Below are 115,343 nucleotides of genomic sequence, written 5' to 3'. Positions count from 1 at the left end.
CTGGGTCACGGTGAGCGCCAGGGTGACGGCCAGGAGGTCGAGGACGAGGACCATGCGCGAGCACCGTCGCTCCCAGCAGCGGCGGGCTTCGACGAAGGGCATGACGGTGGCCTCCCTGGGGATGTTCTGGTGTGCATCGGATCGAGCAGCGGCGGGCGAGGTCGATCGCCGGCGCGCGAGACGACCCGGCGACAATAGAGCATAATATATTCGACCAACTGAAGTATCCGATTCCAGCACAGCGCTCGGTGTCGATCCGGACGGAGTACCCATGCCCTACCTCGAGACCATGCGACAGCGCACCGAAGCCTCCTTCGTCGAGCTGCATCGCGGTGTCACCGAACTCCACTACACACAGTTCCCCGATCACCGGAACTCGGGCGACTCGGCCATCGCGCTCGGACAGGCCAGGTTCTGGCGCGCACACGACATCGCGGTCCGCACCACCTCGAGCGCCGGCAGCATGCCGGAGCGGGTCCGGGACTCGTCGATCCCGGTCCTCATCCAGGGCGGCGGCAATCTCGGAGGCCTCTACCCGGTGCTGAGCGAGGCTCGCTACGAACTCGCAGAGCGTCTCCCGGTCGACACGTTGCTCATCCAGGCACCGCAGTCGGTCGTGTTCCCCGCGGATGCAGACCGCCGGGCGTTCTCCCGACGATTCGCCGCCCGGCCCAAGCTGCGGGTCGCCGTCCGCGACCAGACCTCCTACGACCTCCTCCGCGACGAGGTCGACGACCTCAGCCTCTCGCCGGACGCGGTGCACCTCCTCGGCCCGATCAGCGCCCCCGAACCGACCCAGCGGCGCATCGTCATCGCCCGGACCGACGGCGAGAGCGCGGGTGGGCTCGTGGGCTCCGAGAGCGCCGACTGGCCGGCCGACCCGTTGGACCTCCGGGCGCACGAGTGGCTCGGCTGGCGGGCGGCGAAGCACCCGGTGTTGAAACCCCTCATGGAGCGCGACCATGCCGCGTGGATGCGGCGAGCCGAACGTCGATTCGACGCCGCCGTCCGGCTGATCGGCCGCGGCGAGGTGGTCGTCACCGATCGCCTCCACGCCATGCTCATCGGGCTGCAGATGGGCCGCCGGGTCGTCGCGCTCGACAACAACAACCGCAAGCTGTCGAACTACGCGGAGACCTGGTTCGGTGACCTCCAGCCGAGGTTGCGCTTCGAGCACACGATCCGTCCGTGACCTCCGGGCAGCCAGCAGCGCACCTGCCCCGTCGGGACGCGGCCAGGGCCCGCGCGGACGCCAGCGCCCACCATGCCGTGTGGCGTCGGCAGCTGACGCGACGGACGCCCGTTATCGGCGGGCGGGAACGTGACCGCCCGCTCGTCGGCGGTTCGCTCCTCATGATCGCCTCGCTCCTCGCGCTCGCTTGGGTGGCAGCCGAGCAACCAGGACTGCCCGGGCACTTCGCGAACGACGAGGGCACGATCATCAGCGTGAACCGGGGGACGTTCACCGAGGCAGACTCGTCGTTCCAGCTCATCGCCGCGGTCTACCGCTGGATGGGCCTGGCCGAGCTGCCGACGCTCGCCGCCCTCGTCGGTGTCGCGAGCTACCTGCTCGTCCTGACGGTGGCGATCTCACGCACTCGGACAACGACGGCCGAGTGGGTGGACTGGGCCATCATCATCAGCTGCGTCGCGCTCGCCGCCGTCTACCACGGCGCGTACACGAAGGACCTGCTGACCGTGGGCGCGGTACTCGCCCTCATCGCCCACCGCGGACGAGGTCTGTCGGCCGAGCTGGTGCCGGTGGTCGCGATGCTGCTGTACGCCCAGGGCTTCCGCACTTACTGGTTCCTCGTGGCCGGCCTCTACCTCGCGCTCCGTCTCGCGCTGCGGGCGCGGCGCGGCTGGACGGCCACCGTGGCGGTCGTCCTCGTGCTCTACGCCGGGCTCTCCGTCGTCTTCCCGCTGATCGTCGGTGTCGACCTCGACCATTACCGCCTGACGGTGAACGAGCACCGCTCCGCGGAATCGGTCAACACCCTGATCGTGCAGTTCTTCCCCGGTGCCGGCCCCGTGTCGGGGTTCGTCAACAGTGTCCTCACCTTCGCCTCGTTCATCATCCCGATCCCCCTGATGCTCCGCGGCGGGGCGATCTACCTCGTCGTGGCGCTCGTCCTGCTCGCCATCTGGGGATCACTCATCGCCGCGATCGGGTCGGCGAGGTTCCGAGCACCCCGCGGCTCGTCGGTCCTCACGGCGTTCCAGAACCGGTTGTTCGCGGCGATCCTCGCGTTCCTGATCGTGCAGTCGATCTTCGAGCCGGACTACGGCTCGTTCCTCCGGCATCTCACACCGATGCTGATCGTCGCCGTGTGCCTCCTCCTGAGCCTGCGGCCCGGAGCGACGGGAGCGTCAGCCCGGCGGGGGCCGACATCCGCCGCATCCCGTAGGGCTCAGCGACCCGTGGACACGACGGATGCTGCCGCGACACGCACGTCGGCTGCGACGCGCGCCCAGGAGAACGGACCCGCTGCGGCGAGCACACCGGCCGCAGAGAGTGCCTGGTAACGACCGGCGTCGGCGATGATCTGCTCCAGCGCGTCGGCGAGCGCGGTGGACGTCACCGCTGTGGCCACGATGCCGGATCCTGACGCGATCGCCTGCTCGGCGAGGCCGCCGACCGGCGTCACGACGGAAGGCACCCCGAGCGCCATCGCGTAGGCGAGCACCCCGGACTGACTGGCCTCGGTGTACGGCAGCAGGGCGATGTCGAACCCACCGATCACCTGCGCGATCTCCTCCTGGCCGACCCAGCGGTTCTCGAGCTCGTCGTCCTCGTGTCGGAGGAGCTCGAGGGCGTCGTCGGTCCCGGACCCGACGACCCGCAACCGGACCCGGATCCCGCGACGTCGCAGTTCGGTGATCGCTCCCACCCCGAGACCGAGCCCCTTGTACGCCGACAGCCGACCGAAGCATCCGACGACCGGAACACCCTCCCGGTACGTCGACCGGACCACGGCACGGCCCGCGTCGACACGGTACGCGGCGTGGACGGTCTCGTGGACGCGGTCCGCGGGGAACTCACCACGGGACGCGAGTGCGGCGGCGACCGGGGCGGAGAACACGATCGCTCCGTCCGCCGCCCGGCGCTCGGCACGACGCATGAGGTGCTCGAGCCGCGAGAAGTCCCCAGGGTGCATCGTCGCGTCATGGACGCAGAGCAGACTCCGACGACCGCCGAAGCGGAACACGGGCGCGACCACCCCCTGCCAGAGCTGCTCGATGGCGATGACGACGACGTCGATGCGATGCCGCCGGAGGAACCGGTCGAGCCGGAACGCCGCCCCGAGCAGACGCGGGAGACCGAGCACCGCGCCGCGCTTGTCGCGATACGTGCGGATCGTGAAGGACGGCACACCGAGTGCCACGAACCGGTCGACCACCTCGGCGTCGAGGGAATAGGACACGACGACATCGCAGCCGTCCTCCTGCAGCGCCTGAGCCAGTTCCTGGGCGAAGAGCGGGCCTCCCCCGGTCCGACCCCACTGCACGACCGCGACGCGCATCAGGCCACCCGCGGTATCCGGTACGCCTCGGCGAGGGCCGCGCGTTGGCGGGCCGGGGTGTGTTCCTTGAGGCGTTCCGACCAGCGGGAGACGTTCCGCTCCGCCCAGGCGGCGAACGCCTGTGGTCCGGCCAGCCGACTGGCGACCATCGCCTCGAGCCCGCCCTCGAGGGTGAGGGCGTCCGGGACCACTCCGAACGCGGCGATCGGCCGGACGAGCGTCGGCACGCCGGCCTGCACGGCTTCCAGAACGGCGAGGGGAAAGCCCTCCCAAGCGGCGGTGTGGAGGTAGACGTCACTCTGGACGAGGCGCGAGCCCACCTCGGCGTGCGGGATCCATCCGGTGACGTCGACGCCAGCCCTCTCCAGCCGGGTGACGTCCTCGACGCGGCCGCCGCCCATCCACACGGGAGCCACCTCGACCCCGCTCGCCCGGATCGACGCGATGGCTTCGGCGAACCGCATCGGATCCTTCTGGGGAGCGATGCGTCCGAGACTCGCGACCCGCAGCGGCCGGTGCCGACCTGGGTCGTCTCGGCGGTCATCGGGCAGCGGAACCGCGACCACGTTCGGCACGTGGACGACGCGCGGCCGGAGGGGCCCGCGACGTTCCGCGGCTTCGGCCTCGCCCTCGGAACAAGCAGCGATGGTCTCCACGTTGAACGAGAGCAGCCACTCGACGGCCCGGAACATGCGGCGGCTCCAGACGGAGAGGTCGGCGCGCTCGAACGCGTAACAGTGCGGGGTGTAGACGATGCGGGTCCGCGGCGAGCTGCGCAGGGCGACCCGCGCGTACGCACCGGCGAAGCTCGAGTGGGCGTGCACGATGTCGGCCCCGGTACGACGGCGCACCCGCCGGATCGCTCGCACGGCAGCGAGCGGCCGCCGCCCGAGCGCGGTCACGGAGGCGAAGCAGTCGGACAGTGTCTCGTCGAGCGGGGCGCCGTCCGGGATCTGCGCGAGCAGGTGATGTTCGACACCCGGCGGCGAATTCCGCACGTAGGCCTCGATCGCCACGGGGATCCCACCCGCGTAGCAGTCGGTGACATGGAGCACGGTCGTCATGTCTGCCGCCCGTCGAACGGGAGGAGCGGGTGGACGACGATGATCAGGCTCATATCTCATATGTTGCATGTTAGACGACAGTAACGTTGGTCACCTCGCCCATGACAGATCCGGAGGCCCGTGTACTCGATCGTCATTCCCTGCCGAAACGGCTCGAAGACCCTCGCCACGCAACTCGAAGCCCTGCTCGCCCAAGGCTCGTCCGTCGACATCGAGATCATCGTCGCCGACAACGGCTCTGTCGACGGCACCGCAGCACTCGTCCGCCGGTTCAGTGAGAGGGACGGGCGCGTTCGCCTCGTCGACGCGAGCGGCAGGCCGGGTATCAACCACGCTCGCAACACCGGCATCCGGGCATCACGGGGTTCAGCGGTGCTCCTCTGCGATGCCGACGACGTCGTCCGGGCCGGCTGGATCGAAGCTCACCGGCGCGCGCTCGAAGCCGGTGCGGATTGCGTCGGCGGCGCGCTCGAGCGGACCCTCCCGGACGGCACACCTGCGGGAAGACAGGAGGCCGTCAGCACCGTGCACGGCTTCCATCCATGGCCGCCGGGAGCGAACTGTGGGTTTCAACGACGGGTGTTCGACCGGCTCGGTGGATTCGACGAGACCCTGCTCGGCGGCGGCGACGAGACGGACTTCTTCTGGCGGGCGGCGGCGGCTGGTCACCCGACCACCGCGGTCCCTGAGGCCGTGGTCGAGTACCGCCTTCGCGGTGACCTTCGAGCCGTGGCTCGGCAGTTCTTCGGCTACGGCCGGGGAACGGTGCGGTTGTTCCGACGACACCGCGGGCTGGGCATGCCGAGGTCCTTCGGCTGGGAGCTCCCCATCGTCCTCGTCGTCGGAGCGCTCCAGGTCATCAGCCCGAGCCGCGACGGCACGCGCCGTCGACGTGGTGTCGAGCGGCTCTCGTCGAGGGCAGGGCGCGCATTCGAGAGCCTGCAATCGAGGACGTGGTACCTGTGATCACGACGATCGTGGCATCCGACGGCGACGAGGGTCCCGCCGACGCCACGACAACGCTCACCGACCGAGACGCGGATCGACCACCGTGCGGGTGAGCGGACGATGATCCACCTCGCTTGGGCGATCGTCGAGCGGATCCTTCCCCGGGTGGCGTCGGCTCTCGTCATGCTCATCCTGGCCGCCCGGCTCACACCGTCCCTCGTCGGTATGTACGCCTGGATGGCCCTCGCCCTCACGCTCGTCCAGACCGTCGGCGACACGGCCGCCCGGCAGACCGCCGTCGTCCACGGAGGTACCGAGGCCGGGGACCGGTTCGTCCTCCGGTTCCGGGTCTGGTCCGCGCTGATCGGAGGCGCCGCGCTCGCCGTGACCGTCGGAGCCCTGCTCCTGACCCATCACGCGGAGGACCGATGGCAGGCGATCGCCCTCGCGCCGTTCGTCCTCGTCCCGGCGGCTTCGGCCGTAGGAATCGACGCCCTGGTCCGCCTGCAGCGAGCCGGGAGATGGAAGGAGATCGCATCGCATCAGGCGTGGTCGTCGGCAGCCTCCCTGCTCTGCAGCCTGCCGACCCTCCTGGCGACGGGATCACTGCTCGCCAGCGCCCTGCAGGCGATGCTCGCGGAGGCGGGGTTCGCCCTGCTCAACCGGCGACGTGCAGCGCGACTCCCCCGCACGTCAGTCGCTAAAACGCGTTCCCGCGAACCGACCGTGAACGTTCTCGGCGACTACCTGCACACGGCGCTGTTCTCGCTCCTCGGTTGGGGACAGGGGCAGACCGACCGCCTCTCGATCGGGGCTCTCGCCGGCGGGGCACGCCTCGGCCAGTACGCGTTCGCCATGTCGCTGTCGCGGAGCATCGGCGACGCGGTGGCCCTGGCCACGATCAACGTCCTCCGGCCGGTCCTCGCCGAAGCGGCACGCGACGGCCGTGGGTCCGAGATCGTCGCGGTCACGGAGGCTTCGCTCCGACGATCGCTGGTCCTGGCGGTCGTGGCCGCCGTGGCGACGAGCATCGGGGCTGAGCTGGTCGTGGACCCCGTCCTCGCAGACGACTGGGACCCCGCCCTCGCACTCGTCCCTGTCCTCGCCCTGTCGGTCGCTCCCTCGGTCGTCGCCTGGTCGGTCACGGCGGTCCTCCAGGCCGAGAGCCGGATGCGTTGGGCGAGTCCGATCAAAGCGGTCGGCGTGCTGCTGTCCCTCCCGGTCGGCATCGTCGCCCTCCACGACCTGCAGCTCGCGGCCTGGCTCGTGAACGCGCGGGAACTCGTCGTGATGGCGCTGCTCCTCCTCGCCGCGCGCCATCGGGCGCCCTGGCGGGGCGGCCTCCTCGCGCTCGGCATCGTCATGGTCGGCGCGGCCGTATGGCAGGTGACCCGAGGCTAGGCCGGCTGCAGCAGATCCCGCACGATGTCGAGAGCCCCCTGGCTCGCATGCCGCTGGTACTCGCCGCGTCGGGCACGGAGCAAGACGGCGAGGATCCGCCGCCACCGGGCCGGAGGGAGATCGGCCCGGAACCGCTCGAAGGCCGCTTTGGCGACGACAGCCGAGGGATCGGCGAGCGGCGCCTGGGCACCAGGCTGGTCCAGCCAGGTGGCGAGCCCTGCGACGCGATCGGCGATGTCGCGGTTCCGCTGGCGCCCCGGCTCCATCAGCCTCGAGACCTTGTACGCCAGCGTCGGCTCGACGATCCCGATCTGGTTCGCACCGTGCTGCCGGTAGTCGACGAGTGGTTCGTCCAGCAGCTCGATCGGGCCGCGCGATGCGGCCACGATCGCCAACCACTCATCGTGGACCCATGGCGACGGGAACGGCGCGGCCGCGTCGAAGACCTCGCGCCGGAACATCGCGGTCGCGCCAGTGACGAGGTTGCGTCGCAAGAGCACGCCGAATGCGTCGCCCGCGCGGATACGGTCGCGCTCGGACGGCCCGATCGACAGCGAGGCGAACAGGGTGGTGCCGAGCGGGGTACCGTCGGCTCCGACGAGCCTCGCGTCCGAGCACACCAGTTGGAGCTCCGCACGCGCGTCGAAGGCGGCAAGGGCACGCTCGACGCGTTCGAGCCGCCATACGTCGTCCTGATCGGACAGGACGACCAGTTCCCCGACGGTCGCACGGATGGCGCTCTCAAAGTTGCGCGTCACGCCGAGCGCGGTCGTGTTCCGCAGGAAGCGGACCGGGATCGGCGACGCCTCGGCGAAGCGCTCGACGATGGCCGACGTCCCGTCGGTCGACCCGTCGTCGCTGATCACGATCTCGCCGGGCAGCACGGTCTGTCGGGCGATGCTCGCCAGCTGCTCGCCGAGGAACGCCTCACCGTTGTAGGTGCAGAGGGCGACGGAGACCCGTGCATCGACTGGTGCTGCTGGCATTGACCCGCTCCTCACCGCTCGCCGGACCGCCCACCAGCCTATCCCCACCGTCCCGCTGGTATCCTCGGGCCTTATGCCCCGCGTAGCCGTCGACCTCCTCTCCTACACCGGGACGAAGGGCGGCATGGAGACCTACGCCCGCGAGCTCTATCGGGAGATCGGCCGCCAGGGCAGCGAGTTCGAGTTCGTCGGACTCGCCAGCCGAGAGGGATACCGGCTCGACCGCTCCTGGTTCCCCGGTGAGATGGTGGACACCGGGATCAGCGGCGAGAACCGGTTCATCTGGGCCTACGGCGAGCTGTTCCAGGTGGCCCGCCAGGCGAAGCGACACGGAGCGGATCTGATCCACTCCCCCGCCACGCTCGGGCCGGCGCGCTCGTCGATGCCGTCGGTCGTCACCATGCACGACATGCTGTACTGGAGCAATCCGGAGCTCATGACGACGCCGCTGTACACCGCTCCCGTGAAGCTCATGGAGCGCCTCACCTCCAGGAACGCCACCAGGGTCCTCACCATCAGCGAGGTCTCACGTGCCGAGATCGAGAAGTATCTGCATGTCCCGCGGGCGCGGATCGACCTCGTGCCGCTGGCCGGCACCATGCCGACGATCGACGGCGACCGCGAACCGGATCAGGAGCGCCCGTTCGTGCTCGCGACCGGGAACCGCCGCCCGCACAAGAACTGGGCCAGCCTCATCCGAGCGCTGCCGTTGCTGGCCGAGCACGAACGCCCGCGGCTCGTGATCACCGGCAGCCACGGAGAGGATCCCCTGCAGGCGGTCGTCGAGGAGACCGGCATGCAGGACTGGGTCGAGCTGAAGGGCTGGCTCACGAGCGAGGAGCTCGGAGAGCTCTACCGCCGGGCGACGATCATGGCGATGCCGTCCTTCGTCGACGGCTTCAGCCTCCCGGCGCTCGAATCCATGATGGTCGGCCTCCCCGTCATGATGAGCGACATCCCCGTCTACCACGAGGTCTGCGGAGACGCGGCCCTCTACCTGGACCCCAGGTCGCTCGACAGCATCGCGTCGGTCATGCGCACCGCCGTGACCCGGCCCGATGAGATGCGACGACTCGCCGCGGCCGGTCTCGAGCAGGCGGAGCGGTTCTCCTGGGAGCGCACGGCGACCCAGACGCTCGAGACGTTCCGGCGGGCACTGACCGTCTAGCGCGGCGCCGTCCCCGGTCCCAGCGGCCAGGAACCGAGCCCGGAGCCGACCGTCGTCGACTGACCCACTCGACGGTCGGTCGAGCGGGTCAGTGGACGACGGGAGTCGCCTACTCCGACTGGGGCTGGATGATCGGGATCGACTCGGTGTCTGCCGGCCCGAGCGCGATGGTCGGCATCGACACGGTGATGAGCGAGCCGTCGGCACGGCGGCTGCCCTCGATGTCGCTCGCGCTCGGCTCGCCGACGAGGTGCGGACCCTGGTTGTCGAGCGGAACGGTGACCGTCGTGCCGGCTTCGACGAGGACGTTGCCGCCGCCGACGACGAACGAGGCGGAATCGCCCTCCTCGACGGTGAACCGCATCTCGGTGCGCCGGACGGAGATGCGCACCCGCGTGCCCTTGACGGTGAGCCGGAAGGTGATGCCCTGCCAGTCGACCGGCAGTCGCGGCGAAAAGGAGATCACGCCGCCGTGGTCGCGCATCCCGGCGAAGCCGAGCACGAGCGCGCTCCACACCCCACCGGTGGAGGCGACGTGCACACCGTCCGGGGTGTTGCGGTGCAGGTTCGCGAGGTCGACGAACAGCGCCGACCAGAAGTACTTGAGCGCGAGCCGCTGGTACCCGACCTCGGCGGCGATGATCGACTGTACGACCGCAGACAGGGTCGAGTCGCCCGTCGTCAGCGGGTCGTAGTAGTCGAAGTCGGCGAGCTTCTCCTCGTCGGTGAAGTGGTCGCCCTGCAGGAGCAGCGCCAGCACGACGTCCGCCTGCTTGAGCACCTGGAACCGGTAGATGACGAGCGGGTGGAAGTGCAGGAGCAGCGGGAGGTGCTCGGGAGGGGTGTGGTCGAGGTCCCACAGCTCCTTCTCGAGGAACTGGGCGTCCTGCGGGTGGATGCCGAGCCGCTTGTCGAAGGGGATGTGCATGTGCTCGGCGGCGCGCTGCCACTCACGGATCTCGGCGTCGTCGAGCGACAGCCGCGTGACCAGGCGTTCGAAGGAGGCCGGATCGTCCTCCCGGAGGCGCTCCACGGCCTCGACGGCCGACAGCAGGTTCGACCGCGCCATGACGTTCGTGTAGAGGTTGTCGTTCACCACGGTCGTGTACTCGTCGGGCCCCGTGACCCCGTAGATGTGGAACGAGTCCTTGCCGTTCGCGCGCCAGAAGCCCAGGTCGGCCCACATGCGCGCCGTCTCGACGAAGATGTCGACGGCTCCGCGGGCGAGGAAGTCCTCATCCCCCGTCGCCGCGACGTACTGCCGCAGCGCATAGGAGATGTCGGCGTCGATGTGGTACTGCGCCGTGCCGGCCGCGTAGTACGCGGACGACTCGAGCCCGTTGATCGTGCGCCACGGGAACAGGGCGCCGTGCTGGTTGAGCTCGGTCGCGCGGGAGCGGGCGGCGTCGAGCATGTTCTGACGGAACCGGAGGGCGTTCCGCGCAACGAGCGGTGCCGTGTAGCTGAGGAACGGGAGGACGTAGACCTCGGTGTCCCAGAAGTAGTGGCCGCCGTACCCGGAGCCGGACACGCCCTTCGCTGCGACACCGCCACCGTCCGTGCGTGCGGACGCCTGCGCCAGCTGGAAGAGGTTCCAGCGCGTCGCCTGCTGGATTGCCGGCTGTCCGTGGACCTCGACGTCGGAGCGCGCCCAGAAGTCCTCCAGCCACAGCTCCTGGTTGCGGATCGCCGATTCGATGCCGTTCTCCGCGGAACGGTCGAGCGTGCGGGCACAACGGTCGGCGAGTTCTTTCGGAGGGACGGCGTTGGAGGTGTGGTAGCTGATGATCTTGGTGAGCTTCGTGGGCACGCCCGCGCGGCCGCGGATCGTGTACACGTGCTTCGCGAGGTCGGCCTCGATGTGCGTCGAGACCTCGTACTCGTTCTCGGTCTCGATCGTGTGGTCGGCGCCGGCCACGATCGTCATCCCGGAGTTCGTCGTCTGGTAGCCGAGCATGGCGCGCGGACCGTCGATGAGCTTGAACCGCGGCTGCAGCACCCGCTCGGTGAGGGACTCCGCCTTGCGCGGGTCGCCCATCCCCGGCTCGGGTGCGTTCGTGAGGTAGTCGTCCTGACGGTCCTGCCGGTTGATGATCTGACTGGAGAGCACGAGCGACGCGTCCGCATCGAGCAACGTGACCTCGTAGTCGAGGACCGCGAGATGGCGGTCGGTGAAGGACACCATGCGACGAGAGCGGATGTGGACCCGCTTGCCCGAGGGCGTCCGCCATTCGAGTTCACGGCTGAGGACACCGGTTTTGAAGTCGAGGCGACGCTCGAAGCTCAGGAGGTCGGCGTCGTTGAGGATCAACGGCTCGTCGTCGACGTAGAGGCGGACGACCTTCGTGTCGGGCGCGTTGACGATCGTCTGACCGACGCGGGCGAAGCCGAACGCCTCCTCGGCGTGACGGATCGGCCAGGTCTCGTGGAACCCGTTGATGAACGTGCCGTGGACGTGGCCGTCGCGGCCCTCCTCGACATTGCCGCGGAACCCGAGGTAGCCGTTGCCGAGCGCGAACAGGGTCTCGGTCGTGCCCTCGTCGTCCGCGTCGACGTGGGTCTCGACGAGCGCCCAGTCGTCGAGCGGGAACCGGTGACGGTCAAGCGGGTCGCTGGTGATGTGGTTCATGCCTGGTCCTCGGAGGAGTCGTGGGGTGCCGTGGGGGTGTGGGAGTCGGCCGGATCGTCCGGCCCGGCTGTTCGCGAGGTCGACCGCAGCGGTTCGACGAGGTCGGCGAGGTCGTCGACCACGATGTCGGCACCCGCATCGATGAGCGCCTGGTGCCCGATGCCGCGGTCGACGCCGAGTACGAGACCGAAGTCGCCACGTCGACCGGCCTCGACCCCGGAGTGCGCGTCCTCGACGACGACGCATTCAGACGGCGCGTAACCGAGCAGACGACCGGCCTCGACGTAGGTGTCCGGAGCGGGCTTGCCGGCGATCCCCTCGCGCGCGGCGACGACGCCGTCCATCACGACCGGGAACCGCTCACGGAGTCCTGCCGCTCGGAGGACGACCTCTGCGTTCTTGGAACTGGACACCACGGCGACCTGGAGGCCTGCCTGCTCGACGGTGTCGAGGAAGGTCAACGATCCCGGGTACGCTGCGATGCCGTCGGCTTCCAGGACGGCCGAGAAGACCGAGTTCTTCCGGTTGCCGAGGCCACACACGGTCTCGAGCTCGGGGGCGTCGGACGGCGAGCCCTCGGGAAGCGTGATGCCACGCGACGCGAGCATCGCGCGCACCCCGTCGTACCGCGGCTTGCCGTCGATGTACTGGAAGTAGTCGGCGTCGGTGTACGGCTCAGTGATCCCGCGGGCGACGAGCTCGTCGGTGAAGAGCTTCGCCCAGGCATGCATGTGGATCTCTGCGGTCGGGGTGATGACGCCGTCGAGGTCGAACAGCACCGCCTTGCATCCGAGGAGGCGCGAGGCCGCCTCGGGGAGGCTCAGGACGTCGTTCGATGGCGCGTTGATCGGCTGGTTCACGGTGCACGGTCCTCGTCGGTCGGGGGAAGAGGTGGACAGTGGGGCGGAAGCTGCTGCGGACCGGTGGGGCGACCGCGCAGACCCAGCCTAGGAGAGTTTGGCCACCACGTCGTACACGCGGTCGATACCGGCGTGGACCGGGAAGTGGTGGTTGCCCACGAAGAGCCCGTCCTCGTGGATCTTGTCGGCGGCGGGGAGTTCAGCCGGGACCTTCGCGTCGAGGTACTTCATGACCGGGTTCTTCGTGAAGTTGCCCGCCACGATGGGCCGTGACTCGATCCCCTCGGCAGCGAACGCCCGCACGACCTCCTTGCGTCGGCCGGCGAGCGCGCCCTCGAGCACGAGGGAGAAGCCGAACCAGCTGCTCTCGCCCTGCTCGCGCTGGATGCGCACGGAGTCGAGGTCGGCGAAGCGTTCCGTCCAGTACACGGCGTTCTCCCGACGACCCGCGATGAGCGACGGGACCTTCTGGATCTGCTCGATGCCGATCGCGCCGGACATCTCGAGCGGACGGACGTTGTAACCGGGAAGGACGAAGCGGAAGAGGTCGTCCCACTCGTCGCCCGACTTGTCGTGGACGGCGTTCTTCTCGGGGAGCCCACGGGTCCAGCCGTGGGCCCGCAGCGAGATGAGCATCTGCGCCGTGGCCTCGTCGTCCGTCAGGATCATCCCGCCCTCCATCGTCGAGATGTGGTGGGAGAAGAAGGCGCTGAACGTGCCCATCGCTCCGACCGTTCCGGCGAACCGGCCGTCGTCCTTCGCGCCGAGCGACTCGCAGTTGTCCTCCAACAGGAGGAGACCGTGACGTTCGGCGAGCGCCGTGAGCGCCGCGAAGTCGTTCGGGTTGCCGAGGAGGTTGACCGCGATGATCGCCTTGGTGCGCGGGGTGATCGCGGCCTCGGCGAGCGAGAGGTCCAGGTTGAGCGTGTCGACGTCGATGTCGACGAAGCTCGGGATGAGGCCGTACTGCTGGAGCGGATAGTAGGTGGTGGCCCAGGAGACGGCGGGCACCAGGACCTCGTCACCGGCCTGCAGGTCGACCCGGTCGTCGAGGACGGCCGCCGCGATCGCCAGCAGGTTCGCGCTGGACCCCGAGTTGACCATGACGCCGAAACCGGCGCCGAACGCGCTGGCGAAGTCGCGCTCGAACTGCGCGACGAGCGGCCCCATGGTGAAGCGGCCGCTGTCGACGACGCGCTGGATGGCGGCGTATTCCGCGGCATCCCAGGAGGACGTGGCGAGGGGGAAACCGGAGTCGAAGGTGTCGTCGGTCATGCTGTCTGTGGCTCCTGAGCTGCGAGGTAGGCGTGGTAGCTCGCGGCGACGCCGGCCGCGAGCGGGGTGGTGGGGTTCCAGCCGAGCGCGCGGGCGGCGGCCGAATCGAGCAGGCGCTGGTGCACGCCGGAGGGCTTGGTGGCGTCGTACCGGAAACGACCGGTGAAGCCGGCGGCGCGACCGGCTGCTTCGTAGTACTCGGTGATGCTGTGGTCGACACCCGGCCCGAGGTTGAGCGTGACGGGCCATGCGTCGAGCGAGCCGAGCTGCGTGACGAGCCACGCCGCGAGGTCGGGCGTGTAGGTGAACTCCCGTCGGGCGGTGCCGTCGCCCCAGACCTCGACCTCGTCGGAGCCGCCGGTCACTGCGGCATGGACCTTGCCGAGCGCCGCGGCGATGAGGTGCGCCTGACCGTGGGTGTAGTCGTCGCCCGGGCCGTAGAGGTTCGACGGCACTGCTGCGCGATAGGCCAAGCCATACTGACGACTGGCGTACTCGCAGAGCTTCGTTCCGGCGATCTTCGCGAGTGCATATCCCTCGTTCGCGCCCTCCAGCGTGCCGCTGAGGAGCGCGCCCTCACCGATCGGCTGTGGGAGCCCCTCGGGGTAGATCGCCGCGCTCGACACGTAGAGCAGCTCGGGGACACCGGCGTCGATCGCGCCTCGGATGACCGAGGTGTCGATCAGGAGGTTGTCGAGCAGGAAGTCGGTGGGGCGCTGCAGCTTCGCCTGGATGCCGGCAACCTTCGCTGCGGTGTGCACGATCGCGTCCGGCGCCGTCCGACCGATGAGGGCCGCGACGGCGGCGCGATCGGTGAGGTCGGCGTCCGCGCGCGTCGCCACGATCAGTTCGTCGGCGGCGCGGAGCGTGGGCCAGACCTCGGCGATGCTCGAACCGAGCATGCCGGCACCACCGGTGAGGAGGACGCGCACCGCGCCTAGACCTCCGCGGTGTCGATGTAGGGCTTGCCCGACGCCTCGAGCTCGGCGACGTCGGAGTCGACCATGATCTGCGCGAGCCGCGGCGGGAGCACCTTCGGCGTCCAGCCGAGGACCGACTCGGCCTTCGCGTAGTCGCCGATCAGCGCGTCGACCTCGGTGGGACGGAGGTAGCGCTCATCGAACTTGACGTACTGCTCCCAGTCGAGGTCGAGCCGCTCGAAGGAGAACTGCAGGAAGTCCTTCACGGTGTACGCGGTGTTGGTGGCCAGGACGAAGTCGGTCGGCTCGTCGGCCTGCAGCATCCGCCACATGCCCTCGACGTAGTCGGGCGCGTAGCCCCAGTCTCGGACGGCGTCGAGGTTGCCCATGTAGAGGAAGTCCTGCCGACCGGCGGCGATCCGCGCAGCGGCGCGCGTGATCTTGCGGGTCACGAAGGTGCCACCCCGTCGCGGCGACTCGTGGTTGAACAGGATGCCGTTGACCGCGAACATGCCGTAGGCCTCGCGGTAGTTCCGGGTGATCCAGTAGGAGTAGACCTTCGCGACGCCGTAGGGGGAACGCGGGTAGAACGGGGTCTCCTCGTTCTGCGGCGGCGGCGTCGCGCCGAACATCTCGGAGCTCGAGGCCTGGTAGAAGCGGCAGTGCAGACCGATCAGGCGGATGGCCTCGAGGAGCCTGACCGTCCCGATGCCGGTCGTGTCGCCCGTGTACTCCGGCTCGTCGAAGCTGACCCGCACGTGCGACTGCGCGGCGAGGTTGTAGACCTCGTCGGGCTGGATCTCCGCGAGCAGCGTCGCCAAGCGCGAGCCGTCGGCCAGGTCGGCGAAGTGCAGCTGGAGTCTGGGCGAACCGTCATGGGTCGCCTCGGGGTCGTAGATGTGGTCGATCCGCCCGGTGTTGAAGGTCGACGCACGGCGGATGAAGCCGTGCACCTCGTAGCCCTTCGCGAGGAGGAGCTCGGCGAGGTAGCTGCCGTCCTGACCGGTGATACCGGTGATGACGGCCTTCTTGGTGGGGGTCTGGGTCACAGGGTGGTGCTCCGTCATGGGGTCCGCTCCGGACCGCTACGCGCTGGTCCTCGGTGAATGGTTCGTCCCTCTGCTGAGGCACATCGACCCGGCCGAGCTTACCCGAGTGACCCTCGGCCCCCGCTATGCTCAGACCTCATGCCGCTGCTTGCCGTCGATCTCCTGTCGTTCACCGGGACGAAGGGCGGCATGGAGACCTACACCCGCGAGCTCTACCGCGCGGTCGGTGTGCAGGCGGCGGAGTTCGACCTCATCGGCTTGGCCAGCACGGAAGCGGTTCAGGGTGATCTCTCCTGGTTCCCGGGCGAGATCGTGTCCACCGGGATCAGTGGCGAGAACCGCTTCGCCTGGGCTGTCGGCGAACTCTGGCGGATCGCCGGGATCGCGAAGCGGAACCGTGCGGACATCATCCACGCACCCGCGACGCTCGGACCGGCACGCACCACGCTCCCGCTCGTGGTCACCATGCACGACCTCCTGTACTGGAGCCACCCGGAGCTCATGTCGACACCGTTCTACACGGCACCGGTGAAGTGGATGGAGCGTCAGGTCGCTCGGGCGGCCTCCCGCATCATCACCATCAGCGAGGTCTCGAAGGCGGAGATCGTCAAGTACCTCGGGACGTCGCCCGAGGCGGTCGACGTCATCCCCCTGGCCGCGTCAGCCCCGTGGACGGCAACCCGAGAGCCGGATCGCGACGACCCCTTCATCCTCGCCACGGGCAACCGCCGCCCGCACAAGAACTACGACGGCCTCATCCGAGCGCTCGCCCTCGTCGAGGAACGCGTCCGCCCCCGACTCGTCGTGACCGGCAGCCACGGGCTCGACGATCCGCTGCGCGCCGTCGTGGCCGAACTCGGCCTGGAGCGGTTCGTGGAGCTTCGGTCCTGGTTGTCCCCGGAGGAGCTGGGTGAGCTCTACCGCACGACGACCGCCCTGGCCGTGCCCTCGTTCGCTGAAGGCTTCAGCCTGCCGCCACTCGAGGCCATGCTCAGCGGCGTTCCGGTGCTCGTGAGCGACATCGACGTCCATCGGGAGGTCTGCGGCGATGCGGCGTTGTTCGTCGACCCCCATGACCTCGCCTCGATCGCGGCCGGTCTCCGCACCCTGGCGACCGACACCGCCGAGGTGACGCGCCTCACCGAGCGCGGGCGGGCGAGAGCCGCCGCCTTCAGCTGGGCGTCGACCGCCGAGCGCACGCTCGACGTGTTCCGTGCCGCGCTCGACCCGACGGCGTCGCGACCCCGCTGAACCGCGATCGGGCTCACGCGGCCCGGCGATCTCGGCAGCCGGAGGAAGCTTGCTAGCGTAGCCGGGTGACGCTCGACATCATGATGCCCTTCTACGGCCGCTTCGACCACTTCCAGGCGGCGGTGGAGAGCGTGCTCGCCCAGTCCGACCCCGACTGGACGCTGACGATCGTCGACGACGTCTATCCGGACCTCGCTCCCGGCGAATGGGCCGTCGCCCTCGGCGACCCGCGCATCACCTACCTCCGGAACGAGGTGAACCTGCGTCCCTCGAAGAACTACCGCAAGTGCGTGAGCCTCATGACGGGCGAGTTCTCCGTCATCATGGGCTGTGACGACGTGATGCTGCCGAACTACGTTCGTCGCGTGCGCGAGCTCATCGCCGAGCACCCCGACGCCTCGATCATCCAGCCCGGCGTGTCCGTCATCGACGAACACGGCACCCCGTCCAGTCCACTCGCCGATCGGATCAAGGCGATGTACCGGTTCTCCGGCACGGGAGCCCGCGAGTACCGGGGCGAGCAGCTCGCCACGAGCCTGCTCCGCGGCAACTGGACCTACTTCCCGTCGCTCGTCTGGCGGGTCGAGGCGCTCCGCAAGCACCAGTTCCGGCTCGACCTCGACGTCGTGCAGGATCTCGCGATGCTCCTCGAGATCACGAAGGACGGCGGGAGCCTCGTCCTCGACGACGAGATCTGCTTCGCCTACCGCAGGCACTCCCAGAGCGTGTCCGCGGTCACCGGGCCGGACGGATCGAAGTTCCGGCAGGAGCGGACGCTGTTCGCCGAGGCGCGACGCGATCTCACGGCGATGGGGTGGAATCGCGCGGCGCGAGCCGCCGCGAACCACTGGACGTCGCGTGCCAACGCGCTCAGCGAGCTGCCTGCAGCGTTGCGGTCCCGCAACGCCGCAGGGCGTCGTGCCCTGCTCGAGCACGTGTTCGCCAGGGTCTGACCGCCCCACCTCCCGAGCGCTCCGCCCTCCGATTGCTAGGATTCCGCACATGACGACCTCCCTCGCCGGCACCCTCATCGTCATGCCAGCACTCAACGAAGAAGCCTCCGTGGCTGCGGTCGTCCGCGAGGTCCAGGAGAAGCTGCCCGGTGTGGCGGTGCTCGTCGTCAACGACGGCTCAACCGATGCGACCACCACCGAGGCGCGTGCAGCCGGAGCGATCGTCGCCGAGCTGCCGTTCAACCTCGGGGTCGGCGGCGCGATGCGTGCAGGGTTCAAGTACGCGCTCGCCCACGGCTACCGCAACGTCGTGCAAGTCGACTCGGACGGTCAGCACGACCCCGCCGGTGTCGTCCGGCTCGTCGAAGAGCTGCAGTCCGCCGACCTCGTGCTCGGCGCACGCTTCGCGGGCGAGGGCGATTACGAGGTCCGGGGTCCCCGGAGGTGGGCGATGGTCGTGCTGTCCGGCGTCCTGAGCGGCGTTGCGAGGACGAAGCTCACCGACACGACCAGCGGATTCCGTGCCACGGGTCCTCGCGCGGTGCGCCTCTTCGCCGAGCACTACCCGGCCGAGTACCTCGGTGACACCATCGAGTCGCTCGTCATCGCCGCGCGCGCCGGCTGCGTCATCCGGCAGGTGCCCGTCGCGATGCGTCCACGAGCCGGCGGTACTCCTTCGCACAATCCGTTCAAGGCTGCCCGCTACCTCGCCCGGGCCGGCCTCGCGCTCGTCTTCGCGCTGATCCGACCACCCGTCGCGCTCCACGAAGGGGTGGTGACGGCGTGATCCCCATCGGCACCTACATCCTCGGCATCGTCGCGGCCCTGTTCACGCTCGGCCTCGTCGTCGAGATGCTCCGCCGGCGCCAGCTCCGCGAGCGCCACGCGATCTGGTGGCTGATCGCCGGCCTGCTGGCACTCGTCATCGGCGTCTTCCCGCAGGTCCTCGTCTGGGCCGCCGGCGTGATCGGCGTCGAGATCCCGACGAACCTGGTCTTCTTCGTCAGCATCCTCATCCTCTTCCTCGTGAGCATCCAGCACAGCTCGGAGCTCACGACACTCGAGAACCGCAGCCGCACCCTCGCCGAAGAGGTCGCGCTGCAGGACCTGCGCATCCGCGCACTGGAGCAGCGGCTGGCCGACACGCATCGAGGCGACCGCTCCTCCTGAGGCCGGGCCGGCACCGATCCTCGTCGTGCGGCCGACCGCTCAGGCCGTCGGCGGTACCGGCGGGGCGTCCGCTCCGGCGACGTCCGCTCTCGGCTGGCGGAACAGAGCCGCGCCCTGCAGCAGGAGTCCCGCGACCGGGCCGACGGTCAGCGCCAGGATCGTCCGCTCGTGCAGGCCGAGGGGAAGGAGTAGCATCCCCACCGTCACGACGGCGGCGAGGATCCAGCCGCCGGCGAACGCTCCGTGCTGCGCGCGGGACAGGGTTGCGGCACCGGTCACGCAGAGCACGCCGACGAGGCCGGCGGTCGCGACGAGCAGGCCGATCGTGCCGCCCGCCAGAACGTCGGAGCGTCCGAAGAGGACCGAGAGCGCCCATGGGCCGAGCCACCAGGCGAGGAGCGCGAGCAGTCCTGCACCGACGAGGACCAGCGCGGAGAGTCTGGCGACCCAGCCGAGGACCGCGTCGGCATGGGATCGAAACACCACCACGAGATAGCTCTGCAACGCGAGGACGACGATGACGATCGGTGCGCGAGTGAGGGTGATCGCGTACGTCAGCGATCCGAACGCGTCCGGCGACACGGTGTCGCCCGTGGCCTGGATCATCAGCGGGAGACCGCTGACCATGACGCCGGTCGCCGCGGCCGCGACGACGGTGCGCAGCACGTTCCAGCTGAGTTCCCTCGGACCGACGTCGACGGCGAACCGACCCACGACCCCGCGGTGGATGAACAGCCAGAGGACGACCGGGGTGACGGCGAACGGCAGGGCGACGCCCCAGGCGAGGACGGCGGTGTCGGTGGTGACCAGGAGCAGGCCGCCGACGAGGGCGAACCGGAGGACGCCGTCGATGACGGTCATCGCGGCCGCCGCGGCCCAGAACGACAGCCCATACAGCACACCGGAGACGGCAGCCACCACCAGGTAGGCGGAGACGCCGAGGATGAGCGGTGGCACGAGCGCCCAACCCTCGTCCGGGAACACCGCGCCGACCCACATCCAGGCCGAACCGGCGAGGATCGCCGCCACCGCGACCACCGCCACGAGGGTGAAGTTCCGCACCACCGGGGCTCGTCGGGTCTCGCCGGGCACGGCCCCGGATCGGTCGACCGGGTGCGTCGCGCGGGCGATCTCCTGCTGAGCGCCTGACAACGCGCTGACGAGCAAATAGAGCGCTGACCAGAAGACCGCGAACGAGGCGTAGGCGGCGGTCCCGAGCGCGACCCCGGTGACGATCTGCAGCAGGTACCCCGCTCCCCCACCAACGGCGGTGGCCAGCAGGATCAGGACGGCGCCGTTCGGCCCGCGGCGCGCGACCTCGGGAGGCACGTCCCTATTCCTGGACGTCGGCACCACGCTGGGCGGCGATCCACTCCTGCAGTGCGGCGACGCCTCGCGTGACGTCCCAGGCGGGGGCCCAGTCGAGACCGGCGAGCGAGTCCTCGATGCTGCACTCGGCGTGCCGGACGTCGCCGTCGCGGTACATGCCGTTGACCACCGGAGCCGGAGCATCGTGGTAGGCGGCGATCGCCTGGGCGAGCTCGAGGATCGTGGTGCCGACACCGGACCCGATGTCGAACCGCGACACGTCTGCCGAGGGCCCCGTCGTGATGACGGCTCGGAACGACTCGGCGATGTCGTCGATGAACACGAAATCGCGAACGATCCGACCGTCCTCGTAGACCTGGATGGTGCCGCCGTCCATGGCGAGCTGGGAGAAGAGGGACACGATGCCCGTGTAGGAGTTGATGAGCGACTGGCCGGGACCGTAGACGTTCTGCAGTCGCAGGACGGTCAGCTTCGCGTCGTGGGCGGCCGTCCATGCCGACAGGATGTGCTCCTGGGCGAGCTTGGTCGCTCCGTAGACGCTCGTGGGCGCCGGCATCGTCACCGCGGCACGGCTCGGCAACGGCTTCGCCGCCGGGAAGTCCCACTCGCCCCGCTCGAACTGGGCGTGCGAACGCTGTCCTGGCTCGAAGACGGTGCCGTCCTCCCGCTGCCACTGCCCCTCGCCGTAGACCGCGCGACTCGACGACAGGACGAAGTGCCCGGGGACCTGCCCGGCGCGCCCCAGGGCGTCCAGCATCTCCGTCGTGCCGACCACGTTCGCCTCGGCGTGACTCGTCGCCGCGTGGAGCGACTGCGCCGTCCCGGTCTCAGCGGCAAGGTGCACGATGACGTCGGGCCGGACGTCGGCGAGGAGCGCGTCCCACGCCGCGGCGTCCGTGACGTCGCCGACGACGAGTTCAGCCGCCTCGTGGAGGTCTGCCGGGCGCTCGGCGCTCGGGTGCACCTGCGGGTGCAGCTTGTCGATGACGACCCACCGCTCCGCGGCCGCAGCCAGCTTGTGCGAGAGCGCGCAGCCGATGAAGCCGGCGCCTCCCGTCACGAGAACGGTCCCGAGGGTTGATGCAGTCACGAAGCGGTGTCCTTAGCTGTAGGCGAGTCGACATTCGATGGTACTGGACGAGCCCGCGGCGAGAGGAAGGCGATGCCTCGTCCCGGCCCGCGGTCCTTCAACGCCATCGCCCGCTTCTCCACGAGGTGCCAGCTCAACCAGGCGCACCCTGCGGTGACGACGATCGTGAGCGCGACCCACGCCCAGTAGCCGAGCAGGTGCCAGCCGAGGAACGCGGTGAACTGCTGCACGAGGAAGCCGTAGACGTACATGCCGTAGGAGTAGTCGTTCTTCGCGCCGATCCACTGGACACGCTTGGGCAGCCGGGCCGCGAGCCAGAGGACGAAGTACGCGTAGGCCGGATACCCCAGGAAGAACCATCCGCCGGTGAACAGGGTGACGACCATCACGACGCCGCACGCCGCACCGATCCAGTCGTTCAGCGGAATCCTCCGCGAGTACATGGCCAGCGTCGACCCGATGAGGAAGACGAGGGTCAGGGTGACCTTGAACCGATCGGAGAAGTAGGGCAGGTACACCTGAACGCCGAGCGGGAACAGCGTGTGGGCGATCAAGAGCAGGTAGAAGACGCCTGCGAGCGCGGGTACGACCCACTTCGCCCGACGGAGTGCACCGGTGACGAGCAGGATCGCGATGAGCAGATAGCAGGACCACTCGTAGACGAGCGTCCACAGGGAACCGTTGAACACGCTCTGACCGCCCAGCGACTGCCCGTACGGTGTCGTCTGCGCGAAGATGTCGTAGATCCCGTACTGACGCATGACCAGATCGGCGTTGAGGACGATGTAGCTGATCGGTTGCCCGCCGACGTAGGACTGCAGCGTGTTGCCGCTCAGCACCCAGACGACGGGTCCGATGACGACGGCGCCGACGATCAGGACCGTCCAGAACGCGGGGAAGATCCGCAGCGCACGACGCCACAGGAACTGCACGATGTCGGCGGACGCGCCGCTCTTGGCGATCAGGTAGCCACTGACCGCGAAGAACCCCGCGACCGCGATGCCGCCGATGGTGTCCTGACCTCGGCTGAGGTGCAGCAACGGGTCCTCACCCCAGCCCCCGGTCGGGAAGGCGTGGGAGAAGATGACGGCGGATGCGAGCACCAGGCGGATGATGCCGAGCGAGTTGCGGTGGCCGGCGAGTCCGTCGCTCAACGAGACCCGCGGGCCGCGTCGTCCGCGAGCCTGGGCCGGCTGATCGAACGGTACGTTCGTCGTCGACGTCATGCGGTCCGATCGGTCGTGCGGGAGGGTCGCCCAAGAATACCGCGCTCCTGTCGGGTTACCCGGCGTTCCGTGCACGCGCCAGTAGACTGACCGGCGAACGAACGGCGGTGACGCCCCGCATTCTGATTGGACCACTTCGCGCATGGCAGCTCTCGCTCCCACAGACCGTCCGACGCGATGGGAGCGACGGCGGTGGCTCACCTTCCTCGTGGCGTTCGTCGCGATCCTCGCGCCCATGGCCCTCTGGGCACTCGCCTCGCCGATCGGTTCGATCCCGGACGAGCCGTCGCATGCGATCCGGGCCGCCGCAGTCGCACGCGGCCAATTGGTCTCGGAGCCCTGGGACAAGAACCCGACGCTGGCCGAGGCGACGGTCCCGGAGAACATCGCCAACGCGCACGACCTCGTGTGCTTCGCTTTCGACGCCGAGAAGACCGCGGACTGCCAGGAGGCCGTCCGGGATCGCGATCAGGACCTGGTCGCCACCGGGAGCTCGGCCGGCCTCAACTCGCCCGTGTTCTACGCCCTGGTGGGCTGGCCGTCCCTCTTCCTCGAGGGTGACGCGGCGTTCTACGGCATGCGTCTCGCGGGTGCAGCCCTCTGCTCGCTCGCGTTGGCGATCATGGTGATGCAGCTCACCCTGCTCGCGCGGTTCCGTTGGGCGGTCGTCGGCGGGATCGTCGCCATCACCCCGATGGTGCTGTACCTGGGCGGCTCCATCAACCCGAACGGACTCGAAGCCGCAGCGGCAGGCGGTCTCTTCGCGACCCTGCTCGCCACGTTCCGCGGCAGGCAACTCGGCCGACGGCTCTGGGAGCAGGCTGGTCTCGCCCTCCTCACGGCATCATTCCTCCTGACCGGTCGCAGCATCTCGCTCCTGTGGGTGCTCGTGATCGCCATCGTCGCGATGTTGCTCGGGAGCAGGGAGCGGACGCTCGAGCTGCTCCGGAAGCCTGCTGCGTGGGCGCTCATCGGCGGGCTGGCCGTCGTCGGGCTCCTGACCGTGCTCTGGTATGTCTTCCCGCCGGTGTACGGTGCCGAGACCGAACCCGGGAAGCCGAGCATCGTGGGCCTGGCCTTCGTCTTCGTCTTCACCCTCCTGCAGACCGTCGACTTCGTGTTCGGCATGATCGGCTTCTTCGGGTGGGTCGACACGGGTGCGCCGTCGCTGACCATCGCCGCGTGGATCGGCGCGATCCTGCTCCTGCTCTCGACCTCGGTCCTGTGGGGACGCAAGGGCACCCGCTGGGCCGTCTGGGTCCTGCTCGCCGTCACCGTCCTAGTGCCCGCGATCACACAGATCGGTGTGTACACGCAGTACGGCTTCATCTGGCAGGGCCGGTACATGCTCGCGATCCTGGTCTGCTTGCTGATCGTCGCCGGGCTCGCCCTCGACGACGCCGGGATCGGCGCTGACGCGACGCTGTCCCGATTCGTGACGGGCGGCTACGTGCTCCTGGCGGCAGGACAGCTCCTGGCGTTCTTCATGGTGCTGCGCCGCTACATCGTCGGAGCGAACGGGAGCCTCTCGGCCATGCTCTTCGACGACGGCTGGGAACCGCCGTTCGGCTGGAACAGCCTCGTCGTGCTCTTCACGCTCGTCATGATCGTGTGGGTGCTGCTCGCGCGGCGGGTGTTCCGCGCGGCTCCGGTCGTGGAGCCATCGCACGCTGACGAGCAGGACAGCCGCCCCCGTCTCGAGGCGTGAGCTGGCGTCTCCCGACGGTCTGAAACCTTCGGAACGACCGCGGTCAGATCGCGTGCGTGCGCTGACGGTTGCGAGCGCGTCGCGACCACTCTGCGGCGGCCATGACGACTCCCCCGAGGCCCACCAGGAGGAGTCCGAGGGGTGATGCCTCGACACCGGTGTCGGGAAGGCGGGGTACACCGCCGTCCGACCCGGCATCCGGCAACGCCGCCGACGCCGGACCGGCCTCGACCGTGAACGTGTGCGCGACCGGGCTCGAGATGCCGCCCTCCTGCTCCTCCGTCACGCTGACCTCGTGATCTCCAGGACCGACCGCGGTGTCGAACCGCAATCGGAAGACCCCCTCGGCATCCGGTGTCGCCTCGGCGGTCTGTGGGACGCCGTCCAGGACCGCACGGATGATCGACCCCTGGGCCGCGAACCCGGCAACCTCGACGGGGGCTTCGCTCAAGGGGAAGACGTACTCGTCGACGGGTGAGAGGATCCGAGGCGGGAAGTACAGCGAGAACGACAGGAACGCGGGTTCGGACGTCTCGGTGCCGACGGTCTGCGTGGCGCTGAAGTCGTACTCGTTCGACGGGAACAGGGGCGGGATGAACGGGACCGACCAGGTTCCGTCGGACTGGACGACGGCCGTCCTCGTGCCTCCGCCGTCGAGCGCGATCGTCGCTCCCGGAACACCGGTGCCGAGAATGCCGTACAGAACGCCGGGTATGCGTTCGCCGTCGTCAGGAGAGGTGAACACGGGCGGCGGCAGTACTGCGGCCGGGGCCACCTCCTCCGGTGTCACCGGCGGCACGTCGACGGCGGATCGAGCCGTCGCGGACACCGGTGAGAGACCGGCCGGTGCGAGCACACTGGCCCCCGCGAGGACGAGCACGATGACTCCGTACCGGTGCTTCCTGCGCAGCAGCGTTCTGCGCGAATTCCCCATCGACATGGTCGTCCCCCCGAATAGTCCGATGGCTGATACTAGCGTGACCCCTTGCCCGACGGGTCGAACGTTGCGGCCAGCAGAGCGAGGTCCTCGCCCTGATAGCCGGCAGCCTGCGCGCCGCGCAGATTGAGACCGTGCACGCGGAGGGGGTTGCCGTACGCCTTCGCGAAATCCGGGACGTCCCGCGTGACGACCGACCCCATGCCGACCATGGCACCCCGACCGATCTCCCGACGCTGATGGACGAGGGCGCCGAGACCGATGTTGGCGCCGTCGCCCACGCGGACGTGTCCGGCGAGACGCGCTCCCCCGGCGATGGTCACGTCGGCACCGATCTGACAGTCGTGCGCGATGTAGGACTGGTTCATGATGAAGGCGCGATCGCCGATGACCGTGGCCGCCTGCCATCCCTGATGGACCTGGCTGTACTCGCGGATCACCGTGTGGTCACCGATCCGGACGCCGCGCGGCTCCTCATGACCGTCCGGACCGTCCGTCGGCAGGTGCGGGAAGGATCTGACCTCGGGGACGGCCCCGATCACCGCGCCCGCTCCGATCCAGTTGGCGTCGCCGATGGAGACCGGACCGGTGATCACGACGAACGGGCCGATGACGTTGCCGTCCCCCATCGTGACCTCGCCGCTGATGATGGCCGTCGGGTGGAGAGTGTTCATTCCCTCAGCTTAGAAGGGCCCGCATCGCTCGCCACGGACGCAGAGCGGGTATCGTGTTCGTCGGGGGGACGTCCCCCGTGCACGTTAGAACGAGGCGACATGATTCCAATCACCACGGTCCGATTCGGCGAAGCCGAGGAGCGTCGGGTACTCGACGTCATCCGATCCGGCATCATCGCCCAGGGGCCCGTGGTCGCCGAGTTCGAAGCCCGGTTCGCCGCGCTCCATGATGCCCGGCACGCGATCGCGGTCAACAACGGCACGACGGCGCTCGTAGCCGCGCTGCAGGTGCTCGACCTCGAGCCCGGTGACGAGGTCATCACCTCACCGTTCACCTTCGTCGCGACGGTCAACGCGATTCTGCAGGCCGGTGCGACAGTGCGGTTCGCGGACATCAACGACACGGATTTCGCGCTCGACCCGGCCTCCGTGGAGCGCCTGATCAACGACCGGACGCGGGTGATCATGCCGGTGCACCTGTACGGCCAGATGGCGGACATGGAGCCCATCGAGCGCCTGGCGGCTGCGCACGGGCTCCGCGTGGTCGAGGATTCGGCGCAATCGCACGGCGCACGGTACCGGGGACGAGCAGCCGGCAGCTACGGGATGGGCACGTTCTCCTTCTACGCCACCAAGAACATCACGACCGCTGAAGGCGGCATGATCACCACCGACGACGACGACATCGCCGCGCGCCTCCGCATCCTCCGCAATCAGGGGATGCGGGCGAGGTACGAATACGTCATGGCGGGCAACAACTACCGCCTCACCGACCTCCATGCGGCGCTCGCCCTCCCACAGCTGAAACGCTACTCCGAGACCGTCGCACAGCGACGTCGGAACGCGGCGGCCCTGACCGACGGCCTCCAGAACGTGCGCGGCATCGTCACGCCCGCGACCTTCGCCGATCGCGACCATGTCTGGCACCAGTACACGATCCGGGTGACGAGCGAGTCCGCCGTCACGCGGGACGCGTTCGTCGGTGCGCTGGCCGAACGAGGTGTCGGCAGCGGCATCTACTACCCCGGCCTGATCATCGATGCCGAGGCATACCAGGGCCGGCCCGACGTCATCGCCGACGCGACCCCGGTCGCAGCTCGTGTCGCGTCGGAGGTCCTCTCCCTCCCGGTCCACACGGAGCTGTCCGAGGAGGACATCACAACGATCGTCGAAGCGGTCCGTGCCGTCGCCGGAGGTGGACGATGAGCGCCCGGAAGCGGTTCGCGGTCGTGGGTGCGGGGATGATGGGCAGCAACCACGCCAGAGTCGTGGCGCAATCCGACCTCGCCGATCTCGCCGTCCTCGTCGACCCGCGCGAGGACGTCGGTCGCCGCCTCGCCGAGCAATACGGCGCGCACTGGTCTCCCGAGTTGCCGGCCCTCCAGCAGATCGACGGCGTGATCGTCGCCGCCGCCACCGAGGCCCACGAACCCCTGGCGATGCAGGTGCTTGAGAGCGGTACGCCGCTGCTGATCGAGAAGCCGATCGCCGCCGACATCGGGCAGTCACGCGACATCCTCGCCGCCGCCGACGCAGCTGACCTCCCCTTCATGTGCGGTCTGCTCGAGCGGTTCAATCCGGCGGTGCTGACGGCCCGATCGTTCATCGAGTCACCCGTCCACCTGTCGGCGACACGCCACTCGCCCTACGCACCGCGCATCCGCACCGGTGTGGCGTGGGACCTCCTCGTGCACGACGTCGACCTGTCGATCGTGCTGGCGGGCGGGCAGACCACCTCCGTGGCCTCCTCCCTCGGGTTCTTCCACGAGCGCTCCGAGCGCGGAGCGGAGGATGTGGCCGAGACGGTCCTGGGGTTCGACACCGGCGCGATCGCGCACATCTCCGCGAGCCGCATGGGCCAGAAGAAGATCCGGCAGGTCTCCGTCTACGAGCGCGAGCGGCTCATCGAGATCGACCTCCTCCGCCGGGACGTGACGGTCTACCATCACATCTCCGAGGACCTCGTCGGCGGCGCCAACCGGGGCTACCGCCAGCAGACCGTCATCGAGATCCCGGAGATGGTCACGAGCATCGAGCCCCTCACGGCACAGTTCGCCCACTTCTGCCGGATCATCGACGGCGTCGAGGACGCGGCCACCGAGCGCAGGAGCCTGTTGCCCCCGCACGAGGTCATCGCCCAGGTGCTCGACAGCGCCCTGGCGCGGGCGTGACCACTCCCCCACCAGGACGGCTCCGCAAGCTGGTCTGGAACAGCGGCGTCCGATACCTCCTCGTCGGAGGCTCGGCGTTCCTCGTCGACCTCGGTCTGCTCGCGCTGTTCTACACGGTCCTCGGGTGGCCGCTCCCGGTCGCGACGGTCGTGGCCTTCCTCTTGAGTTTCGTCTACACCTACTCCATGCAGCGCGTGTTCGCGTTCGGGTCTCAAGCCCCGCAGGGCGGTGCGCTCGTGAAGTACGCCATCCTCGTCGTCTTCAACACGATCGCGACTGCCGCGATCGTGTCACTGATCGACACCACGTTCGCCGGATGGATCGGCGGCAAGGTCGTCGCGACCGTCGCGACGACGATCTGGAACTATTTCGCCTACCGGTACTGGGTGTTCGCCCATCGCCCTGACACCCCCGCCGGCCCCGCCGGCCTCCAGGAGGAGTGACCGTGTTCAACGGAGCAACCATCGCAGCCGTCGTCCCCGCCTACCGCGAGGAGAAGATGATCTCGACGGTCATCGACACGATGCCCGACTTCGTCGACCACATCGTCATCGTCGACGACTGCAGCCCGGACGACACGAGCGGCGTCGTCAGCCGCTCAGCCGATCCCCGCGTCGTCCTCATCCGCCACGAGGTCAACCAGGGTGTCGGTGGCGCCATCATCACCGGACACCGCCGCGCCATGGAACTCGGGTCGGACGTGAACGTGATCATGGCCGGCGACGCACAGATGGACCCCGAATACCTTCCCGAGCTCTTGACGAAGGTCACGACCGACGGCTACGGCTTCGCGAAGGCGAACCGGTTCTTCTCGCCCGAGTCCTTCCACGGCATGCCCGGCTACCGCGTGTTCGGGAACATCGTCCTCTCGTTCATGACCAAATTGGCCTCCGGGTACTGGCACCTCTTCGACCCGCAGAACGGCTACACCGCGGTGCGGACCTCCGAGCTGCGTCGGGTCCCCCTCGACCACGTCTCGCGCCGGTACAGCTTCGAGAACGACTTCCTGATCCACCTCAACATCCTGCAGGTACCCGCGGTCGACGTGCCCATCCCCGCTGTCTACGGTGAGGAGGTCTCGAGCATCAAGCTCAGTCGGGTCATCCCCGAGCTCCTCAGCCTGCTCACGCAGGGGTTCTGGCGCCGCATCTGGTACCGCTACGTCCTGTGGTCGTTCTCACCGATCGCCTTGCTCCTCAGCCTCGGGCTCGTGCTCTTCGTGTTCGGTCTCGCCGTCGCCATCTGGGTGTGCTTCCAGGTCGCCGCGTCCGTGGTCGCGACTGCGGCGACGGTGATGCTTGCCGCGCTGCCGCTCATGATAGGGACGCAGATGTTGATCAGCGCCCTGCAGCTCGACATCCAGGCAAGCCCACAGACACCGACGCACGCACCGTTCGGTGCGGCTTAGCGTCACTCAGGAGCGCGCCGGGACCCTCTCGGGCCCATCGACCTGAGCGCGAAGCCCGAGCAGCGGTGCGCAGAAGACGGCCGCTGCGCCGATCGTCGCCACCACGATCCATATCGCTGTTCCGACAGGCGGCATCCACTGCGGATGGACGATCGCATCGATCCAGTTCGCCTCTGCGCCGAGCATGTACCGCCGAGTGGCGACGAGCAGGGTGGTGGCATGACCGAAGACGAACAATGCGCCGACGATGATGAGCAGCCGGCGTTGCGGCGCAGCGGCCAATTGCACCGATCCCGGTGACGACGTGGCCAGAGCGGCGGCGGCGAAGAACACGAGGGCGACGAGCGCGACGAGCGTGTAGCGGCCCTGCCAGATGTAGCCGGAGTTCATCACCGAGGCGGCTTGGATGACCGGCGGGGCGAGGAGGAAGACCGCGATGAATCCGACGAGAGCGGTGAACTCCCGTCTCCGGACGACCACGGCCGCGGCGATCACCACCGCGAACCCGAGGAACGACCAGAGCGCGAAGGCATAGTTCGGCCCGGACGTGTCCAGCCAGCCGAAGATGCCGACCAGCCCGGGATCGAACGAGCGGTCGAAGAGCATGGTGATGAATCCGCGCAACGGAGTGACCGTTCCAGCCCCAGGGAACACCCCCATGTTCGAGAGCGTGTTCGTCCCGAGGATCCAGGCGCCGGCACCGGCCGTCGCGACTGCGACGGCGACGACATAGAGCCAGGTCGGCCAGCGCTTGAGGAGACCGAGGACGTGGCCCCGGGGTGCGGTGGCCAGGACGATCGCGATGAACAACGCCAGCCAGAGAGCGGCGATACTCCGCACGTTCACCATGATCGCCGCGGCCGACGCGGCCACCGCGAGTATCGCCCACAGGTTCCGCCCACTCGGCGGGCGTCGTGTGACGGAGAACAACGCAGCCACGCTCAGGGCACCGGCGCTCACTTCGATGGCGTTTGGGTTCACCGAGGCGTTCAAGAAGAAGACCATCGGCGTCAGCGCCGCCAATCCGGCCAGCGCCACGACCCTGGGGCGACCGAGCCGCGTCAGGATCACCATCGCGACCGCCAGGAAGGCACTCGTCAGGGCAGCGTTCACCAGCCGCATCACGTAGACGGCGGCCTCGGCGCTGATGGGCAGGAGCGTCGGCCAACCGACGATCGCATAGAAGACCGGGTTGTAGAGCGCGGCCGAGGTGACGGCGGGCTGCAACCCCTGACCATCGCCATAGGTCGGCGCGCACGCTGCGGAGACGTTCGGCTTGAACGCGAAGCAGTGCCAGTTCTGCGCCTCGGCGATCCCCGCCGGGACCTGGACTGTGCGCACTGACGGATCGTCCGTCGGTTCACCCGTCAGCTCCCCGCGCACGACGGCGGCGGCCTTGATAATGTGCGAGGCTTCGTCCGGGCTCGCGCTCAGCGGGGTCGCGAAGACCCAGGCGAGCGACAGCAGGAACAGACCGATCCACGCGGTGACTCCGACAGCCGCCGGCCTGCGGGTGAGCGAGCGCAGGAAACGGCGCATGGTACCTCTTCTTGAGAACAGTGGGACAAGCTACCCCCCGGCAGCCCCGATCCAGCCTACGTCACGATCACGCTCATCCCCGAACCCGGACCGCACGTCCGGATGATCGGTTCAGGCTGCTGGACCGTTGGCGTAGAGCGAGGCGAAACTGTTCGGGACGTTCAGGTAGTTTGTCGCCGTGCCGCCGAGCTGAGCGAAGCGATCGAGCGACGAGATGGCTCGCTTGGTACCGTTCTCCAGCAGGTAGATCGTGCCACCCGGCGAACGGATGAACTGTGCTGCATCCGGCCCCACCTTGAGTAGCGCGCAGGAGATCGGGGAGAGCGTGGTGAACGTGACCGGATAGAGCGCCTCCATCGCTGCCGGGAGCTTGTGGATGGCACCGTCTGCAGCGATGTACTTCTGCCCACCGCACACGATCCCATACCCCAGGTTGCCCGGAGCGACGGCATACGCGTCGAGCCACGCCTGCGGGACGAACGAGGTCCCGCCCGCTCCCAGCGCCGTGGTGTAGTCGAAGCTCGACACCGGGACCTTCCCACCGACACCGTCGATGTAGTACACGGTCGCGTTCTCCTGGGTACGCACCAGCGTTCCGGGAGTGATGATCGGTATGCCGGTCTGCAGCTGCACCATCACCGGGGGTGAGAGCACCGCTATCTTCGGCGTCCGCGTGTTCTGCATCGCCACCAGGGCGTCCCACGATGCGAACGGCCGTGCGACACCGCCGTTGTAGAGGTAGACGCCGGCGCTCAGCCCCTTGATGGTGCTCCCCTCCCCGAGAGCCCCGAGCGGCGCGTGCGCGTCCAGGAACGCCTGAGACGCCGGCACCGTCGCGAGTCGGGTCCCCCCGATCCAGTCGTACCGACCGTCCACGGTGACCACCTGCGGCGCACTGACCCCCGGGACGGAGACCGCGCCCGTGAAGGTCCCGCCGGCGGCGATCTTCGCCGTGTTCCGTGCCCAGAGCGAGCTCGCCGTCCGCTGGGGCGCCCCGAGGAGTGGAGCCGTTCCCGCATCGATCGAGTAGCGCTTCCCCGCGTTCACGTAGGAGTAGGTGCTCTCACCACGGTTCACCAGGTAGATCGAATCTCGGAGGACCGGTGCGCCGTCCGGGAGATGCTGGATACCCGTTTCGGTCAGCACGATGATCGGCGCCGGGATCCCAGCGAGGGACTGCGCCGTCGCATCGACGATCTCACGCTTGGTGCCACCAGTGATCCAATACCGCGCGCCGGCCGTGGTGGCGTACACCTGCGTCACCGCGGGCGCAGCCGTGACGAAGGCTCCGGCTTGAGCGTCCGTCAGCTGGGTGTACCCGGCCGTCGTACATGAGCCGCCATACGCGACGACCATGTCGCAGCTCGAGAACCCGACCTTGATCCCGGCGTCGATGAAGTAGATGGCACCGCCTGGAGAACGGATGATCCGGGACGCGTCGCCCACCGTGGGATAGCGGTCGAGATAGGCCTGGGAGACCACCGTGGTCGCTCCCAACGACGCGTAGGCGCTCAGCATGGTCGTGTCGCGGATGATGTACTTCGACGTGTCCGTCACGAGGTAGATCGTGCCGTTCGTCGCCGTCTTCATCAGACTGCTGCCACCCGTGGTCGAACCGAACCAGTCCGTGTACAGTCGCCAGAAGTTGCGGTTGCCATAGGCCCCACAGCCGTCACCCTGACCGTAGAGGTTCGCCAGTGCCGACGGGTTCGGCTGGTACGGGGTGTAGTTGTAGAGGCCGGCCGTCGCAGCGTTCTGGATGAAGACCTGACTCGAGCCGCAAGCCGCGTTCGGGTTGTACCGCACGGTGTTCACGCGCCCTGCGACGTGGTTCCACCGCGTCGGATTGGCCTGGTAGTTCTTGAACTGCAGCGCGGCCGCGTACACCTGGTTGAAGAACCCGTAATAGTTCGTATCGCAGTCAGCAGTGTCGGGACATCCGTAGCCCATGGCACTTCGATACTGCCGATCGGAGGGCCAGTCGTCCGTGACGAGGCTCTGCTCCTTCTCGAGCATGACGATGAGGACCTTCTGGCTGATGCCACAGGCCGCACCCACCTTGGCGATGATGGACGCGGCTGATTCTCGTGCGGCGCCGACGTAGGTCGAGCACCTCCCGGAGACCGCGGCCCTCGTCGGAGTCGCCTGGGCTGCGTCCTTCAAACAGATGTAGCCCGCCCGACAGGTCGGTCTGGCCGAATTGAGGAACGCCTGGACGTCGCCGGTGCTCATCGCACCGCCGTCGTAGAACAAGGAGTCGCTGATGATGTTGCCTGCTTGGAAATCGCGGGCATCTGCCGCTGAGGCAGCTGGGACGGCGATTGGCGCGATGGTGAACACCCCGGCGATGAGTGCGATGACGGCGAGCATACCTGGCAAACGGAACCGCATCACGGCACCTCCACGGTGAGAGCGGACGAAGTGAGCGTGCCGGCGGCGGCCGACGTGTAGCTGAGGGTGACCGTCCAGGTACCGGATGGAAGCTGTGCGATCGGCACCGAGACCGTGCCGCAACTCGTCGTGCTCGAGTCGGCGATCCCCTCTGAGGCGACCGAGACCGGATCACCGAGGCCGGTGAAGGTGAACGTGCAGGCCCCACCGTTCTCCAGGAGCCCCTGGACGTAGCCAGCGGCGGAAACCTGCGTCCCGTCGACGTCGACTCCCGCGTAGCTCATGACCGCGTCAGCCGGATCGGGCTTCGGCGTGGTCCCGCCCTTGTCCGTCGGCTCGACACCGGGTGCGACAGTGCTCGACGAACTCGTCGGATCGGGAGCGTCGTCACCGAACGTGCAGCCGGCGAGCCCCAGGGCGACGAGCACCACTGCGGCGGCGGCGGCTCCCCCTGACATCCGTGTCGGCATGGTCTTCCTCGTTCCTCGACAGCGACTACCCCCGTTCAGGGTAGCGGTACCGTCGACACCACCGCGACACATGACCGATCGCGGTGTGGCGGGAGCGCCTGGAACCGCGCTATTCGGCTAGCGACGCGAGCAGTTCCTCGTAGGTAGCACGGACGCCGTCGTCGAGGTCGACGATCGATGGTGTTCCGAACTCCTCGGTGTACCGGCTCACATCGAGCACGACCCGGTCGACGAAGGTCGGGGGCGCCGGTCGGTCCTCGATCGGGAAGTCGATGCCCGTGACCCGACGGAGCGAGTCGAAGACCTCGTTGATCGAGTAGCCCGCCCCGCTGCCGATGTTGTAGAGGTCGTGTCGGCGATCACGGCCGACGATTGCGGTGATCATGCGCACCGCGTCCTCGACGTAGATGTAGTCACGGACCATCGAGCCGTCGCCGAGCCGGACCGTCGTCTCCCCCATCGCGACCTGTCGCAACGCGATCGGGATGAGACCTTGTTTCTTGTGCGGGTGCTGCCTGGTGCCGTACGGGTTGGAGATCCGCAGGCTCGTGGAGTCGAGCCCGTGCATGGTCCGGAAGTAGTGCAGGTAGTGTTCGATCGTCAGCTTGCCGATGCCGTACGGCGAAACCGGGAGCGCACGGTCGGTCTCGCCGTAGCTCTCCTTGCCCTGCGGCCCGTAGATCGCTCCACCGGTCGAGGCGAAGTAGAAGTGCCCCACACCGGCTGCGGCCGACGATTCGAGCAGTTCCACCGTCTGCGCGACGTTCGTCCGGATGTCGAGCGTCGGATCCGCCTCGGCGGTCGCGGGATTCGTCGTCGACAGGAAGTGGAAGACGTGGTCTTTGCCGCGAACAGCGGAGTCGAGGTCGGTGCGACTCAGGAACTCCCCACGCATCAGCTCGACACCGGAAGAGCGGTAGCTCGGCTCCCCGCTGCTGAAGCGGTCGAACGCGGACACGTCGTGTCCGTCGGCGACCAGGGCGTCCACCAGGTGGGACCCGATGAAGCCGTTGGCGCCGATGACGAGTGCTTTAGCCACGCATTGCCCGTTCGAACGCCTCGACGAACTGGCGGCCGCTGTCCTGCCACGTCGTGTTCTCGAGCGATTCCGACATCGCGATGGATCGCGCGACCGCGTCGGGACGATCGACGACCTCCACGAGCCGCTTCGCGATCGCACCGGGAGCGGGCTGCACGTATTCGATGAAGGGGTTGTCCGAGACCAGACGGTTGTTCGGGGCGTCGTTGACCACCGGGGCCACGCCACTCGCCATCAGTTCCAGCGGGAGGAGCGACATGTTCGACAGCGAGAGGACCAGGCCAGCGGCGCACCGGTTGTAGATGGCGTTCAACTCGGAGATCTCGAGGCCGGAGAGGTTGTTGTACTCGAACGGGATGTCCCAGTCCGAGACGTCCCATCCGGCCATGTTGATGATGTACTCCGGCCGCTGCTTGGCGAACTCGGTCAGCGCGATGACGCCGAGCTCGAAGGCGCGGCGTGGCGTGACCGGGCGCGCGTAGAAGAAGATCTCCTTGCGCGGCTCGCGGTTCGTCACGGAGTAGTACTTCCGCTCGACGGAGAAGTCGAAGTGATCGGTCGGCATGCCGTACTCGTCATGCAGCTTCGTCGAGAGCCAGCCGCCAGCGGTGATGCCGTGGAAGCCGAACTTGTAGGTGTTCTCGGCCAGGATCGCCTCGGTCCCCGCAGCGTAGAACGAGGGTTCGAAGTCCTGGACGAAGTAGAACCGCCTCGCGTTCGAGGGATCGGTGTACGCGGGGTAGGCGGTCTCCCACCCGGTCGCGAACAGCGCGTCGTGCCCGGGGCCGACGCCGCGCTTCGGGTCGTAGTTGTGGAAACTCGCCTTGACGTCCGGGTAGGCGTGCGACTGCGTGAGCATGCGACGCATGTCGCGCACATCGACCACGACCCCGATGCTGTTGTAGAAGTGGATGCTGCACGTGTGACCCGCCTGCTCAGCGAAGTCGATGAACCGGAAGAGGTTCTGGTGACCGCCGCTGGTAGCGCTCGGGGGCGACATGATCCACGCGATGTGCGACTTCCGGTCGGTGACGACGACGGGATCCAGCAGCTGCGGGCCGGGCTCGGTCCAGTCGACGGCGATGGCGTCGTCGATGATGACCGGCAGGTAGATCGTCTTGCCCTTGACCCGGGCGCGCAGGTTCATCTGCACGCGGCGGACGAAATGCCGTGGGCCCTCGTGCCGGAGCACATGGAGGCTGACCTTGAGGTAACGCAGGAGGGATCTCATGATTCTTTCTCTGTCACCTAGACAGGGTACGGCCAGTAGCCGGGCTGGTGCATGCGGTGCTCCCAGCGACCCCACGCGGTCGCGACCTCGTAGTGTCGGACGCGGGCGTCGCGTGTCTTCGATTCGTAGTGGTAGAGCTCGGCGTGGGGCGTCCAGAGGATGTCGTATCCCTGCTGCAACACCTTGAGGCACAGGTCGACGTCGTTGAAGGCACCCGGGAGAAGCGTGGTCATACCCCCGACCTCGAGATACACGGAGCGCCGCATCATGGCGCACGCTGCGGTGATGCCCACCACCTCGCGCTCGACCCGATAGCCGTCGGTCGGCCCGGCGGTGCCCCGTGGAAGGTTCATTCCGACGTGGATGGTGTCGCCACGCCAGTAGTGGTGACCGGCGTGCTGGATGGTGTCGTCCTCGTAGTAGAGCATGCAGCCGGACATCCCGGCGTTCGGCAATTGGGCGAGCGCGAGCATGGCCTCGAGCCAGTCAGGCGTGAGCACGCGGACGTCGTCGTTCAGGATCAGGACGTACTCACCGACGGCGTTGAGGACGCCGAGGTTGATCTTGCCCGAGAAGTTGAAGGACTCGGTCCAGGTGACGAGGTGCAGTCGGTCGCCGGCGAGCTCCGCGACGCGGTCGATGACCCCGGCATCCGCCACGTCGTCGACGACGACGACGAACTCGTAGTTCCCGTAGGTGCTCCGCTCGACGATGCTCTCGATCGCGTCGACGAGGTAACTGCGCGTCGACCCGGGGAGGTACTGACCACGCGTCGGGATGACGATCGAGATGAGCGGTTCGCCCTGCACGGGGCGAACGGTGTCGTGCACCCCGTCGCGTCCGATGGAGCGGACGGTCCCGCCTCCGGTGGCGCTGAGGTGCTCCTCCAGAGCGCGGCGCGCCGGCTCCACGCTGGACTCGTCGAGGGCGCCGAGCTTGGCGTCCGCGTCGACGACGACTGCAGGGGTGGCCAGATGACGGATGGACAGCCCCGCACGAGTTGCTCGCAGCGCCAGGTCGTAGGCGGTCGCGTCGGCGAAGCCCTCGCGCGGACCTCCCAGCCGACGGAGGGACCCGGTCCGGAAGACGACGAGGTCGCCCCAGAAGTACTGGTTCCGGAGGCGTTCCGGTGCTGGGTCCGGCTTCAGGACGTCGGAACGACCGGCCTCGGTGACGAAGGCCTCGTCCGTGTACAGGACCTCGGTTTCGGGATGGGCGACGAAGGTCTTCGCGATGTCGGCGGCGGCACCGGGCGCGAACACGAGCGGCCGGGAGACGACGGCGACCAGCGGCGTCGACACGAGATCGATCGCGGCACCGACGACCGCGGCATCGTCCGATTCGAGGGCGACGATTTCACCGGCGTCGGCCGGGAACGAATCGCGGAGTCGGGCGAGAGCGCCGTCGGGCAACCCGGCGGCCAGGATGGTCAGGGTTTCGGGCGTGACAGCTGGCACCGTCAGCTCCGGCCTCGCGACACGATCCGGAGCGGAGCGAGTACGGCACGTCCGGCCTTCCAGGTGCGCGTCGTGTGGAGGGCCGCGACCTGCTGTCGAAGCCCCTCGTTCTCGCGCTCCAAGGCCTCGAACTGCTCGCGCGTCGGGTTGTTGTAGACGGAGACCCGGGCGAGTTCGGCTTCGAGACCGAGGATGCGGTCGACGAGTTCGAGCACGCGACGCTCCTCGACGATCCGTTCAGGTGTCGGACGGTCAGCTGACATGGTGATGGGCCTCGCTCTGCGTCTGCCGGATGAACTGGTCGAGTGTAACACCGGGGCTCCGAGGGGCCCTCTGGGCGCACTCAGGAACGCCTGAGGCCGTGCACCACTCGGCGGAGCGGGGCCGTCACCCGCCAGGAGGTGCTGTCGAGCACGGCCGCACGATCGCGCTCGGCCTGTGCGACGCGGTCTTCGGTGACCGCGAGTCGAGCTTCGGCCTCGGTGACCGCCTCGGCTGCCAGGTGAAGACGGTTGCGGTAGTCGAGGTCCTCCTCGTATCGGACCGCCACTGCACGGCCGAGGTGGTGGTAGTCGGCTCGGACGCGCTCGGCGTCCGTGCGTGCAGCACGGAAGAACGCGCTCACCGACTCCGGCAGCTCGTCACCGACGCCGATGACCCCAAGGCCGTGGCCGTGCTCGAACTGGAAGCTCGTGTCGGGGAACCGCTCGACGAGTTCCGCCCACAGTCGGTGGACCCCGAAGCCGTTCTCGAACTCGAAGGTGTCGTGGAACATGACGACGCCGCGATTGGACAGCTTCGGTGCGTACGTCTCCCAATCCTCCACCGCGTCCTCGTAACCGTGCCGACCGTCGATGTGCAGGAGGTCGACCGATCCGTCCGGGATATGGTCGGCGCTGTCGCTGAAGTAGCCACGGAGCAGAGTCGCCACCTCCGCGTACTCCTCGTCACGGATGGTCCGGACGGACTGGTACACGTCCTCGCCGTAGAAGCCCGCCTGATCGTCCCCCTCCCAACTGTCCAAGGCGGTGCAGGCGGTTCCGAGGCCGAGGCGCGTCACCGCGTCGCAGACGGTGAAGAAGGAGAAGCCGTTGTGCGTCCCGAGTTCGACATAGCTGGCGGGACGCAAGGCGTCCACGATCCAGAAGGCGAACGGCGCGTGCTCCAACCAGGCGGACTGGACGATGTGGTTCGGCATCCAGTAGGAGGCCGGGCTGATCCACGGGGACCCGATCACCGGGTCTCCGACGATGGGTCGGGTTTCGTCGGCATGGCTCATGAGGCTCCTTCTCGGGGTGGGTCGTGCCGTCGGCGCGATGTCCAGGAAAGCTAAGGTAGATTGACGTGGTTCACGTCGTCGAATCATCTCCCGAATGCACAATCGAGGCTCAATGCAGTATCTCAGGGATCTGGCTTCCGCCAGGGAACTCCTGGCGAATCTCACCCTCCGAGACATCCGCGGGCAGTACAAGCGGACCATCTTCGGACGACTGTGGTCACTCGCCAGCCCGCTCGCCTCGATGCTCGTGTACACCTTCGTGTTCGCCTTCATCTTCCGCGTCCAGCCGAGCCCCGGTGATCCCAGCGGGGTCAACGTCTTCGCCATCTGGCTCCTGTGCGGACTGCTGCCGTGGACCTTCTTCTCCACGGCACTGAGCACGAGCATGGGTTCGATCGTCGGTGGCGCAGGGCTCATCACGAAGGTCTACTTCCCGCGGATGGTGCTCCCGATCTCGTCGGTGCTGACAGTCGGTTACAACTGGCTGTTCGAGATGGCCGTCTTGACCATCGCGCTCCTCATCGTCGGATCGTTCGTCCTTCCCTGGCTTCCCCTCGTCGTCCTGATGATGGCGCTGCTCGCCGTGTTCGCCACCGGCGTGGGCCTCATCCTCGCCGTGGCGAACGTCTACTTCCGGGACACGCAATACCTGCTGGGCATCGTCCTCCAGATCTGGATGTACCTGACGCCGATCGTGTACCCATCCACCCTGGTCAGCGATGCGTCGAAGAACGTCGGCGGACTGTTCGGAACGCCGATCACCGTCTGGGACATCTACGAGCTGAACCCGATGCTGCACTTCGTCGACGTGTTCAGGAACCTCATGTACGACAACCGTTTCCCCGATCCAGCCGACGTCCTCGCATGCGTCGCCTGGGCCGTCGTCGCCCTCTCGGTCGGCATGTGGGTGTTCGCACGGAAAGAGAAGAGACTGGCGGAGATCCTATGACCGACATCGCAGTCCACGTCGACGACGTGAGCAAGAAGTTCCGCCTGTACCACGAACGGAACCAGAGCCTGAAGTCCGCGATCATGCGTCGCAAGATCTCCGTGCACGAGGACTTCTGGGCCCTCCGCGACATCAGCTTCGACGTCCCGACCGGCTCGACGTTCGGCCTGATCGGTAGCAACGGTTCGGGCAAGTCGACCCTGTTGAAGTGCCTGGCCAAGATCCTCTACCCGGAGACCGGCACCATCACCGCCAACGGCAAGGTCGCCGCGCTCCTCGAGGTGGGTTCCGGGTTCCACCCGGAACTCTCCGGACGCGAGAACGTCTTCCTGAACGGTTCCATCCTCGGCATGAGCCGCAAGGAGATCCAGGGCAAGTTCGACGAGATCGTCTCCTTCTCGGGTGTCGAGCAGTTCATCGACCAGCCCGTCAAGAACTACTCCTCGGGCATGTACGTGCGTCTGGGATTCGCAGTCGCGATCAACGTCGACCCGGACATCCTGGTGGTCGATGAGGTCCTGGCCGTCGGTGATGCGGAGTTCCAGCAGAAGTGCTTCCAGAAGTTCGAGGACTTCAAGGCGGCGGGCAAGACGGTCATCCTGGTGAGTCACTCCATGGGCTCCGTGAAGTCCATGTGCGACCATGCCGCATGGATCAACAAGGGGAACCTCGAACTCGTCGGCGAGGCGGATTCCGTGATCGCGGCGTACGAACAGTCCTACCCCCACCAGCCGTAGGCGGCCAGGCAGTACAGATGCCCCTCGGGTACGCTACGGGCGTCCCCCGAAGAAAGGACCCCGATGTCGACGGCAACCGACCATCGCCCGTCCGGAGCTGACTCCGACACTCTCGCCCACGTGATCCTCCAGCTCAGAGACGAGCTGATCGCCCAGGCCGGCCATGCGACCGCGCTACAAGCCGCTCTGGATCGCGAGCACGAGACCCGGATCGCGGGTGAGGCGAGCGCCGCGCTGGAACTCGAGCAACTCCGCCGCCGTCATGCGGAGGATCTCGCGGCCGTCGAGGCAGCCCGTGTCCAGGCGTTGTCCGATCTCAGCCATCAGTTCACCGGATCCGCCACCTGGGGTGTGGGTAAAGCGCTGCTGGCGCCGGCCCGGCTCGTCAAGCGACTGGGCAATCGCACCTGATGACCGAGGCTCACGCAGACGTCCGTCCGTTGATCTCCTTCATCGTCGTCGAGGGCGTCGCCGACCCCGACGCGCTCGACGCGACGCTCGGATCCCTCGCCGCGCAGCTCTCGAGCGATTGGGAGGTACTCGTCGTCGGCGCCACAGAGCACCGCTCGTCGGACGACCCCCGCGTGCGCTCACTGCGGACCGAGCCGGGCGCCTCCGCGATCGCATCGATGAACCGCGCTCTGCGGTCCGCGACCGGGTCGTTCGTGACGCTCGTCCGACCGGGCGACTCACTCCGTGACGACGCCGTCGTGCGGATCGCCGCGGCCCTCGCGTCCTGCCCGGACGCCGACTTCCTGTATTCCGACGAATACGTCCGGGTCGGCGACGACACGACCACCACCGAGTTCACGAAGCCGGAGTGGTCTCCGGAGCGTCTGCTCGGTCAGCCTTACGCCCTCCGTCTCGCGGTCGTCTCCCGCTCCCTCGCCGACCGCATCGGCGACTTCGAGGAGCGCTTCGAACAAGCGGCGCCTCAGGACTTCGTGCTCCGCGCGACCGAGCAGGCCGAGCGGATCGTCCACGTTCCACACGCCCTGTACCGCGTGGCCGGTGGTGGACGCGCCCTCTCCGACACCACCGATCCGGTCGGCTGGGAGTTCGGTCGACAGGCCGTGCAGGCGGCACTGGATCGCCGCGGTATCGCGGCCTCCGCCGTGCTCGGTCCCCTACCGGGCACGTTCGGGGTGCATCGACACCCGGGCGACCCCCGCCACGTCAGCATCGTGATCCCGACCCGGGGCACGTCTGGCACGGTCTTCGGATCGGAACGCGTGTTCGTGCTGGAAGCCGTGCGGTCGGTGCTGGCGGCGCCGACGATCCACCACCTCGAAGTCGTCATCGTGCACGACCTCGACACGCCGGCGCCGGTGCTCGACGCACTCGTCGGTCTCTCGCCTGATGCCGTCCGGCTCGTGCCCTTCGACGGACCGTTCAACTTCAGCCGGAAGTGCAACGTCGGTTTCCTGGCGGCGCACGGCGAGATCGTCGTCTTCCTCAACGACGACACCGAGCTCATCACCCCGGACGCGATCAACCGCCTGGTCGCACCGCTGCGCGAACCCGACGTCGGCATGACGGGCGCGAAACTCCGATACGAGGACGACTCACTGCAGCATGCAGGGCACCGGTACAACGACAACGAGTTCACCCACGCCTTCCTCGGCGCGACCGACGATGATCGTGGGTTCGGGGCCCTCCAGGTGAACCGTGAGGTCTCCGGTCTCACAGCCGCCTGCGTCGCCCTCCGGAGTGAGGTCTTCGAGGAGGTGGGCGGATTCTTCGAGGGTCTGCCGATCAACTTCAACGACGTCGACCTGTCGCTCAAGCTCCGTTCCGTGGGCTACCGTCTGCTCTGGCTTGCAGGCGTCGAGTTCTCGCACTTCGAGTCGAAGTCCCGGGCACCCGAGTTCTCCCGGAACGAGGTCGAGATCCTGCTGGCGCGCTGGGTGGCGTTCGGTCGCGACCCCTACACGCCGGTCGTCTGACCGCCCTCTTTCGGCTCTGCGTCGTTCTCGACCCCGACGTCCCCCGGCCGACGGGCTCGACGGACGACGCGTATGCCGATCCACCAGAGCAGCAGCAGGCCGATCGTCGCGAGAGAGATTGCCGCGCCTGCGGCGAGCCCTGGTGCACGGTAGACCAGTTCGACGGTGTGGTCACCCAGCGGGACGGCGATCGCAGCACCCGCGTGTTCGGCGTCGAGCAAGGGAACGGACGTCCCGTCGATCGTCGCGGTCCATCCTGGACGACGGAGCGAGTCGTCGAAGACGACCCACCCGGCCTCGGTCCCGGACGTCTCGACCCGGATATCCCCCGTGACCCCGGTGTCTTCGACCCGCGTGATGGCCGATTCTGCGGGGACGGCGTCATCGTCCGTAGCAGGCTCCGCAGTCCCTGGCGGGAGATCGGACGGGTGTTCGAGCACCACGGTCGAACCGGGGAGGTCCGGGTCCGCGAGCATCGACACACGCCGCTCCGGGTCCGTCTCGACGACCGCGTCCGACGCCCATCGGACACGCTGCAGCGCACCGGCTCGCTCCAGGATGGTCGCATCGCCCGTGTGCACGACGTTCAGGTCGTCGTCGGCCGGAGCGGTCGTCGACATCGCCGGGACCGTCGGGTCGCCACCGGCCGCGAGGAGCGAGGACCGGCCGCGATCGGTGGAGAAGACCGCGTACCACGCCCTGCCCGCGGCGATCTCGTCACCGTCGACGGCGATGTTCTGAGAGCCACTCAGCATCGGCTGCCAGGTCGAGGTCGTCGTGATCGACTCACCCGAGGTTGCATCGACGATATCGGTCGTGAGCTCGACGTCGTCGACCGGCGCGACCGAGCCGTCGAACTGGACCGTCACGGCACGCACGGGGCCCGTCCTGACTCCGGAACGGATGGGCGCCGATCCATCGAACTCGAGGCTTCCGCCGCCGGCGAGTTCCTCGGTGACGACGCCGGGAACGGCGACTCCTGGCCCGAGGAGGGCGAACCGGACCCCGAGCCGGTCGAGGACCGACGAACGCAGTGAGGAGCCCAGCTGCGCCGACGGCAGGGTCGAGTAGGTGGGCGTGAGCAGCATGTCGGGGTCGATCTCGGTGAGGAGGTCCTTCCACTGGGAGGTCTGGTAAGCGTGACCGTCCACCGAGCGGAGCCCGTACATCGCGTTCGTGCCCGGGAAGCCCGCCTGATCGACGCTGACGTAGCGTTCATCGCCGAGGTGGTCCGCCAGGTAGTCGAGCGCCGGGGTCGCCGGGTACACGGTCGTCGTCGGCGAAACCGGCCACCAGGTGTCGGTGAGCGTGAGCGCCGGCGCAGCGACGAGCACCGGGACGACGACGAGTGCCGACAGCCGCAGTGGCCTCAGGCGGCCGAAGCTGGCGACGAGTACGGCGATGGTCGCTACTGAGCCAATCCACGCGGCGGTGACGGAGGCGTCTCGGATATAGCTGCGGTACTCGCTCGGCACGAGCGCCATCGCGTCGCGGAGGACGAAGACGCCGCCCACGATGATCGCGAGGACCACCACAGTGGCCGACGTCCGACGGGCCCACCTGGTGCGCCGGGACTCGACCGGAGTCGTCGGGTCGACGCGCGAGGTCGATGCGGTCGACGCCCCGTCGAGCAACCGCCCGCCGACGGCGGCGAACCCGAGTGCCGCCGCCACGGCCGCGAAGAACCCGAACATTACGCGCAGGCGCCCGATCGGGTTGTTCGAGAAGATCGGCAGGTGTTGGGCGGCAGCGAGGACGGGGCCGCCGATGTAGATCAGGACACCGCACAGTGCGAGGCCGCCAACGAAGTACCACAGGACGGGGCGCCGCCCGCCGCGCGCTGGAACCAGGATGATCGCAGCGAGGACGAGCAGGACCGCCACGACGCCGACATACGAGAGGCGTTCGATGGGCGATCCGTCACCCCAGGTCGCCCCGCTCGCTTCGAACCCGACGAACTGCGCCACGACGGTGGTGGCCAGATCCGTGAGCGGCAGATGGCTGTCCGCCGTCTGCTCCCGGACCGAGAAGTCGAGGACGCTCGTCGCGTTGATCGCGAAGGGGACGAGGGCGACGGCGGCGAGCAGACCGCCGAGGACGACCCCCGTCGCGCTCACGAGCGCCGCGCGGAGCAGTCCCCGCAGTGCGCGGTCGGCTGCCAGCGAGCGCAGGACGACGTACGCGCCGCCAGCGTAAAGCGCGTAGCCGACCACGGCCGGGAACCCTCCGAGGAACATCGCCGCAAGCGTCGCACCGACCGGCACCGCGTCTCGGAGCCGCCTGGCCACTGCGGCGCGGTCCAGTGCCCAGAAGAGGAGCGGGATGAACGCCGCCACCCGCGTCTGCGACCAGTTCGTCCAGGCGATCATGAAACCCGAACTCACGAAGACGAGGCTGCCGATCGCCCAAGCGGCGTTCGGAGCACCGAGACGGCGGAGCAGCAGCGACATGCCGAGCGTCGAGACGGCGATCTCGATCAGCTTCGTCACGCCCGGTGCGTATTCCAACGGCACCACCCACCAGGCGATCGAGATCGGCGAGTAGACACCGGAGTTGGGCAGCGCGCCGAGCTCCGTCCCACCGCCGACCCACGGGTTCCAGGCCGCGAACACCCCGTGCCTGGCAGCCTCGACGATCGACCAGGCCTGCGGAGTCACGGTGTCGACCGTGTCACCGATCATGCCGTTGGTAATGGGGAGGGAGTTGCCGAACGCAGAGGTCCAGGGCGCGACGATGCCGAGCGCATCGGTCCCGAGGAACGTGCCACTCCCGATCAACGGACCACCGATGGACAGGACGGTGAAGGCGACGAGCGCGCCCCAGGAGACGACGGACACGGTCATTCGAAGCGACCGGATCACCAGACTCCCGCGAGCGTCACGGTCGTCGTCTCGGTCCACGGCGGGAGCCGTACTCACATCGATCGTCCTGCTCCTTCACACCGGGTCGGCTCGGGTAGCCCCGTCAAGTATGCCAGCCAGGCACGGTGCCGCTCGGTGGGCCGGGTTCCGCCGACCTCGGGGATAATGGGAGGGTTGTGTCCGGAGCCACCCGAGAAGGTCGTATGAAACTCATTGTTCAGATCCCCTGCCTGAACGAAGAGGAGACCCTTCCGTTGGTGTTGAGTTCCATCCCCACCGTCATCCCGGGAATCGACGAGATCGAGATCCTCGTCATCGACGACGGGTCGACCGATCGCACGGTCGAGATCGCTCGGGCGCACGGGGTGCACCACATCGTCCAACACACCCGGAACATGGGTCTCGCGCGGTCCTTCCGCGACGGCGTCGACTACGCGCTGCTGCACGGCGCCGACATCGTCGTGAACACCGACGGCGACAACCAGTACCCCCAGGACCGCATCGGAGATCTCGTCCAGCCCATCCTCCGCGGTGACGCCGACATCGTCGTCGCCGACCGCCAGACCGCGCTGATCGAGCACTTCTCGCCGTTCAAGAAGTCCATGCAACGCTTCGGCAGCTTCGTCGTGAACAAGGCGGCGGGCACCGACCTCCCCGATGCGGCGAGCGGCTTCCGGGCGTACTCGAAGTACTCGTTGATCCGACTGAACGTCGTCACCCGGTTCAGCTACTGCATGGAGACGATCATCCAGGCCGGCTACAAGCGTCTCGCGATCACCAGCATCCCGGTCACGACCAACGCGAAGACCCGCGAGTCCAGGCTCTTCCGGAACATCGGCGAGCACATGTACCAGTCCGGCGTCGCGATCACCCGTGCCTACCTCATGTACCGGCCATACGTCGTGTTCGCCGGTCTCGGAGCCCTGCTCGCGGTCGCCGGACTGATCCCGTTCCTGCGGTACGCCGTCCTCATGTGGATCGACGACGGCGGGAACCACCTGCAGTCGCTGCTCGTCGGTGCCACGCTGCTGATGGGATCGCTCCTGTCCTTCGCGATCGGGGTCGTGGCGGACCTCACCCGGATCAACCGGACCCTCAGCGAGGAGACACTGGACTACCTCAAGCTGCAACGCTACGGCGACTGAGGGCGGTTCACCGAGCGCGCTCGGCGAGCACCTCGTGCAGCACGGCCGAGTATCGAGCGCCCGCCGTCTCCAGGGAGTACTCGGTCGCCCGTTCCCGGGCACCCCGCCGGAGGTGCGCTCGGAGTGGAGCATCGGCGAGCAGCCGACCGAGCACCTCGGTCAGACGGTCTGCGTCGTCCGGCGGCACGATCAAGCCGCTCACCCCGTCGACGACGGCCTCGTTCAGCCCGGGGAGGTCGGAGACGACGATGCAGGCTCCGGCGGCGAACGCGTCCAGGATGACCACCGGCAGGCCGTCCTGATCCCCTGAGGCGGAGAGCACCGAGGGGAACACCACCACATCGGCCCTCGCGAAGGCGGCATCGAGCGCGTCCCGATCCAACTGGCCGTGGAACGTGACCGGAAGGCCCTCGGCCTGCGCCTCGGACGCTCCGCGGAGTGGACCGTCCCCGCCGACCTCGAGGGTCCACGCGGGACTGGCCGGGAGCCCACGCAGTGCGCGCAGGAGCACGTGCAGCCCCTTCTTCTCCACGAGCCGCCCGACGAAGAGGATGCGCAGGGGGCGGTCGTCCTCCGGAAGCGGCACGATGTCGAGTCGCGAGTCGGCTCGGGCGTCGACCGCAGGCAGCCGGGTGCCCATCGGGAGCACCCTGGCGTGCTCGGCGGGGACCCCGAGCTCCACGGCTCGCGCCAACATGTCCCGGTTCATGACCGTCACCCGGTCCGCGTTCCCGAGGACCCAGCGCTTCACCCGGCGCATCGGCGCCGAATCGAGCGCGTAGATGTCGCCGCCAGGCGAGGTGAGGAGCTTCGGCACCCGAGCGGCGGCGACACGCGCGATGATCCCCTGCGGCACGATCCAGTGCACGTGGAGCACATCGGGCTTGAATCGCCGCACCGCCCGGCGGGTCGCGACGAGCTGACCGAGCAGGAAGAACGGCAGTTGCAGCCACCGCGTCCGGCGGGCGCGAAGGTTCTCGAGGATGGCGCCGTCCGCCAGATCCTCCCATCTCGTCGGGAAGAAGCGGTAGCGCCGGACGAGGATCGGTCCGTCCTGCTCCTCGGCCACGGAACCGGGCACCCTCGGCACGAGGGCGAGCACCTCGAACTGCTCCGCCTCCTCGATCGCGAGGTCGCGGACGAACGACGGCGTCCCGTCCTCGGGGACCGCCGGCCAGGTGGACGCCAGCACGAGGAGTCTGGGCTTCGGCATCGGGTGACTCCTTCACGGGTCGCTGCGGGATAATGGGCACATCCCATGAAGATCCTCTCCAAGTATAGGAAGCCGCTCCAGGTCGGCTTCGCGGCCGTGGTCGTCGCCTGCATCGCCTGGACCGTGGTCGCGAACTGGTCCTCGTTCTCGACGAGCGTGGGACGGATGGATCCGTGGTGGCTCGTCGGGTCCGCGCTCGCCGGGTTCGCCGGGGTGGCCCTGTCCATGCTCGCGTGGCGGGCCATCGTGATCGCGTTCGGCCACCGCATCTCGGTCCGCGAAGCCGGCTACGTGGTCTTCGTCTCGCAGATCGGCAAGTACATCCCGGGCGGGGTCTGGCCGATCGTCGCCGGAAGCCAGCTCGGACGTCGCGCGGGCCTGCCGACTGCCACGACGGTCGTGACGCTCACGGCACAGCTGGGAGTCAGTCTCGTCACCGGCTCGACCCTCGCGGTCGGAGCGCTCTTCGGGTTCCCCGCCCTCCGGCAATACGCGCCGCTCCTGATCGCCCTCGTCGCCATCGGCGTGATCGCGCTGCTGCCCCCGGTCATGCGGCTCGTGCTGGGATGGATGTTCACCCTGATGCGGCGTCGGGACGAGCTCCCGCAACTCCGCAGTCTGCCCCTCCTCTCCGCCGTCGGCTGGTCGCTGGCCAGCTGGGGCGCGTTCGGGGTCCACCTCTGGTGCATCGTGTCCGCGCTGGGCACTGTCGACCCGGCGGCGATCCTGCCGGCGGTCTTCGGTTACTCGCTCGCCTGGGTGGCCGGCTTCCTGGCGGTCATCGCACCGGCGGGCGCGGGCGTCCGCGAGGCGATCCTGGCCCTGGTGCTCGCGAACACCGTCGCCGCCGGTTCGATCCTCGGTATCGTGCTCGTCAGCCGCTTCCTGCTCATCATCGTCGACGTCGCCGTCTGCGTCTACGCGGTCGTACGAGGTCGTGTGACTGCGGTCGTCGTCCATCCGGAGTCGGCCGATGCTGCAGACCTGGACCCACCGGCGGACGCTGGAACGCCGACACCCGACCCACGCTGAGCGCAGGTCGGGTGCAGGGAGCGAACCGATTCAGCTCTGCTGTGCCAGCAGCGTCTGCAGGTACCGGCCGTAGCCGCTCTTCACCAGCGGCGCTGCGAGGGCGGCGAGCTGCTCGTCGTCGATCCACCCGGCGCGCCAGGCGATCTCCTCGATGCAGCCCACCTTGAAGCCCTGGCGGTCCTCGATGACGCGCACGTACTCGGACGCCTGCATCATCGACTCGAAGGTGCCGGTGTCGAGCCAGGCGGTACCGCGGTCGAGCACCTGGACCTGCAGCGCGCCCTGCTCGAGGTAGCGCTCGTTGACCGTGGAGATCTCGAGCTCGCCTCGCGCGGAGGGCTCGATCGTCTTGGCGATCTCGACGATCGAGTTGTCGTAGAAGTAGAGCCCGGGGACCGCGTAGTTGCTCTTCGGCTTGGCCGGCTTCTCCTCGATGGAGAGCGCCTTGAAGTCGTCGTCGAACTCCACGACGCCGTAAGCCTTCGGGTCTGCCACCTGGTACGCGAAGATGAGCGCGCCGTCGATGTCGTTGTGGCTGCGGAGGGCGGAACCGAGGCCGGTGCCGTGGAAGATGTTGTCACCCAGGACCAGGGCGACGCTCTCGTCGCCGATGAACTCCTCACCGATGATGAAGGCCTGTGCCAGGCCGTCTGGCGAGGGCTGCACCGCGTACTCGAGCCGGATCCCGAGGTCGTCACCGTTGCCGAGGAGTGCACGGAACTGCTCGTTGTACTCAGGGGTGGTGATGATGAGGATCTCCTTGATCCCCGCCATCATGAGCGTCGACAGGGGGTAGTAGATCATCGGCTTGTCGTAGATCGGCATGAGCTGCTTCGAGATGCCCTTGGTGATCGGCCAGAGCCGCGTGCCGGATCCACCGGCGAGAATGATGCCGCGCATCGTCAGTTCCCCTTCAAGGTCGCGTAGAACGCCCGGGCGTCGTCCCAGGTCGGCAGGAGGCCGGCGGCGGCCGCCTCGTCGAGGCCGGGGGCCTCGGTGTCCTTCGGTGAGAGCAGCGGGATGCCTGCCTCGGGCGGGATGACGAGGCCGACCCGCTCGTCGAGCGGGTTGATGCCGTGCTCACGGTCGGGACGGTAGACGTCGGTCACGAGGTAGCTGACGGTGGCGTCGTCGGTGAGCGCGACGAAGCAGTGACCGAGGCCCTCGGAGATGAAGATGGCCTTGCGGTCGGTGTCGTCGAGCAGCACCGAGTCCCACTGGCCGAAGGTCGGTGAGCCCACGCGGATGTCGATGACGTAGTCGAGGACGGCGCCGCGCGTGGCCGTGACGTACTTCGCCTGGCCGATCGGGATGTCCGCGAAGTGGATGCCGCGCACCGAGCCGCGCTTCGACACCGAGGTGTTCGACTGGGCGAGCTTGATGGACCGGCCGGAGACCTCTTCGAGCTTGTCGAAGCGGTACCACTCGAGGAAGACACCTCGGTCGTCGCCGAACTGCTTCGGCGTGATCTCATAGCTGTCGGGGACGTTCAGTTCGCGGATCTGCACCCGGGGAGTCTACCAAGACGGTGCCCTGCGGAGGGATGCCGCGGTCCGGTTGCCGGTCGCCTCAGGCATAATCGAGTGTCCGCGCACAGAACGGCCCGCCATGATCCCCCTGCTCCGCCGCCTTTGGGACGGCGTCGCCGCGTACGCGGTGAAGTTCGGCGTCGTCGGACTCATCGGCTTCGGCCTCGACGTCCTCGTGTTCAACCTGCTGCGGGTCGGCGTCTTCGGGCATGACCACCTCGCCCAGTCTCCCATCGGCGCCAAGGTCATCAGCGTCTCGGTCGCGATCGTCTTCAATTGGATCGGCAACCGGTACTGGACCTTCCGCGAGCACCGCCGGAAGAACTTCATCCTGGAGCTCGGCGAATACGTGATCGTCTCCCTGGGCGGGATGGCCATCGCGGTCGGGTGCCTCTACATGAGCCACTACGTGCTCGGCTTCACCTCGCTGCTCGCCGACAACATCGCGTCGAACGTGATCGGGCTGGGCCTCGGAACCCTCTTCCGGTTCTTCCTCTACCGGTTCTGGGTGTACGGGCACCACCGGGCGGACGGTCTGGCCAACCTCGCCCGTGTGGAGGAGGCCCAGCGGACCCTGTTCGAGGAGCCGCCGACCGACGCCACCCGGTCAGCGACCTCCACGACCGAGCCGGGTACGATGAACGGGCCACTCCCGAGAGGACCCCTATCTTGACGTACCTGATCACCGGCGCTTCCGGCATGCTCGGCCACGACCTGCAGGAGGCCCTGACGGGTCGTGAGGTCACCGCCCTCGGTCGCGCCGAGCTCGACGTGACCGACCTCGAGGCGGTCCGCGCCGCTGTCGCGGGTCACACCGCCGTCATCAACGCCGCCGCCTACACCAAGGTCGACGACGCCGAATCACACGAGGCCGATGCAGCCGCCGTGAACGCCGTCGGCGCCCGCAACCTCGCGGTCGCCGCCCGGGAGGCCGGCGCGAAGCTCGTCCAGGTGTCCACCGACTACGTCTTCGACGGCTCCGCCACCTCGCCGTACCAGGAGGACCACCCGCTGGCCCCGATCAGCGCCTACGGCCGGACGAAGGCCGACGGGGAGCGAGCCGTCCTCGCCGAGCACCCGAACGGCGGCTACATCGTCCGCACGGCCTGGCTGTACGGCAAGAACGGGCCGAACTTCGCCGCCACCATGGCGAAGCTCGCGGCGAACGGCGTCGACCCGGCCGTCGTCACCGATCAGCTGGGACAGCCCACGTGGACCGCCGACCTCGCTGCGCAGATCGTCGCGCTGCTCGACGCCGACGCACCTGCCGGGATCTACCACGGCACCAACGCCGGACAGGCCTCCTGGTACGAGTTCGCACAGGCGGTCTTCGCGGCGGTCGGCGCCGACCCCGCAAGGGTCTCCCCCACCGACAGTTCGGCGTTCGTCCGCCCCGCGCCGCGGCCCGCCTATTCGGTGCTCGGTCACGACGCCTGGTCCACCGCCGGACTCGCGCCGATGCGCGACTGGCGGGAGGCCTTCGAGGCAGCGACGCAGCACGGCGTCGTCACGGCGCCGTGACCACCCTCCGCGTCGTCGTCGACCAGATCGTCGCACCGGTCGCCGGTGGAGTCGGTCGCTACTCCGAGGAACTCACCCGGGAGCTCATCGCGAGTGCCCCGGCCGGATGCGACGTCGAGGGCATCGTCTCGGCGGTGCCGAAGGAGAAGATCGACCTCCTCGAGTCCAAGCTCCCCGGGCTGGCGACGCTGCATCGCACCACGCTGCCGCGACGCGAGCTCAGTGCCGCCTGGCAGCTCGGCATCGTGGCACCGGGGACGGCGAACGGCATGGTGCACGCCCCGGGCCTGCTCGCCCCACTCAACCGCCACGACCGCATCAACGACGGCAACCAGATCGTCGTCACCATCCACGACACACTCGCCTGGTCGCACCCCTCGTCCCTGACGCCGATGTCGGTGGCCTGGCAGAAGGCGATGGTCAAGCGGGCGCGGAAGCACGCGGACGCCATCGTGGTCCCGACGCATGCGGTCGCCGACGAACTGCGCGACATCGTCGATCTCGGCGACCGCGTCCGCGTCATCGGCGGTGCCGCCGCGACCACGCTCACCATCCCGACCGACGCCGACGGCCGTGCACGGACGCTCGACCTCCCATCCGAATACCTCGTGTCGGTCGGTTCGCTCGACCCCCGCCGCGGCATCGCGGAGCTCATCACCGGCCTCGGCCGCCCCGGCGCCCCCGACCTCCCGCTGCTCATCGTCGGCACCGACAGCTGGGGCGACGTCACCCTCGCGCAGGTGGCCGATGAGGCCGGTCTGCCGGAGGGGCGGGTGCGTGCACTCGGATTCCTCGACGACGCCGACCTCGCCGTCGTCCTCGACCGCGCGACCGCCTTCGTCTACCCGAGTCTCGCCGAAGGGTTCGGGCTCCCGCTCGTCGAGGCGTTCCGCTTCGGCACGCCCGTCATCCACTCCGACGTGCCGGCGCTCGTCGAGGTCGGCGGTGGAGCCGGCGTCGTGGTCGAGTCCGGTGCCAAGGGGTACGCCGATCGACTCATCGCCACCATCAACGACGTCATCGGCGACAGCGAACGCCTCTCGCGCCTGCGCATCCTCGGCATGGACCGCGAGCAGGCCTTCAGCTGGCGCGACTCCGCCGAACGCGTCTGGCAGCTCCACGCGGAGATCTGAGCCGGCCGGGATGATGACGATCAGCGTCGATTCACGCCGCTGAATCCGCCCGTTCGTAACGTGGGCGGACGGCCGATCCGACACTCGTAGGGTTGATGGGTGACCTCTTCGACCGCTCGCGAGCGCTACACGCTCGGCCACCATCCCAGCGTCCTGCGTACCCATTCCTGGCGCACCGCCGAGAACTCCGCTGCACACCTGCTCCCCCATCTGCACGCGGGCCTCCAGGTCCTGGACCTCGGCAGCGGGCCAGGCACGATCACGCTCGACCTCGCCCGCCTCGTGGCGCCCGGCACGGTCATCGGCGTCGACGCCTCGGACCAGGTCACCGCCGACGCCCGAGCCCGTGCCGCCGCCGCCGGCGTCGGGAACGTCAGCTTCACGGTCGGTGACGCCTATGCACTCGACCTCCCTGACGACAGCGTCGACGTCGCCCACGTGCACCAGCTCCTCCAGCATGTGGCCGACCCGGTCGCCGTGATCCGCGAACTGCGACGGGTGGTCCGACCGGGCGGCATCATCGCCCTCCGCGAGATCGTCTACGGCGGGGCGGTCTGGTACCCGCTGTCCGCCGGCCTCAGCCGGTGGATGGAGATCTACCAGGAGCTCGCCAGGGCGAACGGCGGTGAACCGGATGCCGGGAGCCGGCTGAAGTCGTGGGCGATGGAAGCCGGGCTGACGGAGCTGCGCAGCACGGCGAGCGTCTGGTCGTTCGAATCCCCTGCGGACCGCGAGTGGTGGGGCGGCGCGTGGTCGGAGCGGGCGCAGACCTCCAGCTTCGCGACCCAGGCGCTCGAGACCGGGATCGCGGACGACGACGACCTGGTCCTCATCTCGACGGCGTGGCGGGACTGGGTCGACGCGGCCGACGGATGGTTCGCCGTTCCGCACGGCGAGATCATCGCGACCGTGCGCTGAGCCCTTCGACAGGCTCAGGGACCGGGTGGGTGGCTCAGGGACCGGGACTCAGCCGGCGTCGGGCTCCGGGCTCGGCGACGGCGGGAACAGCTGGTCCTGCACCATCTGGTGGATGAGCGTGTAGTCAGGCTCTTCCGGATCGATCGTCGGCGGGACGAACTGCAGGGAGTTGATCGGCAGCTCGCGCGTCTTCAGCGCGAGGTTCACGAAGTAACCGAGCATGCCCTGCGGCACATCGGTCTTGACGACGTCTCCTCCCGCGGCCGCCACGTCCTGGAAGCGCGCGAGGACGTTCGCCGGGTTGAACTGTTTGAGCATCGCCGTCTGCAGGATGTGCTGGCGCTCCATGCGGTCGTAGTCGCTCGTCGAGTGCCGCGACCGGGCGTACATGAGCGCCGTCCAGCCGTCCATGTGCTGCTTACCGGGCTCGATCCACGCCGTGACGTTCTCGAGGTCGGCGTCGCCGTCCATCGGGAGCCGTTCCTTGACGTCGATGTCGACGCCACCGAGCGTGTCGATCAGCGTGGCGAAGCCGTACATGTCGATGAGGACGTACCACTGGATGTGCAGCCCGGTGATGCCCTCCGCGGCCTGCTTCATCGCCTCGATGCCGGGCTCACTCGCCTCGGCCGTCGCCTTGGGGAACAGTTCGGGGTTCTTCAGCTCGATCTCGGTGTAGATCGAGTTGAGCTGACAGACGTCGACATCGCAGGAGTCGTCGTAGCCGTCCGGGTAGAGGGACGCCATCTCGCTGCCCTCGGGGAACGGGATGTCGACGAGGTCGCGCGGCATGGACATCGTCGTCGCCTGCCCGGTCTCCGCGTTGATGCTGACGACCGACATGCTGTCCGGCCGCATCCCGTCGCGGTCGGGGCCGGCGTCACCACCGAGCAGCAGGATGTTGTAGTAGCCGTCCACCGGCGGCTCCGACGGACCGGTGTTGCCGAAGATGGAGGAGATCGAGCCGCGGGTCGCGCCGGCGACGACCGCTCCGTACCCGGCCCCACCGGCCACCAGCACCATGGCGAGGGTGGTGAACAGCGCGACGCCGAGCCTGGCGTTCGGCGAGGCCTTGACGAGACGGACGAGCCGCAAGGTGTCGAGCGTCAGCACGACCCAGAGGATCGCGTAGGCGACGAGGAGGACCTGGGCGACGGTCAGCGCGATCGGGTTCGTCGCGAGGGTGAAGAGCACTTCGCGGGCGAGGAACATGAGGGCTACGCCGACGACGACGAGCAGCCAGAGGAAGAGGGTGAACCCGAGGCCGAACCGACCGAGCTTCCGGTTCCCGGCGAGCACCTGTGCGGAGCCGGGGATCAGCAGGTTGAGCAGGACGAGCCACCAGGCGCGCTTGGTCATCACCTCGCGTGAACGGGTGTCTGGGTACCGCATCGGCTTCGCGGCGGTGGCTGCACTCGTCATAGCTGCGCTTTGAGGTTCCGGTTCTTCTCCTCGACCGAGTCGGCGAGGGCCTCGGCGTAGGCGACGAGCGCGTGGTGCAAGGCGTCGTCGGCCGTGGCGAGGATCTTGACGGCGATCAGCGCGGCGTTCTTCGCGCCACCGATCGACACGGTCGCGACCGGCACGCCAGCGGGCATCTGCACGATCGACAGGAGCGAGTCGAGGCCGTCGAGGCGGGAGAGCGGCACCGGGACGCCGACGACCGGGAGCGTGGTGACGGAGGCGAGCATCCCGGGAAGGTGCGCCGCTCCACCGGCACCGGCGATGACGACCTTGACGCCACGGCCGTAGGCGGTTTTGCCGTAGGCGATCATCTTCTCGGGCGTGCGGTGGGCCGACAGCACCTCGACCTCGAACGGCACGCCGAAGTCGCGGAGCACCTGCGCCGCGTCGCTCATGACGTTCCAGTCGGAGTCCGAGCCCATCACGACGCCGACGAGCGGCGGGGCGTCAAGGGACGGGGCGGAGTTCTCGGGCATGAGCACCATCGTAGATCGCGGTGCCTGAAGATCGGCTCAGGACGCACCGCAGCTGGCGGACAAGCCCTCGCCCAGGAGCCCCCAGTCCGGGGACGCCTCGGTACCGCGCAGCGCACCGGTCGACCGGTGTCTGGGACAATCGGCGGATGAGCACGTCGACCGCGGACGGATCCGCAGCACGCCACGAGCCGCCCAGCCAGCGCGAGCTGCGGCGGTGGCGCGGGTACCTCGCCGACGAACGCGCCGAGGCCGCCGTCTACCGGGATCTCGCCGGGCGGCGGAGCGGTGAGGAGCGCGACATCCTGCTCGCGCTCGCGGAGGCCGAGAAACGCCACGAGTCGCACTGGATCGCGCTGCTCGGGGAGGACGTCGGCAAGCCGCAACGCGGTGACCTGCGGACCAGGCTGCTCGGCTGGCTCGCGAGGCGGTTCGGATCCGTCTTCGTCCTGGCGCTCGTCCAGCGCGCCGAGTCGCGCTCGCCCTACGCGACCGAACGGGCGGCCACCGAGCGCATGGCCGCCGACGAGCAGATCCACGAGGAGGTCGTCCGGGGCCTGGCCGCCCGAGGACGCAACCGCCTGTCCGGAACCTTCCGGGCGGCCGTGTTCGGAGCGAACGACGGCCTCGTCTCGAACCTCGCGCTCGTCATCGGCATGAGCGCCACCGGCGTCGGCAACGGCGTCGTCCTCGCTGCCGGGCTCGCGGGCCTCCTGGCGGGCGCGCTGTCGATGGGGGCCGGCGAGTACGTCTCGGTGCGGTCGCAGCGGGAACTGCTCGAGGCGTCCAGCCCCAACCCCGCGGCCGACGACGCCCTCCCCCACCTCGACGTCGACGCGAACGAACTCGCGCTCGTCTACCGGGCACGCGGCATGGAGGTCGATGAAGCCGAGGCCCACGCAGCGGACGTCCTGGCCCGCGTCGGCGCCGGCACCTACCAGCGCGAGGCCCGGACGGCGATGGAGCACGAGGCCATCGGGACCGGGCTCGGTGCCGCGCTCTCGAGCTTCTGCTTCTTCGCGTCGGGCGCCGTCATCCCGGTCCTGCCCTACCTGTTCGGACTGCAGGGTGTCGCTGCATTGCTGGTCGCCGCGCTCCTGGTCGGGGGTGCCCTGCTCGGCACCGGCGCCGTCGTCGGGCTGCTCTCCGGGGGGCCACCGCTTTGCCGGGCACTGCGACAACTCGCGATCGGGTACGGCGCTGCTGCGGCGACCTACGTGCTCGGCCTGCTCTTCGGCGCGAATGTCGGCTGACCCGGCCGTCGGTCGTCCGCCGCGCGACATCGGGAGCCGATGCGAACACGTCATCTGCCGTCCACGAGTGCGTCACCGGCGTTCCCTACGCTGAGCCCGCCGTCCGTCGACCCGGAGGGTGGAGGAGGGCGCGTGAGGCAGGTGCAGGACCGGACCGACGTGTCTCCCCTCCTCGGTGCAGTTCCGCGCACGCAGCCTGACATCCAGTTGCTCCGCGCGATCGCCGTCCTGTCCGTCGTGGTCTTCCACCTGTCGTCGAGTCTCCTGCCCGGCGGGTACGTCGGCGTCGACGTGTTCTTCGTCGTCAGTGGCTATCTGATCACGAGCCACCTCGCACGCCAGGCCGACCAGACGGGCCGCGTCGACCTCCCGGCGTTCTGGGCCCGGAGGATCCGGCGACTCCTGCCGGCCGCTCTGCTCGTCCTCGCCGTCGCCGCCGTCCTGATCTGGCGGCTGGCCCCGCCGAGCGCCTGGACGCAGTTCTTCACCGAGACCGTGGCGAGCGCGACCTCCTGGGAGAACTGGTTCCTGGCCGGGAGCTCCGTGGACTATCTCGCACAGGGCAGCGCCGCGTCACCGGTCCAGCACTTCTGGTCGCTCTCCGTCGAAGAGCAGTTCTACCTCGGCTGGCCGCTCGTCGTCGTGCTGTGCGTGTGGCTCACCCGGCGTCGACCGTCGGACCTCCGCCGCACCCTCGGTGCTGCGCTCGGGATCATCGGTGCCACCTCACTCCTGTGCTCGATCCTGTACACGGCGGCGGACCCGGCTCCGGCGTACTTCGCCACGCCGACCCGTGCCTGGGAGTTCGCGGCCGGCGGTCTGCTCGCGCTCCTCGGGCCGGTCGTGGTCGTGCACCGCACCCGGTGGCGAACGGTCTCCGGCGTCCTCGGCGTCGTCCTCCTGGCGGTCGCCCTGGTCGCCTTCACCGAGCGGACGGCGTTCCCCGGGATCGCCGCCGCCCTCCCGGTCCTCGGGACGCTCCTCGTAATCGTCGGTGGGTCGTCGACCCACCGGTGGTCCGTGACGACCCTTGCGCGCACACGTGCGTCGCTCCTCCTCGGCGATCTCTCCTATTCGCTGTACCTGTGGCACTGGCCGCTCATCGTGGTCGCGCCGTGGGTGCTCGGCGTGCCCGTCGCGCTCGACGCCCCGCTCGGTTGGGCGATCGCGGCCGCTCTCCTGGTCGTCGCCGTGGTCCTCGCCGCGCTGACGAAACGGTTCGTCGAGGACCCCGTCCGACGAGCCCCCGTCCTCGCGCACGCGCGCTCCGCACGGACCGTCCTGCTGGCGGGGGCGGCGACCGCACTCGTGCTCTGCATCCCGACGGCGGGGTTGCTGACCGTCGCCGCCGAACAACGCACCCTCGCGAGCACCGTGGACGCCTACGTCGCGGACGGCGAGCCGTGTTTCGGTGCCGATGCGGCCATGTCGGGCTGCATCAATCCGGCGTTGGCGGACGAACTCCTGCCGCCGCTGTCGGTGCGGACCGAGGACACCGGCGACACCTTCCGGTGTTCCGCGGCGGCCGACTCACCGGACTTCCCCGGCTGCACATTCGGTTCCGAGCGCCCGGACGCCACGCGGGTCGCGCTCACCGGGAACTCGCACGCCACGATGCTCATCCCCGGACTCGTCGACCAGCTCGAGGCACGCAACTGGCGACTCGACGTGTACGTCGGCAAGGGCTGCGAGTGGCGGGCACCGGCACCCGACGACTCGGCGGCCTGTGACGCCCGGCGGACGCTCATGCAGGAGGCGTTCACGGGTGAGCAGCCGTACGACATCATCCTGGTGACTTCCAAGAGTCCGGACGAGACCTCGGTGGCCGAACAGTCTGCGATCCGCAGCGCGACGCTCGCGGCGTGGAGACCGGTGCTCGAGCAAGGGACGTCGATCGTGGTGCTGCGGGACAATCCCCGCGTGCCGACCGAGGCCGCGGCGTGCGTCGACCGCACGAGCGCCGCCGAGCTCATCGCGGGGGCGTGCGCCTTCCCCGTGGCCGAGGCGTACCCGACGTTCGACCTGAACACCGCCACGGCGGCGATGACCGACGGCGCCGTGCCGGTCGTGGATCTCGGCGAGCTGTACTGCGCCGCCGGGACCTGTCCGCTCGCCGTCGGGAACGTGCTCGTCTATCGCGATCTGCACCACATCACGGCCACCTGGTCGCGGACCCTGGGCCCGTTCCTCGTCGACCGGATCCGAGCCGCCACCTCCCGAGGGTGACCAGTCCCCGATCGGGTGGAGTGCCAGCGCGGTGCGCTGACGCGAGCGTGTCGAACCCGGCGTCGGCGCGGTGCGCTGACGCGAGCGCGGCGGAACCGGCACGACCGCGGGGCACACGCGTGAGCGCGCCCCTCCGGAGACCCGCGCTCGCGTCCCCGACCCGCGGTGACGTCAGCGCACCGCGCCGGCGACCACCCAGGAGAGCTCGGGCGCGGGAGCGGTCAGGCGGAGGTGGGCTCGTACTGCCGACGGTCGCCGACGACGCCCGCGAAACGGAACGGCGCAGCGGTCTCGCGAGGGCGGTCGGAGTCGTGGACGTCGGCCGACGCCGCGTCCTCGAGGAGCTGCAGGTAGCGCGCGTCGTCGACGACCGTCCTGGCATCGAGCTGCGCACGGTTCGCGTCGCTCCGCAGAGCCGAGCGGTAGCCCGGACGCACGATGCCGCTGAAGCACTCCGCGACCGCACCCGATCCGTAGCTGAGGAACGCGATACGCCGACCGGTGAGGTCGTCGTCGCCGTCGAGCAGCGCGAGCAGCGCGAGGTACACGGAGGCCGTGTAGCTGTTCCCGATCCGGCGGTTGTACCCGGTCGTCGGCTCGATCTGTGCGTCCAACTCCTCCTGGGTGCGCTCGGAGCCGAGCGACTTGGCCAGGTGCCGGTGCGCCTTGATCGCCATCTTCGTGAACGGCTGGTGGTAGCAGAAGTGGTCGACCTCGGAGAAGTCCGCTCCGCCGCGTGACCGGTAGTCCGCCCAGGCACCCTCGATCGCGTCCTGGTAGGCGGAGATGGACAGCTTGCCGTCGACGATCGCCGTCGCGCTGTGGTTCGGGCGCCAGAAGTCCATGACGTCCTGCGTGTAGACGCCGGTCGCGGTCTCGAGCTCGAGGATGGCCGGATCGGCGGCCACGAGCATGGCGACGGCCCCGGCGCCCTGCGTCGGCTCGGCGTTGGAGTGCAGTTCGTACCGCGCGATGTCGCTCGCGATCACGAGCACGGTCTCCTCGGGGTTCCGCGCGACGAGCGCAGCCGCGAACTGCAGCGCCGCGGTGGCCGAGTAGCAGGCCTGCTTGAGCTCGACCACGCGGACCGCCTGCGGCAGGCCGAGCAGCCGGTGCACGTAGACGCCAGCGGACTTCGACTGGTCGATCCCGGACTCGGTGGCGAACAGGACGGTCCTGAGCCGGTCGCTGCCGTGGCGTTCGATGATGGGCGCGGCAGCGGCGGCGGCCATCGTGACGATGTCCTCGTCGGCGGCCGGGACGCTCATCTCGCTCTGGCCGAGACCGACGTAGTACTTGGCGGGTTCGACACCGAAGCGCCCCGCGAGCTCGGCGAGGTCGATGCGGTTCGCCCCGGTCGCGAAGGCGATGTCGTCGATGCCGACGGCGGGGCTGCTGGTCTGGTTGGTGTTCACGTGCGGGGTGCTCCGTTCGAGCGTCGACGATGCACCGGTCCCCCGGTGCGGTGGGAGGGTCAGGCGGGCGCGCCGGCTGCGGTCTGCGCGCTGCGTTCGAGCTTCAGGTGGGCGGCCATGAGCTCACCGGGGTTGGTCTGCGCGGCGAGGAGTGACAGTTCGCCACACCAGACGGCGGCAGCGCACAGGACGGCGAGTCGCCGGGCGTTGGCGCCGGGTTCACGGTCCTCGCGGCACCCGAGGCGGGTGAGGTTCTCCTCGACGAAGCCGAGCCCCTTGCCGTTGCCGACCGTGCCGACGATGAGGTTCGGCAGGGTGCAGGAGAAGTAGAGGTCGCCGTCGTGCACCTCGGCGTGTGTGACGCCCTGCGAGCCCTCGACGATGTTCGCCGCGTCCTGGCCGGTCGCCAGGTAGAACGCGAGCAGCATGTTGGCGTAGTGGGCGTTCGCGCTGCGCAGGCCGCCGGCGAGGATCGTCCCGACGAGGTTCTTGCGCACGTTCAGCTGCACGATCTGCTCGGGCGTCGTGTGCAGGAACCGCTCGACGATCGCCCGCGGGATCGTCATCTCGGTGACGACGTTCTTGCCGCGACCCAGGATGCCGTTGACCGCGGTCGCTTTCTTGTCGGAGCAGAAGTTGCCGGAGATCGAGCCGTAGCGGAGCATCGGCCAACGCTCCATGATGTACGGCATGAGACGGTCCGCCGCGAGCGTGACCATGTTGTGGCCGGACGCGTCACCGGTGCGGAACTCGAGGCGCAGGAAGAGCAGGTTGCCGGCGATCTGCGAGTTGATCTCGATGAGTTCGGCGAAGTGACTCGACTGGGCGACGACGGCCTGCAGCTCGGGCAGGCTGCGCTCGATCTCGCGGAGTGCCTGCAGGGCGTCGCCGGCCGAGTCGACCTCGAACAGGACGGAGCGGCTCATCCGCTCGTCGACGAGCGTCGCGCGGATGCCGCCGGGGACCATGGAGGAGATGCGGGCGCCCCGACGGACCGACGGCCAGAGCGGGCTCTCGTAGGTGGCGAGCGGGACCTCCTGCTCGCCCTCCATGACGTTGCCGCTCAGATGGAGCGGGCCGATCCACTTGAGTGGGACCGGTGCGACGCCGTCGGGTTCGTTGCTCATGCGTGGGGTTCCGTTCCGCCCCGGAGGACGTCGTGCTGCTCGGCGAAGGCACGAGCGTAGGTGGATCTGATGGATTCGACCGCGTCGTCGTCGGTGCGGCTGATCTCCGACGGCCCCCACGGGCTGTGGGCGGCGTCGATGAGTCCGGTCGGCGGGTGCACCGTGAGCGGGAGCCGCTCGATGCCGTGGGCCGACCAGTCGTCCTCGAGGGCGGCGGTGGAGACGGACTGCCCGATGAATGCGATGCCGCAGTCGCCACCACCGGCACCGGAGGACTTGGCCGCCCCGCCGAGGCGCTCGGCGGCGTCGCAGAGTTGCGCGAGCGCGGCGGTCTCGATGTCGACACCGGCGTCGCGTCCGAGACCGGCGAGCGTCGCGCGCGCGGAGCGGACGGCACCGAGCACGAGGGCCGGGTCCTCGTCGTTCAAGCCGATCGTGAGAGCGTCGACGGCGGCGCGACTGGCCGCGAGGAACGAGGTGTAGTGGGCGGTCTCCGCCCACTTGCGGGACTGCAGTTCGTCGACGAGACGCGTGGTCGAGGCGGGCTCGCCGGTCCATCCGACGAGGAGCCGGAGCGAGGTCGGCGGCGACAGGCGCTCGAGCCCCAGCTCGGCCCAGGGGTCGCGGAGGGCGGCGAGCACCCCTTCTCGGTGGCGCACCTCCCGCAGCCGGGCCCGATCGGGCGAGGTGTACCGGAGCCAGCCGCCGAACATGCTCGCCGCGAGGTCGCCCCCGGAGGCTGCCGGCGCGACGTCGATGGTGGCGAGGATCGCGAGCTTGAGCATCTGCGTGCGGGTGAGGTCGAGCTGGTAGAACTCGTCGAGGGCGCGGATGGTGGCGGTCGTCACGGCCGCGCTCGAGCCGAGGCCGAACTTCCGGCCGCTCGCGTCGTCGAGCTCGCTCGTGATGGACAGCGCGGAGAACCGCTGCGCGACGCCGAGCTCGGCGACGAGGGTCTCCATCGTGCTCACGGCGGAGAGGACGTGGTCGAGCGGGCGTTCCTCGTGCTCGACGACGACCCCGTTGCGGTTGCGACGCCAGATGATGGGCGCTCGGCCGTACTGGTCGGAGAAGATGCGGCCCTCGTGCTCGCTCGCCTCGAGTCGGACGGTGACGCACCGGTCGACCGCGACGAGGATGGAGGGGTGCCCTGGTTCGACGACGGCGTACTCGCCGGCCACGAAGAGCTTGCCGGGCGCCTTGATCTCGATCATCGCGCTCCTTCCGTTGTCTGCTCGCCCGCCGATCCGCCGGGCTCCGAGGTGATGAGCCTCGCGCCCCGTCCGGCTCTGGCGGGGATGACGCCGATGTCGGGCTGCGCCTCGAGGATCCGAGTCGCGAGCTCGTCGACCGCGTCGGCCCGACACAGGATCTTCACGTTCGGGCCGGCGTCCATCGTCGCATAGCATTCGAGGCCGTCGCCTCTGAGGTTTGCGACGAGATCGAGCAGTTCCACGCTCGCCGGTCCCCAATACCTGACCGGGGGCTCGGCGCCGAGCATCGTGGCGTGCATCCGCATCGCGTTCCGCTCGGCGATCGTGCCCACCGCGGTGAAGTCGGCGCGGGTGATCGCGGCGAGCATCTCCTCGAGTTCGACGGGGGTGCGTTCGACCCAGGCGGGGTAGTACGGGGAGGTGTCGACCGTGCGCCGCATGCCGTCGCGACTGGAGACCGACTTGGCCCGGGCGTCGAGGACGGTGAGGACCATGCCGAGCTCGAGTCCGGGGGCCGGCACCCCCTCGGCGAAGGAACTCTCGTCGTCGTGCCCGGCGTGCCAGACGGCGATCCCGTCGAAGATCGAGCGGGAGGCCGAGCCCGAGCCGCGGCGCGCGAGCCGGGAGAGGGCGCGGCGGTCGAGGTCGAGTCCGAACGCGGTCGATGCGGCGAGCGCCAGCGCAGCGAAGCCCGAAGCCGAGGAGGCGAGGCCGGCGCCCGTGGGGATCTCGTTGTGGGAGTCGACGGTGACGCGCTCGTCCCGGCCGGCGAGCGCGCGCACGAGGTCGATGAAGCGCGTGACGCGGGAGCGGGCGGTGCCCTCGAGGGGTCGTCCACCGAGGAGCACGACGTCGTCGTGTGCGTCCGTCAGTCGCACCGTCGTCGTCGTGGGCGCTGCGTCGAGGGTCAGTGAGAGGCTTCCGGTCCACGGGAGGATGAGCGCCTCGTCCCGCTTGCCCCAGTACTTGACGAGGGCGATGTTGGGGTTGGCGAGCGCGGTCGCACTGCCCTCCTCCGAGGCGGTCGTCGCGAGCTGTTGCGGGGTCAGGGTCACGCGTAGTCCTCCGCGTCGATCGTCCAGGTGCCGAGTGCTCCGGCCTCGAGCAGGGCTTGCGAGATGCGTCGAGCTGACGCGGGGTCTGCGGCGAGGGTGATGATGCATCCGCCCTGCCCGCCGCCCGTGAGCTTCGCGCCGAGGGCGCCGTTTCCCGCGGCGACCGCGGTGAGCGCGGTGATGGCGGGGTGGCCGGCACCGAGTTCGTCGAGGACGACCTGCGCCGCGTCCATGCGGGTCCCGAGGTCGTCGCGGCGGTCCGCGGCGAGGTCCGCGACGCCCGCCACGGTCCCGCGTTCGAGCTCGGCCAGGAGCGCGCGACCACGCTCGGGGTGCAGCTCGACGAAGGCTCGGACGTCGGCGACCGCCTTCCGGGTCGACCCGCGCGCACCGGTGTCGGCCACGACGAAGCTGCCGCCGAAGCGGATCGGCGGATGCTCGACGCGGCCGGCGGTGAAGAGGATGGGCGTCGAGGAGCTCGTGGCCCGGGCGTCGAGACCGCTGGGCGTCCCGTGGGCGACGCGTTCGCCGCGCTGCACGAGCTCGAACCGGTCGGCGTCGTCGAGCGCCACGCCGTGCAGGTCGGCGACGGCGTCGACGATCGCGTTGGCGGCCGCGGCACTCGAACCGAGGCCTCTGCCGATCGGGAGCGTCCCGCGGACGACGACCTCGACACCGGCCGGTGCCGCACCGACGTGCGCGAGGGTCTCGAGGACGGTGGTCCCGAGCGGATCGGAGGCGTCGAGCGGGCCGAGCGAGATCTCGGTGTCGAGCACCGAGGCTCCGTCGATGCGTCGGGCGGTCGCCTCGACCCGGAGCGACGGGATGGGCAGGGCGACGGCTGGAGACCCGTACACGACGGCGTGCTCGCCCAGCAGGATCGCCTTGGCGTGCGCGAAGCCGCGACCGGTCGCAGCCGTGTGCTCTGTCGTCATCTCACCATTCTGGTCCGAAAAACATGCAGCTGGCTGCACATCGGTCGTCCGGTCGCGATCCGATCCGCCACGGGGCCGGCTCGTGAGCCGTCCCGCAGCGCATCCGGGCGCTGCACGATGGGCCGTCGACGGGAGCTGCCGGAGCGCTCACGGCGTGTCCCATGCGTACCGGAAACACCCAGCCTACGCCGAACGGCCCGGTTCGGCTCGTTACGGTTGAGTGGGCGGGACGGCCCGGTTAGTATCGGAACACCTCCATTCATGCAGACGACGGCCGCCGCACCCAGCGCCCGCGTCGACACGGACCCTCCCTCCAGCGACGTAGATCCGGTCCCGTCATCTCACCGTCTCCGGGCCGTCCAGCGCCCGCATTCCGAGGGGTACCCCGTCGTGATCTCGTCTTCCGTTCCACCGCGCCCGCGCACCGCCGCACCATCGCCCCTGCCAGACCTCGTCGATCGCCAGACCGACAAGAGCGACTGCGGCGTCGGCTTCATCACCCGCAAGGACGGCGTGCAGAGCCACGACGTCATCGCACTCGGCGACACCGCCCTGTGCGCCATCCCCCACCGCGGCGGCATGTCCTCCGAGGGTGTCGGCGACGGAGCGGGCGTGCAGATCGACCTCTCGGTCGACTTCTTCAGCTCCCTCGTCGGCAAGCCGCTCGTCGCCGGGCGGTTCGGCGTCGCGAACGTCTTCCTCCCGGTCGACCACGGTCGGATCGGCGACGCCGAGGCGCTCATCGAACGCTCGCTCGGCGAGGCCGGCTTCACGGTGCTGCTCGCCCGTGCCGTGCCGACGGTCGACGCCGTCCTGCGCCCCAAGGCCGTGCAGTACCAGCTGCCGATCCGGCAGTGGATCTTCGAGCCCTCGGACGACGCCTCCACGGAGGACCTCGACCAGCGCGCGCACGCGGCCCTGCTCGCGATCGAGGCGACCGCCTACACGGACCTCACCCTCGACGGCCTCTACCCGCTGTCGCTCAGCACGCGCACCCAGGTCCTCAAGGGACGCCTCAACTCCGGCGAGGTCATCCCCTACTTCGCCGACCTGGCCGACCCCCTGCACCGGGTGAGGACCCTCGCCTTCCACACCCGGTTCTCGACGAACACCGCTCCCCACCCGTCGATGGCGCAGCCCTTCCGCCTCATGGCGCACAACGGCGAGCTCAACACCGACCGCAAGAACCGTCTGTCCGAGACGGCGCTGGCTGCATCGCGAGGCCGGAAGATCATCCGGGCCAGGGGCCAGTCGGACAGCTCGCGCCTCGACCAGACGCTGCACAGCCGCGTGGTCGAGGACGGACTCGAACTGCTCGAGGCGGTCGTGTCTGTCATGCCCCCGGCCTGGGAGAACGATCGCACCCTGAGCCGCGAGGTTCGGGCGATGCTCGAGTACTTCTCGCTCGTCGAGGAGAAGAACGACGGCCCGGCCGCGCTCATCTTCAACGACGGCACGACCGTCGGCGCCCGGCTCGACCGGCTCGGCCTGCGCCCGCTGCGCAGCGTCGAGACGGCCGACTACCTCTGCGTCACGTCCGAAGCCGGGCAGCTGCCGTTCCCGGACGACGAGGTGGTCCACCGCGGTCGCATCGAGGCCGGCGGCATGCTCGCCTACGACCACCGCACGGGCACGCGCCTCCGCACGGGCGAGGCGCTCGAGCTCCTCGCGGCGCGCAAGGACTACCCGGCGATGCTCGCCGCATCGGCCACCGACCTCGATGCGCTCGAGGACCGGGGTGTGCCGGTGTCGGTACCGACGGCCTCGGCGGACGACGCGTTCGCCTACCGCGGTGGGCTGAGCCAGGTGCAGCGCTACGTCGCGTACTCCCTCAACCAGGAGAGCTTCCGGTTCATGACGGACCCGATGCTCGCCTCGGGCAAGGAACGGATCTCGGCGATGGGCTACGGCAACGCCATCAACGCCCTGTCCGACCAGGAGGGCGGCCTGGCGAAGTACTTCTCCCAGCGCTTCGCCCAGGTGACCAACCCGCCGCTCGACAGCATCCGTGAGGCGGACGGCATGACCCTCCGGGTCGCACTCGGCCCGAAGCCCGGCAGCGGCACGGTCGGCACGAAGCAGCTCGTCCTCCGATCCCCCATCATCAGCGAGGACGAACTCCGGCGCCTCAGCGCTCAGCACGAGTCGCCGGCCGCGTGGTTCGACATCCTCTACCGGCCCGAGGTGGACGCGCAGGCGAACGCCGACGCGCTCGAGGCCGCCGTCGAGCGCGTGGCCGCAGCGGTCGCCGGGTTCGCCGCAGAGAACGGCGGCATCGCGATCCTCAGCGACCGCGGCGTCCACGCGGAGGGTGCCGCCCTGCCGCTCATCCTCGTCGTGGCGGCCGTCAATCAGCGACTCATCGACGACGGCCTCCGGCTCCGCGTGTCGCTCGTGGTCGACAGCGGCCAGCTGCCGTCCTCGCACCACGTCGCCTCCGCCCTCGGCTTCGGCGCGTCGGCGGTCCACCCGCTCGCGGTCCGTCTGCGTGCCGAGCAGCAGCACCCCGACGAGGTGGAAGCAGCGTTCCGACGGTTCGCCTACGCCGCCGAGAAGTCGCTCCTGAAGACCATGGGCCGGGTCGGCCTCTGCACCGTCGAGAGCTACATCGGCGGCGAGTTCTTCGAGCCGAACTACCTCGACACGAGCGACCCCGTGCTCGCGCGCGCCTTCCCGCACCTCCGCGCCCCCGTCGGCGGCGTCGGCTTCGCCGGGATCGCCCGGACGGCGAGCGCCTGGCACCAGCGCGCCCTGACGACGTCGAGCGACGCGGACGTCCCGCTCCTCGGCCTGTTCAAGGAACGCGCCGAGGGCGCCGGCCACTCCTACGGGACGACCGCGGTCCGCGGCTTCGTCGACCTCACCGAGGAGCCCGTGCAGCTGCCGCGAGCGGACACGACTGCCGTCGACCGCGACGGCGGCACGCTCGGTGACGACCCGCTGCGCCTCCACACCATCGGGAACCTCGAGGACGCGTTCGGGATCGACGACGACGCCTACCAGCACACCTCCTTCGACGCCCTCGACGACGACGAGATCGACGCCTTCACGATCACGCCCGGCTACCGCTCCTTCGTCCAGTCGATGACGACCGAGCGGCGCCGTCGCCCGGCGGCCCTCCGCGACGTGCTCGTGCTGCCGGAGGACATCACCCGGCTGACCACCCCGGAGGAGTTCGCTCGCGAGCTCGACCGGCTCGGCCCCGTCGGCAACTCCTCGATCGTCGTCCGGGGCCTGCGTGCGACGCGGACCGAGCAGGGGCGGCACCGGCTGCAGCTCACGGGACCGCTCGCGGGCGACCTCACGCGGGTCTCGGCGCTCGGCGAGTACTACGTCCACCGTTTCGGCGGCGAGGTGACGGGGCACTGGATCTCCGGTGGCGACCTCATCGTGGAGGCGACGGGGTCCGCCGACGACTACTTCTCGATGCTCGTCGAGGGTGCCGAGAGCATCTCGACCGACCTCGTCCAGCCGGCGAGCGAGATCACCCGATCCCTCGCGTCCGGGGCGATGAGCCACGGCGCCCTCGTGGCGACCGCGCACGAGGCGGTCGCGCACGGCACCAACATGGTCGGCGGGATGTCGAACAGTGGCGAGGGCGGCGAACACCTGTCCCGCTACGGCACCATCCGCGGCTCGCGCATCAAGCAGTTCGCCTCCGGGCGCTTCGGTGTCTGGGCCGGTTACCTCGCCGACCCGATGCTGCAGGAGCTCGAGATCAAGATCGGCCAGGGTGCCAAGCCCGGCGAGGGCGGTCAGCTCCCGGCTCCCAAGGTGACGGTGGACATCGCCGCTGCCCGGGGTGGCACACCCGGCATCGAGCTCATCTCGCCGCCGCCGCACCACGACACCTACTCGATCGAGGACCTCGCGCAGCTCATCCACGACTGCAAGGCGGCACGGGTCCGCGTCGTCGTCAAGCTCGTCTCTTCCGAGGGCATCGGCACGATCGCCGTCGGCGTCGCCAAGGCCGGCGCCGACGTCATCAACGTGGCCGGCAACACCGGTGGGACCGGCGCAGCCGCCGTGACGAGCCTCAAGTACGCCGGACGCAGCGCCGAGATCGGCATCGCCGAGGTCCACCAGGCCCTCAGCGCGAACGGTCTGCGGTCGAAGGTCACCCTGCGCTGCTCCGGCGCGCACCAGACCGGTCGCGACGTCGTCATCTCCGCCCTGCTCGGCGGCGACAGCTTCGAGTTCGGCACCACCGCGCTCATGATGCTCAAGTGCGTCATGGCGAAGAACTGCAACGTGAAGTGCCCGGCTGGTCTCACGACCAACCCGGAGACCTTCGACGGCGACCCGCGCGCGCTCGCGCAGTACCTCTTGAACATCGCGCACGACGTCCGCGAGCGGCTCGCCATCCTCGGCCTCCGCTCGCTCCGCGAAGCCCGCGGTCGCACCGACCTCCTCCACCTCGTCGACCACCCGGCGGCCGTCGCGGACCTCGACCTGCGTGCCATGCTCGCGGTCGTCCCCGAGGTCGTCGTCACCGACCCGGTGTACCTGGAGAAGGACTTCACGCTCGACGACGCCCTCATCGAGCGGGTACGGGCAGGACTCTTCGACGACGGCCGGACGACGCTCGACCTGGGCGCCGAGGACGCCGACGGCGGGATCCGACTCGGCAACCGCTGGCGTTCCGTGGGCGGGCAGCTCGCGATCGACCTCGAGCGCATCCTCAACCACGAGCTCGACGACGACCAGGCGGCGGCGATCCCCTCCGTCGTCACCGACGACCGCGGCCACCGTTCGCTCGCCGCCGACACCGTGACCATCCGCACCGAGCACTCCGCGGGGCAGTCGTACGCGGCGTTCTGCGTCGACGGCCTGCACTGGCGACACACCGGCACCTGCAACGACGGCGTCGGGAAGAGCGCCTCCGGCGGCACCATCGCGATCCTCTCCCCCGGCGGCGGCAGCTCGGAGGACGGCGGCAACGTCCTCATCGGCAACTTCGCGCTCTTCGGGGCGACCGGTGGCCGCACCTTCGTCCAGGGCGAGGCCGGCGACCGCTTCGCCGTCCGCAACTCGGGCGCCACGGCGGTCGTCGAGGGCGTCGGCGACTACGCCTGCGAGTACATGACCAACGGCGCCGTGCTGAACCTCGGCGGCTTCGGGATCGGCTTCGGCAACGGGATGAGCGGTGGCTTCGTCTACCAGTACGACCCGCGGGGCGACCTGCCGAGCAAGGTCAGCGCGGACTCCCTCCTCCTCGGATCGATCACCGAGGGCGAGCAGGCGGCGTTCCACGAGGCCGCCGTGCTCCTGCTGCTGGAGTGGCACGTCGAGGCGACCGGCTCGCCGCTCGCCTCCCGGTTGCTCGCCGACTGGGACACGGCCAGGCACCAGTTCGTGTTCGGCATGCCGCGCGCGCTGCTCCTCTACCAGGACAGCGACGCGATCCTCGCAGCCAAGAGCCGGAAGGAACTCCTCGACGAGCTCGGCGCGGCCCTCGCGGCACAGCAGCTGCGCACCTTCAAGCTCGACTACCGCGACCGCCGGCCGGTCCGCGGCGGTCGCGCCCCCGGACTCGGCGAGCCCGTGGCCGACCCGCAGGACGTCTACGCGCTCCTCACGAGCTACACGGTGCTGAAGCTCGCCCAGGAGGTCGCGATGTCCCGCACGCCAGGTGTCGACGACCCGTCGCACCCGCTCGTGCAGGCGAGTGTCCGCACGCTCATCCTCACCGAGGACTTCTTCGTCATGCAGCGGGTGCAGCGGGCGGCTCGAGAGCTGCTCGAACGGTACGACGACGAGGCGCTGGCCGCCATGATCGCCGCGAAGCGCCTCCACGACTACACGGAGGCCCTGCGCCTGCGGAACGTGCTGTCGATCGACCACCCGGGCACCACGGGGTGGATCATGCACCAGCACGCCAAGAACCGGGCCCGATCCGCAGCGACCGGTGGCACCGAAGCACTCCTTGCATCGGCCGCGCTGGCCGAACTGACCCTGGCGGGTTCCCGATGAACGCGCCCGAACTGGAGGGGACGATGACCTCGACCCAGGCCCCGGCGGCCACCAGCACACCGAGCCCGGTGCTCTTCGAGGCGCTCGCCGCGCTCGGCAGCAGCGCAGACGACCCGTTCATCCCGGCTGACGCGCCCTTCAGCCCCGAGCAGCGGGTCTGGCTCGCCGGATTCCTGGCGGGGGTCCGCTCCAGCGCGATCGATGTCACCGACGCCGGTGGCCGGACACCGCAGCTCGCCCTGCACGTGCTCGTCGGCACGCAGACGGGCACCGCGGAGGCCATCGCAGAAGATCTCGGCCGAGCCGCCTCCGGCTACGGTGTGGCGGTGACGACGATCGGACTCGACGACGTCGAGGTGGACCGGCTCCCGGCGATGGGACACGTCGTCGTCATCACCTCCACCTATGGCGAAGGTGAGATGCCCGACAACGCCGAACTGTTCTGGGAGACGCTCCAAGCGAGCACCGCACCACGCCTCGACGGCCTGAAGTTCTCCGTGCTCGCGCTCGGCGACTCCGGATACGACGGGTTCTGCCAGGCGGGCAAACTCATCGACACGCGCCTGGAGCAGCTCGGCGCGGAACGCATCCTCGCCCGCGTGGACTGCGACGTCGACTACGAGGAGCCCGCCGCGGCGTGGACCACGCAGGCCCTGTCGCTCTTCGGCGCCCTCGCCCCGACGGACGCCGATGCCGCATCCACTCCCGCGCCGGCCGCCAAACCGGCGAAGAAGCCCGGCCGCACGCGTTCACCGTGGACCCGCAAGACGCCGTACGGCGCGACCCTCGCCGTCAACCGCGTCCTCTCCGGGCCGGCCTCGTCGAAGGAGATCCGACACTACGAGTTCGACCTTGCCGACAGCGGCATCGAGTACGCGGCGGGCGACGCCCTCGGCGTCATGCCGAGCAACGACCCGGCGCTGGTCGATGCCATCATCGCCGAACTGGATGCGACCGCCGACGAGTCGGTCGACGGCTCGACCCTGGCGGACCGGCTCACCCACGGGTTCGAGATCCGGACCCCTTCGAAGGACCTCGTGGCCGAGCTCGCCGACCGCGCGCCCGACTCGGAACTCGCCGGCATCCTGGCGCTCGCCCAGGCGGAGACGCTCGACTCCTGGCTGCGCGAACGGGACATCCTGGACCTCCTGCGCTCCACGTCCGTGCGGTTCGACGCCGAGTCGCTGCTCGACGTCCTGCGTCCCCTCCAGCACCGCGCCTACTCGATCTCGTCCAGCCCGCTGGCTGCCGACGGGCGGGTGCACCTCACCGTGGCGAGCGTCCGCTACGCCGTCGGTGACCGGGCCCACGGGGGCGTCGCGTCGACGCACCTCGCCGACCGGGTCGCCGAGGGCGGGACGAGCGGGATCTTCGTCTCGGCCAACGCCGGCTTCCGGGTGCCGTCGGACGACGATGCGCCGCTCATCATGGTCGGCCCGGGAACCGGGATCGCGCCGTTCCGCTCGTTCCTGCAAGAGCGCCGCGAGCGCGGGGCCACCGGTCGGAACTGGCTGTTCTTCGGCGACCAGCACCGGGCGCACGACTTCATCTACGAGGACGAACTGGGTGAGCTGCTCACCGGAGGGGTGCTCGACCGCCTCGACCTCGCGTTCTCCCGCGATCAGCGCGAGAAGGTGTACGTCCAGACGCGGATGCGCGAGAACGGCAAGGAGCTCTATGCCTGGCTGGAGGAGGGCGGACACTTCGCCGTGTGCGGTGACGCCTCACGGATGGCGAAGGACGTCGACCAGGCGCTGCACGAGCTCATCGCCGAGCACGGCGGGCGTTCGACGGAGGCCGCGGCCGAGTACGTGCACGCGCTGAAGCGCGAGAAGCGCTACATCCGCGACGTGTACTGAGCCACACCTCGACCGGTCCCCGAGCACCCCACGCGGTCCCTGAGCATGTCGAAGGGCGGTCAGGCGTTCTCGGCGCCGAGCAGCGCTGCGGCGGCACGTGCCTCGTACACGACGTCGTCGAGGTCGTCGCCCGCGACGTTGACGTGGCCGACCTTGCGCCCGGGGCGCGGGTCCTTCCCGTAGTTGTGCACCTTCGCCACCGGGTGCGCACCGAGGACCTGCGGGTAGCGGTCGTCGAGCGTCCCCTCGGCAGGCCCGCCGAGCACGTTCACCATGACGGTCCAATCGCGGTGGCAGCCCGTCGAGCCGAGGGGCAGGTCGAGGACGGCGCGCAGGTGCTGCTCGAACTGGCTCGTGACGCTGCCGTCCTGCGTCCAGTGCCCACTGTTGTGCGGACGCATGGCGAGTTCGTTGATGAGCAGGCGGTCGTCGTCGGTCTCGAACAGTTCGACGGCCAGGACGCCCGTCACCCCGAGCGCGGTCGCGACGGTCACGGCGATCTCCTCCGCGGTGTCGGCGAGCCGACCAGCCGAGCCGGGCGCCGGAGCGATGACCTCGCTGCACACCCCACCGAGCTGCACGGTCTCGACGACGCGCCATGGCACCACCTCGCCGGACGGGCGCCGGGCGACGAGCTGGGCGAGCTCGCGCCGGAACGACACCAGCTCCTCGACGAGCAGTGCTCCGCCGTTGGCGTCCTCGGAGAGCGCCGTGAACCAGTCGTCGACCTCGTTCGGTCCATGGACGACACGGACGCCCTTGCCGTCGTAGCCACCACGTGGCGTCTTCACGACGCCCTTCCCACCGTGCTCGGCGAGGAAGGCGGCAAGCTCCTCCTGATCGTGCACGCGCGCCCAGTCGGGCACCGGCAGTCCGAGCTCCGTCAGGCGTTCGCGCATGAGCAGCTTGTCCTGGGCGACGGCGAGCGCGTCCGGTCCCGGGTGCACCTGCACACCGGCGTCGACGAGTGCCCGCAGGACGTGCTGCGGCACGTGCTCGTGGTCGAAGGTGATGACATCGACCGTCTCGGCGAAGGCGAGCACCGTGTCGGCGTCGCGGTAGTCGCCCACCTCGACGGTGGCGAGCCGGGCGGACATGCCCTCCTGCTCGGCGAGCACGCGGATGTCGAGCCCGAGGTTCACGGCCGCAGGCACCATCATCCTGGCCAGCTGACCGCCGCCGATCACTCCGACGCGAATGCTCATGGGTTCACTCCAGCTCTCCGGCGACCGGCCGGCGGGTCTCGTTTCGGCAGGCGGGACGGGCGGATCCGGAGGCGGATCGGCGGGTGCCCCGACTGGAACATCGTACCGGCCGGGCGCGCCCCGCACCGGTCAGCGTCGGACCGGTGGCTGCTGCATCGGAGGCGGTGCTGCCGGGTACGGCGCGGCGATGCTCTGGTTCTCCGCGACGAGCTCGTGCAGGGCGTTCTGGACGAGGACCGCACCGGGCACGTCCCTCAGGACGACCGGCACCTCGCCACCGCTCGTCACCCGGACGTTGCCGCTCCCGAAGGCGCTCTGCACCCAACTCTTGTGCACCGTGATGCCGTAGCCGCGGGCGTGGTAGAGCTCCTGGCGCGTCCGCACGAAGAACCCGCGACGGACGATCAGTCGGCGGGTCGTGATCACGTAGCGGACCGACAGCCAGGCGATGAACGGCAGGACGCAGGCGACCAGCACGATCACCCCGCCGCCGATCAGGACGGCCCAGTTCTGCCACTCGAGGTCGAACGAGCCGAAGAAGTACGCACCGGCGCCGCTCACCGCGATGAGCAGGAGGGCGGGGAGCAGGAGCCGCCGGGCATGCGGACGCAGGCGTGCGACCACACGTTCGGTCGCCGCCGCGGGAGGAGCCGGCCTGCCCGGCCCCGTCATACCGGGATCAGCCATACTCCCATTCTTAGCAGTCGCGGGAACCCGCCGCCTGCTCCCACCCCGCCCGTCGGCGATCCCGAACATCCGTGCATCGGCCGCCCGGCTAGCATGAAGGCGTGAAACCGGCCGAGAGCACCGCACCGACGGCGCAGCACCCCGGCGTGGTCGGGTCGTTCCTCGAGGGGATCGGCATCCTCTTCGGCGGGTTCCGCCTCTGGGGCACCTCGCCGAAGCGCATGCTGCTCGGCATGGTCCCCGCCGCGATCGTGGGCGTCGTGTTCATCGCGTTGCTCGTCCTCCTCGGCGTCAATGCCGCCACGATCGTCGACTGGGCGACACCGTTCGCCGACACCTGGGACGAGCCGTACCGCTCGTCCATCCGGGTGGCCGCCGCGGTGGCGTTGGTGGCCGTCGCCGTCGTGGTGATGCTGTACGCCTACGCCGCAGCGACGCTCCTCGTCGGCGATCCCTTCTACGAGCGGATCTGGGCCGACGTCGAACGCACCCTCGGCGACGCTCCTCCGGAGTCGGGTGAGTCCGCCTGGCGCGGACTCCTCACCGGTGTCACCCGGGCACTCGGCCTGCTCCTGCTCACCATCCCGACGGCGGCCGTCCTCTTCCTCCTCGGCTTCGTCCCGGTGATCGGCCAGACGGTGGTCCCGGTGCTCGGGCTCGCCGTGAGCGGTTGGTTCCTCGCCCTCGAACTGACGGGCTACGCGTTCGACGCGAGGGGGTTGTCGTTGCGCGACCGCCGCCAGGTCCTCGCCAGGAGACGCGCCCGCACCCTGGGCTTCGGGATGACGGTCGCGGTCCTCTTCCTCGTGCCGGTCCTGTCCGTGCTGGTCATGCCGGCAGCCGTCTCCGGCGCGACGGTGCTCGCACGCCGGTCCCTCAGCGAACAGGCGGGAACGCTCAGCGCACGTGCGTGACGTCGCCGGCCGCCACTGCGACCGGCGCACCACCCTCGGTCGGTCGGACGACGAGCCGCCCGTCGGCGTCGATCCGCTCGGCCGTCCCGGTCAGGACGTCGCCGCCGGGGAGTTCCACCCGCACCGAGCTGTCCAATGTCACGCATCGCTCGGTGACCGCAGCTCGGAGCCCGCTGGCCTCGGCGTCACCGGACGCCGCCAGGTAGGCGTCGTACAGCGTGCTGAACGCACGCAGGTAGCCGACGAGGACGGTGTCCGGGTCAGGATCGGCGAGGCCGGCGAGCGCGAGCGAGGTGGACCGGTCGGTCGGCAGTTCCTCGGCACGCTGACGGAGGTTGACGCCGGTCCCGAGGATCACCGCGTCCCCACTCGGCAGCAGCTCGGCGAGGATACCGGACACCTTCCGGCCGCCGATGAGGACGTCGTTCGGCCACTTCACGTCGGCGGGCACCCCGAGCTCCCGCAGCGATTCCGCGAGCGCCGCACCCGCGAGGAGCGGGAGCCAGCCGTAGGCCTGCAGCGGGAGCGGATCACCCGAGGGAGTGACCGGCCGCAGCAGGACCGACACGGCGAGCGATGTGCCGGGCGGCACGGTCCACACGCGACCGAGGCGACCGCGTCCACCGCGCTGGTCGTCGGTGAGGACCACCGAGCGGTCCGGCCACGCGTCGCCACCGTCCTCGCGCACGCGTCGGGCGAGTTCGTCGTTGGTGGAGCCGGCGTGGCCGAGGATCTCGAGGCGTGGCACGAGGGCGGCGGTGAGGGGCAGATCCATGGCACAACCCTACTGAGGCCGGTCGTCCGCGCCCGCGTCGCCCACCGGCATGCTTGGACGATGCCGACAACGGATCGGCGCGCCGCTTGTACCCGATCGTCAACGGGTCGGCCGGGGGACCACCGGGTAAGGTGAAAGCGTGACCGACGAAACCACCTCCGGCCCTGACCTGTACACGACGGCCGGGAAGCTCGCCGACCTCAAGAACCGCTATCACGAGGCCGTGACGGCGAGCGGCGAAGCCGCCATCGAGAAGCAGCACAAGAAGGGCAAGCTCACCGCGCGGGAGCGCATCGAGCAGCTGCTCGACCACGGCAGCTTCGTCGAACTCGACGAGTTCGTGCGGCACCGCACGACCGCCTTCGGCATGGACCGCTCACGGCCGTACGGCGATGCCGTCGTCACCGGCACCGGCACCATCCACGGCCGCCAGGTCGCCGTGTACTCGCAGGACTTCACCATCTTCGGCGGTTCGCTCGGCGAGGTCGCCGGCGACAAGATCATCAAGATCATGGACCTCGCATTGAAGACGGGCGTCCCGATCATCGGCATGCTCGACTCCGGCGGCGCGCGCATCCAGGAGGGCGTCGTCGCGCTCGGCAAGTACGGCGAGATCTTCCGACGCAACACGCAGGCCTCCGGGGTCATCCCGCAGATCTCCATCATCATGGGTCCGGCGGCCGGCGGCGCCGTCTACTCCCCCGCGCTCACCGACTTCGTCATCATGGTCGACAAGACGAGCCAGATGTTCGTCACAGGCCCCGACGTGATCAAGACCGTCACGGGCGAGGACGTCGGCATGGAGGAGCTGGGCGGCGGGTACACGCACAACACCCGCTCGGGCGTCGCCCACTACCTCGCGAGCGACGAGCCGGACGCCCTCGACTACGCCCGCACCCTCGTCGGCTTCCTGCCCGACAACAACCTGTCCGAGGCCACGGTCTTCGACGTCGAGGTGGAGCTCGAGACGACGGACGAGGACCGCCGACTCAACACCCTCATCCCCGACTCGCCGAACCAGCCCTACGACGTGAAGACCGTCATCGAGCACGTCGTCGACGACGCCGACTTCCTCGAGGTCCAGCCGCTCTTCGCGCCGAACATCGTCATCGGTTTCGCGCGCGTCGAGGGACGGTCGGTCGGCGTCATCGCCAACCAGCCCTCCCAGATGGCCGGGACGCTCAACATCGAAGCGGGCGAGAAGGCGAGTCGGTTCGTCCGGTTCTGCGACGCGTTCAGCATCCCGATCCTCACCCTGGTCGACGTCCCCGGCTACCTGCCCGGCACCGACCAGGAGTGGACCGGCGTCATCCGCCGCGGCGCGAAGCTCCTCTACGCCTACGCCGAGGCCACGGTGCCCCTGGTGACCGTCATCCTGCGGAAGGCCTACGGCGGCGCCTACATCGTCATGGGCTCGAAGCAGCTCGGGGCCGACATCAACCTCGCCTGGCCCACGGCCGAGATCGCGGTCATGGGTGGGCAGGGTGCCGTCAACATCCTGTACCGCGGCGAGATCAAGCGGGCCGAGGAGGCCGGCGAGGACGTCGCCGCCGTGCGCACGCGCCTCGCGAACGAGTACACCTACAACGTGGCGAGCCCGTTCCTGGCCGCCGAGCGCGGCGAGCTGGACGGCGTCATCGAGCCGGCTGCCACGCGGGTCTCGGTCATCAAGGCGCTCCGTGCACTCCGGACGAAGCGTGCGAGCCTGCCCGCCAAGAAGCACGGGAACATCCCGCTGTGAGCACCGGCACCGAGCCGAGCACGACCGAGCCGTCGTCGATCGATCTCCGGATCGAGCGCGGTACCCCCACCGATGAGGAGCTCGCGGCACTCACCGCGGTGCTGAGCGTGGCGATCGCCGAACAGGCGCTGCGCGACGCCGACACCGCCCCGGCACCTCGCGTCCCGTCGACGTGGGAGCGGACGAGGCGGAACCTCCGCACGGGGATCACCGTGGGCCCAGGACACTGGCGCGCGTTCACGGGCTGAGCCGTCTCGACGGAGGACTCACGCCGGTTGCCCCTCGCGGCGCGCGGTGCTGTCCCCCATTCGTGTCCTCCATAGTGCCGACTGTTGGGGGTACCCCTGATGGAGGATCATCATTCTCGAAAGTTGCGTCTCATCGAGACCACTTCACCAGCTCCTGCTCCATCTAGGGTAAGCGGGCAGGAGTTCGGGGGCGGGTCAGAGCGGTATTCGGGTTACCGCTCTGACCCACGAACGTCACGGAGGGCCAGCATCGGGTGCTGGCCCTCCTTTCGTTCGTCCAGGACCAGGCACTTCGACAGGCTCAGTCGCGGGGAGCGGTTCGCTCGGATGCGTCCGGCTCATGCGCTCGTCGAAGGGCGCACGAGGAACCTCCCGCTCCGGTGATCCCCTCCCGGTCCCTGAGCAACCTCCTCCGGTCCCTGAGCAACCCCCTCCGGTCCCTGAGCTTGTCGAAGGGCACACGAAGAAGCATCCACAACCGGCGACGCCCCACCGGTCCCTCAGCAACCCCCGCCGGTCCCTGAGCCTGTCGAAGGGCACACGAGGAACCTCCCGCTCCGGTGATCCTCTTCCGGTCCTGAGCAACCTTCTCCGGTCCCTGAGCTTGTCGAAGGGCACACGAGCAACTTCCACAACCGGGCTGACTCAGCATCTGGAATGTCAGTGGTTCATGATGGACTTGTTCCATGACCGAGACCACCCTCACCGCGATCCGCGCGAGCGACGAGCACGCCGCGCGCCTCGCGGAGTTCTCGGACCACTACGCGGACATCCAGCGGCGGCGTGCGGCTCTGGACGCCGAGGAGGCCCGGCTCCTCGCCCGCTCTGCCGCCTACGCGGACGCCTTCGCAGACGTCACGGTCCCGGCGATCTTCCCGCCTGCCGAGCGGCAGGCGCTCTCCCGCCGGTCGACCTGCGCAGCCCTCGCGATGGCGACGCGCACGCCCGAGCAGACGGTCCAGCGGGCGACGAACGACGCCGAGCGCCTCGTGAACGACGCACCCGCCGTGCTCGCGTCCCTCGAGGCCGGCCGCATCTCAGCGCGGCACGCGCAGACGATCATCGATCAACTCAGTGACGTGCCGACCGCGGGGCGGGCGGTGTTCCTCACTGAGGTCCTGGCGGTTGCGGAAGAGTCCACCAACGCGAACCTCCGCAGGCGCGCCCGCGTCTTGCGCGAGCGCCTTCACCCCGAGTCCATTACCGCACGCGCCCGGCGGTCCGAGGCGGACCGCCGGGTGGAGTTCGAGCCGGCAGCGGACGGCATGGCGTGGGTACACCTGTTCACCACCGCGCCCATCGCGCAAGGCCTCGCGGAGCGGGTCGAAGCGGCTGCCGCGGAGTCACGCAAGGCCGGTGACACTCGCACGTGCGCCCAACTGCAGGCCGACGCCCTCGCGGCGCTCGCACTCACCGGCGTCACGCCTGACGACGTGGCGTCGAGCCCAGTGCTCCCGCACCCCATCGAGGGCCAGGAACACATCAAGCCGACCGTGCAGATCACCGTCCCGGCGCTCAGTATGGCCGGCGTCAGCGACGCACCGGCCATGCTGGACGGGTACGGCCCCATCGACCCGGAGACCGCCGCACGCATCGCGGTGAACGCACCCAGCTTCACCCGGATCCTCGTCCAGCCAGAGACGGGTGCGGTACTCTCCGTCGGGCGCAGCCAGTACCGGGTCCCGGCCGACCTGCAACGCGCGGTCCGCCTCCGGGACGGCACCTGTCGGGCACCAGGCTGCGGGAGGCGGGCCAGGTCTTGCGATCTCGACCATTCGGTCGCGTGGGAGGACGGCGGCACCACAGATGTCGGCAATCTCGCCTGCCTCTGCCGACATCACCACCGGATGAAGCATCTGCCCGGATGGAACCTCGACCACGGGCCCGGCGGGGCGCTCGAGTGGACTACACCTGACGGGAAGCGCCATCGGACGGAACCGGACCCCGCGCCGTTCTGACCGCTGCCTGTCCCTGAGCTGCGTCGCACTGAGCTTGTCGACGTGTCGAAGGGGTTCTCGTGGGCACTTCGACAGGCTCAGTGACCGGGAGAGGTTCACCGGGAACGATTCGGTCCCTGAGCCTGTCGAAGGGCACTCAGGTCGCGCCGGTTCTGTGGACGGCGGCGGTCCACCCGGAGTAGCTCCGGTCCCTGAGCAATGCCGCACAGGGCCTGTCGAAGGGTGTTGCACCGTCGAAGCGGTTCAGTCCTCGTCGGACACGCCGACCGCGCCCACGCCGGCACGGGAGCCGTCGCGCGGGATCTCGAGCCAGACGTCGAGTTCCTCGTCGTCGTCGTCCGGACCCGCAGCGACGCCCGGTTCGCGCTGCACCGCGCGCAGGCCGACCACGGTCACCGCGACGCGCTCGTCGTCCGGGACGCTCCGCACGATGAGGCGGGTGGCGTGCGAGGCGGCGAGCGTTTCGGCGATCTGCTCGTGGATCGCGTCGAGGACGCCGGCGTCCAGCTCCTCGAGGCCACCTTCGTCCAGCATGTTCACGATCGCTCCGCGCCGCCGCGCCGCGAGCACCTCGGACCGGACCGGGTCGCTCAGGAGGTGACGCCCGCGGATCTCGTCGCGGAGACTGGCCTCCAGCGTGCGGCACTCCGTGCGATCGGCCACGGAGAGCCTGCCGCCGTTGGCGATGATCGTGCGGAGCATCGGGGTCGCCAGGCGGCCCGTCTGACTGAGGCGTCGCCGCCGCTCGTGCACGTGCGCGTACTGCGCCGCCTGCCAGTCCGAGGTCGCATGCTCCGCCTGCGTGAGGCGCTCGGCGTCATGCTGCGCCCCGGCGATCGATCGGGTGAGCACACTCGCGAGGACGACCCAGATGAGGCTGCCCGTGACACCCATCCCGAGCGCCAGTCCCGGACCCGCCCAGAGGAGCGACTGGACCGTGAGGAAGACGATCCCGATGTAGGCGACCGCCTCCCGCTGCCGGACCACGGTGATCGTCATCAGTGTCCCGATCGACGCGACGTGCCAGGTGGCGTACCCGTTGTTCCGCGTGGGGTCGAGCTGGCTGGTCACGAGCAACGGGACGATGATCGCGGTCGCGAGGTTGATGCTCGCGAGCCACGACGGCATGCGCGTCGTGCCCATCGGCCAGAGACTCAGGACGCTCGCGACGGCGTAGACGAGCATCGCGATGAGGACCGGGACGACGTCGCGGGGTGTCTCGAGCGTCAGCGCCGCACGGAGCAGGTGGTACGCCGAGAACAGGGCGGCGAGGATGACGAGGGCGTACCGCGGTGCCGGGGTCACGAGCCGTGCTCCGGAGACCACTCGATGCGGATGACGGCACCCTCACCCGGACGGGAGATCACCGTCGAGCGGCCGCCGACCGCGGCGACGCGCTCGACGATCGAGACCTTCAGCCCGAGGCGCTCCTCGGCGACCTGCTCGGGGCAGAACCCGACGCCGTCGTCACCGACGATGACGCAGACGCCGCCGGAGACCGTGCCCTCGATCGACAGGCTCCGTGCAGCTCCCGAACCCGCATGCTCGACGCTGTTGACCATCGCCTGCACCGTCGCCCAGTAGACCGCATTCGCGACCGTGACGGGCAGGACCCGGCCGGAGGCCCCCTCGACCGTGACGGAGAACGGTTCACCGAGCATCGACGCGGCCGCACGCAGCCGTTCGATGAGCTCGGCGAGCCCGGTGACCTCGTCCTCGTTCGTCATCGGCGCTCCGACGCCCTCGAGTTGCTCGATCGCGACCCGCGCCATCATGACGGCGAGCGCCTCCGACTTCGGGGTCAGCGCCCGATCCGCGGCGAGCAGGGAGGCGAGGACGCTGTCGTGGACGATCGAGTCGACCTCCACGCGCTCCACCTCCGTGGCGTGCTGCTTGACGGCCGCGTCGTAGGTGGCGAGGGCGGCCGCCCTCGCGGTGTCGACCCGACCGGCCAGCACGCGGAACAGCCCGACGAGCACGACGATGAGCCCACCGATGATCGTCGCGTAGGACGCGTCGAGCGCCCCGATCTCGAAGGACGCGGGCGCGAAGTCCGCGTCGATCACGCGGTTGACCCCGTACATGACCGAGGTCACCACGAGGTACACGATGGCACCCCGCAACTGCAGCGGGATGCAGGCGAACGCGACGGCGATCGTGCAGAGGTACCAGATCCACGGTTCCTGGTTGATGTCCGCCGACGCCTGCGCGTTCACCGCGGGCCAGATGAGGAGGGCCACGAAGAACACGGCGGCGAAGACGCCGGAGGCGATGCGGTGGTGCCACAGGAAGAAGCAGCAGATGATGGCGCCGAACATCGTCCCGAAGACGAGGGAGACGTAGAGCACGCCGAACCAGCCGGTGATCTGGACACCCTGCCCCAGCGTGGTGAACGCGGTCTGCAGTCCGAAGACGAGTCCGATGATGGCGACCGAACGGCCGAGGAGGCGTTCGAAGTTCGCGGTGTTCAGCATCCGGCGCTGAACCTGGGCATCTTTCGTGGTCGCGGGGATCGCGGGATGCCTGGTCGGTGCCCGGAAGCTAGGAGACATCCGTCCCGCCTTGATCGAGGCCGGGGAGGATCCCGTCCTCGACCGCTCGGCGGAGCAGGTCGACCTTCGTCGGTGCCGGGCGACCCACCTCGACGTACTTCACCCGGATGCGGTCGATGTGTTCGCGGGCCGTGGAGTAGGCGATGCCGAGCTGCATGGCGACGGTCTTCAGCGGCAGGCCGGACGCGTAGAGGTGTAGGACGTCGCGCTCACGACGGCCCAGCTGCGCCCGGGCGAAGTCACTGTCGGCGTCGATCGCGCTCGCCCACTCGATGTTGTTCAGGGCCTCGCCACGGGCCACCGTGCCGATGGCGGCGATGACCGTGTCCGTCGGTGACGACTTGGGGATGACCCCGGACGCTCCGGCTGCCAGCGCCTCGCGCACCAGTGCGACCCGATCCGCGATGGAGTGGATGAGGACGTGCGCCCCCACGGCCTGCACCGCCTGGATGTTCGAGGTCGGCGTGCTGCCGTCGGAGAGCGAGAGGTCGAGCACGACCACGTCGGGCACCACGCCGTTCAACGCGGCGATGCACTCGACGGCGGTCGGGGCACTGGCCACGACCTGATACCCGGCGTGCGCGCACACCGCTTCGATCCCGAGCCTGACGGACTCGTGATCATCAATGATTGCGACGGTCACCACGGCACCATCGTAGCGAGTGACGGACCCGCCGGGCGCGACGGCCGGATCGCGAGTCGCCTCCGTCGGCACGGGCCCGCTCAAGCCGTTCGCGAGAAGCCCGCGACGGCCTCGAGGTGATGCGTGTTGGGGAAGAGGTCGTAGGCCGCGAGGTGGTCGAGCTCGTACCCCTGCTCGGCAAGGAGGGCGACGTCGCGGGACAGCGCGATGGGGTCGCACGCGACGTAGACGATCGACGCGGGCCGCAGCTCGCCGAGCATGGCGACGATCTCCGCGCCGGCACCCGAGCGGGGCGGGTCGAGCACGACGGTCGCGGTGGCGTACCGGGACCGCTCGATCCGGCTGCCCGTCGCGATCTCCGACCGCAGGAAGGCGTCGACCTTCGCGGTGACGGCCTGTGCGCCCACCCACTCGGACAGGTTCTCGCCCGCGTACTCGGTGGCGCGTTCGTCACTCTCCACGGTCGTGATGCGGGTGGTGGAGCCGAAGCGGTCCCCCACGCCCGCGGCCAGGAGGCCGACGCCGCCGTAGAGGTCGAGGTTCGCGGCACGCGGGTCGAAGCGCGCGTCGTCGATGGCCGCCGACACGGCCTGCTGGAGGGTCGTCGCAGCCTGACGGTGGACCTGCCAGAATCCGTTCGCGTCGACGATGAACTCGCGCTCGCCGACGAGCTCGCGGATCGGGTCAGCCGCGGGACGGACCGGCTTCGGTCCCCCGCGTCGACCGCGCCCGCCACCGCGTCGGCGGTCGCCGCCTCCCGCCTCGTCCGCACGCGTCAGGACGCGGACCGCCCCGGTCGAGGAGGCGACGATGTCGATGGAGGTGGTGCCGTGCGGCAGCTCCTCGAGCTTGGCCGCTTCGGCCACCGCTTCGATCGCGAGCGGCAGGTCGTCGACGGGGACGACGTGGTGGGACCTCGAGGCGTAGGGGCCGATGTTGCCGTGCTGGTCGACGTGCAGAGAGACCCGCGTCCGCCACCGGGTGCCGTCGGCCGTCTCGCCGTCGACCGCGGCGACCGTGAACTCGGGAGCGACGCCGGCGAACCGCTCGAGCCCTTCCGAGAGGACCTGGTGCTTCAACGCGCGCTGGTGGGCGAGCTCGATGTGTCCGAACTCCGCTCCCCCGGCCCGCTCGCTCGGCTCGCGGTCGACGGAGGCCTCGGCCCAGACGTGCGGACGGCGGTGCTCGGACGGCGTGAGGACCTCCAGGGTCTCCGCCCGCCAGAAGCGCTTCTCGTTCTCGTCGACGATGCGCGCCCGCACGCGCTCACCGGGGAGCGTGTCGGGGACGAAGACCACCCGGCCTTCGTGCCGGGCGACGAAGACACCCCCGTGGGCTACGTTGGTGATGTCCAGTTCCACGGTGCGTGCAGTCGTCGTGCTCATGCGTCGAGCATGTCACACGGGCGGCCGCGGGGAGTCCACCGTCCACTGCAGAAGGAACCGTCATGCGCCTCACGCTCGCCTCCACGTCACCGGCCAGACTCGCCCTGCTGCGGTCGAGTGGCATCGAGCCGATCGTCGTCCCGTCGTCGGTCGACGAGGAACAGGCCGTCGACGATGCGACCCGCGCCGCGGGTGCCCCCCTCGCCCCCGACGAGGTCGTGGCCCTCCTCGCCCGCGCGAAGGCGGAGGCCGCTCTGGCCGTCGTGCGCGAACGTGGCGACGCGGCCGACCTCATCCTCGGCGGCGACTCGGTGTTCGTCCTCGACGGCGTCGTCCACGGCAAGCCCCACACCCCCGAGCGCGCCCGCGAACGCTGGCACGCCCAGCGCGGCCGGACGGGGACCCTGTACTCCGGTCACTGGCTCATCGACTGCACCGGCGCCTCGCCGGTCGGGATCGGTGCGGTCGCGAGCGCCGAGGTCTCCTTCGCCGACGACCTCGACGACGCCGAGATCGACGCCTACATCGCATCGGGCGAGCCCCTGGCGGTGGCGGGGGCGTTCACGATCGACAGTCTGGGTGCCGCCTTCATCACCCGCATCGAGGGCGATCCGTCGACCGTCGTCGGCCTCTCGCTCCCGACCCTGCGGCGTCTCGTCCGCACGCTGGGACACGACTGGCACGAGCTCCGCAACCGGCGCGGCGCCCTCTGACACCTCAGCCCTTGTAGAGGCGACACGTCGTTCCTGCGACTTTTTTGTGCGTGTGAGCCAAAGGCTCACCCGGGCCTCCCGGTAGGCTCGTGGACTGTGCCACGTATAACCAAGGTCCTCATCGCCAACCGTGGCGAGATCGCCGTCCGCGTCATCCGAGCCGCGAAGGACAGCGGGATCGCCTCCGTCGCCGTCTACGCCGACCAGGATCGCGACGCCATGCACGCCCGTCTCGCTGACGAGGCCTACGCCCTCGACGGGACGACGAGCGCGGAGACGTACCTCGTCATCGACAAGCTCCTGTCCATCGCCCGACGGTCCGGCGCCGACGCCGTCCACCCGGGCTACGGCTTCCTCGCCGAGAACGCTGACTTCGCGCGTGCCGTCATGGCCGCCGGGCTGATCTGGATCGGACCGTCGCCCGAGGCCATCGAGCGGCTCGGCGACAAGGTCTCGGCCCGCCACGTGGCCGAGAAGGTGGGCGCTCCGCTCGCCCCCGGCACGCTCAACCCCGTCTCGGGTGCCGAGGAGGTGCTCGACTTCGTCGACATCCACGGCCTGCCCGTCGCCATCAAGGCTGCCTTCGGCGGCGGCGGTCGCGGCCTCAAGGTCGCCCGTGAGCGTGAGGAGGTCGCCGAGCTCTTCGAGTCCGCCACCCGCGAGGCCATCGCAGCGTTCGGACGGGGCGAGTGCTTCGTCGAGAAGTACCTCGACCAGCCGCGCCATGTCGAGACACAGTGCCTCGCCGATGCGCACGGCAACGTGGTCGTCGTCTCCACCCGCGACTGCTCGCTGCAGCGTCGCCACCAGAAGCTCGTCGAAGAGGCACCGGCACCCTTCCTCACCGACGACCAGGTGACGGAGCTCTACCGCGCGTCGAAGGCGATCCTCAAGGAGGTCGGCTACCTCGGTGCCGGCACCTGCGAGTTCCTCATCGGCAAGGACGGCACCGTCTCCTTCCTCGAGGTCAACACCCGCCTGCAGGTCGAGCACCCGGTCTCCGAGGAGATCACCGGCATCGACCTCGTCCGTGAGCAGTTCCGTCTCGCCGAGGGCGGCGTCCTCGACTACGACGACCCGCAGCCGAGCGGCCACTCCTTCGAGTTCCGCATCAACGGCGAGGACCCGGGCCGCGGATTCCTCCCGCAGCCGGGCCCGATCCACGTCTTCAAGACCTTCGGTGGCCCCGGTGTCCGGCTCGACTCCGGCGTCACGGCCGGCGACACGATCTCGGGGGCGTTCGACTCGCTCCTCGGCAAGATCATCGTCACGGGACGCACACGCGAGGAGGCGCTCGAGCGCAGTCGTCGCGCGCTCGACGAGTTCGAGGTCGCCGGCCTCCCCACCGTCATCCCCTTCCACCGCAAGATCGTCCGCGACCCCGCGTTCACCGCGGAGGACGGTACCTTCGGTGTCTACACCCGATGGATCGAGACGGAGTTCGTCAACGACATCGAACCCTGGGACGGATCCATCGATGCACAGCAGGCACCCGCTGCCCGCTCGACGGTGGTCGTCGAGGTCGGCGGCAAGCGGCTCGAGGTCAGCCTTCCGGGCGGACAGCTGGGGCTGAACGTCGGTGCACCGGTCGCCGCTCCCGCCCCACACCGCCGCGGTGGTGCAGCGGTGGTCTCTGGTGCGACGGGTGATTCGGTCTCGGCGCCCATGCAGGCGACCATCGTGAAGCTCGCGGTCGCCGAGGGCGATGTCGTCGTGAAGGGCGACCTCGTCGTCGTCCTCGAGGCGATGAAGATGGAACAGCCCATCACGGCGCACAAGGACGGCACGGTCGGCGCGATCGACGCGACGGTCGGTGCCACGGTCTCCTCGGGTCACCAGCTCCTCACCATCAGCTGACCCGACCGGCGCCTTCGGGCGTCGCATCGGACCCGGCGACGATACGCTGAACAGGTGTCAGCAGCCGACCTCCTCGAAGATGCGTTGGATCGTGTGGCGGACTTCGACGCCGCCGGTGCGATCGCGCTGCTCGAGGCAGAGCCGCACGCGGCGTCCGATCCCCGCGTCCTCGCCCTCCTGTCCTACGCCCGGTTCACCACCGCCGACTTCGCGGGTTGTCGCCGGGACGCGGTGGACGCGCTCGCCGCCTCGACGGACTCCGACCGGACGACACGCCTGCTCGTGCTCGGGGCAGCCGGGCTGGCCCTCGGATCGGACCGCTCGTCCGGCTCGGAGCTGGAGGGGTGCTTCGCGGAGGCGGACGCCCTCGTCGACGACGGCGGCGACCTCGAACCGACCCTGGCCTGGCTCGTCGGGTATCTGCTGGTCGAGGGTGCCGTCGTCAACGTCCTGATCCACGCCGCCCGGCGCTTCGCCGACGCGTTCGCCGACGACATCGCCGCCACCCCGGGCCGTTTGTACCGGACACTCGTCGACGGGGTCCTCGCCCGCCTCCTGCTCAACGAGGGACGCGTCGCCGAGGCAGAGGCCGCCGCGCTCGCGATGTTCGAGCGGGCCGGGAGCGGACCGACCGCACTGTACGCGGAGGCCGTGCAGTGCCTCGTCGCAGGGAACCGTGCCGAGCAGGGGGCGACCAGGACGCTCGCACGCCGCGTCCGTCAGGCCATCCCCGAGCCCACGGGCGCCTTCCAGACGACGTGTTACCTCCTCGTCGGCTACGGTCTCGCCGCCCTCGCGGACGACCACGGAGCCGCAGCCCTCGCGCGGAGCGCCTCGGGGAACGACTTCAGCGGCCTGTCCGTCCAGGACCGCGCCCTCGCGATCGAGCTGCTCGTCTCGAGCGCCTTCCTCGACCGCGACATCGTCGAATCGGAACGCCTCATCGGCTTCATCGCCGCCGACGTCGACCGCAGGGTCCCCGGGCCGGCCATCCTCCGGATGCAGTGCAAGCTCGAACTCCTCCGTGGGCGACCCGCCGAGGCGCTGGCGCTCGCGCGCACGGCGACCACCCGCGCGTTGGTCGACGGCCGCATGCTGGAAGCCGGGATCGGCGAGATCCTCGCGACGCGTGCCCTCATCGCCATGTCCGACCGGACGCAGGCCGTCCGTGAGCTGGCCGCGCTCGCCGAGCAGGCGGTCCTCGGCGGGCACACCGCCGCGACCCGCTCCGCCGCCCGGGAGCTGAAGGCGATCGGCCGACGTCTCGCGCCGGTCGCCGGTTCCGGTTGGGACGGACTGTCGCCGCGCGAGCGCGAGGTCGCCCTGCTCTCCGCGGAGGGCAACTCGACGGCGGAGATCGCGTCCGTCCTCCAGCTCTCCTCGCGCACGGTCGACGCGCACGTCACCCGGGTGCTCGCCGCGTTCGGGATCGTGTCCCGCCGCCAGCTCCCCTCACGGCTCCCGGCCACGCTGCCGTTGACCGCCGTCCCCATCCCGACCGCACCGCTGACGCCCCGACAGCGGGACCTCACCGAACTCGTCGCGGACGGCCTGTCGAACGACGAGATCGCGACGGCCCTCGGCATCTCCCGCAAGACCGTGGAGAAGCATCTGAGCGCCGTCTTCCAGGCCTGGGGCGTGCGCTCGCGGGTCGCCGTCGCACGCATCGTGCTCGCGAACCGCGATCGGTGAACTCCGGCGTCTCAGCGCCGGTTCGACGAGGACGACGCCTATTCGACGATGTGCATGGCGCGCGCAGCGTCGGTGATCGACCCGGTGAGTGACGGGTAGACCGTGAAGGCACGAGCCACCTGGTCGACGTTCAGCCGTTGCTCGACCGCGAGGGCGAGCGGGAAGATGAGCTCGCTGGCCTTCGGGGCGACGATGACCCCGCCGATGACCGTCCCGCTGCCGGTCCGCGCGAACAGCTTGACGAAACCGTCCTTGATGCCCATCATCTTGGCGCGCGGGTTCTGGGCGAGGGGCAGCTTATAGATCTCACCCTGGGCGATGCCGTCCTCGATCTGCTTCTGGGTCCAGCCGACGGTCGCGATCTCGGGCTGCGTGAAGATGTTCGCGGCGACGTTGCGGATCTCGGTCGGGTTCACCGCGTCGCCCATCGCGTGCAGCATCGAAGTGCGACCCTGCATCGACGCGACGGACGCGAGCGGCAGGAAGGTCGTGCAGTCACCGGCGGCGTAGATGTTGGGGACACTCGTGCGCGCCACTCGGTTCACGCGGATGTGACCGGAATCGGTCAGCTGCACGCCGGCCTCCTCGAGACCGATCCCGGCGGTGTTGGGCACCGAACCGACCGCCATGAGGCAGTGCGAACCCTCGACCGTGCGACCGTCGGAGAGCGTGGCGACGACGCCGGTCTCGGTTCTGGTGACGGAGTCGGCCCGCGACTTCGACAGGACCGTCATGCCGTTGCGCTTGAAGACGTTCTCGATGACCGCCGCCGCATCGGCGTCCTCACCGGGCAGCACCTGGTCGCGGCTCGAGATGAGCGTGACCTTGGAGCCGAGCGCCGTGTAGGCGGAGGCGAACTCGGCGCCCGTGACGCCCGAGCCGACGACGATGAGGTGCTCGGGGACGGAGGTGAGGTTGTAGAGCTGCGTCCAGGTGAGGATGCGCTCGCCGTCCGGCAGGGCAGAGGGCAACTGGCGCGGGCTCGCGCCGACGGAGACGACGACGGTGTCAGCCTCGATGCGGTCGAAGTCGGTGCCGCCGGACAGGTCGGTCGAGACGATGACCTCGTTCGGTCCGTCGAGCCGCCCCTGACCGTTGACGATGCGGACACCGGCACGGATGAGACTCGCCCGCATGTCCTCGGACTGCTGGCGGGCCAATCCGAGCAGTCGCTTGTTGACGGCGGCGAGGTTCACGGCGACCTCGGGACGGCTGGGCTTCCCGGTGGTCTCCGAGCGGACGAAGAACTGCACGCCGAGGTCGGCCGCCTCGCCGATGGCCCCGACCGCGTCGGCCGTGGCGATGAGGCTCTTGGACGGGACGACGTCGGTGATGACCGCCGCGCCGCCGACGCCCGTGCGCTCCACGAGCGTGACGTCGGCCCCGAGCTGTGCCCCGGCGAGGGCCGCCTCGTACCCGCCGGGTCCGCCTCCGATGATCGCCACTCGCTGCTTGCGTTCGAACTCGTAGGCCATGCGTCCATTCTCGCGCGCCACCAGGGGCGGGACCAAACCCGTTCGGGCCTGCGGCGGTGGGCATCGTGCGCGGATGAGCGGGGTCGGCACGGTTGGGCGGCGGCCCCGCCCCTGTCTAGAGTGAGAGGATGTCCGAAACCTCTGCGAACCCACTCGATCTGTCCGATGTCGATCCCTTCGAGATCGCCCGCGAAGCCGCCGGCCAGATCGCTGAGAAGACCGGCGTGGAACGCCACGACATCGCACTCACCCTCGGCAGCGGCTGGGGCAAGGCGGCCGACCTGATCGGCGAGACGACGGCGACGATCCCGGCCTCGGAGATCGTCGGCTTCTCGAAGCCGGCGCTCGAGGGCCACGTGGGCACCCTGCGCTCGGTCCTGCTCCCGAGCGGCAAGCGTGCGCTCGTCATCGGCGCCCGGACGCACTACTACGAGAACCACGGTGTCCGCCGTGTCGTGCACAGCGTGCGGACGGCCGCTGCGGCCGGCGCGCGCATCATGGTGCTGACGAACGGCGCCGGTGGCATCAAGAACCACTGGACGCCCGGCACGCCCGTGCTGATCAGCGACCACATCAACCTCACGGCCGACTCGCCGCTCGAGGGCGCGACGTTCATCGACCTCACCGACCTCTACGCCAAGCGGCTGCGGGACATCGCGCACAGCGTCGCTCCGGAGCTCGACGAAGGCGTCTACACGCAGTTCCGCGGACCGCACTACGAGACCCCGGCCGAGGTCCAGATGGCGAAGGCGATCGGCGGCCACATCGTCGGCATGTCGACCGCGCTCGAGGCGATCGCCGCACGTCAGGCCGGCATGGAGGTCCTCGGGATGTCGCTCATCACCAACCTCGCCGCCGGCATCCAGCAGACGCCGCTCAGCCACGCCGAGGTCATCGAAGCCGGCCAGGCGGCCGAGCCGGTGATCAGCAAGCTCCTCGCGCAGATCGTCGCGGCCCTGTGAGCGAGGCGACGAGCCTGCTCGCGACCGCCGAGGCCTGGCTCGCCCAGGATCCCGACGACGAGACCCGGGCCGAACTGGCAGGCCTCGTCGAACGCGCCCGGGTGTCCGACGACGTGGCCGTAGCCGAGCTGCACGACCGCTTCGACACCCGACTGCAATTCGGCACTGCCGGGCTCCGCGGTCGCATCGAGGCCGGCTCCAACCGGATGAACCGGGTCCTCGTGTCGCAGGCCGCGGCCGGGCTCGCCGCCTACCTGATCGAGCAGGCGCCGGAAGGGGTGACGCCGAGCGTCGTCATCGGATACGACGGCCGGAAGAACTCCGCCGTGTTCGCCGGCGACACCGCCGAGCTGATGGCCGGTGCCGGTGTCCGCGCCATCCTGCTCCCACGGCTCCTGCCGACGCCCGTCCTCGCGTTCGCCGTGCGGTTCTTCGACGCCTCGGCCGGAGTCATGGTGACCGCGAGTCACAATCCGCCCGCCGACAACGGCTACAAGGTGTACCTGGGCGGTGAGCACCACGGGTCCCAGATCGTCTCCCCCGCCGACGCGGCCATCGCCGCCCACATCGGGCGCATCGCCGAGACGGCGCTCGTCCAGGACCTCCCGCGCAGCGACGGGTTCGAGATCGCGGGCGAGGACGTCGTCGACGCCTATGTCGCCGAGACCGCGGCCGTCGCTCCCGCCCCGGCGGGCAGCCAGCTGCGCGTCGTCTACACGGCCATGCACGGCGTGGGTTGGGAGACGACTCGACGCGTCCTCGAGACGGCCGGTTACCCGGCACCGGAACTCGTCACCGAGCAGATCGATCCCGATCCCACCTTCCGGACCGTCAGCTTCCCGAACCCGGAGGAGCCGGGCGCACTCGACCTGTCCTTCGCGACGGCGCGAGCAGTCGGCGCCGACATCATCATCGCCAACGACCCCGATGCCGACCGCCTGGCGATCGCGATCCCCGACGACGCAGCGCCGTCGGGGTTCCGTCGACTCACCGGCAACGAGGTCGGTCTCCTCCTCGGCTGGCGGGCCGCCCAGGCCGCCAGTGCCGCATTCGACGGCGACGCGGCACCCGAGGGCACGCTCGCGTGCTCGATCGTCTCCTCCCCCGCCCTACGCATCGTCGCCGAGGCGCACGGCCTCGAGTTCCGGGAGACGCTCACCGGGTTCAAGTGGATCTCCCGGACGCCGGGCATGGTCTTCGGCTTCGAGGAGGCCCTCGGCTACCTCGTGAACCCCGGGACCGTGCGCGACAAGGACGGCATCTCGGCCGCCGTGGCGTTCCTCGGTCTCGCGACGGCGTCGGCGCAGGCGGGCGAGAGCGTCGCGGGGCTCCTCGACCGGTTCGCGGACACCTTCGGTTCCTTCGGCAGCGACCAGATCTCCATCCGCTACGCGGAGCTCAGCCGCATCGGCGAGGTCATGTCCGGGCTGCGGGCACTCCCGCCGACGGAGCTCGCGGGAGCCCGGGTGACCCGGATCGACGACCTCGCCGACGGCTTCGAGGCGCTCCCGCCGAGCGACGTCCTGCGCGTCTGGCTCGACGACGGCACCCGTGTCATGATCCGACCGAGCGGCACGGAACCGAAGCTCAAGGTGTACGTCGACGTCCAGTCCGCCGACGGCGACGCCGCCGAGCGGGCGGCGACGGTCACCGCGCGGCTCGCCGCGCTGCGGACGGATCTCACGGCGCTCGTCTCCTAGCCCCTCGACGGGCTGAGCGGCCTGGCGGTGTGCGGCCCGGAGATCGGGCCGCACCGGTCAGCCGATGGCGCGTTCGAGCTTCTCGGTGAGTTCGGCGAGATCGAAGTAGTTGTCGATGACGACGATGTCGGCGAAGGTCTTGCCGATGCGCTCGACGAGCTCCGGCGAGGTCAGGATCACCTGGGCGTCGGCCGCGGTCGTGCCGAGGCTCTCGATGTCACCGGCGACGACATCGGCCTCGAGGTCGAGGCGTTCGAGCGCGCGTTCGGCGTTGAGCTTGAGGATCGCGGAGGAGCCGACCCCCGAACCGCAGACGGCGACGATCTTCATGCCTGGTCTCCGATGCTCAGGGGGGACGCACCGAACACGGCGCGCACCTCGTCGAGCGTCGTGGCCGCTGCGAGCCGCGGGATGGCGGTCTCGTCGTTGAAGACATTGGCGATCTCCGCCACCCAGCCCACGTGCGACTCGGCGGTGGTGACGGCGAGGCCGAGGACCACCGAGACGGGGTCGTTGTGGGGGTGTCCGAACCGCACCGGAGCAGCCAGGGTCGCGACGACGAGGGCGTCGTCGTGGACGTCGGCACCCGGTCGGGCGTGCGCGAGCGCCAGGCCCGGCGCGATCACGACATATGCGCCGAACTCCTCGACGACGTCGATCATCCGCTGGGTGTATGCGGCGTCCGTCGCATGGGTGTCGGAGAGCAGCGCTCCGGCTACGCGGATCGCCTCGCGCCAGTCGTCGGCTTCGACGTGGAGCGCGACGCTTGCTTCGGACAGTTCTGGGAGTGGCATCGCTTCAATCAGAGGATCGGTCGACCCGAATGGATCGGAACCATCGTAACGCTCCGAGGCTGGAAGCCTGCCGCGCAGGTGCCGCCCAGGCGGTCGCCGGAACAGCACCTGCCGGCATCGTCAGTCCTCGTCGTCGTCGAGGAACTCGTCGAACGCCTCGCTGATGCGGTCCGCCAGAGCCTCACGGATCTCCAGCGGCTGGAACGTCGCGGCGGCGGCGTTCAGCTGGAAGGTCTCCAGGTCGGTGAGGTCGTAGTCGAACGCCTCGGAGAGGAGCGCGAGCTCCTTCGTCAGGCTCGTGTCGCTCATCGTGCGGTTGTCGACGTTCACCGTGACGGCGAAGTCGAGCTGGTAGAGGAGGTCGAACGGGTGGTCCTCGAGCTCCTCGCCCCAGGCCGCGATGGCTCCGGTCTGCAGGTTCGACTGCGGGCTGAGCTCCAACGGGATCTTGCGGTCGCGGACCCACTCCGCGACGGGACCGAGCGTGGCGTAGAGGGACTCGGCGTCGTCGCGCTCGATGAAGATGTCCTCCGCGATGCGGACACCGTGGCCGAGTCGCAGCGCACGGCCGTCGAGCATGGCGCTCCGGATCGACTCGATGCCGTCGGCCTCCCCCGCGTGGACGGTGACCGGGAACAGCTCGGCCGCGAGGTAGTCGAACGCCAGCCGGTGCTTGCTGGCGGGGAAGCCCGCCTCAGCGCCGGCGATGTCGAACCCGACCACGCCGCGCTCGCGATGGCGCACGGCGAGCTCAGCGATCTCGAGCGCGCGGTCGGCATGCCGCATGGCCGTGACGAGCTGGCCGATCTGGATGTCGGAGCCGGAGTGGGCCGCGTCCTTGATGCCGAGCTCGATGCCCTCCTGGACGGCCTCGACGACCGCGTCGAGGCTGAGACCCCGGGTGAGGTGCTGTTCGGGAGCCCAGCGCACCTCACCGTAGATGACGCCGTCCGCAGCGAGGTCCTGGACGAACTCGCGCGCGATGCGGACGAGCCCCTCCTCGGTCTGCATGACCGCGGTGCTGAGGTCGAAGGTCTTCAGGTACTCGACGAGCGAGCCGGCGTTGCACTGCGTGTAGAACCAGTCGGCCAGGCCGTCGGGGTCCGACACGGGGACGTCGACACCGTTCGCTTCGCCCAGCTCGATGATCGTGGCGGGCCGCACACCGCCGTCGAGGTGGTCGTGGAGCGAGATCTTCGGGAGCGCGCGGAGGTCGACGCCGGAGAGGGGGGATTCGTCTGCAGAGGTCACGGGGTTCACTGTACCGCTCAGCCCTCCGTCGAGGTGAGGCACTTCGTCACTCCCCATCGCCCTCAACGACCAACCGCCTCAACTCGGCCGGGGCCGCCGAGGCGCACCCGGATGCGCTCCGCGAGCATCGACGGTCGGCGGAGGTCGTCGGCAGTCAAGCGCATCACCGTCCACCCCTCATGTGCCAAGTCCTCCGTGCGCGCGATGTCCTTCCGCCATTGCGACCGGTCGGTCCGGTGATGGTCTCCCTCGTACTCGAGGACCAGACGCTGGACACGGAACACCACATCGCCCCGGACCACTCGCCCGGAGCCGTGGAGGACGATTTCGGCGTTGTGCTCCGCCTTCGGGAGCGCCGACGCCTCGAGGATCAACCGGAGCTCGGTCTCCTTCGGCGACTGGCAGCGGTCATGCAACCGCGGGATCGCCGACCGAAGGGCGACGACGCCACGACGCGACGAATACTCCTCGACGGCCTGACGAAGCCGATCGAGGGACGTCCGAGGATCCAGGAACCAGAGAAGGGCGTCGCCGGCGGCGATCAATGCCGGGAGCGGTACCACCGTCGCGAGGTCGCACCAGGTCCGCTCGACACTGGTGACCGGGAGTCCGTCGAGATCGACGATGTCCCCCGGGCCGAGGGTGCCGCGATGTCCCACCACGCCGCGCCCCTCTCGCGCCCGGACGCCAGCAGGTCACATGACATGCAGCGGGACGTCCGGACTCGTCGGCCTGGGCGTCGGGATGCCGTGCAGAGCAGCGGCCGTCTGATGGCTGAAGGCTCCCCCGATCGGGAGAGCACTCAGGTAGGCGACCGCTTGGTGGTACAGGTCAGTCGGGTAGCCCGGTGGCGTTCGGATCCCGTGGAAGGGAGCACCAAGCGCTGGGTTCCGGAGCTGGCGGGGAGTGAACCCGGCGCGCACTGCCGACTGAGCGGGCTTCGGCCCGGCCATGATCGGGATCGAGGATCGGAAGGTCATCCTTCGATCGTGCCGCCGGCAGGAGCTTCCCCCGTCGTTCTCCACAGGTCGCGTACTCAGGTGAGGCAACTCGTCGTCCGGAACGGCGATGGACGACGAGTTGCCTCATCTCAACGGACTCAGGCCTCGATGCGGGCCCGGACGATGGGGCCGCGCGGGGGTGCGGTGTCCTCGATCGTGTAGGCGCCGTCGAGGGCCTCGAGCGCCCGCGGGAAGCGTGCCGCATCGTCGGCACTCAGCGTGAAGAGCGGCTGTCCGGCCCGGACCTCGTCGCCCGGCTTCGCGTGCAGGTCGATGCCCGCCGCGTGGATGACCGGGTCCTGCTGCCTGGCCCGACCGGCACCGAGGCGCCATGCCGCGATGCCGAACGGCAGTGCCTCCTGCGTCGCCAGCACGCCGTCGCGCGACGCCGTGACGACGTGGGTCTCCTTGGCGACCGGCAGCGGTGCGTCCGGGTCGCCGTCCTGTGCGCGGATCATGCGCTTCCAGACGTCCATGGCCCGACCGTCCGCGAGGGCGCCCTCGACGTCAGCGTCCGGCTGCCCGGCGAGGGTCAGCATCTCCCGCGCGAGGGCGAGCGTCAGCTCGACGACGTCCGCCGGACCGCCACCCGCGAGGACCTCGACGGACTCGCGGACCTCGTTCGCGTTGCCGATCGCGAGGCCGAGCGGGACGTTCATGTCCGTCAACAGCGCGGTCGTGGCCACACCGGCGTCCGTTCCGAGCGCGACCATCGTGCGCGCCAGATCCTCGGCACGCTCGTAGTCCTGCATGAAGGCGCCGGAGCCGAACTTGACGTCGAGGACGAGCGCCCCGGTGCCTTCGGCGATCTTCTTCGACATGATGCTCGACGCGATGAGCGGGATCGCCTCGACCGTGCCCGTCGTGTCGCGCAGGGCGTACAGGCGCTTGTCCGCCGGGGCGAGACCGGAGCCGGCGGCGCAGATGACCGCGCCGACGTCCGCCAGCTGCGCCATCATCTCGTCGTTCGTCAATGCCGCACGCCAGCCGGGGATGCTCTCGAGCTTGTCGAGCGTCCCACCCGTGTGCCCGAGCCCGCGGCCCGACAGCTGCGGCACCGCGACGCCGAAGACGGCAACGAGCGGGGCGAGCGGCAGGGTGATCTTGTCGCCGACGCCGCCGGTCGAGTGCTTGTCAGAGGTCGGCTTCTCGAGCGACGCGAAACTCATCCGCTCGCCACTCGCGATCATCGCCATCGTGAGGTCGCGGATCTCGCGCCGCTCCATGCCGTTCAGCAGGATCGCCATCGCCAGCGCCGACATCTGCTCGTCGGCGACGTAGCCGCGGGTGAAGGCGTCGATCAGCCAGTCGATCTGCGGCGTCGACAGCTCTCCGCGGTCGCGCTTCGTGCGGATGAGGTCGACGACGTCGAATGCTTCTACGGAACTCATGCGTGGTACTCCTCGAGTTGACGTGGTCCGAAGGCGTCCGGCAGGACCTCGTCGATGGTGCGGATGCCGGAGACGGTGTCGAGCAGCATGCCCGCCGTCGAGTGCTCGTACAGCAGCTGTCGGCATCGGCCGCACGGCATGAGGCGTTCGCCCTTGCCGTCGACGCAGGCGAACGCCACGAGGCGTCCTCCGCCCGACATGTGGAGGGCGGAGACGAGCGCGCACTCCGCGCACAGTGTCAGGCCGTAGCTGGCGTTCTCGACGTTGCAGCCGGAGATGATCCGGCCGTCGTCGACGAGGGCAGCCGCGCCGACCGGGAACCGGCTGTAGGGCACGTAGGCGTGACCCATCGCCTCCCGGGCCGCGGTGTGCAGCGCCTCCCAGTCGACGTGTGGCGTGGTCGTCGTGTCGCTCACGGTCAGCCCTTCACGTAGGGCTTGCCGGCGGCTGCCGGTCCGCGGGAGATGCCGACGAGTCCGGCGACTGCGAAGATCGTCACCACGTACGGCAGCATGAGCATGAACGCGCTCGGCACCGGGGAGCCGATGGCACTCAACGCGAACTGCAGGTTCTGCGTGAAGCCGAACAGCAGCGCGGCGAGCGTCGCCTTGAGCGGGTCCCAGCGTCCGAAGATGACCGCTGCGAGCGCGATGTAGCCGGCACCCGCCGTCATCTCCTTGTTGAACGCACCGACCGAGCCGAGGGTGAAGTACGCCCCACCGAGGCCGACGATCGCGCCCGCGAGCGCGACGTTCCAGAACCGCGTCCGGTTCACGTTGATGCCGACGGTGTCGGCCGCCTGCGGGTGCTCACCCACGGCGCGGAGGCGGAGGCCCCAGCGCGTGTAGAACAGGCAGAAGAAGACCACGGCCACGGCGATGTACATCAGGTAGATGATGATCGTCTGGCGGAACAGCACAGGCCCGATGAGCGGGATCTCGCTGAGGATCGGGATGTTGATCCGGGGGAACTTCGGCGGGCTGTTGAAGAGCGCCTCGTTCTTCGTGAGCACCTGCGAGTACAGGAAGCTCGTGAGTCCGACGACGAGGACGTTGAGCACCACACCGACGATGACCTGGTCGACGAGGTACTTGATCGAGAACGCCGCGAGCAGGAAGCTCACGAGCGTGCCGGCGATCATCGCCGCGACGAGCCCGAGGAAGGCGTTCCCCGTCACCGAGGCGACGAAGGCGGACGAGAACGCGCCGGCGAGCAGCTGGCCCTCGATCGCGATGTTCACGACGCCGACCCGCTCGGAGATGACGCCGCCGAGCGCGCCGAAGATGAGCGGGACGCTCAGGGCGACCGTGCCGAGCAGGAGCCCGGTGATCGGGATCGCCTTGCCCGCGGCGGCCCACGACAGGAACCCGACCATGAACAGCACACCGAACACGGTGATGAGCCAGAGCGGGACCTTCTTGCCCGTCGTGACGAGGTACGCGCTCAGTGCCGTGATGGCGGCCAGGAGGATCGTGACGACGATGCCCGTGACCGTGGACGGGAGCACGACCGTCGGCAGCTGGATGACGTCGCCGTCGCTGGAGAGCCGGAACGTGCTGTTGCCGTCGCGGTGCCAGATGACGAACAACAGGAACGCGATGACGGTGAAGATCCCGAACGCGATCGGGGCCTTCCAGCTCCGGACGACGACCGTCTCGAGGACGATCGGGGCGTCGGGGGCCGGCTGCGGCGTCTGCTTGTCGAGCGTGAATCCACTCATGCGGACACCTCCTTCTTGGCGGAGCGACGCGTTCGGCGCGTCGAACCGTCGGGCTTCGGCAGGAAGAAGATCGCCCGCACGAGCGGCGGAGCCGCGATGAACAGCACGATGAGTGCCTGGAGGACGAGCACGATGTCGATCGGCACGTTGACGCCCTGGGTGGCCTGCATGGAGTACCCACCGGCCTTGAGCGCACCGAACAGGATGCCGGCGATGAGGATGCCGCCCGGCCGGCTACGTCCGAGGAGCGCGACGGTGATGGCGTCGAAGCCGATGCCGGCGTCGATGCCGTTGTCGAACCCGGAGGTCACCGTTCCGAGCACCTGCGAGACGCCGGCGAGACCGATCAGTCCACCGGAGAGCAGCATGGCGTACACGTAGGTGTTCTTCACGTCGATACCCGCGACGCGCGCTGCGTTCGGGTTCTCACCGACCGCCCGGAAGCGGAACCCGATCGAGGACCGGCTGAACAACCACCACACGAGCACGACCGCGAGGATCGCGATCAGGAAGCCGGCGTGCAGGTTGTAGCGGTCACCGAGGAGCTTGGGCAGGACGGCGTTCTCCGCCATCGCCGCGCTCTTCGGCACGTTCGACCCGGGAGCCTGCAGCAGCCCCTGCGTGGAGAGCATGAAGGTGATGAGGTAGAACGCGACGTAGTTGAGCATGATCGTGATGATCACCTCGTGCGCGCCGGTGCGGGCCTTCAGGACGCCGACGATGCCGCCCCAGAACGCGCCACCGATGATGCCGGCGGCGATCGCGACGAGCAGGTGCACCACGGGCGGGAGGTCGAGCGTGAAGCCGACCCATCCGGCGCAGGCGGCGGCGATGAGCATCTGACCGCGTCCACCGATGTTGAACATGCCGACCCGGAACGCCAGGCCGACACCGAGTCCGGCGAGGATCAGCGGGGTCGCGAAGGTCAGCGTCTCCGTCAGCGGGCGGATGCCGTTGAGGAAGTCGGGGCGCTTGAAGTTGTAGATCGACCCCTGGAAGAGCGCGCCGTACGCACCGGTCGCCGACTGCCAGACCGCCGCGATCGTGTCGCCCGGGCGTGCGAAGAAGTACCCGGCGGCGGTGTGGACCTTCGGATCGGTCAGCGCGATGAGGATCGCACCGACGACCATCGCCAGGACGACGGCGAGGATCGAGATGACGATGCTCGAGTTGAGGATCTCGGCGAGCACCTTGTTCGAGCGCGGCTGGGTCGTGTCGGGCTTCGCCTCACCCGGTGCCACCGGCTGGACCGTTCCGGGCGGGGTGTGGGACGTCTCGCTCATGCTGCTGCTCCTGCCGGGAGTTCTCCGGCCATCATGAGGCCGAGGACCTCTCTGGGGGTCGATGCCGGGACGATCCCGACGATGCCGCCGCGGTACATGACGGCGATGCGGTCGGCGAGCGCGACGACCTCGTCGAGCTCGGTCGACACGACGATGACGGGGATGCCGGCGTCGCGCGTGGCGACGATGCGCTTGTGCACGAACTCGATCGAGCCGACGTCGATCCCGCGGGTCGGCTGTGCGGCGACGAACAGCCGCAGCTCACGGCTGAGCTCACGGGCGAGGACGACCTTCTGCTGGTTGCCGCCCGACAGGGAGCCGGCCGGCGACTCGATGCCCTGCGACCGGACGTCGAACTCCTGCGACTTCTCGCGGGCGAACTCGTCGCGGAATCCGCGCTGGACGTTGCCGCCCTTCACGAAGGGTGCACCCGTCGATCGGTCCAGCATGAGGTTCTCGGCGATGGTGAACTGTTTGACGAGCCCGTCCTCGGATCGGTCCTCCGGCACGAAGCCGACGCCGGCGTCGAGCACCTTGCGCGGGGTGGACCCGACGAGTTCGACACCGTCGAGCTTGATGCTGCCCTTGGTGTGCGGCTGCAGCCCGAGGATCGCCTCGGTGAGCTCGGTCTGCCCGTTCCCCTGGACGCCGGCGATGGCGAGCACCTCGCCCTCGCGCACCTCGAAGCTGACGCCGTTGACGACGAGCTGGCCGAGGTGGTCGACGACGGACAGGTCGTGCACGGTGAAGGTGGTGTCGCCGAGGTTCGGCGCCTCCTTGTGGACCGTGAGTTCGACGGGACGCCCGACCATGAGGGACGCCAGCTCGGCGTTCGTCGCGGTGGGCGAGGCCTCGCCGACGACCTTGCCGAGTCGGATGACGGTGATGCGGTCGGCGACTTCGCGGACCTCACGCAACTTGTGGGTGATGAAGACGATGGACGTGCCCTCGTCCTTCAGCTGCTTCATGATCGCCATGAGCTCGTCCGTCTCCTGTGGGGTGAGCACGGCGGTGGGCTCGTCGAAGACGAGGACGTTGGCGTTGCGGGAGAGCGCCTTGACGATCTCGACGCGCTGCTGCACTCCGACCGGGAGGTCGCCGACGATGGCGTCCGGGTCGAGGCTGAAGCCGAACCGCTCGGAGATGTCGATGACGAGCTTGCGGGCCGCTGCGACGTCGAGGCGGCCACCGCCCTTGGTCTGCTCGTGGCCGAGCATGACGTTCTCGGCGACGGTGAAGACGGGGATGAGCATGAAGTGCTGGTGCACCATGCCGATGCCGGCGCCCATGGCGTCGCCAGGGCCCTGGAAGTGCTGGACGACGTCGTCCAGGAGGATCTCGCCCTCGTCGGCCTGATAGAGGCCGTAGAGGACGTTCATGAGGGTGGATTTGCCGGCACCGTTCTCGCCGAGGAGACAGTGGATCTCCCCCGGTTCGACGGTGAGGTCGATGTGGTCGTTGGCGGTGAGTGCACCGAACCGTTTGGTGATGCCGCGGAGCTCGAGCTTCATGGGTCCCAATCTAGTCACGTGTCGGATGTCGGCACAGGCGGTCGGGATCGCCGTCCGGCCGTGCCGCGAACAAAGCGGGGGGAGGTCGCGGATCGCGACCTCCCCCCGGAGTCCCGGGCGAGGGCCCGGGTGAAGAGGGACTACTTGACGGGCGAGGAGACCGAGGTCGCCTTGATGGAACCGTCGATGATGCCAGCCTTGATCGTGTCGAGCTCGTCGGCCAGGGTCGGGGAGACCTTGGACTCGAAGTCGTGGAACGGCGCGAGGCCGACGCCCTCGTTCTCGAGGGTGCCGATGTACGCAGCTGCGTCGAACTTGCCGCCACCGGCCTCGGTCACGGTGTCGGCGACGCCGGCCTTCATGCCCTTGAGGATGGAGGTCAGGAACAGGCCCTTGTTCTCGGAGTTGGTCTCGTACAGGTCGGCGTCGACACCGATCATGGCGATGTCCTTACCGGTCTCCTGGATCTCGGCGATCGCGCTCAGGAAGATCGGGCCACCGACCGGAAGGAGCACGTCGGCGTTCTGGTCGATGAGTGTGCGGGCGAGCTGCTTGGCGGTGTCGTTCGCCTCGAAGCCACCGGTGAAGGAACCGGTCTGAGCGGCGACGTCCCAACCGACGACCTGGACGCTCTTGCCCTTCTGCTCGTTGTAGTACGCGACGCCCTCGGCGAAGCCGTCCATGAAGATCTGGACGGACGGGAAGGGCTGGCCGCCGAAGGTGCCGACGACGCCGGTCTTCGAGTAGTCGGCCGCTGCGTAGCCCGCGAGGAACGCGGCCTGGACGGTGTCGAACAGGATCGGCTTGATGTTCGGGGCGTCGACCTTGCCGTCGAAGTCGTTGTCGGCCGCGTCGTCGATGATCGCGTAGTCGACGTCCGGGTTCGCGAGTGCCGCGTCGACCGTGTCGGCGGAGAGGGCGAAGCCGACGCTGACGATGAGCGAGCAGCCCTGGTCGGCCAGGCTCTGCAGGTTCGGCTTGTAGTCGTCGGCCTTGTCGGACTGGACGGTGATGGGCTCGACGCCGAGCTCCTTCGCCGCCTCGGTCAGACCCTCGTAGCCGAGCTGGTTGAACGACTTGTCGGTGAAGCCACCGGCGTCGGAGACCATGCACGGGAGGAAGTCGGATGCGGCACCGGTCGAGTCGCCGTCGCCGGTGCTGGGAGCCGATGCGCAGCCGGCGAGCAGTGCCATGAGACCGACGCCGGCGATTGCGCCCGCAGCGGCCTTCCGAGTTGAGATTGCCAAGGTAGCCTCCAAGATGCAGCCCCGCGGGTCACGGGGCGTATGGGGTTACGTTACCCAATACGACGACCGCCGAACGGACGATCCCGGCTTCGCGACCGAAGCGTTACAGAACGGTGGCACCGGCGTCATGCGCCGGAAACACGCGGATGCGCAGACGCGCATCGCCGGGCCGTGATGCTGCGCACGTGAGCGCGGAGCGACCCCGCCGGCGGTCGCCTTGCGCTCCGGGTAGTTGCGGTTCCCACCTGGGCACCGAGCGCGGCTCGGTGCCCAGGCAGAACCGACCGGGATCCCGGTCAGCGGCGGTCGAGCATCAGGGTGTCGCCGCTCCAGCGCCGACGGAGCCATCGGTCGTGGCTCGCGATGACGACCGCGCCCGGATAGTCGCCGAGGGCGTCCTCGAGCTCCGTCGCAAGCGTGAGCGACAGGTGGTTCGTCGGCTCGTCCAGGAGGAACAGGTGCGGAGGCCGCGCGATGATCAGCGCCAGGGCCAGACGGCGCTGCTGCCCGACAGAGAGCTGGCCGATCGGGCGGTCGAGGTCGCGAAGCCCCAGGAGCCCGAGACCCGCGAGCGGGGTGCGCGCTGCACGGGCCTCGCCGAGCGCCCGGTCGTAGACCTCCCGAGGTGATCGCTCCGCATCCGGGAACGCGACGTCCTGCTCGAGGAGCCCCACGCGGAGCCCCTTCCGTCGGAGGACGGTCCCCGCATCGAGGCGCAGCGACCCGGCGAGCACCGCCAGGAGCGTCGACTTCCCCGAGCCGTTCGCCCCGGTGACCAGCACCCGCGACCGGGGCGCCAGCTGCAGGCGTTCGAGGTGCAGCCGGCCGTCCACGCGGGCGTCGGCGAGGTCGAGCAGCTGCTCCCCCTCGTCGAGGACCGTCGATCCGCTCGGGATCCCTGCGAACGAGAGCTGGCGAGGCGGGCGCCGCACCTGCTCGCGCTCGAGGACCTCGAGTCGGAGCTGCGCGTTCTGCACCCGCCGACTGATCTGCTGCTCGACGCGGTCGCCGCGCATGCCGAAGGCCATGCGGTTGTTGTCGCGGATGCCCCGATCGTGGTTGATCCGCGGGGCGACGTCGTGCACCGCGGACGCGAGGCGGCGCAGTTCGGCCTGCTCCTCGTCATGACGCGCCGACCAGCGATCGAGTTCCGCTGCCTTCCAGTCGAGGTACTCGCTGAACGGCCCGCCGAACTCCACGACGGGTGACGCCTCGCCGACGGGGACGGGGCGGGACGGATCGATGTCGACGAGCCCCGTCGCCACCTCGTCGAGGAAGGCGCGGTCATGGCTCGCGAAGAGCACCGGACCCGGCCACTCCGACAGGTGGCCGCGGAGGAAGGCGACCGCCTCGTCGTCCAGATGGTTGGTCGGCTCGTCGAGCAGCAGTGCGGTCGGTCTCGCGACGAGGAGCGCGGCGAGGGCGAAGCGGGACCGTTGTCCCCCGCTCACCTCACCGAGTCGTCGCGACCGTTCGATCGCGGCGATGCCGAGGCCGTCGACGACCGCGTCCAACCGGGCGTCCGCCGTCCAGACGTCGGCGCGTTCCGCCGCATCGAGCGCGGCGGCGTACCGCTGCTCGGCGGAACCGTCACCGGCGGAACCCGTCTCACCGAGCGCCGCCGCCGACGTCTCGAGCTCCTGCTCGACGGCCCGGACCTCGCCGAGCGCCTGCTCCAGCAACTCGCCGACCGTCGTGTCCTCCGGGAGCTCGAGTTCCTGCATGAGGATGCCGGTGCGCACCGGGCGGACGGCCTCGCCGTCGTCCGGCTCGTCGATCCCGGCGAGGATGCGCAGCAGCGTGGACTTCCCCGCGCCGTTCTCGCCGATCAGGCCGAGACGATCCCCGGCCGACACGACGAGGTCGACGTCGCACAACACGACGCGGTCGCCGTAGGAGCGGGTGACGCCGTCGGCGCGGAGTTGCTGGATGTCGATGGATCGCCCGAAGGTCGAAGCGGTGCGACGGTGGACTGGTGTTGCGTGGGTCATGGGTGCTCGCATGGAGGCCCCTTTCGAGATGGGGCACGCCGCGTACGGTCGTCGTCCGACACGTCAGGAGTGAGCGCTGGGCTCGAACTCCTGGGCGGACCTGGAAGCGTCTGGCGTACCTCGATGGATTCCCGCCGGGCACATCACGTTCGTGATGGTCTGCCGCAGGCGCGGGACGTCGATTCGCTCAGTTCTTCACAGTGATCTCAGGCTATCCGTCGGTTGTCGGCCGCCGCAAGCCCTGCACGTCACCGGTCCCGATTAGGCTGGTCGTCATGCGTGCTCCGTCGGTCCCCTCGCCCGCGCGGCGTCGCCGTGCGCATCGATCGACCGCAACCTCGCTGCTCGCCGCGCTCGGTATCGGTGCGCTCGTGGCGCTCGGCGCACTGCCGACCACGCCGGCGACCGCGGCCGCCGCGAGCTCGCAGCTGAGCCGGACGCAGACGACGCCGACGCCCACCCCGAGTCCCTCGCCGACCACGCCCTCGACGGCGAGCCCGAAGCCGACGAAGCCGGCTCCGAGCAAGCCTGCCCAGCCGGCGCCGCCCACGGTCCGCGGCACGGACTTCGACCCGGGCGAGATCATCAGCGACGCGAACTTCTACGACGCGAACGCCATGAGCGAGGCGGACGTCCAGGCGTTCTTCGCCTCCCAGCCCTGTACCCCGAAAGACGGCGTGCCGTGCCTGGCGGACTTCCGTGCCAGCACCGAGTCCGTCCCGGCGGCCGAGCCCGGGCACTGCGAGGCCTACCGCGGCGCTGTGAACGAGTCGGCGGCGAGGATCGTCGCGAAGGTCGCCCACGCGTGCGGGATCAACCCCAAGGTGCTGCTCGTCCTCATGCAGAAGGAGCAGTCGCTCATCACCGGGCCGAGCGAATACGGCTACGCGCGCGCCATGGGTTGGGGCTGCCCCGACACCGGCCCGAACTTCAGCGCGAGCTGCGACGCGGACTACTTCGGGTTCCAGAACCAGGTCTACCGTTCCGCATGGCAGTTCCGGCAGTACACGCTGTACCCGCTCAACGTGCCGGGTGAGTCCTATCAGCGGGCGTATCACCTGGGATCGGTCTACATCCAGTACAGCCCCGACGCGGCCTGCGGCGGTACCCAGGTCGACATCCGCAACCAGGCGACGGCGAACCTCTACCTCTACACGCCGTACCAACCGAACGCCGCTGCCCTCGCGAACGTCTCGGGCACTGGCGACGCCTGCAGTGCCTACGGCAACCGCAACTTCTGGCGGCTCTACACGGAGTGGTTCGGCCCCGCGGTCTGATCGCCCGGTTCGCTCTCCCAAGGATGGGCGAACGAACGGGTCATTCGCCGATGAGCAGCGCGACGCGGTCGTCGAGGTAGGCGTCGAGCGGGGTGAGCCCGAGGTCGTGCCCGGCCCAGCGGAGCATGACCGTGTCGTCGACGAGTCGCAGCGGGCCTGAACCTTCCCGGAGTGACGCCTCGTCCAGCGCGAGCTCGACGACCTCGAAGTTCACGACGTCGCCCTCGGCGAACGGGCCGCGGTGGGCCGCTTGCTGCGCGATCCGACGGTGCTCGACCTCCGAGGAGCGGTGGTTGAACCACTTCGGCTCCACGGCCCGAGTGGATTCGGCGGCGGTGAAGAGGCGACCGTCGGCCGAGAGCAGGACGACCCCGAGGCGCCACGCCCGGCCGATCGGCCGCAGCGCGGGTGCCCGCTTCACGAGCGGGAGTCCGCGGGGTGTGTAGACCTCCGCCAGGGCCTCGTCACGCACGCCTGCGGCTTGGAGACGCGCGCCCGCCTGCAGGAGCAGCTCGCGCAGCGCGGTCACCGTCGGTCGCCGATCAGAGGACGTCGTCGCGACCGGACAACTTGAGGGCGTCCACGACGCTCTTCACCCGCTGCGCGTTGGCGCTCGTGGTGACGAGCAGGGCGTCCGGGGTATCGACGACGACGATGTCCTGCACGCCGATGAGGCTGATGACCCGACCGGTCTGGCTGACGACGATGCCGCTTGAGGCGTCCGACAGCACCCGCGCGTTCTCGCCGAGGATGGCGAGGTCGGACTTGCGCCCACCGGAGTTGAGCTTGGCGAGCGAGGCGAAGTCGCCCACGTCGTCCCAGTCGAAGTGCGCCGGCACGACGGCCATGCGACCGGCGGCCGCGGCAGGCTCAGCCACGGAGTAGTCGATCGCGATCTTCTCGAGCGCCGGCCAGACGCGGTCGACGACCGGGCCACGGGCCGCCGCGTCGTCCCAGACCTCGGCGAGTTCGAGGAGGCCCGCCAGGAGTTCGGGCTTCTGCCGACCGATCTCCTCGAGGAGGACGTCGGCCCGCGAGATGAACATCCCGGCGTTCCAGAGGTGCTCGCCGCTCGAGACGTACCGCTTGGCCGTGGCGAGGTCGGGCTTCTCGACGAAGGAGTCGACCAGCAGGACCCCTTCGGCCCCGCGGATGCCGAGGTCGCGGGCGCTCTTGATGTAGCCGAAACCGATGGCGGGCTCCGTGGGCTGGATGCCGATCGTGACGATGTAGCGCTCCTCGGCGGCCGTGACGGCCTGGGCGACCGCGGCGCGGAACAGGCGGTCGCCGCGGATCACGTGGTCGGCGGCGAACGAGCCGACGATGACGTCGGGTTCACGGCGGACGAGGATCGCTGCGGCGAGCCCGATCGCGGCGGTCGAGTCGCGCGGCTCGCTCTCGAGGACCACGTTGGCGTCGGCGAGGTCGGGCAGCTGCTGTTCGACGGCCGCGCGGTGCGCACGCCCGGTGACGACCATGATGCGCTGGTCGCCGGCGATCGGCGCGAGGCGGTCCCAGGTGGCGCGCAACAGCGTGCTGCCGGAGCCGGTGAGGTCGTGCAGGAACTTGGGTGCGTCGGCCCGCGAGAGCGGCCAGAGACGACTGCCGATGCCGCCGGCCGGGATCACTGCGTAGAAGCGTTCGAGGGGCGTGGTCATCCCCCGAGCGTACCGCCAGGCTCCAGCCTGAGGACGACGGCACGGAAGCGTCATCTGACGGGTTTACGATGAGCGCCAGATCGAGCACGAGAAAGAACGGTACGAGCATGGCTGGACGCAACGTCCTCGGGATCCCGATCCCGTCCTTCGGCAGCAAGCAGGCTCCCCCGGTCCCCGTCGGTCCGCCGGACGCAGCGGACCTGGACGGCCGCAACAGCATCGTCAACGCCTGCATCTACCGCCACGGTTCCCGCAGCTCGACGCTCACCTCACTCGAGGACACCTTCCGCGCGCTCCATGAGACCCCGGACGGCGTCGCATGGATCGGGCTCTACCGGCCCGACGCCGGCGAGCTCGGCGTCCTGGCGGCTGAGTTCGGTCTGCACCCGCTCGCCGTCGAGGACGCCATCACCGCGCACCAGCGGCCGAAGATCGAGCGGTACGACGACGTCCTGTTCGTCGTCCTCCGGGCCGCCAACTACGTCGACGAGACCGAGACCGTCGAGTTCGGCGAGCTGCACGTCTTCGTCGGTCCGAACTTCGTCATCACCCTCCGGCACGCCGAGTCCCCCGACCTGTCGCACGTACGGGCGCGGATGGAGCAGGAGCACGAACTCCTCGCCTACGGTCCGCAGGCGATCCTGTACGCCATCATCGACGCCGTCGTCGACGGCTACGGTCCGGTGGTCGCCGGGCTCTCGAACGACATCGACGAGATCGAGGAGCAGGTCTTCGTCGGCGAGTCCCAGGTGTCCCGCCGCATCTACCAGCTCTCCCGCGAGGTCATCGCCTTCGAGCGGGCGACGCACCCGCTCAGCGACGTGATGCTGTCGCTCGAGCAGGGCAGCGCGAAGTACGGGGTCGCCGACGAACTGCAACGCGGCCTCCGCGACGTCGCCGACCACCTCACGAGCGTCAACCAGCGGATCGACGCCTACCGGGAGCTGTTGCGCGACATCCTGACCGTGAACAGCACCCTCGTCGGGCAACGCCAGAACGAGGAGATGGCGAAGATGACCGAGGCGAGCCTCAAGCAGGGCGACGAGGTGAAGAAGATCTCCTCCTGGGCCGCCATCCTGTTCGGCCCGAGTCTCATCGCGGGGATCTACGGCATGAACTTCACCCACATGCCGGAGTTGTCGTGGTGGTTCGGCTACCCGATGGCGCTCGCGCTCATGGCCACCACGAGCGTCATCCTCTACAAGGTGTTCAAGCGACGGAACTGGTTGTGAACACCCGGTGTCGCCCGGTCGTCGCGCAGGTGTCCGGCCTCTCTCGACGTCGAGACAGTTAGGCCAGCCTTAGCGGCGGGACCGCGCATCCCGCGCCTACACTTGGTCCAGCGCGCCGATTCGACGCACGGCAGGCAACAACCCCCGCACGGCAGAACGATCTGCCGCAGATAGCGACTATCAGGGAGGACCTCGTGACCGCGAGTCTCACGCGAACGTCACCGTTGGAATCCACGACATCCAAACGCCCGGCCGGCACCCTGTACCGGGGCCGTGAAGGCATGTGGTCGTGGGTGCTCCACCGGATCACCGGCGTCGCCATCTTCTTCTTCCTCCTCGTACACGTCCTCGACACCGCGCTGGTGCGGGTCTCCCCCGAGGCGTACAACGCGGTCATCGGCACGTACAAGAACCCCATCATGGGGCTCGGTGAGGTCGCACTCGTCGCCGCCATCGCCTACCACGCGTACAACGGCATCCGCATCATCCTCATCGACTTCTGGTCGAAGGGCACCAAGTACCAGCGGCCCATGTTCTGGATCGTCATCGGTCTCTGGGTCGTGACGATGCTCGGTTTCACGCCGCGCCACCTGATCAACGTGTTCAGCGAGATGGGCCACTGATGACGACGATCGCCGCTCCCCGCACCCCCGCTCGTCCCGCGCGCCGTAAGGGCGTCAACTGGGAGAAGTGGGGCTGGATCTACATGCGCGTCTCCGGCGTGATCCTGCTGGTCCTCATCTTCGGCCACCTGTTCGTCAACCTCATGGTCGGCGACGGCATCAAGGCCATCGACTTCGCCTTCGTCGGCGGCAAGCTGTCGAACCCCTTCTGGCAGTGGTGGGACGTCGCCATGCTGTGGCTCGCACTGATCCACGGTGGAAACGGCATGCGCACCATCGTCAACGACTACGCCACGGGTCGCACGATCCGCGGTGTCCTCAAGGTCGCGATCCTCGCCGCCGTCACCATCCTCATCATCCTCGGGACCCTGGTCGTCTTCACCTTCGACCCGTGCCCCGCCGGCGCACCTGCAGACCTGCTCGCGTCGTTCTGCCCCGCCAACTGAGCAACCGAGACCGAGCAACGGAAACCGTGACTACAGAAACCACCGAGTCCACCGTCATCGACGGCATCCACTACCACCAGTTCGACATCGTGATCGTCGGTGCCGGCGGTGCCGGCATGCGCGCCGCGATCGAGGCCGGCCCCGGAGCGAAGACGGCCGTCATCTCCAAGCTCTACCCGACGCGGTCCCACACGGGAGCGGCGCAGGGCGGTATGGCCGCTGCGCTCGCGAACGTCGAGGAGGACAGCTGGGAATGGCACACCTTCGACACCATCAAGGGCGGCGACTACCTCGTCGACCAGGATGCGGCGGAGATCCTCGCGAAGGAGGCCATCGACGCGGTCATCGACCTCGAGAACATGGGTCTGCCGTTCAACCGCACCCCCGAGGGCAAGATCGACCAGCGTCGCTTCGGCGGCCACACCCGTGACCACGGTAAGGCGCCGGTCCGCCGTGCCTGCTACGCGGCCGACCGCACGGGCCACATGATCCTGCAGACGCTGTTCCAGAACTGCGTCCGCCTCGGCATCAACTTCTTCAACGAGTACTACGCGCTCGACCTGATCATGACGAACGTCGACGGTGTCGACAAGCCGTCCGGTGTGGTCGCGTACGAGCTCTCCACCGGCGAGATCCACGTCTTCCAGGCGAAGGCGGTCATCTTCGCCACCGGTGGCTTCGGCAAGATCTACAAGACGACCTCGAACGCCCACACCCTCACGGGCGACGGCGTCGGGATCATCTGGCGCAAGGGTCTCCCGCTCGAGGACATGGAGTTCTTCCAGTTCCACCCCACCGGCCTCGCCGGTCTCGGCATCCTCCTCACCGAGGGAGCGCGAGGTGAGGGTGCGATCCTCCGGAACGCGAGCGGTGAACGCTTCATGGAGCGGTACGCCCCGACCATCAAGGACCTCGCCCCGCGAGACATCGTCGCGCGCTGCATGGTCCAGGAGGTCGCGGAAGGCCGCGGTGCCGGGCCGAACAAGGACTACGTCTACCTCGACTGCACCCACCTCGGTGCCGAGGTCCTCGAGACCAAGCTGCCTGACATCACCGAGTTCGCGCGCACCTACCTCGGTGTCGACCCGGTGACGGAGCCCGTCCCGGTCATGCCGACGGCGCACTACGCCATGGGCGGCATCCCGACGAACGTCAAGGCCGAGGTCCTGAGCGACAACAACACCGTCGTCCCCGGCCTGTACGCGGCAGGCGAATGCGCGTGCGTGTCCGTCCACGGCTCGAACCGGCTCGGCACGAACTCGCTCCTCGACATCAACGTGTTCGGCAAGCGCGCCGGCAACAACGCCGTCGAGTACGTCCAGGGCGTCGACTTCACGCCACTGCCCGAGAACCCCGCCGGCTTCGTCTCCGGCCTCATCGAGCAGATGCGGAACTCCAACGGCACGGAGCGGATCTCCACGATCCGCAAGGAGCTGCAGGAGGAGATGGACCGTAACGCCCAGGTGTTTCGGACCGACGAGTCCCTCGCCGGCGTCACCGCCACCATCCACAACCTGCGCGAGCGGTACCAGAACATCGCCGTCCAGGACAAGGGCAAGCGCTTCAACACGGACCTCCTCGAGGCGATCGAGCTGGGCTTCCTGCTCGACCTCGCCGAGGTCGTCGTCTACTCCGCTCGCAACCGTCAGGAGAGCCGTGGCGGTCACATGCGCGACGACTACCCGAAGCGCGACGACGAGAACTACATGAAGCACACGATGGCGTACCTGTCCGGCGACCCGCACTCGTCCGACGCGGCCGACCACATCCGGCTCGACTGGAAGCCCGTGGTCATCACGCGGTACCAGCCGATGGAGAGGAAGTACTAGCGATGAGCACTGCAACGCTCGAGAACCCGCCGGCAGCAGCACCGGAGGAGATCCAGTCCTTCACGGTCACCCTGATCATCCGTCGATTCGACCCGGACGTGGACGCCGAGCCTCGCTGGGAGGACTTCGACGTCGAGATGTTCCCGACGGACCGCATCCTGGACGCGCTCCACAAGATCAAGTGGGAACAGGACGGGACCCTCACGTTCCGTCGCTCCTGCGCGCACGGCATCTGCGGCTCCGACGCCATGCGGATCAACGGACGGAACCGCCTCGCCTGCAAGACGCTGATCAAGGACCTCGACATCTCGAAGCCGATCTACGTCGAGGCGATCAAGGGCCTGCCGCTCGAGAAGGACCTCGTCGTCGACATGGACCCCTTCTTCGCGTCGTTCCGCGAGGTGCAGCCGTTCCTCATGCCCGGCAAGCCTGCGGAGAAGAACAAGGAGCGCGTGCAGTCGGTCGCCGAGCGCGCCCGCTTCGACGACACCACGAAGTGCATCCTGTGCGCCGCGTGCACCTCGTCGTGCCCCGTGTTCTGGACCGACGGCCAGTACTTCGGCCCGGCGGCGATCGTGAACGCGCACCGCTTCATCTTCGACTCCCGCGACGACGCCTCGCAGGTCCGCCTGGACATCCTCAACGACCAGGAGGGCGTGTGGCGCTGCCGCACCACCTTCAACTGCACCGAGGCGTGCCCCCGCGGCATCCAGGTCACGCAGGCGATCGCCGAGGTCAAGCAGGCCATGATCTCCGGCAAGGTCTCCTAGCCCACACCCGGTTCATCCGTCCGGCCCAGCGCACTGCGCTGGGCCGGACGTGTTCGTGCAGGGCGACCTGTTCGTCGAGCGACGTCAGGCCAGCGCGGCAGCTCTGGCTTCAGCCGGTGACGCGGCGCTCAGGGCGTCCATGGCCATGGCACGAGCCGCCTCGAGCGTGTAGCGTCGCAACTCGCTCCGGACGTCGCCGAGCGCGGCCGGGGTGACCGAGAGACTCGTCGCCCCGAGGCCGACGAGCACGACCGCGAGGGCCGGGTCCGCTGCCGCCTCCCCGCAGACGCCGATCGAGCGCCCGGAGGCGAGACCGGCGTCGCCGACGAGCTTGACGAGCCGCAGCACGGCGGGGTGCCACGGGTCCTGATACGAGCCGAGCGGCCCGAGGAGACGGTCCGCCGCGAGCGTGTACTGCGTCAGATCGTTGGTGCCGATGCTCACGAAGTCCGCGACCCCGAGGATCTGCGCGGCGAGCAGCGCACTCGACGGCACCTCGATCATCGTCCCGACCGTGCGGAGCCCGAGCCGTTTCGCGAGGGTCACGAACGCCGCGGCCTCGGGGAGGTCGGCGATCATCGGGGCCATCACCCAGAGGTCCGCCTCGTGGGCGTCCTGTGCGAGCGCGAGCGCCGTGAGCTGGTCTCGGAGCACCTCGTCACGTGCGCGGAGCGCCCGGATGCCCCGCACCCCGAGCGCCGGGTTGGCCTCGGCCTCGTCCGGTCGGAGGAAGGCGAGCGGCTTGTCGGCTCCGGCGTCGAACACCCGGACGACGACCCGCTTGCCCGGGAACGCCGCGAGCAACTCGCCGTAGCGGTCAGCCTGTTCGGCGACGCCCGGCGCCTCCGCGCGGTCCAGGAAGAGCAGCTCGGTGCGGAACAGCCCCACCCCCTCGGCGCCGAGGGCCAGGGCACCGGCCGCACCGGTGACGGACCCGAGGTTCGCGAGCAGGGGCACCGGGGTGCCGTCGGCGAGTTCGCCCGGTGAGCGCGGTGAGACCCGCACGCGCTCGGCCGCGGTGGACCTGGCGGACCGCACCTCGCGTTTCGTCGGCGACCCGGTGACGACCCCGGCTCCGGCGTCGACGAGGACGATCTCACCGTCCTCGAACTGCTCGGCTCCTGCGACGCCCACGACGGCGATGAGGGACTGCTCGCGCGCGAGGATGGCCGTGTGCGAGGTCGCCGAGCCGCCACTCGTGACGAGTGCCAGCACCCGCTCGAGATCGAGGAGCGCGGCGTCTGCCGGAGCGAGGTCCGTGGCGACGAGGACGAACGGCTCGTCCGACTCGGGAGGTCCGGGGACAGGTCGGCCCAGCAACCGCGCGATGACCCGTTGCGAGACGTCACCGACGTCGGTCGCGCGCGCCGCCATCGGCTCCCCCAGGTTGAAGAGGACCTGCTGGACCGTCGCCAGGGCCTCGAACACGGCGCGCTCCGCGGAACGCCCCGCCGCGATGCGCGTTGCGACGTCCTCCGCGAGCGCCGGGTCGTCCGCCATGACCGCCTGCGCTTCGAGCACGTCCTGCGCATGTCCGCCGGCTCGTCGAGCCCGGTCCTCGAGGTCGGCCCGCGTCGCGCTGAGCGCCGCGACGGCCCGGGCCTGTTCGAGCGTGACGTCCCCGCCGAACGGGTCGGCGCTCGGTTCGGGCAGCGGTTCCGGCATGCGGAGCACGGGACCGGCGATG

98 protein-coding genes (2 of these 98 only partly in view) are annotated in these 115,343 nt (G+C 69.3%); 43 read left to right on the top strand and 55 right to left on the bottom strand.

Annotated features, from left to right (window positions below; all coding sequences use genetic code 11):
• Positions 1-102, bottom strand: the 5' end (the start) of a protein-coding gene (locus tag ACQG07_RS15790) for a sugar transferase (RefSeq protein WP_426738777.1). It extends 1,344 nt beyond the left edge of the window; 102 of the gene's 1,446 nt are visible here — the first part of the coding sequence; its start codon is at positions 100-102; its stop codon lies beyond the left edge, outside the window.
• A 169-nt stretch (positions 103-271) separates the two neighbouring features.
• Between ACQG07_RS15790 and ACQG07_RS15785 the strand changes: the two genes are divergently transcribed.
• Positions 272-1,192 carry a polysaccharide pyruvyl transferase family protein gene (locus tag ACQG07_RS15785; protein WP_124769658.1) on the top strand — a complete coding sequence of 307 codons (921 nt, stop codon included), beginning with the start codon at positions 272-274 and terminating at the stop codon, positions 1,190-1,192.
• Positions 1,189-2,526 carry a hypothetical protein gene (locus ACQG07_RS15780; RefSeq protein ID WP_426738776.1) on the top strand — a complete coding sequence of 446 codons (1,338 nt, stop codon included), beginning with the start codon at positions 1,189-1,191 and terminating at the stop codon, positions 2,524-2,526. The genes ACQG07_RS15785 and ACQG07_RS15780 overlap by 4 nt, the downstream gene beginning before the upstream one ends.
• Here ACQG07_RS15780 and ACQG07_RS15775 read toward each other — a convergent pair.
• The gene (locus tag ACQG07_RS15775) at positions 2,412-3,524 is read right to left on the bottom strand and encodes a glycosyltransferase family 4 protein (RefSeq protein WP_426738775.1); all 1,113 of its coding nucleotides are present in this window, start codon (positions 3,522-3,524) and stop codon (positions 2,412-2,414) included. The two genes, ACQG07_RS15780 and ACQG07_RS15775, sit on opposite strands and share 115 nt — an antisense overlap.
• Positions 3,524-4,588, bottom strand: coding sequence for a glycosyltransferase family 4 protein (locus ACQG07_RS15770; RefSeq protein WP_426738774.1), 1,065 nt, complete (start codon positions 4,586-4,588; stop codon positions 3,524-3,526). The genes ACQG07_RS15775 and ACQG07_RS15770 overlap by 1 nt, the downstream gene beginning before the upstream one ends.
• A gap of 120 nt (positions 4,589-4,708) precedes the next feature.
• Here ACQG07_RS15770 and ACQG07_RS15765 point away from each other — a divergent pair, with 120 nt between their 5' ends.
• Positions 4,709-5,554, top strand: coding sequence for a glycosyltransferase (locus tag ACQG07_RS15765; protein WP_274500735.1), 846 nt, complete (start codon positions 4,709-4,711; stop codon positions 5,552-5,554).
• A gap of 102 nt (positions 5,555-5,656) precedes the next feature.
• A complete protein-coding gene (locus ACQG07_RS15760) occupies positions 5,657-6,937 on the top strand; it encodes a lipopolysaccharide biosynthesis protein (RefSeq protein WP_426738773.1) in 1,281 nt (426 codons plus the stop codon).
• On the opposite strand, the gene ACQG07_RS15755 is transcribed toward ACQG07_RS15760, so the two are convergent.
• Positions 6,934-7,923: a glycosyltransferase family 2 protein gene (locus tag ACQG07_RS15755; protein ID WP_426738772.1), complete on the bottom strand. Its 990-nt coding sequence runs from the start codon at positions 7,921-7,923 to the stop codon at positions 6,934-6,936. The two genes, ACQG07_RS15760 and ACQG07_RS15755, sit on opposite strands and share 4 nt — an antisense overlap.
• 73 nt (positions 7,924-7,996) lie before the next feature.
• On the opposite strand from ACQG07_RS15755, the gene ACQG07_RS15750 reads away from it, so the two are divergent.
• Complete coding sequence (locus tag ACQG07_RS15750; protein ID WP_426738771.1) at positions 7,997-9,091, top strand: glycosyltransferase family 4 protein; 1,095 nt, start codon at positions 7,997-7,999, stop codon at positions 9,089-9,091.
• A gap of 109 nt (positions 9,092-9,200) precedes the next feature.
• On the opposite strand, the gene ACQG07_RS15745 is transcribed toward ACQG07_RS15750, so the two are convergent.
• The 5 genes from ACQG07_RS15745 to gmd all read right to left on the bottom strand — a co-directional run bounded on the left by ACQG07_RS15745 (position 9,201) and on the right by gmd (position 15,824).
• Positions 9,201-11,720, bottom strand: a complete 2,520-nt coding sequence (locus ACQG07_RS15745) for a glycoside hydrolase family 65 protein (protein WP_274500729.1) — start codon at positions 11,718-11,720, stop codon at positions 9,201-9,203.
• Complete coding sequence (locus tag ACQG07_RS15740; protein ID WP_426738785.1) at positions 11,717-12,544, bottom strand: HAD family hydrolase; 828 nt, start codon at positions 12,542-12,544, stop codon at positions 11,717-11,719. Before ACQG07_RS15740 ends, ACQG07_RS15745 begins: the two co-directional genes overlap by 4 nt.
• 123 nt (positions 12,545-12,667) lie before the next feature.
• Complete coding sequence (locus tag ACQG07_RS15735; protein ID WP_426738770.1) at positions 12,668-13,855, bottom strand: DegT/DnrJ/EryC1/StrS family aminotransferase; 1,188 nt, start codon at positions 13,853-13,855, stop codon at positions 12,668-12,670.
• Positions 13,852-14,787: an NAD-dependent epimerase/dehydratase family protein gene (locus ACQG07_RS15730; protein WP_426738769.1), complete on the bottom strand. Its 936-nt coding sequence runs from the start codon at positions 14,785-14,787 to the stop codon at positions 13,852-13,854. Before ACQG07_RS15730 ends, ACQG07_RS15735 begins: the two co-directional genes overlap by 4 nt.
• A gap of 5 nt (positions 14,788-14,792) precedes the next feature.
• Positions 14,793-15,824, bottom strand: coding sequence for a GDP-mannose 4,6-dehydratase (gmd, locus tag ACQG07_RS15725; RefSeq protein ID WP_426738768.1), 1,032 nt, complete (start codon positions 15,822-15,824; stop codon positions 14,793-14,795).
• Positions 15,825-15,962: 138 nt separating this feature from the next.
• Here gmd and ACQG07_RS15720 point away from each other — a divergent pair, with 138 nt between their 5' ends.
• From ACQG07_RS15720 to ACQG07_RS15705, 4 genes are all read left to right on the top strand, one after another.
• A complete protein-coding gene (locus ACQG07_RS15720) occupies positions 15,963-17,075 on the top strand; it encodes a glycosyltransferase family 4 protein (RefSeq protein WP_426738767.1) in 1,113 nt (370 codons plus the stop codon).
• Between the two features lie 65 nt (positions 17,076-17,140).
• Entirely contained in the window at positions 17,141-18,028 is an 888-nt protein-coding gene (locus tag ACQG07_RS15715; protein WP_426738766.1) for a glycosyltransferase family 2 protein, read from the top strand.
• Between the two features lie 49 nt (positions 18,029-18,077).
• Positions 18,078-18,815, top strand: a complete 738-nt coding sequence (locus tag ACQG07_RS15710) for a glycosyltransferase family 2 protein (RefSeq protein WP_426738765.1) — start codon at positions 18,078-18,080, stop codon at positions 18,813-18,815.
• Positions 18,812-19,198 (top strand): DUF2304 domain-containing protein, encoded by a 387-nt coding sequence (locus ACQG07_RS15705; RefSeq protein ID WP_342450899.1) that lies wholly within the window; start codon positions 18,812-18,814, stop codon positions 19,196-19,198. Before ACQG07_RS15710 ends, ACQG07_RS15705 begins: the two co-directional genes overlap by 4 nt.
• Positions 19,199-19,237: 39 nt before the next feature.
• On the opposite strand, the gene ACQG07_RS15700 is transcribed toward ACQG07_RS15705, so the two are convergent.
• Genes ACQG07_RS15700 through ACQG07_RS15690 form a run of 3 tightly spaced genes read right to left on the bottom strand, consistent with a single transcriptional unit; the run spans position 19,238 to position 22,843 of the window.
• A complete protein-coding gene (locus ACQG07_RS15700; RefSeq protein WP_426738764.1) occupies positions 19,238-20,527 on the bottom strand; it encodes a hypothetical protein in 1,290 nt (429 codons plus the stop codon).
• A 4-nt stretch (positions 20,528-20,531) separates the two neighbouring features.
• Positions 20,532-21,617 (bottom strand): NAD-dependent epimerase/dehydratase family protein, encoded by a 1,086-nt coding sequence (locus ACQG07_RS15695; RefSeq protein ID WP_426738763.1) that lies wholly within the window; start codon positions 21,615-21,617, stop codon positions 20,532-20,534.
• Positions 21,614-22,843 (bottom strand): acyltransferase family protein, encoded by a 1,230-nt coding sequence (locus ACQG07_RS15690; protein ID WP_426738762.1) that lies wholly within the window; start codon positions 22,841-22,843, stop codon positions 21,614-21,616. Before ACQG07_RS15690 ends, ACQG07_RS15695 begins: the two co-directional genes overlap by 4 nt.
• 142 nt (positions 22,844-22,985) lie before the next feature.
• Between ACQG07_RS15690 and ACQG07_RS15685 the strand changes: the two genes are divergently transcribed.
• Positions 22,986-24,551, top strand: coding sequence for a DUF2142 domain-containing protein (locus ACQG07_RS15685; RefSeq protein WP_426738761.1), 1,566 nt, complete (start codon positions 22,986-22,988; stop codon positions 24,549-24,551).
• Between the two features lie 43 nt (positions 24,552-24,594).
• Here ACQG07_RS15685 and ACQG07_RS15680 read toward each other — a convergent pair whose 3' ends face one another.
• A complete protein-coding gene (locus ACQG07_RS15680) occupies positions 24,595-25,431 on the bottom strand; it encodes a hypothetical protein (RefSeq protein WP_426738760.1) in 837 nt (278 codons plus the stop codon).
• A 92-nt stretch (positions 25,432-25,523) separates the two neighbouring features.
• Positions 25,524-26,162, bottom strand: a complete 639-nt coding sequence (locus ACQG07_RS15675; RefSeq protein ID WP_426738759.1) for an acyl-ACP--UDP-N- acetylglucosamine O-acyltransferase — start codon at positions 26,160-26,162, stop codon at positions 25,524-25,526.
• 99 nt (positions 26,163-26,261) lie between these two features.
• Between ACQG07_RS15675 and ACQG07_RS15670 the strand changes: the two genes are divergently transcribed.
• Genes ACQG07_RS15670 through ACQG07_RS15655 form a run of 4 tightly spaced genes read left to right on the top strand, consistent with a single transcriptional unit; the run spans position 26,262 to position 29,741 of the window.
• Positions 26,262-27,368, top strand: coding sequence for a DegT/DnrJ/EryC1/StrS family aminotransferase (locus ACQG07_RS15670; protein ID WP_426738758.1), 1,107 nt, complete (start codon positions 26,262-26,264; stop codon positions 27,366-27,368).
• Positions 27,365-28,333 carry a Gfo/Idh/MocA family protein gene (locus ACQG07_RS15665; protein WP_426738757.1) on the top strand — a complete coding sequence of 323 codons (969 nt, stop codon included), beginning with the start codon at positions 27,365-27,367 and terminating at the stop codon, positions 28,331-28,333. The genes ACQG07_RS15670 and ACQG07_RS15665 overlap by 4 nt, the downstream gene beginning before the upstream one ends.
• Complete coding sequence (locus ACQG07_RS15660) at positions 28,330-28,776, top strand: GtrA family protein (protein ID WP_426738756.1); 447 nt, start codon at positions 28,330-28,332, stop codon at positions 28,774-28,776. The genes ACQG07_RS15665 and ACQG07_RS15660 overlap by 4 nt, the downstream gene beginning before the upstream one ends.
• Positions 28,777-28,778: 2 nt before the next feature.
• Entirely contained in the window at positions 28,779-29,741 is a 963-nt protein-coding gene (locus ACQG07_RS15655; RefSeq protein ID WP_426738755.1) for a glycosyltransferase family 2 protein, read from the top strand.
• Positions 29,742-29,747: 6 nt separating this feature from the next.
• Here the strand turns inward: ACQG07_RS15655 and ACQG07_RS15650 are convergent, their stop codons facing one another.
• The 8 genes from ACQG07_RS15650 to ACQG07_RS15615 form a co-directional block, all read right to left on the bottom strand.
• On the bottom strand, positions 29,748-31,280 hold the full coding sequence (locus tag ACQG07_RS15650; RefSeq protein ID WP_426738754.1) for a DUF2142 domain-containing protein: 1,533 nt from the start codon (positions 31,278-31,280) through the stop codon (positions 29,748-29,750).
• Between the two features lie 111 nt (positions 31,281-31,391).
• Positions 31,392-33,671 (bottom strand): hypothetical protein, encoded by a 2,280-nt coding sequence (locus tag ACQG07_RS15645; protein WP_426738753.1) that lies wholly within the window; start codon positions 33,669-33,671, stop codon positions 31,392-31,394.
• Complete coding sequence (locus ACQG07_RS15640) at positions 33,671-34,129, bottom strand: hypothetical protein (protein WP_426738752.1); 459 nt, start codon at positions 34,127-34,129, stop codon at positions 33,671-33,673. The genes ACQG07_RS15645 and ACQG07_RS15640 overlap by 1 nt, the downstream gene beginning before the upstream one ends.
• A gap of 121 nt (positions 34,130-34,250) precedes the next feature.
• Complete coding sequence (locus ACQG07_RS15635) at positions 34,251-35,180, bottom strand: NAD-dependent epimerase/dehydratase family protein (protein ID WP_426738751.1); 930 nt, start codon at positions 35,178-35,180, stop codon at positions 34,251-34,253.
• Positions 35,173-36,411, bottom strand: coding sequence for a glycosyltransferase (locus ACQG07_RS15630; protein WP_175117702.1), 1,239 nt, complete (start codon positions 36,409-36,411; stop codon positions 35,173-35,175). Before ACQG07_RS15630 ends, ACQG07_RS15635 begins: the two co-directional genes overlap by 8 nt.
• A 17-nt stretch (positions 36,412-36,428) precedes the next feature.
• On the bottom strand, positions 36,429-37,868 hold the full coding sequence (locus ACQG07_RS15625) for a glycosyltransferase family 2 protein (protein ID WP_426738750.1): 1,440 nt from the start codon (positions 37,866-37,868) through the stop codon (positions 36,429-36,431).
• 2 nt (positions 37,869-37,870) lie between these two features.
• Entirely contained in the window at positions 37,871-38,131 is a 261-nt protein-coding gene (locus ACQG07_RS15620) for a hypothetical protein (RefSeq protein ID WP_175117700.1), read from the bottom strand.
• A gap of 80 nt (positions 38,132-38,211) precedes the next feature.
• Positions 38,212-39,147: a class I SAM-dependent methyltransferase gene (locus ACQG07_RS15615; protein ID WP_426738749.1), complete on the bottom strand. Its 936-nt coding sequence runs from the start codon at positions 39,145-39,147 to the stop codon at positions 38,212-38,214.
• A 112-nt stretch (positions 39,148-39,259) separates the two neighbouring features.
• On the opposite strand from ACQG07_RS15615, the gene ACQG07_RS15610 reads away from it, so the two are divergent.
• From ACQG07_RS15610 to ACQG07_RS15595, 4 genes are all read left to right on the top strand, one after another.
• Positions 39,260-40,096 carry an ABC transporter permease gene (locus tag ACQG07_RS15610; protein WP_426738748.1) on the top strand — a complete coding sequence of 279 codons (837 nt, stop codon included), beginning with the start codon at positions 39,260-39,262 and terminating at the stop codon, positions 40,094-40,096.
• On the top strand, positions 40,093-40,833 hold the full coding sequence (locus tag ACQG07_RS15605) for an ABC transporter ATP-binding protein (protein ID WP_175117697.1): 741 nt from the start codon (positions 40,093-40,095) through the stop codon (positions 40,831-40,833). Before ACQG07_RS15610 ends, ACQG07_RS15605 begins: the two co-directional genes overlap by 4 nt.
• A gap of 63 nt (positions 40,834-40,896) precedes the next feature.
• Positions 40,897-41,244 carry a hypothetical protein gene (locus ACQG07_RS15600; RefSeq protein ID WP_426738747.1) on the top strand — a complete coding sequence of 116 codons (348 nt, stop codon included), beginning with the start codon at positions 40,897-40,899 and terminating at the stop codon, positions 41,242-41,244.
• Positions 41,244-42,779, top strand: coding sequence for a glycosyltransferase family 2 protein (locus ACQG07_RS15595; RefSeq protein WP_426738746.1), 1,536 nt, complete (start codon positions 41,244-41,246; stop codon positions 42,777-42,779). The genes ACQG07_RS15600 and ACQG07_RS15595 overlap by 1 nt, the downstream gene beginning before the upstream one ends.
• Here the strand turns inward: ACQG07_RS15595 and ACQG07_RS15590 are convergent.
• Positions 42,761-45,622, bottom strand: a complete 2,862-nt coding sequence (locus tag ACQG07_RS15590) for a hypothetical protein (RefSeq protein ID WP_426738745.1) — start codon at positions 45,620-45,622, stop codon at positions 42,761-42,763. The genes ACQG07_RS15595 and ACQG07_RS15590 overlap by 19 nt on opposite strands.
• Before the next feature lie 221 nt (positions 45,623-45,843).
• Between ACQG07_RS15590 and ACQG07_RS15585 the strand changes: the two genes are divergently transcribed.
• Positions 45,844-46,785, top strand: coding sequence for a glycosyltransferase family 2 protein (locus ACQG07_RS15585; protein ID WP_426738743.1), 942 nt, complete (start codon positions 45,844-45,846; stop codon positions 46,783-46,785).
• 7 nt (positions 46,786-46,792) lie between these two features.
• On the opposite strand, the gene ACQG07_RS15580 is transcribed toward ACQG07_RS15585, so the two are convergent.
• On the bottom strand, positions 46,793-47,998 hold the full coding sequence (locus ACQG07_RS15580) for a glycosyltransferase (RefSeq protein WP_426738742.1): 1,206 nt from the start codon (positions 47,996-47,998) through the stop codon (positions 46,793-46,795).
• A 45-nt stretch (positions 47,999-48,043) separates the two neighbouring features.
• On the opposite strand from ACQG07_RS15580, the gene ACQG07_RS15575 reads away from it, so the two are divergent.
• Entirely contained in the window at positions 48,044-49,030 is a 987-nt protein-coding gene (locus ACQG07_RS15575; protein WP_426738741.1) for a lysylphosphatidylglycerol synthase domain-containing protein, read from the top strand.
• A gap of 30 nt (positions 49,031-49,060) precedes the next feature.
• Here ACQG07_RS15575 and rfbA read toward each other — a convergent pair whose 3' ends face one another.
• Both rfbA and ACQG07_RS15565 read right to left on the bottom strand, forming a co-directional pair.
• Positions 49,061-49,930 carry a glucose-1-phosphate thymidylyltransferase RfbA gene (rfbA, locus tag ACQG07_RS15570; RefSeq protein WP_192006805.1) on the bottom strand — a complete coding sequence of 290 codons (870 nt, stop codon included), beginning with the start codon at positions 49,928-49,930 and terminating at the stop codon, positions 49,061-49,063.
• Positions 49,931-49,932: 2 nt separating this feature from the next.
• The gene (locus ACQG07_RS15565) at positions 49,933-50,538 is read right to left on the bottom strand and encodes a dTDP-4-dehydrorhamnose 3,5-epimerase family protein (protein WP_426738740.1); all 606 of its coding nucleotides are present in this window, start codon (positions 50,536-50,538) and stop codon (positions 49,933-49,935) included.
• Positions 50,539-50,638: 100 nt separating this feature from the next.
• On the opposite strand from ACQG07_RS15565, the gene ACQG07_RS15560 reads away from it, so the two are divergent.
• The 4 genes from ACQG07_RS15560 to ACQG07_RS15545 all read left to right on the top strand — a co-directional run bounded on the left by ACQG07_RS15560 (position 50,639) and on the right by ACQG07_RS15545 (position 54,131).
• The gene (locus ACQG07_RS15560) at positions 50,639-51,232 is read left to right on the top strand and encodes a GtrA family protein (RefSeq protein WP_426738738.1); all 594 of its coding nucleotides are present in this window, start codon (positions 50,639-50,641) and stop codon (positions 51,230-51,232) included.
• Positions 51,229-52,080: a dTDP-4-dehydrorhamnose reductase gene (rfbD, locus tag ACQG07_RS15555; RefSeq protein ID WP_426738737.1), complete on the top strand. Its 852-nt coding sequence runs from the start codon at positions 51,229-51,231 to the stop codon at positions 52,078-52,080. The genes ACQG07_RS15560 and rfbD overlap by 4 nt, the downstream gene beginning before the upstream one ends.
• Complete coding sequence (locus ACQG07_RS15550; RefSeq protein WP_426738736.1) at positions 52,077-53,213, top strand: glycosyltransferase family 4 protein; 1,137 nt, start codon at positions 52,077-52,079, stop codon at positions 53,211-53,213. Before rfbD ends, ACQG07_RS15550 begins: the two co-directional genes overlap by 4 nt.
• A gap of 99 nt (positions 53,214-53,312) precedes the next feature.
• Positions 53,313-54,131 (top strand): methyltransferase domain-containing protein, encoded by an 819-nt coding sequence (locus tag ACQG07_RS15545; protein ID WP_192006809.1) that lies wholly within the window; start codon positions 53,313-53,315, stop codon positions 54,129-54,131.
• A 48-nt stretch (positions 54,132-54,179) separates the two neighbouring features.
• On the opposite strand, the gene ACQG07_RS15540 is transcribed toward ACQG07_RS15545, so the two are convergent.
• Together ACQG07_RS15540 and purE are read right to left on the bottom strand one after the other, a co-directional pair.
• Entirely contained in the window at positions 54,180-55,553 is a 1,374-nt protein-coding gene (locus tag ACQG07_RS15540) for an LCP family protein (protein WP_426738735.1), read from the bottom strand.
• Positions 55,550-56,071, bottom strand: a complete 522-nt coding sequence (gene purE / locus ACQG07_RS15535; RefSeq protein ID WP_426738734.1) for a 5-(carboxyamino)imidazole ribonucleotide mutase — start codon at positions 56,069-56,071, stop codon at positions 55,550-55,552. Before purE ends, ACQG07_RS15540 begins: the two co-directional genes overlap by 4 nt.
• 146 nt (positions 56,072-56,217) lie before the next feature.
• On the opposite strand from purE, the gene ACQG07_RS15530 reads away from it, so the two are divergent.
• Together ACQG07_RS15530 and ACQG07_RS15525 are read left to right on the top strand one after the other, a co-directional pair.
• Positions 56,218-57,321 carry a VIT1/CCC1 transporter family protein gene (locus ACQG07_RS15530; protein WP_426738733.1) on the top strand — a complete coding sequence of 368 codons (1,104 nt, stop codon included), beginning with the start codon at positions 56,218-56,220 and terminating at the stop codon, positions 57,319-57,321.
• A 132-nt stretch (positions 57,322-57,453) separates the two neighbouring features.
• Complete coding sequence (locus ACQG07_RS15525; RefSeq protein ID WP_426738732.1) at positions 57,454-59,547, top strand: acyltransferase family protein; 2,094 nt, start codon at positions 57,454-57,456, stop codon at positions 59,545-59,547.
• A 221-nt stretch (positions 59,548-59,768) separates the two neighbouring features.
• On the opposite strand, the gene ACQG07_RS15520 is transcribed toward ACQG07_RS15525, so the two are convergent.
• The 5 genes from ACQG07_RS15520 to mvk are packed head-to-tail and all read right to left on the bottom strand — an operon-like array spanning position 59,769 to position 65,293.
• The gene (locus ACQG07_RS15520; RefSeq protein WP_426738731.1) at positions 59,769-60,962 is read right to left on the bottom strand and encodes a hydroxymethylglutaryl-CoA synthase; all 1,194 of its coding nucleotides are present in this window, start codon (positions 60,960-60,962) and stop codon (positions 59,769-59,771) included.
• A 59-nt stretch (positions 60,963-61,021) separates the two neighbouring features.
• Positions 61,022-62,089, bottom strand: coding sequence for a hydroxymethylglutaryl-CoA reductase (locus ACQG07_RS15515; RefSeq protein WP_079002857.1), 1,068 nt, complete (start codon positions 62,087-62,089; stop codon positions 61,022-61,024).
• Positions 62,086-63,303: a phosphomevalonate kinase gene (locus tag ACQG07_RS15510; protein WP_071262515.1), complete on the bottom strand. Its 1,218-nt coding sequence runs from the start codon at positions 63,301-63,303 to the stop codon at positions 62,086-62,088. Before ACQG07_RS15510 ends, ACQG07_RS15515 begins: the two co-directional genes overlap by 4 nt.
• Positions 63,300-64,358, bottom strand: coding sequence for a diphosphomevalonate decarboxylase (gene mvaD / locus ACQG07_RS15505; protein ID WP_426738730.1), 1,059 nt, complete (start codon positions 64,356-64,358; stop codon positions 63,300-63,302). The genes ACQG07_RS15510 and mvaD overlap by 4 nt, the downstream gene beginning before the upstream one ends.
• Positions 64,355-65,293, bottom strand: a complete 939-nt coding sequence (gene mvk / locus ACQG07_RS15500; RefSeq protein WP_426738729.1) for a mevalonate kinase — start codon at positions 65,291-65,293, stop codon at positions 64,355-64,357. Before mvk ends, mvaD begins: the two co-directional genes overlap by 4 nt.
• A gap of 390 nt (positions 65,294-65,683) precedes the next feature.
• Between mvk and ACQG07_RS15495 the strand changes: the two genes are divergently transcribed.
• Both ACQG07_RS15495 and ACQG07_RS15490 read left to right on the top strand, forming a co-directional pair.
• Entirely contained in the window at positions 65,684-71,266 is a 5,583-nt protein-coding gene (locus ACQG07_RS15495) for a glutamate synthase-related protein (RefSeq protein ID WP_426738728.1), read from the top strand.
• A gap of 23 nt (positions 71,267-71,289) precedes the next feature.
• The gene (locus ACQG07_RS15490) at positions 71,290-73,125 is read left to right on the top strand and encodes a sulfite reductase subunit alpha (protein WP_426738727.1); all 1,836 of its coding nucleotides are present in this window, start codon (positions 71,290-71,292) and stop codon (positions 73,123-73,125) included.
• 59 nt (positions 73,126-73,184) lie between these two features.
• Here ACQG07_RS15490 and ACQG07_RS15485 read toward each other — a convergent pair whose 3' ends face one another.
• Together ACQG07_RS15485 and ACQG07_RS15480 are read right to left on the bottom strand one after the other, a co-directional pair.
• Positions 73,185-74,330 carry a 5-(carboxyamino)imidazole ribonucleotide synthase gene (locus ACQG07_RS15485; protein ID WP_159879431.1) on the bottom strand — a complete coding sequence of 382 codons (1,146 nt, stop codon included), beginning with the start codon at positions 74,328-74,330 and terminating at the stop codon, positions 73,185-73,187.
• 129 nt (positions 74,331-74,459) lie between these two features.
• Positions 74,460-75,017 (bottom strand): PH domain-containing protein, encoded by a 558-nt coding sequence (locus ACQG07_RS15480; protein WP_231884331.1) that lies wholly within the window; start codon positions 75,015-75,017, stop codon positions 74,460-74,462.
• A 101-nt stretch (positions 75,018-75,118) separates the two neighbouring features.
• Here ACQG07_RS15480 and ACQG07_RS15475 point away from each other — a divergent pair, with 101 nt between their 5' ends.
• Positions 75,119-75,931 (top strand): EI24 domain-containing protein, encoded by an 813-nt coding sequence (locus tag ACQG07_RS15475; protein ID WP_192006820.1) that lies wholly within the window; start codon positions 75,119-75,121, stop codon positions 75,929-75,931.
• Here ACQG07_RS15475 and ACQG07_RS15470 read toward each other — a convergent pair.
• On the bottom strand, positions 75,915-76,706 hold the full coding sequence (locus ACQG07_RS15470; RefSeq protein ID WP_426738726.1) for a biotin--[acetyl-CoA-carboxylase] ligase: 792 nt from the start codon (positions 76,704-76,706) through the stop codon (positions 75,915-75,917). The two genes, ACQG07_RS15475 and ACQG07_RS15470, sit on opposite strands and share 17 nt — an antisense overlap.
• 139 nt (positions 76,707-76,845) lie before the next feature.
• On the opposite strand from ACQG07_RS15470, the gene ACQG07_RS15465 reads away from it, so the two are divergent.
• From ACQG07_RS15465 to ACQG07_RS15455, 3 genes are all read left to right on the top strand, one after another.
• Positions 76,846-78,447: an acyl-CoA carboxylase subunit beta gene (locus tag ACQG07_RS15465; protein WP_071262519.1), complete on the top strand. Its 1,602-nt coding sequence runs from the start codon at positions 76,846-76,848 to the stop codon at positions 78,445-78,447.
• Entirely contained in the window at positions 78,444-78,695 is a 252-nt protein-coding gene (locus ACQG07_RS15460; protein WP_079707316.1) for an acyl-CoA carboxylase subunit epsilon, read from the top strand. The genes ACQG07_RS15465 and ACQG07_RS15460 overlap by 4 nt, the downstream gene beginning before the upstream one ends.
• 686 nt (positions 78,696-79,381) lie before the next feature.
• Entirely contained in the window at positions 79,382-80,653 is a 1,272-nt protein-coding gene (locus tag ACQG07_RS15455; protein ID WP_426738725.1) for a DUF222 domain-containing protein, read from the top strand.
• A gap of 243 nt (positions 80,654-80,896) precedes the next feature.
• Here the strand turns inward: ACQG07_RS15455 and ACQG07_RS15450 are convergent, their stop codons facing one another.
• From ACQG07_RS15450 to ACQG07_RS15435, 4 genes are all read right to left on the bottom strand, one after another.
• Positions 80,897-81,958: a hypothetical protein gene (locus tag ACQG07_RS15450; protein WP_192006824.1), complete on the bottom strand. Its 1,062-nt coding sequence runs from the start codon at positions 81,956-81,958 to the stop codon at positions 80,897-80,899.
• The gene (locus tag ACQG07_RS15445; protein ID WP_229938989.1) at positions 81,955-83,127 is read right to left on the bottom strand and encodes a sensor histidine kinase; all 1,173 of its coding nucleotides are present in this window, start codon (positions 83,125-83,127) and stop codon (positions 81,955-81,957) included. The genes ACQG07_RS15450 and ACQG07_RS15445 overlap by 4 nt, the downstream gene beginning before the upstream one ends.
• A gap of 67 nt (positions 83,128-83,194) precedes the next feature.
• Positions 83,195-83,851 carry a response regulator transcription factor gene (locus ACQG07_RS15440; RefSeq protein ID WP_079707415.1) on the bottom strand — a complete coding sequence of 219 codons (657 nt, stop codon included), beginning with the start codon at positions 83,849-83,851 and terminating at the stop codon, positions 83,195-83,197.
• Positions 83,852-83,928: 77 nt separating this feature from the next.
• Positions 83,929-85,233, bottom strand: coding sequence for a class I SAM-dependent RNA methyltransferase (locus tag ACQG07_RS15435; RefSeq protein ID WP_159879445.1), 1,305 nt, complete (start codon positions 85,231-85,233; stop codon positions 83,929-83,931).
• Positions 85,234-85,295: 62 nt separating this feature from the next.
• Between ACQG07_RS15435 and ACQG07_RS15430 the strand changes: the two genes are divergently transcribed.
• The 3 genes from ACQG07_RS15430 to ACQG07_RS15420 all read left to right on the top strand — a co-directional run bounded on the left by ACQG07_RS15430 (position 85,296) and on the right by ACQG07_RS15420 (position 89,495).
• Entirely contained in the window at positions 85,296-85,946 is a 651-nt protein-coding gene (locus ACQG07_RS15430; protein WP_079002868.1) for a Maf family protein, read from the top strand.
• A 96-nt stretch (positions 85,947-86,042) separates the two neighbouring features.
• Positions 86,043-87,803 (top strand): biotin carboxylase N-terminal domain-containing protein, encoded by a 1,761-nt coding sequence (locus ACQG07_RS15425; protein ID WP_079707321.1) that lies wholly within the window; start codon positions 86,043-86,045, stop codon positions 87,801-87,803.
• Between the two features lie 54 nt (positions 87,804-87,857).
• Entirely contained in the window at positions 87,858-89,495 is a 1,638-nt protein-coding gene (locus ACQG07_RS15420) for a LuxR C-terminal-related transcriptional regulator (protein WP_426738724.1), read from the top strand.
• A gap of 38 nt (positions 89,496-89,533) precedes the next feature.
• On the opposite strand, the gene ACQG07_RS15415 is transcribed toward ACQG07_RS15420, so the two are convergent.
• Complete coding sequence (locus ACQG07_RS15415; protein ID WP_079707323.1) at positions 89,534-90,970, bottom strand: NAD(P)H-quinone dehydrogenase; 1,437 nt, start codon at positions 90,968-90,970, stop codon at positions 89,534-89,536.
• A 128-nt stretch (positions 90,971-91,098) separates the two neighbouring features.
• Between ACQG07_RS15415 and ACQG07_RS15410 the strand changes: the two genes are divergently transcribed.
• Together ACQG07_RS15410 and ACQG07_RS15405 are read left to right on the top strand one after the other, a co-directional pair.
• Positions 91,099-91,932 (top strand): purine-nucleoside phosphorylase, encoded by an 834-nt coding sequence (locus ACQG07_RS15410; protein WP_426738723.1) that lies wholly within the window; start codon positions 91,099-91,101, stop codon positions 91,930-91,932.
• Positions 91,929-93,632, top strand: coding sequence for a phospho-sugar mutase (locus ACQG07_RS15405; protein WP_274500670.1), 1,704 nt, complete (start codon positions 91,929-91,931; stop codon positions 93,630-93,632). Before ACQG07_RS15410 ends, ACQG07_RS15405 begins: the two co-directional genes overlap by 4 nt.
• A 57-nt stretch (positions 93,633-93,689) precedes the next feature.
• Here the strand turns inward: ACQG07_RS15405 and ACQG07_RS15400 are convergent, their stop codons facing one another.
• The 11 genes from ACQG07_RS15400 to ACQG07_RS15350 form a co-directional block, all read right to left on the bottom strand.
• Positions 93,690-93,962, bottom strand: coding sequence for a PTS sugar transporter subunit IIB (locus tag ACQG07_RS15400; protein ID WP_064294838.1), 273 nt, complete (start codon positions 93,960-93,962; stop codon positions 93,690-93,692).
• Positions 93,959-94,426 (bottom strand): PTS sugar transporter subunit IIA, encoded by a 468-nt coding sequence (locus ACQG07_RS15395; protein WP_124769707.1) that lies wholly within the window; start codon positions 94,424-94,426, stop codon positions 93,959-93,961. The genes ACQG07_RS15400 and ACQG07_RS15395 overlap by 4 nt, the downstream gene beginning before the upstream one ends.
• Before the next feature lie 120 nt (positions 94,427-94,546).
• A complete protein-coding gene (locus tag ACQG07_RS15390) occupies positions 94,547-95,734 on the bottom strand; it encodes an adenosine deaminase (RefSeq protein ID WP_124769708.1) in 1,188 nt (395 codons plus the stop codon).
• Between the two features lie 5 nt (positions 95,735-95,739).
• Positions 95,740-96,339, bottom strand: coding sequence for a DUF559 domain-containing protein (locus ACQG07_RS15385; RefSeq protein ID WP_426738722.1), 600 nt, complete (start codon positions 96,337-96,339; stop codon positions 95,740-95,742).
• A 437-nt stretch (positions 96,340-96,776) separates the two neighbouring features.
• Entirely contained in the window at positions 96,777-98,069 is a 1,293-nt protein-coding gene (locus tag ACQG07_RS15380; RefSeq protein ID WP_426738721.1) for a thymidine phosphorylase, read from the bottom strand.
• On the bottom strand, positions 98,066-98,485 hold the full coding sequence (locus tag ACQG07_RS15375; protein ID WP_191941486.1) for a cytidine deaminase: 420 nt from the start codon (positions 98,483-98,485) through the stop codon (positions 98,066-98,068). Before ACQG07_RS15375 ends, ACQG07_RS15380 begins: the two co-directional genes overlap by 4 nt.
• Positions 98,486-98,487: 2 nt before the next feature.
• Positions 98,488-99,789: an ABC transporter permease gene (locus ACQG07_RS15370; protein ID WP_079707330.1), complete on the bottom strand. Its 1,302-nt coding sequence runs from the start codon at positions 99,787-99,789 to the stop codon at positions 98,488-98,490.
• Entirely contained in the window at positions 99,786-101,072 is a 1,287-nt protein-coding gene (locus tag ACQG07_RS15365; RefSeq protein ID WP_426738720.1) for an ABC transporter permease, read from the bottom strand. The genes ACQG07_RS15370 and ACQG07_RS15365 overlap by 4 nt, the downstream gene beginning before the upstream one ends.
• Positions 101,069-102,583, bottom strand: a complete 1,515-nt coding sequence (locus tag ACQG07_RS15360; RefSeq protein WP_124769712.1) for an ABC transporter ATP-binding protein — start codon at positions 102,581-102,583, stop codon at positions 101,069-101,071. The genes ACQG07_RS15365 and ACQG07_RS15360 overlap by 4 nt, the downstream gene beginning before the upstream one ends.
• A gap of 140 nt (positions 102,584-102,723) precedes the next feature.
• Entirely contained in the window at positions 102,724-103,830 is a 1,107-nt protein-coding gene (locus ACQG07_RS15355; RefSeq protein WP_124769713.1) for a BMP family lipoprotein, read from the bottom strand.
• 296 nt (positions 103,831-104,126) lie between these two features.
• A complete protein-coding gene (locus tag ACQG07_RS15350; protein ID WP_426738719.1) occupies positions 104,127-105,821 on the bottom strand; it encodes an ABC-F family ATP-binding cassette domain-containing protein in 1,695 nt (564 codons plus the stop codon).
• 275 nt (positions 105,822-106,096) lie between these two features.
• Here ACQG07_RS15350 and ACQG07_RS15345 point away from each other — a divergent pair, with 275 nt between their 5' ends.
• Positions 106,097-107,098, top strand: a complete 1,002-nt coding sequence (locus ACQG07_RS15345; protein WP_426738718.1) for a hypothetical protein — start codon at positions 106,097-106,099, stop codon at positions 107,096-107,098.
• Between the two features lie 40 nt (positions 107,099-107,138).
• Here ACQG07_RS15345 and ACQG07_RS15340 read toward each other — a convergent pair whose 3' ends face one another.
• Positions 107,139-107,627 carry a hypothetical protein gene (locus ACQG07_RS15340; protein WP_079707335.1) on the bottom strand — a complete coding sequence of 163 codons (489 nt, stop codon included), beginning with the start codon at positions 107,625-107,627 and terminating at the stop codon, positions 107,139-107,141.
• Between the two features lie 13 nt (positions 107,628-107,640).
• Positions 107,641-108,756, bottom strand: a complete 1,116-nt coding sequence (locus tag ACQG07_RS15335; RefSeq protein ID WP_426738717.1) for a mannose-1-phosphate guanylyltransferase — start codon at positions 108,754-108,756, stop codon at positions 107,641-107,643.
• A 107-nt stretch (positions 108,757-108,863) separates the two neighbouring features.
• Here ACQG07_RS15335 and corA point away from each other — a divergent pair, with 107 nt between their 5' ends.
• From corA to ACQG07_RS15310, 5 genes are all read left to right on the top strand, one after another.
• Positions 108,864-109,988 carry a magnesium/cobalt transporter CorA gene (corA, locus tag ACQG07_RS15330; protein WP_071262530.1) on the top strand — a complete coding sequence of 375 codons (1,125 nt, stop codon included), beginning with the start codon at positions 108,864-108,866 and terminating at the stop codon, positions 109,986-109,988.
• A gap of 194 nt (positions 109,989-110,182) precedes the next feature.
• The gene (gene sdhC, locus ACQG07_RS15325) at positions 110,183-110,611 is read left to right on the top strand and encodes a succinate dehydrogenase, cytochrome b556 subunit (RefSeq protein ID WP_255376691.1); all 429 of its coding nucleotides are present in this window, start codon (positions 110,183-110,185) and stop codon (positions 110,609-110,611) included.
• A complete protein-coding gene (locus ACQG07_RS15320; RefSeq protein WP_064294824.1) occupies positions 110,611-111,057 on the top strand; it encodes a succinate dehydrogenase hydrophobic membrane anchor subunit in 447 nt (148 codons plus the stop codon). Before sdhC ends, ACQG07_RS15320 begins: the two co-directional genes overlap by 1 nt.
• Before the next feature lie 26 nt (positions 111,058-111,083).
• Positions 111,084-112,886 carry a succinate dehydrogenase flavoprotein subunit gene (sdhA, locus tag ACQG07_RS15315; RefSeq protein WP_086474106.1) on the top strand — a complete coding sequence of 601 codons (1,803 nt, stop codon included), beginning with the start codon at positions 111,084-111,086 and terminating at the stop codon, positions 112,884-112,886.
• Between the two features lie 2 nt (positions 112,887-112,888).
• Positions 112,889-113,656: a succinate dehydrogenase iron-sulfur subunit gene (locus ACQG07_RS15310; RefSeq protein WP_064294822.1), complete on the top strand. Its 768-nt coding sequence runs from the start codon at positions 112,889-112,891 to the stop codon at positions 113,654-113,656.
• An 84-nt stretch (positions 113,657-113,740) separates the two neighbouring features.
• On the opposite strand, the gene ptsP is transcribed toward ACQG07_RS15310, so the two are convergent.
• Positions 113,741-115,343 carry the 3' portion of a phosphoenolpyruvate--protein phosphotransferase gene (ptsP, locus tag ACQG07_RS15305; RefSeq protein ID WP_426738716.1) on the bottom strand. It continues 56 nt past the right edge of the window, so only the last 1,603 of its 1,659 coding nucleotides appear in the window; its start codon lies off the right edge, out of view — the gene reads right to left on this strand; it ends in the stop codon at positions 113,741-113,743.

The organism is Plantibacter sp. 2H11-2 (genome assembly GCF_050031945.1).
Lineage (GTDB): Bacteria > Actinomycetota > Actinomycetes > Actinomycetales > Microbacteriaceae > Plantibacter > Plantibacter auratus.
This window is presented reverse-complemented; position numbering and strand designations above follow the sequence as displayed.

Excerpts from the sequence above, each read along its gene's own strand:
- corA (WP_071262530.1), top strand. The coding sequence starts at position 108,864 with ATGGCTGGACGCAACGTCCTCGGGATCCCGATCCCGTCCTTCGGCAGC.
- ACQG07_RS15540 (WP_426738735.1), bottom strand. The coding sequence starts at position 55,553 with ATGACGAGTGCAGCCACCGCCGCGAAGCCGATGCGGTACCCAGACACC.
- ACQG07_RS15380 (WP_426738721.1), bottom strand. The coding sequence starts at position 98,069 with ATGAGTTCCGTAGAAGCATTCGACGTCGTCGACCTCATCCGCACGAAG.
- ACQG07_RS15640 (WP_426738752.1), bottom strand. The coding sequence starts at position 34,129 with ATGTCAGGGGGAGCCGCCGCCGCCGCAGTGGTGCTCGTCGCCCTGGGG.
- ACQG07_RS15650 (WP_426738754.1), bottom strand. The coding sequence starts at position 31,280 with ATGCGCCGTTTCCTGCGCTCGCTCACCCGCAGGCCGGCGGCTGTCGGA.
- ACQG07_RS15750 (WP_426738771.1), top strand. The coding sequence starts at position 7,997 with ATGCCCCGCGTAGCCGTCGACCTCCTCTCCTACACCGGGACGAAGGGC.
- ACQG07_RS15320 (WP_064294824.1), top strand. The coding sequence starts at position 110,611 with ATGACGACGATCGCCGCTCCCCGCACCCCCGCTCGTCCCGCGCGCCGT.
- ACQG07_RS15685 (WP_426738761.1), top strand. The coding sequence starts at position 22,986 with ATGGCAGCTCTCGCTCCCACAGACCGTCCGACGCGATGGGAGCGACGG.
- ACQG07_RS15530 (WP_426738733.1), top strand. The coding sequence starts at position 56,218 with ATGAGCACGTCGACCGCGGACGGATCCGCAGCACGCCACGAGCCGCCC.
- ACQG07_RS15735 (WP_426738770.1), bottom strand. The coding sequence starts at position 13,855 with ATGACCGACGACACCTTCGACTCCGGTTTCCCCCTCGCCACGTCCTCC.
- ACQG07_RS15665 (WP_426738757.1), top strand. The coding sequence starts at position 27,365 with ATGAGCGCCCGGAAGCGGTTCGCGGTCGTGGGTGCGGGGATGATGGGC.
- ACQG07_RS15670 (WP_426738758.1), top strand. The coding sequence starts at position 26,262 with ATGATTCCAATCACCACGGTCCGATTCGGCGAAGCCGAGGAGCGTCGG.
- ACQG07_RS15345 (WP_426738718.1), top strand. The coding sequence starts at position 106,097 with ATGCGTGCTCCGTCGGTCCCCTCGCCCGCGCGGCGTCGCCGTGCGCAT.
- ACQG07_RS15645 (WP_426738753.1), bottom strand. The coding sequence starts at position 33,671 with ATGCGGTTCCGTTTGCCAGGTATGCTCGCCGTCATCGCACTCATCGCC.
- ACQG07_RS15470 (WP_426738726.1), bottom strand. The coding sequence starts at position 76,706 with ATGGATCTGCCCCTCACCGCCGCCCTCGTGCCACGCCTCGAGATCCTC.
- ACQG07_RS15775 (WP_426738775.1), bottom strand. The coding sequence starts at position 3,524 with ATGCGCGTCGCGGTCGTGCAGTGGGGTCGGACCGGGGGAGGCCCGCTC.
- ACQG07_RS15480 (WP_231884331.1), bottom strand. The coding sequence starts at position 75,017 with ATGGCTGATCCCGGTATGACGGGGCCGGGCAGGCCGGCTCCTCCCGCG.
- ACQG07_RS15690 (WP_426738762.1), bottom strand. The coding sequence starts at position 22,843 with ATGACGTCGACGACGAACGTACCGTTCGATCAGCCGGCCCAGGCTCGC.
- ACQG07_RS15360 (WP_124769712.1), bottom strand. The coding sequence starts at position 102,583 with ATGAAGCTCGAGCTCCGCGGCATCACCAAACGGTTCGGTGCACTCACC.
- ACQG07_RS15720 (WP_426738767.1), top strand. The coding sequence starts at position 15,963 with ATGCCGCTGCTTGCCGTCGATCTCCTGTCGTTCACCGGGACGAAGGGC.
- ACQG07_RS15510 (WP_071262515.1), bottom strand. The coding sequence starts at position 63,303 with ATGATCGAGATCAAGGCGCCCGGCAAGCTCTTCGTGGCCGGCGAGTAC.
- ACQG07_RS15605 (WP_175117697.1), top strand. The coding sequence starts at position 40,093 with ATGACCGACATCGCAGTCCACGTCGACGACGTGAGCAAGAAGTTCCGC.
- rfbA (WP_192006805.1), bottom strand. The coding sequence starts at position 49,930 with ATGCGCGGCATCATTCTCGCCGGTGGATCCGGCACGCGGCTCTGGCCG.
- ACQG07_RS15620 (WP_175117700.1), bottom strand. The coding sequence starts at position 38,131 with ATGTCAGCTGACCGTCCGACACCTGAACGGATCGTCGAGGAGCGTCGC.
- ACQG07_RS15395 (WP_124769707.1), bottom strand. The coding sequence starts at position 94,426 with ATGCCACTCCCAGAACTGTCCGAAGCAAGCGTCGCGCTCCACGTCGAA.
- ACQG07_RS15595 (WP_426738746.1), top strand. The coding sequence starts at position 41,244 with ATGACCGAGGCTCACGCAGACGTCCGTCCGTTGATCTCCTTCATCGTC.
- ACQG07_RS15485 (WP_159879431.1), bottom strand. The coding sequence starts at position 74,330 with ATGAGCATTCGCGTCGGAGTGATCGGCGGCGGTCAGCTGGCCAGGATG.
- ACQG07_RS15610 (WP_426738748.1), top strand. The coding sequence starts at position 39,260 with ATGCAGTATCTCAGGGATCTGGCTTCCGCCAGGGAACTCCTGGCGAAT.
- ACQG07_RS15770 (WP_426738774.1), bottom strand. The coding sequence starts at position 4,588 with ATGACGACCGTGCTCCATGTCACCGACTGCTACGCGGGTGGGATCCCC.
- ACQG07_RS15435 (WP_159879445.1), bottom strand. The coding sequence starts at position 85,233 with ATGAGCACGACGACTGCACGCACCGTGGAACTGGACATCACCAACGTA.
- ACQG07_RS15580 (WP_426738742.1), bottom strand. The coding sequence starts at position 47,998 with ATGCCGAAGCCCAGACTCCTCGTGCTGGCGTCCACCTGGCCGGCGGTC.
- ACQG07_RS15560 (WP_426738738.1), top strand. The coding sequence starts at position 50,639 with ATGATCCCCCTGCTCCGCCGCCTTTGGGACGGCGTCGCCGCGTACGCG.
- purE (WP_426738734.1), bottom strand. The coding sequence starts at position 56,071 with ATGCCCGAGAACTCCGCCCCGTCCCTTGACGCCCCGCCGCTCGTCGGC.
- ACQG07_RS15430 (WP_079002868.1), top strand. The coding sequence starts at position 85,296 with ATGCGCCTCACGCTCGCCTCCACGTCACCGGCCAGACTCGCCCTGCTG.
- ACQG07_RS15675 (WP_426738759.1), bottom strand. The coding sequence starts at position 26,162 with ATGAACACTCTCCACCCGACGGCCATCATCAGCGGCGAGGTCACGATG.
- ACQG07_RS15335 (WP_426738717.1), bottom strand. The coding sequence starts at position 108,756 with ATGACCACGCCCCTCGAACGCTTCTACGCAGTGATCCCGGCCGGCGGC.
- ACQG07_RS15745 (WP_274500729.1), bottom strand. The coding sequence starts at position 11,720 with ATGAACCACATCACCAGCGACCCGCTTGACCGTCACCGGTTCCCGCTC.
- ACQG07_RS15415 (WP_079707323.1), bottom strand. The coding sequence starts at position 90,970 with ATGGCCTACGAGTTCGAACGCAAGCAGCGAGTGGCGATCATCGGAGGC.
- ACQG07_RS15600 (WP_426738747.1), top strand. The coding sequence starts at position 40,897 with ATGTCGACGGCAACCGACCATCGCCCGTCCGGAGCTGACTCCGACACT.
- ACQG07_RS15515 (WP_079002857.1), bottom strand. The coding sequence starts at position 62,089 with ATGAGCAACGAACCCGACGGCGTCGCACCGGTCCCACTCAAGTGGATC.
- ACQG07_RS15630 (WP_175117702.1), bottom strand. The coding sequence starts at position 36,411 with ATGAGATCCCTCCTGCGTTACCTCAAGGTCAGCCTCCATGTGCTCCGG.
- ACQG07_RS15575 (WP_426738741.1), top strand. The coding sequence starts at position 48,044 with ATGAAGATCCTCTCCAAGTATAGGAAGCCGCTCCAGGTCGGCTTCGCG.
- ACQG07_RS15400 (WP_064294838.1), bottom strand. The coding sequence starts at position 93,962 with ATGAAGATCGTCGCCGTCTGCGGTTCGGGGGTCGGCTCCTCCGCGATC.
- ACQG07_RS15370 (WP_079707330.1), bottom strand. The coding sequence starts at position 99,789 with ATGAGTGGATTCACGCTCGACAAGCAGACGCCGCAGCCGGCCCCCGAC.
- ACQG07_RS15445 (WP_229938989.1), bottom strand. The coding sequence starts at position 83,127 with ATGCTGAACACCGCGAACTTCGAACGCCTCCTCGGCCGTTCGGTCGCC.
- ACQG07_RS15410 (WP_426738723.1), top strand. The coding sequence starts at position 91,099 with ATGTCCGAAACCTCTGCGAACCCACTCGATCTGTCCGATGTCGATCCC.
- ACQG07_RS15585 (WP_426738743.1), top strand. The coding sequence starts at position 45,844 with ATGAAACTCATTGTTCAGATCCCCTGCCTGAACGAAGAGGAGACCCTT.
- ACQG07_RS15590 (WP_426738745.1), bottom strand. The coding sequence starts at position 45,622 with ATGACCGTGTCCGTCGTCTCCTGGGGCGCGCTCGTCGCCTTCACCGTC.
- ACQG07_RS15760 (WP_426738773.1), top strand. The coding sequence starts at position 5,657 with ATGATCCACCTCGCTTGGGCGATCGTCGAGCGGATCCTTCCCCGGGTG.
- ACQG07_RS15755 (WP_426738772.1), bottom strand. The coding sequence starts at position 7,923 with ATGCCAGCAGCACCAGTCGATGCACGGGTCTCCGTCGCCCTCTGCACC.
- ACQG07_RS15785 (WP_124769658.1), top strand. The coding sequence starts at position 272 with ATGCCCTACCTCGAGACCATGCGACAGCGCACCGAAGCCTCCTTCGTC.
- ACQG07_RS15390 (WP_124769708.1), bottom strand. The coding sequence starts at position 95,734 with ATGGGGAGTGACGAAGTGCCTCACCTCGACGGAGGGCTGAGCGGTACA.
- mvk (WP_426738729.1), bottom strand. The coding sequence starts at position 65,293 with ATGACGACAGAGCACACGGCTGCGACCGGTCGCGGCTTCGCGCACGCC.
- ACQG07_RS15310 (WP_064294822.1), top strand. The coding sequence starts at position 112,889 with ATGAGCACTGCAACGCTCGAGAACCCGCCGGCAGCAGCACCGGAGGAG.
- ACQG07_RS15615 (WP_426738749.1), bottom strand. The coding sequence starts at position 39,147 with ATGAGCCATGCCGACGAAACCCGACCCATCGTCGGAGACCCGGTGATC.
- ACQG07_RS15350 (WP_426738719.1), bottom strand. The coding sequence starts at position 105,821 with ATGACCCACGCAACACCAGTCCACCGTCGCACCGCTTCGACCTTCGGG.
- ACQG07_RS15365 (WP_426738720.1), bottom strand. The coding sequence starts at position 101,072 with ATGAGCGAGACGTCCCACACCCCGCCCGGAACGGTCCAGCCGGTGGCA.
- ACQG07_RS15455 (WP_426738725.1), top strand. The coding sequence starts at position 79,382 with ATGACCGAGACCACCCTCACCGCGATCCGCGCGAGCGACGAGCACGCC.
- ACQG07_RS15710 (WP_426738765.1), top strand. The coding sequence starts at position 18,078 with ATGACGACCTCCCTCGCCGGCACCCTCATCGTCATGCCAGCACTCAAC.
- ACQG07_RS15490 (WP_426738727.1), top strand. The coding sequence starts at position 71,290 with ATGACCTCGACCCAGGCCCCGGCGGCCACCAGCACACCGAGCCCGGTG.